Source organism: Pseudomonas sp. SORT22, from assembly GCF_018417635.1.
Taxonomy (GTDB): Bacteria; Pseudomonadota; Gammaproteobacteria; order Pseudomonadales; family Pseudomonadaceae; genus Aquipseudomonas.
This window is the reverse complement of record NZ_CP071007.1, coordinates 3451540-3562275: the sequence shown is the minus strand read 5'-3', so window position 1 is coordinate 3562275 and position 110736 is coordinate 3451540. Positions and strand designations below refer to the sequence as shown.

Below are 110736 nucleotides of genomic sequence, written 5' to 3'. Positions count from 1 at the left end.
CCGGGCGGCGCCGGTGTTGGTGAGCATTTTCCGCCACTGGCCCATCAACCGGCCACCTATCTGGTTGCCCAGCTCAACGCCTGGCGCGACGGCAGCCGCAGCAACGACCCCAATCAGTTGATGGTCGGTGTGGCCAAGGCGATGACCGATGACGAAATAAAGGCCGTGGCCAACTACTTCGCCAACCCTGTCAGCCCGGAGGTCAAGCCATGAAGCCGATGATTCTCGCTGCCCTGGCCATGAGCCTGGGCAATGCCCAGGCTGCGCCGATTGCCATGGAAGACCAGTCGCAACTCAAGACCCCGCCGGCTGCCGCGCCTGGCTTTACCCCGCCGGCAGAAAGCGAGCTGCCCGACAACGCCTACGGCAAGATGGTCCGCGATGGCTACGCCTTGTTTGTCGACACACGCCGGCTGATGCCTGACAACGTTGGCAACGGCCTTAACTGCAGCAACTGTCACCTCGACCAGGGCCGCCTGGGCAACTCGGCGCCGCTGTGGGGCGCGTATCCCATGTACCCGGCCTATCGCAAGAAAAACGACAAGGTCAACACCTTCGCCGAGCGCATCCAGGGCTGCTTTCAGTTCAGCATGAACGGCAAGCCACCGGCGGCCGACAGCCCGCAGATGACAGCCTTGTCGGTCTATGCCTACTGGCTGGCGAGCAAGGCGCCGATTGGCGTCGAGAGTGCTGGCCGCGGCTACCCGGAGGTGGCGCAATCGGCGCAAGGTTACGACTTCAAACGCGGGGAACAGGTGTACCAGGCCCAGTGCTCCATTTGCCACGGCGCCAATGGCGAAGGGCAGAAGGTAGCCGGCAACTACGTGATGCCGCCATTGTGGGGCAAGGACTCCTACAACTGGGGCGCCGGCATGCACCGGATCAATACCGCCGCCTCCTTCATCAAGCACAATATGCCCTTGGGCAAGCCCGGCAGCCTGAGCGACCAGCAGGCCTGGGACGTGGCCGCTTACATCAACCGCCACGAACGGCCGCAGGACCCGCGCCTGGTCGACGGCTCGATCGAGAAGACCCGGCTCAAGTTCCACGCCAATGACGGCGTCAACCTCTATGGCCAGAAGGTCGACGGGGTGCTGGTCGGGCAGGGCATGTAGGCATCGGCTGTTTAACTGCCGGTGGTCAGCTACCGGCGCATTATTTATGCTCCCGGGGAACTATCCCCCCCGGGATTTCATCTATGATGGCATCGGCCAGCGTGGTGGGGCATTGTAAGGTGACCGCTGCCTGATTAGACTGCGCCGAATTTCGTACGCAAAGCCCTTGTTAAGGACGTATATGATCAAGAAATGCTTGTTCCCGGCAGCCGGTTACGGCACTCGCTTCCTGCCCGCTACCAAAGCCATGCCCAAGGAAATGCTGCCGGTGGTGAACAAGCCACTGATCCAGTACGGCGTTGAAGAAGCGCTGGAAGCTGGATTGAACGAAATTGCCATCGTCACCGGTCGTGGCAAGCGCGCCCTGGAAGACCACTTCGACATCAGCTATGAGCTGGAAAACCAGATCAAGGGCACCGACAAGGAAAAATACCTGGTCGGCATCCGTCGTCTGCTCGACGAGTGTTCGTTCTCCTACACCCGTCAGACCGAAATGAAAGGCCTGGGCCACGCGATCCTCACCGGCCGCCCGCTGATCGGCGACGAGCCGTTCGCCGTGGTACTGGCGGACGACCTGTGCGTCAACCTCGAAGGCGACAGCGTGCTCAAGCAGATGGTCAAGCTGTACAAACAGTACCGCTGCACCATCGTTGCCATCATGGAAGTCGATCCGCAGGAAACCAGCAAATACGGTGTGATCGCCGGCGACCTGATCGGTGACGACCTGTACCGCGTGCGCAACATGGTCGAGAAGCCAAAGCCTGAAGATGCTCCGTCGAACCTGGCGATCATCGGCCGCTACATCATGACCCCGGACATCTTCAAACTGATCGAAGAAACCGAGCCGGGCAAAGGCGGTGAAATCCAGATCACCGACGCCCTGATGAAGCAGGCCCAAGATGGCTGCGTTATTGCCTACAAGTTCAAGGGCAAGCGTTTCGACTGCGGTGGTGCCGAAGGCTACATCGAAGCGACCAACTTCTGCTTCGAGAACTTCTACAAAACCGGCAAAGCGTACTGAGCCTGGTAGCTAGCGGTTTGATAAAGCCACCTTCGGGTGGCTTTTTCTTGTAGCTTGTAGCTTGAGACTTGCAGCTTGAGAGCATCGAGATGACCTACGATTTTGATCTGTTCGTGATTGGTGCCGGGTCTGGCGGTGTGCGCGCTGCGCGCTTTGCCGCAGGCTTCGGTGCAAAAGTGGCGGTTGCCGAAAGCCGCTACCTGGGTGGTACCTGCGTCAACGTTGGCTGCGTGCCGAAAAAGCTGCTGGTCTACGGCGCGCATTTTGCCGATGACTTCGAGCAGGCCGCAGGCTTTGGCTGGTCGCTGGAAGATGCCCAGTTCGACTGGGGCCAGTTGATCGCCAACAAGAACCGCGAAATCGAGCGGCTCAACGGTATCTACCGCAACCTGCTGGTCAACAGCGGCGTGACCTTGCTGGAAGGCCACGCCAAACTGACGGGTGCCCATGAGGTGGAAGTCGATGGCCAGCGCTACAGCGCCGAGCACATCCTCATTGCCACCGGCGGCTGGCCGCAGATCCCGGATATTCCGGGCAAGGAGCTGGCGATCAGCTCCAACGAGGCGTTCTACCTCAAAGACCTGCCCAAGCGCGTGCTGGTGGTTGGCGGCGGTTACATCGCCGTGGAATTTGCCGGGATCTTCCAGGGCCTGGGGGCAAAAACCTCGCTGCTGTACCGCGGCGACCTGTTCCTGCGCGGCTTTGATGGCAGTGTGCGCGAGCACCTCAAGGAGGAGCTGGAAAAACGCGGCATGGACCTGCAGTTCAACAGCGATATCCAGCGTATCGAGCGCCAGGACGACGGCAGCCTCAAGGCTACCCTCAAGGATGGTCGCGAACTGGTGGCCGACTGCGTATTCTATGCCACTGGCCGGCGACCGATGCTCGACAACCTGGGCCTGGAAAACACCGGCGTCGAACTCGACCCGCGTGGTTTTATCCGCGTCGACGACCTGTACCAGACCACCGCGCCGTCGATCCTGGCGATTGGCGATGTGATCGGCCGTGTGCAACTGACCCCGGTGGCCCTGGCCGAAGGCATGGCTGTGGCCCGGCGCCTGTTCAAGCCCGAGCAGTATCGCCCGGTGGATTACCAGAACATCCCTACCGCCGTGTTCAGCCAGCCACCGATTGGTACCGTTGGCTTGACCGAAGAACAGGCGCTGGAGCAGGGCCACAAGGTGCAGATCTTCGAAAGCCGCTTCCGACCGATGAAGCTGACCCTCACCGAGGTGCAGGAAAAGACCCTGATGAAGCTGGTGGTCGATGCCGACACCGACCGCGTGCTGGGTTGCCATATGGTCGGCCCGGACGCCGGCGAAATCATCCAGGGCCTGGGCATTGCCCTCAAGGCCGGGGCGACCAAGCAGCAGTTCGACGAGACCATTGGCGTGCATCCTACGGCGGCGGAAGAGTTCGTCACCTTGCGTACGCCATCGCGTTAAACGGCGTACTCCAATCGCGGGGCAAGCCCGCTCCTACTGGCCGGTAGGAGCGGGCTTGCCCCGCGATAGCTTCAAACCCTCTATTAATAGCCCCGCCTTATAGCCAAAACCAATCAACAACATGAGCTTTGCCAATGAGCATTAATCCAATGCATTGGCTACGATTCTCCCATCAGTTTTTTCAACCCCCTGAAGGAGCGTCACTCATGCCTATCATCAACAGCCAGGTTAAACCGTTCAAAGCTACCGCTTACCACCAGGGCAAGTTTGTCGAAGTCTCGGATGCCGATCTGAAAGGCAAATGGTCGGTAGTGTTCTTCTACCCGGCCGACTTCACCTTCGTCTGCCCGACCGAGCTGGGCGACCTGGCCGACAACTACGCGCAGTTCAAAGACCTGGGCGTGGAAATCTACGGCGTGTCCACCGATACCCACTTCACCCACAAAGCCTGGCACGACACTTCGGACACCATCGGCAAGATCCAGTACCCACTGATCGGTGACCCGACCCACGTCATCTCGCGCAACTTCGACGTGCTGATCGAAGAAGCCGGCATCGCTGACCGTGGCACCTTCGTGATCAACCCAGAAGGCCAGATCAAGATCGTCGAACTCAACGACGGTGGTGTCGGCCGTGACGCCAGCGAGCTGCTGCGCAAGGTCAAGGCTGCCCAGTACGTTGCCGCCCACCCAGGCGAAGTCTGCCCGGCCAAGTGGAAAGAAGGCGAAGCGACCCTGGCGCCATCGCTGGACCTGGTCGGCAAGATCTAAGACCGTGAGCCAGCCGAGGGCGGTGGTCTACCGCACCTGACGTTGTCACCGCCCCGCAAAACGCCCGGGCGCTTTCGCCCGGGCGTTGTTATTTCTACCGTTTGAAAAAGGAATCGCCCGTATGTTGGACGCCACGCTTAAAACTCAGTTGAAAGCCTACCTGGAACGGGTCACTCAGCCGATCGAGATCGTTGCTTCCCTCGATGACGGCGCGAAGTCCCGCGAACTGCGCGACCTGCTGGTGGAAATCGCCGGCCTGTCGAACCTGATTACCCTGCGTGAAGATGGCAGCGACGCCCGTCGCCCGTCGTTCTCGCTCAATCGTCCTGGCGCTGACATCAGCCTGCGCTTTGCCGGCATCCCCATGGGCCACGAGTTCACCTCGCTGGTGCTCGCCCTGCTGCAGGTCGGCGGTCATCCGTCCAAGGCCAGCCTGGAGGTGATCGAGCAGATCAGCGCGCTCAAGGGTGAGTTCAACTTTGAAACCTACTTCTCGCTGTCGTGCCAGAACTGCCCGGATGTGGTCCAGGCGCTGAACCTGATGGCGGTGCTCAACCCCAATATTCGCCACGTCGCCATCGACGGTGCGCTGTTTCAGGCCGAAGTCGAGCGCCGCAAGGTCATGGCCGTGCCCAGCGTCTACCTCAACGGCGAAGTGTTTGGCCAGGGCCGCATGGGCCTGGAAGAAATCCTCGCCAAGCTCGACACCAGCGCCGGCGAGCGTCAGGCCGAGAAGATCAACGCCAAGGATGCCTTTGACGTGCTGGTGGTCGGTGGCGGCCCGGCGGGCGCCGCCGCGGCGATCTATGCCGCGCGCAAAGGCATTCGCACCGGCGTTGCCGCCGAGCGTTTCGGCGGCCAGGTACTCGACACCATGGCCATCGAGAACTTCATCTCGGTGCAGGAAACCGAAGGACCGAAGCTGGCCATGGCCCTTGAAGAACACGTCAAGCAGTACGACGTCGATATCATCAACCTGCAGCGCGGTGAAGCCTTGATTCCGGCCACCGACGGCGGCCTGCACGAAGTGCGCCTGGCCAGTGGTGCCTCGCTCAAGGCCAAGACTGTGATCCTCGCCACCGGTGCACGCTGGCGCGAAATGAACGTACCCGGCGAGCAGCAATACCGCAGCCGCGGCGTTGCCTACTGCCCGCACTGCGATGGCCCGCTGTTCAAGGGCAAGCGCGTGGCGGTGATCGGTGGCGGCAACTCGGGTGTGGAAGCGGCTATCGACCTGGCCGGTATCGTCGCCCAGGTGACCCTGATCGAGTTCGACAGCCAGTTGCGTGCCGACGCCGTGCTGCAGCGCAAGCTGCACAGCTTGCCGAACGTCAAGGTGATCACCAGTGCGCTGACCACCGAGGTGCTCGGTGATGGCGAGAAGGTCAACGGCCTGCGCTACAAGGACCGCAACAGCGATGAGCTGCATGACCTGGCGCTGGAAGGGATCTTCGTGCAGATCGGCCTGCTGCCCAACACCGACTGGCTCAAAGGCACGGTCGAGCTGACCCCGCGCGGCGAGATCATCGTCGATGCCCGCGGCCAGACCAACCTGCCGGGCGTGTTCGCCGCCGGTGACGTGACCACCGTGCCATACAAGCAGATCGTGATTGCCGTGGGCGAGGGCGCCAAGGCTTCGTTGGCGGCCTTCGATCACCTGATTCGCACCTCGGCGCCAGCCTGACCGGCCTTATCGCGGGGCAAGCCCGCTCCTACAGACCAGGTAGGAGCGGGCTTGCCCCGCGATGGTTTCAATGCGCCAGCCCGGTGTCGGGAACACCGGCCATTCCAGCGGCGCTTTGACAAGAGTCTGCAAGCTACCGGCTATCACCCGGCATCGGTGTGCGGGCGCCGATGGCCGAGCCAGAGCGCTCGTGGTCCAGTGTCTATAGTGAAGTAGTGTGTTTCAGCGAGAGCCATTGCCATGCAACTGATCAGTCGCGAGCCCTGGTGGCGCAATCCGCCCAAGCCTGGTCAGCGAGAGCAGGATCTGGAATGGGGGTATCTGGAGATCTACAAGGATGGCCGCGCCGTGTTCGTCGAGCAGCGACCTACCGACCAGGAACTGGCCGAGCGCAAAAGCTGCCGCAACTTTCCCGAGGCTGAGGAGTAAGCTATAGGGTATGCCGTAATACAAATCTACCTGGGGCGGGAGCATGCATTGAAGGCCTGCTGGATTGCCCATGTCGAGGTCAGCGACCCTGAGCGGTATCAGCAGTACATCCAGCGGGCACTGGCGGCCCTTGCAGCCTTCCCCGCTATGCCGAGATCGTCATCACCGGGGGCTAAAGCGATCAAGTCGGCGCAGCGGGCTTGAGGCAGGCTGGACAGTCAGCCCAAGGAGATGACCATGATCCGCCTGACCCTGTCCGAAGCCCATTCGCTGGCCTTTTCGATCCTTTTGCACAACGGCTTTGACGCCGACCATGCCCGGGCGGTGAGCGATACCATCGTCGCCGGCGAGCGCGATGGCTGCGCCTCCCATGGCCTGTACCGGGTGCTGGGCTGCGTCGGCTCGCTCAAGGCCGGCAAAGTGGTTGCCGATGCCCGCCCCGAAGTCATCGACCAGGCGCCGTCGATCGTGTGCGTGGATGCCGGCGGCGGGTTCTCTCAGCTGGCATTCCAGGCCGGCTTGCCGTTGTTGCAAGCCAAGGCCCAACGCAACGGCATCGCCGCCCTGGCGATCAACCGCTGTGTGCACTTTTCGGCCTTGTGGGTCGAGATCGAGCAGCTGGCCGAGGCCGGCCTGGTGGCCCTGGCATTCACCCCCAGCCATGCCTGGGTGGCGCCTGCCGGTGGCCATCGGCCGGTGTTCGGCACCAACCCCATTGCCTTCGGCTGGCCGAGGGCGGGCACGCATCCGTATGTTTTTGACTTCGCTACCAGCGCCATCGCCCGTGGCGACATCGAGCTGCATCGGCGTGCCGGCAAGGCGATTCCCGAAGGCTGGGGCGTGGATGAGCACGGCCAGCCCAGCACCGACCCCAACGTGGTGCTGGACCGTGGCGCCATGCTCACTTTCGGCGGGCACAAGGGCTCGGCGCTGGCGGCGATGGTCGAACTGATCGCCGGGCCGTTGATCGGCGACCTGACCAGTGCCGAATCACTGGCCCATGCCGACGGCAGCAAATCCTCGCCTTATCATGGTGAGTTGCTGATTGCCCTGGACCCGCGCAGGTTTTTGGGTGACGCCGCCGATCAACACCTGGCCCGGGCCGAGGTGGTATTCGAGAGCATCGAGGGGCAGGGCGCGCGGCTGCCGTCTGCGCGCCGCTATACAGCACGGGCGCGCAGCCTGGTGGAAGGGGTGGAAATCCCGCAGGCCCTGTACAACGATCTCAGGGCGCTGCTGGCCTGAAACCCGCCCTTACAGGGCGGTGCGGCTGCTCTGGCCGTCGACCAGGCGCGCGATGCCCAGCGGGTTGGCGTTCTGCAGTGCCGGCGGTAGCAGCGCATCCGGGCAGTTCTGGTAGCACACCGGGCGCAGGAAGCGCTCGATGGCCAGGCTGCCCACCGACGTCCCGCGGGCATCGGAGGTGGCCGGGTAGGGGCCGCCGTGCACCATTGCATCACAGACTTCAACGCCGGTCGGGTAGCCGTTGAACAGTACCCGGCCGACCCTCTGCTCCAGCAGCGGTAGCAGTTCAGCGTGGCTTTGCAGATCTTCAGCTTCGGCGATCAGGGTAGCGGTGAGCTGACCGTGCAGGCCGTGCAATGCTTGCTGCAACTGCGTGCTGTCGGCCACCTCGACCAGCACCGTGGCCGGCCCGAACACCTCTTCCTGCAACAGCGCATCGCCTTCGAGCAACAGGCTGACATCGGCCTTGAACAGCTGCGCCTGCGCCTGCTTGCCCTGTTGCGGCTGCCCGGCCAGGTGGCTGATGCCAGGGTGAGCGAGCAGCGCCTCGACGCCCTTGGTGTAACTGGCGAGGGTGCCGGCGTTGAGCATGGTCTGTGCCGGTTGCGCGGCCAGTTGCGCGGCCAGTTGTTCGGTAAATGCACTGAATGCCGGCGAGCGCAGGCCGATCACCAGCCCCGGGTTGGTACAGAACTGCCCGCAGCCGAGCACCACCGAGGCCGCTAGTTCGCGGGCGATCTGCTCGCTGCGCAGGTTCAGGGCCTGGGGCAGTACCAGCACCGGGTTGATGCTGCTCATTTCGGCGAACACCGGGATCGGTTGTGCCCGTGCCGCCGCCATGTCGCACAGCGCACGGCCGCCCTTGAGTGAGCCGGTAAAACCCACCGCCTGGATCGCCGGATGCTTGACCAGCGCTTCGCCGACGCCGGCGCCGTAGATCATGTTGAACACGCCCTTGGGCATGCCTGTCTGTTCGGCCGCGCGGATGATCGCATCGGCCACCCGCTCAGCGGTGGCCATGTGGCCGCTGTGGGCCTTGAATACCACCGGGCAGCCGGCGGCCAGGGCCGCGGCGGTGTCGCCGCCGGCAGTGGAGAAAGCCAGGGGGAAGTTGCTGGCGCCAAACACCGCGACCGGGCCGACGCCCAGGCGGTACTGGCGCAGGTCGGCGCGGGGCAGCGGTTGGCGATCGGGCTGGGCGCGGTCGATGCGTGCGCCGAGAAAGTCACCGCGGCGCAGCACCTGGGCGAACAGGCGCATCTGCCCGCAAGTGCGCCCGCGCTCGCCGAGGATCCGCGCGGCGGGCAACGCCGTTTCGCCGGTCACCAGGGTGATGAAATCATCCCCCAGGGCCTCCAGTTGCGCGGCAATGGCCTCAAGAAACTGCGCCCGTCGCTCCGGCGACAAACTGCGAAACACCGGGTAGGCCTCGGCCGCCGCCTGGACAGCGGCATGCACTTCTGCGCCGGTGGCCTGGTGGAACCGATAGGGCAGGGCCTCGCCGCTGGTTGCGTCATGGCTCTGCAGGGTGAGGCTGCCAGCGGCGCTGCGCGCGCCGCCAATGTAGTTGTGGCCGATGATATCCGCCATGGATTACTCCTGAAAAAAAAGGTGGGGTCAGGCCAGCGAACTGCCCGGGCGAACCGGCGCCGCTTGCCCGGCGGCGATGCGCGCGGCCGCTTCGGCGTCTACCTGGTGCAGCGACTTGCCGCGGGTCTCGCGGGTCAGGCCAACAGCGACAATCGAGATCAGCGCAGCGCCAACCAGGTACCAGGCAATCGGCGTCGAGCTGTGGAACTCATTGAGCAAACTGATGGCGATCAGCGGCGCCAGGGATCCGGCGAAAATCGGCGCCACCTGGTAGCACAGCGACAGCGCGGTGTAGCGCACGTGGGTGGGGAACAGCTCGGCCATCAGCGCCGAGTAGGGCGCGTAGGTCATCGACTCGATGGCCAGGCCCAGGGTGATCGCGGCCATGATCAGCCAGTTGTTGCCGGTGTCCATCAGCGGGAAGCCGATGAAGCCCCAGAAGGCGGTGAGCACCGCGCCGGTCAGGTACACCGGCTTGCGCCCGACCAGATCGGACAGGTAGCCCATCAGCGGGATCATGAAAAAATGCAGCAGGTGCGCGCCGAACATCAGCAAGAGGATCTGCGAGGTGTCCTTGTGCACTACAAGCTTGAGGTAGGTGATCGAGAAGGTCACCACGGTGTAATAGAGGATGTTCTCGGCAAAGCGGGCGCCGATGCCTACCAGCACCGCGCGCCAGTGATGGCGCAACACCTCGACCACGCCCAGTTGCTGCTCGGCTTTCTGCGCCTGGCGCGCCTGGGCCTCTTTGAAGATTGGTGCGTCGTCGACGCTGGTGCGGATCCAGTAACCGATCAGCACCACCACCGCCGAGAACCAGAACGCCACGCGCCAGCCCCAGGCCAGGAACTGTTCTTCCGAGAGGTTGCTCGACAACAGCAGCAAGGCCACCGTCGCCACCAGATTACCGGCCGGCACCCCGGCTTGCGGCCAACTGGCCCAGAAGCCGCGACGGTTGTCCGGGCAGTGCTCGGACACCAGCAAAATCGCGCCACCCCATTCGCCGCCGAAGGCAAAACCCTGGATCAGCCGCAGCAGCACCAGCAACACCGGCGCGGCATAACCGATAGTGTCGAAGCCCGGCAGGCAACCCATCAGGAAGGTGGTGATGCCGACCACCACCAGGCTCAGTTGCAGCAAGCGCTTGCGGCCGAATTTGTCACCGTAGTGACCGAATACCAAACCGCCCAGGGGGCGGGCGAGAAAGCCTACGGCATAGAGGGCGAAGGCGGCGATGATGCCGTCGACGGGGCTGTCGGTCTGGCGGAAGAACAACTGGCCGAAGACCAGTGCCGAGGCGGTGCCGTAAAGGAAGAATTCATACCATTCGGCGACGGTGCCGGCCATGGCCGCGGCGACGACCCGTTTCAAGCCCGAAGGGTTGGTTGCGCTGGAGGGGTAACTGGACATGCTGGCGTTTCCTGTATGGGCGCAAAACAGGCAGGCCGGTCTCCATGATGGAGCCGGCCCGGCAATCACTCAGAGGCCGACGTCCGGCAGTTGCGGACGGTTGGCCAGGGCCTTGGCCATGATCTGCTCGACGTAAAGCCGATCGCTTTCCGGCAGGGCCAGGCGCGGCGGACGGGTCAGGGCGCTGCCGCGACCGGCGATGGCTTCGCACAGCTTGATGCACTGCACAAGGTCGGCGCGGGCATCCAGGTGCAGGATCGGCATCAGCCATTCGTAGATCGGCATGGCCTCGGCGAAGCGCCCGGCCTTGGCCAGGCGGAAGATCGTCTCGCCCTCTTTGGGGAACACGTTGGACATGCCCGAGACCCAGCCCTGGGCGCCGACCGCGATGCTTTCCAGGACCACGTCGTCGAGGCCGGCGAACAGCACGAAGCGGTCGCCCACTTCATTGCGCACGTCGATGAAGCGGCGGGTGTCGCCGGAGGAGTCCTTGAAGCACACCACGTTGTCGCAGTCGGCCAGGGAAATCAGGATGTCCGGGGTGACGTCGTTTTTGTAGATCGGCGGGTTGTTGTAGACCATCAGCGGCACGTCGGTGTGCTTGGCCACGTAACGGTAGTGCTCGGCGGTCTCGAACGGCTTGGAGCCATAGACCAGCGCCGGCATCAGCATCACCCCGTCGACGCCGACCTGGCGCACCGCATTGGCCACCTTGGCGGCCTGCACGCTGGTGAACTCGGCCACGCCGCAGATCACTGGAACCCGGCCGCGCGAGGCATCGACGGCGACTTCGGTGACGGCGATTTTCTCCTCGGCGCTCAGCGAGGTGTTTTCGCCCACCGAGCCACACACCACCAGGCCCGAGACGCCGTCGCGGATCACGTTGGAAATCACCTCGTGGGTCTTTTCCAGGTTGATCGAGAAGTCATCGTTGAATTGAGTGGTGACCGCAGGGAAGACGCCGCTCCAGTTTACGTACTTGCTCATGGTGTTCTCCGGTTGTTTATTGTATTTCGTATACGATATTTGAAGTGCTTGAAGTGGACCAGTGTTTTTTCACTTCGTTTGCCGGTCGATTTTTAAGGGTGTTTGCAAATCAACGGCTTAGCGTTCAGGCGCCGGGCCAGGTGTCCGACAACCGGTAGCCTTGTGGCCAGGGGTCGCTGGGGTCGAGCAGCAATTGATGGGTGCCGGTGATCCAGGCGCGGCCGGAAATGCACGGGTAGATGGCCGGGCGCCCGGCGATTTCGGTCAGTGATTCGATGCGGCAGTCGAAGCGCGAGCCGATGATCGAGCGGCCAATGAACCGCTCGCCGACTTTCATCAGGCCTTTGGCCTGCAGTACCGCCATGCGCGCTGAACAGCCGGTGCCGCAGGGCGAGCGATCGATCTTGCCGGGGCGGATCACCACCGCGTTGGCGCCGCTGGCAATGCCGTCCTCATACTCGATGGGCGCGGCGATCTGGCAGAAGGAAATGTGCGCCCAGTCCGGATTCAGCGGGTGGCTGAAACCCAGTTGCTGGTTGGCGGCCTGGGTGATCTTCAGGCCGACCTCGACGATATCTTTGGCTTCGTCCGGGCGGATGGCAAAGCCCAGTTGCCGGGCATCGGCAATCACGAAGCTGTCGCCGCCGTAGGCCGTGTCGACCTGCAGCGAGCCCAGACCTTCGACCTCGATCCAGGCGTCGAGGCGGTCGGCAAAGGACGGCACGTTCTTCACTTCCACCCGTTCGACCTTGCCGTCCCGGCATTGGGCGACCGCTTCGATCAGGCCGCCCGGGGCTTCGAGCACCAGGTGCGTCTCGGGCTCGGTCATCGGCAGGATGCCGCTGTCGAGCAGCACGGTCGACACGCACAGCGAGTTGGAGCCGGACATCGGCGGAGTGTCGGCCGGCTCCATGATGATCCAGGCCATTTGCGCCCGCGGGTCCTTGGGCGGCACCAGCAGGTTGACATGGCGGAACACGCCGCCGCGTGGCTCGTTGAGGACGAAGTTGCGCAGGGTCTGGTCGCGGGCGATCCAGCGCGACTGCTCCCAGACCGTGGCGCCGGGGGGCGGGGCGACGCCGCCGACGATGACGTCGCCGACTTCACCTTCGGCGTGGCAGTTGACGATGTGGATGATTTTCGATGAGCGCATTCGCAGGACTCCTTGTGTTGTTAGGGAGGGCCTCATCGCGGGGCAAGCCCGCTCCCACAGGGATAGTGGTGTGGGAGCGGGCTTGACCCGCGATGCTTCTATTTCACTGACTTCAAGAACGCCGCCGTCTCCGGCTGTAACGGATTGCCGATCACCTGGTCGGGCGAGCCGATCTCGTGCACCAGGCCGTTACGGAAGAACGCCACGCGGTCCGACACATCGCGGGCAAAACGGATCTCATGGGTCACCAGCACCATGGTCATGCCGTCCTCGGCGAGCATGCGCATGGTGTCGAGCACCTCGCCGACCAGTTGCGGGTCGAGTGCCGAGGTGGCCTCGTCGAACAGCATGTAGTCCGGCGACATCGCCAGCGCCCGGGCAATCGCCATGCGTTGCTGCTGGCCGCCCGAGAGCTTGCCGGGGAAGGTCTTGAGCTTGTCGCCCAGGCCGACGTGGGTCAGCTGCTTGACGGCCAGCGCCTCGGCGTCGTGCTTGTCTTTGCCAAGCACTTTGCGCGGCGCGAGCATGACGTTTTCCAGCACGGTCAGGTGTGGGAAGGCGTTCCACTGCTGGAAGACGATGCCGATCTTCTGGCGCAGGCGGTTGAGGTCGGTGGCGCGGTGGTGGACCTCGACGCCGTCGACGCGGATGTTGCCTTTCTGGATCGGCTCCAGGCCGTTGATGCACATCAGCAAGGTCGACTTGCCCGAGCCCGAGCCGCCGATGATCGATACCACTTCGCCCTTGTTCACGGTCAGGCTTACGCCCTTGACCACTTCCAGGTCGCCGAAGGATTTGTGTACGTTCTCGATCTCAATCATTTTCCTGCCACCTTCTTTCCAGACGGGCGCCCAGGCGGGCAACCACCAGGCTCATGACGTAGTAGATGAGGCCTGCGATGCACAGCACCAGCAGGGGTTCCTGAATCCGCGTAACGATGGTTTGCGAAGCGCGCAGCAATTCGACGATGCCGATCCACATCACCAGCGCCGTGTCTTTCATCACCCCCAGGACCAGGTTCAGCCAGCCGGGAAACGCCACCCGGGTGGCCATTGGCAAGACGATCCAGCGCAGGTCCTGCAGGTAGCTCATGCCCAGCGAACGGCTGGCCCGACGCACGCTCAGCGACACCGCCAGCACGCCGCCGCGGACGATCTCGGTGAAGTACGCGGCGGTGTAGACGCCGAGCACGATGCAGCCGACGCTGAAGGCGCTGATGTCGAGGCCGACGATGCTCTTGAACGAGTTGAACAGCACGAACTGGATCAGCAGCGGCACGCTGCGAAACACATCCAGCACCCACGCCAGTGGCAGGCTCAGCCGTGGCCACAGAGCCCGGGCCAGGCCGAACAGCAAGCCGGCAAAGGTCCCCAGCAAAATCGCCCAGAAGGTCAGCTGCAAGGTGATACGCGCCCCGTCGAGCAGGAACACAAAGTCGTTCCAGGTAAAACCGGTGGAAAACATGCCGAGCTCCTCAGTAACGGAACAGCCGCCAGGCCATCAGCCGGGCCAGCGCGACGATCGCCTTGGCAATCAGGTAGTACAGCGCCGCCGCCAGGGCGAAGTATTCGAAGGTGCGGAAGGTCTTGACGTTGTAGTCCTGGGTCACGCCGGTGAGGTCGTTGTTCAGGCCGACGATCACCCCCAGCGAGGTCATCAGCACCGCCCAGACCATCTGGTTGGTCAGCGGGTAGAACACCACCCGCAGCAGCTGCGGGATGACGATCATCCGGTAGGTCTGGAAAGCGCTCATGCCCAGCGAACGCGCCGCACGCACTTGCGTAGTCGGCACGGCCTTGAGGCCGCCGCGAAAGTTCTCCGCCAGGTACCCCGCGTTGTTGAAGGTGATGCCCGCCAGCAGGGCGATCCACGAGCTGACGTGCAGGCCCAGCGAGCCGAGGCCGAAGTACAGGATGTAGATCTGGAACAGCGACGGCGTGTTGCGCGCAATTGACACCCAGCCGTTGGCAAAACCGCGCAGCAGCGGTTGCTTGCCTTCGCGCATGACGGTCAGGGCCAGGGCGATCAGCACCCCGAAGATCATCGACAGGGCGGCGGTCTCGAAGGTCACCCAGGCGCCGGCGAGCATGTCGGGCAGCGCGCGCAAGGCCGAGCGCCACTGGAAGGTGTAGTCAAAGTCAAACATGCGCGCGGCCCTCCTGGCTCTGGGCCGCTTGCAACCAGGCCGGCAAGCGACCGCTGGCCTGGCCGCTGCAGGCCGACGCGACGCACTCGGCGAGGCTGGCGAAATGCACCGGGCGGCCGGCCAGGCCCGGCCCGTAGTGGGCATATTTGCCCGAGTTGGTCATCAGCGTACGCGCCGTTGGCGGGATCACCGGCTCACCCAGCATGCACCAGCAGGTGTCGGTCACCAGGGTCACGCCGAAGCGCTCAAGCTCGGCGATGTACCCGGCGGCGCGGGCCTGTTCGAGCACCGTGCGACCGCAGGTGATGGCCACGACCACCTCCGGGTGTTTGTGCCGGCCCTGGCACAGCTGTGCAAGCGCGGCGAACTCGCTGAAGGAAAAATGCGGGTTGCCCAGCGACACCACATCCACCTGCGGCTCGCGGGCACTGTTGAGCGCGCGCCAGCTGTGCAGCAGGTCCGCCAGTTGGATGCGCTCGCTGGGCAGGTTGGCGCCAGGTTCGAGGACCTGCGCCGGCTCCAGCGCTTCGGGGGTGACCCCGGCGATATGAAACAGCGGCGCCGCCGAGGTGGTGGCAAAGGCGGCGCCGAAGGCCTTGAGGTCGTCCAGGCTCGGCTGCGCCTGTTCCAGCCCGTAAATCAGCGGAATTCGCGAGCCGGCCAGGGCGCCGATATGGTAGCCGAGCAGCGGGTAGAAGCTGTCATCCAGTGCCGCCAGCGCCGGCACCTGCACCAACAACTGCGCCTTGCGCTGGCTGTCCAGGTGACAGCCGATGCGCGGCGCGCGGCCGGTCAGGGCGATGCAGATATCCAGGTAGTCGGGGTACTTGAGGGTGCGCGCGCCGAGCACGCTGTTGGCGTAGACCACGGCGTTGGATTCGGCCCAGACGATCTGTTCGCCCTGGCTCGGCGCGCTGTCGAGCAGGTACGGCGCGCAGGTGAAGCTCATCTGCGCACCCATGGCCATGTAAGCATCGCCCAGGGCGCTGGCCGGCTCGCCCAGCGCCGGGTCGATGCCCAGCTCGCGCCAGCGGCGCTGATCGACCGAGATGGCATTGAGGGTGGTCGGTACCCGCACCTTTGCGCCCCAGCGCACCAGCTGTTCGGCAAAGCCGAGGCTGGCGGGGCCGGTGTAGATGCAGCCGTCGATGTGGGCCTGGGTGACGTCCAGCAACTGCTCGGCGCCTTGCAGCTCGGCCATGCGCAAAACGATCTGCATGGCCATTTGCGCCGCCTTGCCGTGCGTGCCGTCGAGCAGCGCCTGGTCCTGGACTTGCAGCTTCAGGCGGGTGCTGAAAGACTCGGCGCTGTGGTCATACGGCGCGGCCTGCCAGTGATCGGCCGGGGCCTGGGGATACAGGCTCAGGCAATCGCCTTCGACCCTTGCCCAGCCTGCACCGGGCAAACTGGCGAAGGCCTGCTTGCCGATGCACAGCACCGGCAGGGAGCGCTGGAACAGGGTCTGAGCGACCAGCACGCCGAGGGTCAGGATCTCGTCGGCCTCGGCCAGCACCAGTGCCGCCGGTGCGTGGCCGTTGCTGATCAGTTCCATCATCACGCTGCTGCCGGTGCACGAGCCGCGCCCGCTGGGGATCGCCAGCACACGCCCGGCGATGCACTGGCCACTCAGTGGATGATGACGGTCGATGACTTCGCCGCTGGCGGCGTCGACCCCGCCCCAGAAGCTCAGCCCGGTATCGGCGAACAGCAAGGGGCCCTGGGCCGCGCCCGCGACCAGGCTGCGCCCGGCCTGGGGGATCGGTGTGCTGGTCATGCTGCCCACCTCAGTAGTAGACCTGTGGCACGGTCAGGTCGGTCGGGGCGATTTCGGTGCCGACCCACTTGGTGAACAGCTCCTTGTAGCGCCCGGTGCGCACCTGCTGGTTGACGAACAGGTCGAGGTAGCGCAGCAGGCCATACTCGTTGCGCTTGGCGCCCAGCGACACGTAATCGATCACGTAAGGGGCATTGCCGGCGACCTTGAGGTTCTTGTACTTGCCGGACTTGAGGGTGGCGGCGGCGACGGTGTTGGTGACCACGGTGGCGTCGATGTGCCCCTGGGCGACCGCCAGCAGGGTGTCGTTCTGCGACTGGTAGGCACGGAAGGTGCCGCTGCCCCAGCTCTTCACGTCTTTTTCCAGGGCAATGGCTTCATAGGTGCCGCTGGTGTTGCCCAGCGCCTTGCCCTTGAGGTCGTCGAAGCTGTTGATGCCGGTGTTGTCGCGGGTCAGCACGACCATCTGGAAGGCAAAGTAGGGCACGGTCAGGCCGACGGTCTTGGCCCGTTCGAGGGTGTCGGAGGTGGACGCGACGATCACGTCGGCACGGCCCGAAACCAGCGCCGGAATGCGGTCGGGAAAGGGCGTTTCGACCACTTCCGGCTCAACCCCGAGCACCTTGGCCAGGTCGCTGCAGTAGTCGACGTCGAATCCGGCGGGCTTATTGCCCTCATCGCGAAAACCCATCGGTGGGAAGTCCAGGGTCACGGCGCAGCGCAGCTTGCCGGAGCCGATGATGTCATCGAGCTTGTCAGCCTGGGCGTTGGCGATAAAGGTGGTACTGAGAACAGCGCTGAGGGCTACGGCAAATGTGCGGTTTTTCATAGAGGCCTCGGGTTGGGAGCGTGCTGTTAAATATCGTATTGGTAATTTCGTATACGATATTTTCTAGTGCAATGGCCGTGCCTGTTTTGTCGCCGATGTAGGAATAATCTTTCGGCCCGTGGGCTAGGGCGCTCGAAGCAAACAAGGGCAGTTGGGGTGCTGCAGCAGGGGAGCGGGGCAGGTGTTACATATCGGAGCACTGCCTGTGCGCAGCGCCCGATAAAGGAACACTTAGCGCTGGCTGTCGCGGTACTGGCTCGGTGAAAGTCCGGTGAGGGCGCGAAACTGCCGGCTGAAGGCGCTGTGATCGGTGTAACCGCAGCGCAGGGCGATCTCGGTGATCGGCAGGTCGAGCTCCTGCAGCAGGCGCGAGGCTTCTTCTAGGCGCGCCTTGTGAATCATCTGTCGCGGCGTGAGCTGGAAGATGCGCTTGCAGTGGCGCTCCAGCTGCGCCACCGACAGCCCGGCGATGGCGGTCAGCTCTGCAAGGCTGATGGGGCGGGTGAAGTGGGCGCGGATATGTGCATCGACGGCAGCGAGCTTGTGGAACGCCGGGTGGTTGGACTGGGGCAGTTGCAGGTCGCGGGAAATGCCGGCGAGGCCGACGATAGTGCCCTCGGCGTCCTTGAGTGGCCGTTTGTGGGTCAGGCACCAGATCGGCTGGTTGCCGAAGTAAAGGTGCAGCTCAAGCTGGTCGGCCAGTTCCCGGCCACTGCTGAGCACGCGGCGGTCCTGCTCGGTGTAGAGCGGGCCGAAGCGGGCGGGGAATACATGCTCGGCGGTAAGCCCGAGCAAGTCTTCGCGGTGCTTGCGCCCGCAGCGCCGGGCCAGGGTCTGGTTGACGAAGGCGTAGCGCGCCTCGCAATCCTTGATGAAGAACACCACGTCGTTGAGGGTGTCGAGCAGCGGCGCAATCGGCTGCAGGCTGCTGAGCAGGGTCGGCAGGTCGCAGGGCGCGAAGTGGTTGAGCGTGGCGTGCATGGCGCTGACGTTCCGGGGGCGACCGTCGGGATCATAGAGCGCCCCCGGTGTTTACCTCAAGTGTCGCTCTCAAGGTGCAGCAGGGTGTCGATGCGCGCCGGGCTGAATGGCGGGCGCGGCGCCGAGGGCTGCCAGCCGAACAGGTGGGCGGTGGCCGCACCGCACACCCGGCCCTGGCAGGCGCCCATGCCGCAACGGCTGGCCAGCTTGGCCTGGCGCCAGTCGCTGTGCCCGGCGAGGGCGGCATAGGGCACGTCTTCGCAGCGGCACACCAGGGTGTGGGCGGTTGCCAGCGACTTCAGTGCGGGGTCGAGGGCGAAGGCCGTGTTCAATGCGCGGGCAAAGGCGTGCCAGCGCGCCCGGCGGCGCCACAGCCGCTGCGCCGCCTGGCGATTGCCGGTGGCGCTAAGACCGGCAATAGCGCCTTCAACCAGAGCGCGCTCGCTGCCACCGAAACCTGTGCATTCGCCTGCCGCGTAAACGCCGGGTTGTGAAGTCGCCTGCCAGGCATCGACGGCAAGCGCCTGTTGCTCCACGGCGCAGCCCAGGGCCTGGCCCAACTGGATGTTGGGGATCAGGCCGAAGCCGCAAGCCAGCCGATCGCAGGCAATTTCAACCACCTGGCCGTGCTGCTGCAGGCGCACGCCTTCGAGCCGGTCGGTGCCCAGCGCGGCCAGCACATGGCTGGCGCTGCGGTACTGGCGGTCGAACAGGCTAAACGATTGCAGCAGCTTGTGCGGCCAGCGCGGCAACTGTGCGGCAAAGCCGCTGACGGCCGCAAGCGAGGCCTGCTCGGCGATGCGCAGTACCCGCGCGCCATTGGCCTTGGCGGTGGCGGCGCTGGCCAGCAGCAAGGGGCCGCTGCCGGCGATGACGATACGCTCGTCGCGTACCGGCATCCCGCCCTTGATCAGCGCCTGCAAGCCACCGGCACCGGTCACCCCAGGCAGCGTCCAGCCAGGGAAGGGCAGCAGCAGTTCACGGGCGCCGGTACAGAGGACCAAGCGCTCGTAGTGGATTTGCCAGCCGCGCTCGGCGTTCTCCACCAGCAGGCTGTTGGGGCCGGCGTTGGCGATCACCCGCGTGCCGCTGTGCCAGTGCACATTGGCGCAGGCCAGCACCTGCTCGCGCAGCCGGCGCGCCTGCTTGGGCAGCTTGGCCTGTGGCCCGTCGCGCCAGATCTGCCCGCCCGGCAGCGGGTTGTCGTCGAGCAGCACGATGCGCGCGGCCCGCGGCGCGGCGGCCAGGGCCGCAGCCAGCCCGGCGGGGCCGGCGCCAATGATCAGCAAGTTGGTGTGTTCGTTCATGCGCGGGTCTCCACCTGCATGCCGTCACGGCACAGGGTCTGGCAGGCCAGGCGCCGGCGACCGTCGATCGTCACCCGGCACTCCTGGCAAACGCCCATGCCGCACAGCGGGGCGCGGCGCTGGCCGCTGACCGAAGTGCGCGAGCAGCCATCGCCGCCCAGGGCCAGAGCAGCAGCGACGCTGGTGCCGTCGGCCACGCGTAGCGGGCGGCCATCGAGGGTCAGGTCAGGCATGGGCGAGGGCTCCAAGAAAGCGATCTGGCAGGTAAGGGCTGGCCGCCAGCGGCGGCGTTTGGTCAAACAGCTGCGCGCTCAAGAGGTCGGCGGTCGCCGGCGCCGTGGTCACGCCCAGCCCTTCATGACCGACCGCCAGCCACAGGCCATCCTGCTGCGGATGGCGGCCCACCAGCGGCAGGCCGTCGGGGCTGGCGGCGCGAAAGCCGGTCCAGGCGCGGATGCCGTTCAGATTTGCCAGGTCCGGCATGTACTCGGTTGCGCGCTTGAGCATGCGCGCCAGCATCCAGCCTTCCACGGCCGGGTCAGTGGTGCCGAACTGGCGCGAGGCGCCGATGAACAGCTGGCCGGTGGGCCGTGGCTGGATATTGCAGGCAGTCGACGGCCCGCTGGCGTTGTGGGCGCTGGTCACGTAGCCCAGCTCCACCAGGGTATGGGTGACGGTGCCGGGGTAGCGATCGGTGATCAGCAGGTGGCCTTTCTTCGGCTCGATCGGCAGCTCCGGGCACAGCTGCGTGGCCTGGATGCCGTTAGCCAGCACCACGGCCTCGGCGCTCAGCCACTGGCCGCTGTCGAGGCGCACACGGTTGCCCTCTACTGCGCTGACCCGCGCCCGACGCTGTTCGATCCCTGCTGTTTGCAGCATCCAGCCGGCAGTGGCCGGGGCATAGAGAATACCGTCGCCGTTGATCAGCAGACCGCCTTCGAGCCCCTCGCGCAGCGCCGGTTCGCGCTGGCGCAGGGCGTGCCCGGCGACCAATTCGCAGGCCACCCCCTGTGCTTGCAGGAGGTTGAATTTGTGTTCGGCCACGGCCATTTCTTCGGTGTTGGCCGCCAGCCACAGGGTGCCGTTGCTGCGATAGGCGCAGGCCTCGGGGAGTTGCGGGGCCAGTTCGCGCCAGCGTTGTAGCGAATACTGGCTGAGCGCAAGCTCCGCGGGATTGTCGTCGAGCACCAGCAAATGGCCCATGCCGGCGGCCGTGGCGCCGTGCAGCCCGGCATCGAGTACCAGCACTTGCAGCCCGCGCGCGGCCAGCGCCTGCGCGCAGGCGGCGCCGATGATTCCGGCGCCGATGACGATGACATCGGCCACGGCACCACGGCTCACGGGCGAATGCCCCAGGCGAACGGGTCGTCCTCCTCGATGATCAGCGTGGCTTCGGCGCTAATGTGCGCGCGGCCGCGAATGGTCGGGATGATGCGTGGGCCGTCGGCCTCGAACGAGCCCTCGAAGGTGCTGCCGATCACGCTGGCCTGGCGCCAGGTCTGCCCGGGTTGCAGTTTGCCGTCGGCAGCCAGGCAGGCGAGCTTGGCGCTGGTGCCGGTGCCGCAGGGCGAGCGGTCGTAGGCTTTGCCGGGGCACAGCACGAAGTTGCGGCTGTCGGCGTCGGGGTCGTCGGCGAACAGCTCGATATGGTCAATCAGGCCGCCGTCTTCACCGCGAATGCCTTGCTCTTCCAGGGCCTGTTGCACGGCGTAGGTATAGGCCGTCAGCGCCTCGATGTTGTCACCGGCGACCTCCAGGCCGTGGTCGGCGATCAAAAAGAACCAGTTGCCGCCCCAGGCTACGTCGCCAATCACCTTGCCGATGCCGGGCACCTCCAGCGCCAGGTCCTTGCGGTAGCGGTAGGCCGGCACGTTGCGCACGCTGACCGAGCGGTCCTCGTGCAGGGTCGCCTGCACGGTGCCGACCGGGGTTTCGATGCGGTGCACGCCTGGGCCGATCCTGCCCAGGTGCGCCAGCGACACCACCAGGCCGATGGTGCCGTGGCCGCACATGCCCAGGTAACCGGTGTTGTTGAAGAAGATCACCCCGGCGCAGGCGCTGGGGTCCACCGGCTCGCACAGCAGCGCGCCGACCAGCACATCGCTGCCGCGCGGCTCCAGCATGCAGGCAGTGCGCCATTGATCGTGCGCCTCGGCAAGGCGCTGGCGGCGCTGGGCCATGCTGGCGGTGCCCAGCTCGGGGAAGCCGTCGATGACCAGGCGGGTCGGTTCGCCGCCGGTGTGGGAATCGATCACGGTAATGCGTTTCATGGAGGCCGCGTCCGTTCAGGGAAGTGAAGGACAGAGTGGCGTGTCATGCGGCGCGCAGGCTTGATGCCTTTATGTCGTGCCGATGACGAAATCGGCACAGTGGCGCAACCTACAGGTTTCTGTCACTTGCTCGGCGGCAGGTGCTCGAACAGGGTCTTGCAGACGCCGGCGATGTGTTCGTCGAGCAGCCTCACTGCCAGCTCGACATCCTTGGCCCGGCAGGCGTCGAGGATGTCGCGGTGTTCGTGGTCGGCGCGCTCCTTGCCTGCCGAGAGGCTCATCTGCATGCGCAGGTAGCGCTCCAGCTTGTCGTTCACCGAGCGGATCATGTTGACCAGGAACGGCCGCTGCGCCGGTTCATACAGGCAGGCGTGCAGTTCCCAGTTGAGTTCGGCCCAGCGGCCGACGTCGTTCTCGCCGACGAACTCCTGGCAGATGCGCTCGGCGCGGGCGAAGGTTTCCTCGGTCATGTTCGGGATGGCCAGGCGCAGGGCCTTGTCTTCGAGCAGCATGCGCACTTCGAACATCTGCGCCAGCTCTGGTTCGGACATGCGCGTAACCATCGCCCCGCGATTGCGCTGGAACATCACCAGGCCTTCGGCTTCCAGGCGCTTGAGCGCTTCACGCACCGGAATCTTGCTGACGTTGAACTGGCGGGCGATATCGTCCTGGCGGATTGGTTCGTCTTCGGCGAAGTGCCCGGCAATGATTGCATCGCGCAGGTGACGGGTGATGATTTCCGAAGTCGAGGGCGTGTTGCCCAAGTCCGGGGCGTTGAGGCGGGGTACGGTCACGGTGGCGTCGTCCGAAGTTATTTATGGATATGGTATACGAAACTCTCCATGCATGGCGCCAGACCTGCCCGCTGGCATGCTCAGCGGCCTATGCGGGGCTCTTTGAGGGCAATGGGCGCGGCGATGTCGCGCAGGTTGCTGCTGTCGTTGTGTTTCAAGCGCAGGTAATCCAGCGCGACCTTGGCGGCGATGAGGCCAGCCCCCCAGGTTGGGTGGAGGCTGGCCCGACCAGGTATCAGCGCTTACTTGCGCGCTTCAAGGATCAAATTGAACGGCGTCTCGGTCGCCCGGCGAAAGTGCTTGAACCCGGCTTCCTCGAACACCGCGCGCAGCCGCGCCTCGCCCGCCTGGGCGCCGAGCCCCAGGCCAACTTCCTGCGACAACGAGTTCGGCGTGCAGATAAAGGTCGAAGCGGCATAGAACAAGCGCCCGACGGGGGTGCTGTTTTCATCCAGGGTGTCGTTGGCATAGGGCTCGACCAGCAGCACCGTGCCATCGGCTTTGAGCGACTCATAGGCATGCCGGGCGGCGCCGACCGGGTCGCCCATGTCGTGCAGGCAGTCGAAATAGCAGATCAGGTCGTAATCGGTGCCGGGGAAGTTCTTGGCGCTGGCCTGGACGAACTGCGTGCGCTCGGCCACACCGCCTTCGGCGGCACGTTGGCTGGCAATAGCAATCGACGGGCCGTGGTAGTCAAAGCCGCTGAAGCGCGAGGCCGGGAAGGCCTGGGCCATGATCACCGTCGAGGCGCCGTGACCGCAGCCGATATCGGCGACCTTGGCCCCGGCCTGCAGCTTGTCGACCACCCCGCTCAGGCTCGGCAGCCATTCGGCCACCAGGTGGGCGCGGTAGCCGGGGCGGAAGAAACGTTCGGTGCCGCTGAACATGCACGGATGGTGATCACCCCAGGCCAGGGCGCCATCGCCGCGCATGGCGGCGACCAGTTTGTCCTTGTCGTGGAACAGCGCGGCGATCACCGAGGCGCCGCCGGCGACATACACCGGCGAGTCTTCGATGGCCAGGGCCATGGCCTGTTCTTCGGGCAGGCGAAAGCGTCCGTCGCTGTGCTCCATATAACCGGACGCGGCCTGGGCGCTCAGCCATTCGCGCAGCAGGCGGGGATTGCAGCCGGTCTTGTCGGCCAGTTGTTCGGGGGAGATGAATTGGCTGTCGGCCATGGCCCGGTACAAACCGAGTTCATCGCCGAGGATCAGGTTGGCAAGCATGGCCGCGGCACCCATGTCGGTGACCAGCTTGCCCATGAAGTCATTGAGTCTGGCTTCGTCCATTGCGTGTTCTCCTGCAAGAAGTCCAACGTCAACGGGGCTGCCGGCGGGCCGGCAACCTCGGGCCAATGTGTTGCGGGGGCAACCTTTAAGTCTAGTTCGCTTCGAAGAACGCCAGCAGTTGGGCGCTGAACGCTTCGTCCGCCTCTTCCATGACAAAGTGCCCACAGTCGGCGATAACGCTGCCGCGCAGGTTGTCGGCATGGGCCTGCAGGGTCTGCAACGGCACCTCGCCGGTAGCATGCTCGGCGCCGATGGCCAGCACTGGCATGCCCAGGCGTTTGCCGGCGCGCTGGCGGTTCTGGGCGATGGTCTGGCTGATCGAACGGTAGTAGGCCAGGCCGCCGCTCAAGCCGCCGGGCTTGCTGTAGGCCCTGATGTAAGTGTCGACGGCCACGCGGTCGACATGGTGCGCCCAACGCTCGTACATAAAGGTCAGGTAGCGGTCCTCGCGGCCGGTGATCAGGGCTTCGGGCAGATCCTGCAACTGGTTGAAGAGAAAGTGCCAGATAAAGATGTTCTGCTCGGCGCTGACAAAGATCGGCGGCGCTTCGGCCAGGCCCGGGATCACCGCTTCGCTGAGCACCAGCTGGCTGACCGCCTCGGGGTAATCGCTGGCCAGCGCGTAGCCGACCCACATGCCCACATCATGCCCGGCCAGCCGGTAGCGCTGATGGCCGAGCTGGCCCATGGCGCGGTGCAGCAGGGCGGCGATGGTGCCGGTGTCATGGCCTTCGCTGGCCGGGTCGGACAGCCCGGTGCCCGGCAGGTCGACGGCAATCGCCTGGTAACCCTGGCGAGCCAGGGCGCGCATGACATGCCGCCAGGCGTACCAGGTCTGCGGCCAGCCAGGGATCAGCAGCACCGGCTGGCCGCTGCCCAGTTGCACGCAATGCAGGCGGCGGCCGGGTTCGAGGATCAGGTAGCGGTGTTCAAAGTCGGCTTCGGGGGTGATGGACATCGGTTGCACTCCAGGTGAAAGAGGGGGATTCAAGCCAGGCCCAGCAGGGTCCGGATCTGTTGCGGGTCGACCGGCGCGCCGGCGAAGTCGTCGAAGGTGCGAGTGGTGACCTGGATGATGTGCTCACGGATGAACGCCGCGCCTTCGCGGGCGCCGTCTTCCTGGTCCTTGAGGCAGCATTCCCATTCCAGGGTGGCCCAGCCGGGGAAGTCGTATTGCGCAAGCTTGGAGAAGATCGCCTTGAAATCGACCTGGCCGTCGCCCAGGGATCGGAAGCGCCCGGCGCGCTCGGTCCAGTCGCAGTAACCGCCGTAGATGCCCTGGCGACCGGTTGGGTTGAACTCGGCATCCTTGACGTGAAACATGCGGATGCGCGTGTGGTAAATGTCCAGGTAGTCGAGGTAGTTCAGTTGCTGCAGGACGAAGTGGCTGGGGTCGAACAGCAGGTTGCAGCGCGGGTGGTTATCCACCAGGTCGAGGAAGCGCTCGAAGCTGCTGCCGTCGTGCAGGTCTTCGCTGGGGTGAATCTCATAGCAGAGGTTGATGCCGTGGTCTTCGCAGGCATCGAGGATGGGCCGCCAGCGCCGCGCCAGCTCTTCGAAAGCCGCCTCGATCAGGCCCGCCGGGCGCTGCGGAAACGGGAACAGGTAAGGCCAGGCCAGCGAGCCTGAGAAAGTCCCCATGTCGGTCAGGCCCAGGCGTTGCGAGGCCTTGATTGCCAGCTGCAGTTGTTCCAGCGCCCAGGCGGTGCGCGCCTGGGGTTTGCCGTGCAGCGCGGGCGGGGCGAAGTTGTCGCACAGGGCGTCGTAGGCCGGGTGAACCGCTACCAACTGGCCGAGCAGATGGGTGCTCAGCTCGCTGACCTCAAGGCCGTGTTCGGCAAGCATGCCGCGCAGCTCATCACAATAAGTCTGGCTGTGTGCGGCCAGTTCCAGGTCGAACAGACGCCGGTCCCAGGCCGGCACCTGCAAGGCCTTGAAACCATGGCCGGCAGCCCAGCGAGCGATCTCGGGCAGGCTGTTGAAAGGGGCTTGTTCGGCACTGAACTGGGCCAGGTGCAGGCTAGGACCTTTGAGGGTACGCATGATGACTTCCTATTGTTTGTCGATCGACAAACAATAGGGCGACAACGCGCTTGCGTCAACTGTCTTGCAGGGTAGAATCCGCCCCATCTGATTTGATGGACACACAACCCATGGCCGGACGTCCCCGGGAATTCGATCGCGACCAGGCCCTGCACAAGGCCCTGGCGACCTTCTGGCAATACGGTTACGAAGGCACGTCAATGGCCTTGCTGGTCAGTGCCCTGGGCATTGCCTCGGCACGCATCTACGCCGCCTTCGGCAGCAAGGAGCAGCTGTTTCGCGAGGTGGTGGCGCTGTACCTGGCCGAGCAGGGCGGCTTTGCCGAGCGGGTCATCAACCGTGAGCTGGCGGTGGGCCAGGCCGTGGAGCAGATCCTCCTCGAGGCCATTGCCACCTACACCGCAGCGGACGGCCCGCGCGGTTGCCTGGCGGTGTCATCGACCGCCAGCGGCGGCCCGGATATCAGCGGCGTACTGGGCTGGATGAGCGAGCTGCGCCGCCAGCGTACCCAGTCGATCATCGACCTGCTGCAGCAGGCCCATGGCCGTGGCGAGCTCAAGGCCGAGGCCGACCCGCAGGCGCTGGGCGACCTGTTTGCCACCTTGCTGCACGGTATTGCCATCCAGGCCCGCGACGGCATTGCCACGGCGCGCCTGCAGGCGATGATCAAACCGGCGTTGTGCGCTTTGCACGCCGCCCTGGCCTGATCAGCGCGCCTGGCCCGAGGCCCGCTCGCGCAGGGCCTTGCTGACCTTTGCCTGGATCTCGTAGGCCGGCGCTTCGACGGCGTCGAAGTCGCGCGAGTAGCGCCGGGCGAATGCTTCCACGCCCCATTGCTGGTATTGCTGCACGTGGTGCAGTTCGTGGGCCCAGAGGGCGACGTTGTTTTCGGCGTCGGCCTGGTTGCGAAAAACGATGATGTCGATCAGGGTCACGGCGTTGACGTCGGGGTTCTGCAGCAGGGCGTTGGCGCTGTCCAGGGCTTGTTGGTCGCCGACCTTGTAGCGCGCCGCGTCGAGCACCTGGAAGTCATAATAGGATTCGAGCTGGGCGCGGATGTGCAGGGGGATCGGCAGCAGCGTGCCGGCCGCAGCGGTGTTGCGCGCCTGCTGCAAGGCCAGGGCCAGGGAGCTGCTGGCCACCCGGCCGAGGTCGTCGAGCACGGTGCCGGCCTGGCCGGGGTCGATGGGCGAACAGATGCAACTGCCCAGGCAGATTTCGTACTGTCCGGCCGGGCAGGCGGCGAGGGCGGTGAGCGGGGCGCTCAGGGCAAGGCTCAGCAGCAACGACTCAAGGCGCTTCATGCAGGGCCCCGGCAATGAAATCGCGGGAGGCCTTGAGCACCTCTTCCTGAATCGGCTCGCTGGCGAGCATGCGCGCAAGCACCAGCGCGCCCACGCACTGGCTGATCAGCGCCCAGGCCAGGGCCGGGTCTTCGAGGGTTTGCGCCCATGCTTGCTGGAGCTGGCACAGCCAGTGTTCGGCTTCCGCGCGCACCGGCTGCTCGGCGCGGGCGATTTCCGCGCCCAGGGTCGGGATCGCGCAGCCGCCTTCGACATTGTGCAGGTGGGCCATGCTCAGGTACTGCTCCAGGCAGCGCTCGAGCCGCGCGCGGTTCATCGGCTGCTGGGCGATGGGGCTGTGCGACAGCTCGCGGCGCACCACCTCGGTGAACAGCTCGTCCTTGGACGGGAAGTGGTTGTAGAAGGCGCCGCCGGTCAGGCCGATGGCCTTCATCAACCCGGCCACGCCAGTGGCTGCAAAGCCGCCGCGTTTGGCCAGGGCGCCGCTGCTTTGCAGCAGTTTCTGCCGGGTTTGTTCTTTATGGGTGGTGGAATAGCGCACGCCGGAAGGCTCCACAGGGCTGGCTTGACGAAGCCTGAATCATAGCATAGCGTTCGTTTACTAAATGATCGTTTACCAATGGAGGCGAGACATGACCCAAGGCAAGAAGGTGGTACTGGTGGTAGGGGCCGGTGATGCAACCGGCGGCGCGATTGCCCGGCGTTTTGCCCGCGAGGGTTATGTCGCCTGCGTGACCCGGCGCAGCGCCGACAAGCTGCAGCCGCTGGTGGACGAGATCCGCGCCGCCGGTGGCGAGGCCTACGGTTTTGCCTCGGATGCGCGCAAGGAAGAGGAGGTGGCGGCGCTGGTCGAAGAGATCGAAAGCAGCGTCGGTCCGATCGAAGCCTTTGTCTTCAACATCGGCGCCAACGTGCCCTGCAGCATTCTCGAAGAGACCGCGCGCAAGTACTTCAAGATCTGGGAAATGGCCTGTTTCGCAGGCTTTCTCAGCGGCCAGGCGGTGGCGCGGCGCATGGTGACCCGCGAGCGTGGGACTATCCTGTTTACCGGTGCCACTGCAGGCTTGCGTGGCGCTGCCGGGTTTGCCGCGTTTGCCGGCGCCAAGCACGGCATTCGCGCCCTGGCCCAGAGCATGGCCCGCGAACTTGGGCCGCGCAATATTCATGTCGCCCATGTGGTGGTGGACGGTGCCATCGATACCGCGTTCATCCGCGACAGCTTCCCCGAGCGCTATGCGCTCAAGGACCAGGACGGCATTCTCGACCCGCAACATATCGCCGACAGCTACTGGTTTCTGCACAGCCAGCCGCGCGACGCCTGGACCTTCGAGCTTGACCTGCGGCCGTGGATGGAGCGCTGGTAAGCCTTTGACAACAGCCTGCGCAACAACAAAAAAGGACCTGCTGCAGATGAGCAAAACCGTAGAATTCTTCTTTGACCTGGGCAGCCCGGCCAGCTACCTGGCCTGGACCCAGTTGCCGAAACTCTGCGCCGAGCACGATGCGCAACTGGTGTACCGGCCGATGTTGCTGGGCGGGGTATTCCAGGCCACCGGCAACGCCTCGCCGGCGATGGTGCCGGCCAAGGCCCGGCATGTGTTCGTTGATTTTCAGCGCTACGCCAAACGCTACGGCGTGACCCTGGCCTTGCCGCCGGGCTTCCCGATCAACACCCTGGGCCTGATGCGCGGCACGGTGGCCGTGCAGCGCTACCAGCCAGAGCGTTTCGAGGCCTACCTGAACGCGATGTTCACGGCCCTGTGGGTGCGCCAGCGCAATCTTGCCGACCCGCAGGTGCTGGCGGCAGTGCTGCAGGAGGCCGGTTTCGACCCCGAGCAATACCAGGCCTGGAGCGCCGAGCCCGAGGTCAAGGCCGCACTCAAGGACGCTACCGAGGAAGCGGTGCGCCGTGGCGTGTTCGGTGCGCCAAGCTGCTTTGTCGGCGAGCAGATGTTCTTCGGCCAGGACCGCCTGGAGTTCGTCGTCGAAGCGCTGGCCGAGCAGGACAGTCAAGTGTAGCGGCATTATTTTCACTAACTGTATGGTCGAGGCGGATCAGGACTCCGTTAGTGTCAGGGCAGCCCAATAAAAATACTGGATGCCTGCCATGCTCGGCTCACTGGACCTGATCACTGCCTTCGTGCTGTTCGCCTTTGTCTCCTCGATCACCCCGGGGCCCAACAACACCATGTTGCTGGCCTCCGGGGTGAACTTCGGCGTGCGCCGTTCGATTCCTCACGCGCTGGGCATCAGTGTCGGCTTCATGGTCATGGTATTGGCGGTGGGTTTTGGCCTGGGCGAGGTGTTCAAAGCCTACCCGCCGATCTATACCGTGCTGCGCTACGTGGGCGCCGCCTACCTGTTGTACCTGGCCTACAAGATTGCCACCTCCGGGCCGCTGTCGGTCAGCGACTCGTCGAGCCGCAAGCCCCTGGGCTTCTGGGGCGCGGCAGCCTTTCAGTGGGTCAACCCGAAAGCCTGGGTGATGGCCGTGGGCGCGATCACCACCTACACCCCGGCCTAGGGCTACGTCACCAACGTCATCGTCATTGCCGCGGTGTTCGCCCTGGTCAACCTGCCCAGTGTCTGCGTCTGGGTGATGTTCGGCAGCGCCTTGCGCACGGTGTTGCAGAACCCGCGCTGGCTGATGCTGTTCAATCTGCTGATGGCGGCGCTGCTGGTGATATCCCTGTACCCCCTGCTGTTTGTAGAATCGGGTTTTTCCTGACGTGAGTGCGCTGGCACATGCAGTTGATTCCCTGGTCCCATGACACAAGTGCTGGCTTCACCCTGCGCGGCTGGCGCTCCCCAGCCAGTGGCAAGCCGCTGCTGCATTTCTTGCACGGCAACGGCTTTTGCTGCCTGGCCTACCAGCCGTTGCTGGCGCGCCTGGCCGAGCAGTTCGACCTGTGGCTGTGCGATGTCCAGGGCCATGGCGACAGCGACCATGGCGGCCCGTTCGCCGGCTGGAACCGCACTGCCGAGCTTGCCATCGAAGCCTTCGAGGCCGGCCGTGGCGAGTACGGCGATGTACCACGCTTTGCCGTCGGCCACAGTTTTGGCGGGGTGCTCACCGGCCTGATGCTGGCGCAACAGCCGCAGCTGTTCCAGCGTGCGGTGCTGCTTGACCCGGTGCTGTTCACCCGGGCGATGATGGGCATCATGGGCGCGGCGGCGCTGGTCGGCCTGCACCGTCGCCATGCTCTGGCGCGCAAGGCTGCCACCCGTCGCAGCCACTGGCCTGACCGCACGGCGGCGCGGGCATCGCTGGAAGGGCGGGGGATCTTCAAGGGCTGGAGCGAGCCGGCGTTGCAGTCCTATATCGAACACGCCATTGGCGATTGCGGCGAAGGCGTGGTGCTCAAGTGCCGCCCTAGCCGTGAAGTGGAAATCTTCAGCTCCTTCCCCCGGCGCATGTGGGCGTCGCTGGCCCAGGTGAGCACCCCGAGCCTGGTGCTGTATGGCCAAACCACCTATCCCTTCGTGCCGCAGTCGGTGCAGCGCTGGGCCCTGGGCAATCCTCAGGTCAGCGCCAGCCAGGTGGCGGGTGGGCACTGCTTCATGCAGGAAGATCCGGCGGCGTGCAGCGAGCGGGTCGCGGCGTTTTTGCTGGAACAGTAATCAAGCCGCAGGTTCAGGCGATATCACTGGCCTCGAACTCCGCCGCCAGAAAGTCCAGCAGGCTGCGCACCGACGGCAGCAAGCCGCGCCGCGAGGCGAACACCGCGTGCACCACGCCGCACTCCGGTGCCCAGTTCGGCGTGGCTTGCAGCAGGCGGCCGGCGTCGAGTTCTTCGCGGATCACCACCAGCGGCAAGTGCACCACGCCGACACCCGCCACCGCCGCCTGGCGCAGTACCACCAGGTCGTCGGTGACCAGCCGCGGGCTGTGTCGCAGGCTGGCGCGGACGCCGTCGGGACCGAGCAGGTGCCAGTGGTAATCGCGTTGCGGGTAGCCCCAGTGCAGGCTCGGCAGGGCGCTCAGGTCGGCGGGCACCGGGCGCGGGGGCAGGCGTTCGAGCAAGGCGGGCGCCGCCACCAGGTACTGGGTGCTGCGCGCCAGTACCTTCATCACCAGGTCGCTGCTTTCCAAAGGCGGTACGCGCACGCGCAAGGCAATGTCGATGCCTTCCTGGATCAGGTCGACCTGGCGATTGGTGCTTTCGATATGCAACTGCACCAGCGGGCACTGGACCATGAAGCGGGTGAGCATGGCCCCCACCCAGAAATCCAGCAACGCCGTCGGGCAACTCAGGCGCACGATGCCCTGGGGCTCGGCGCGGTTGCGCTCGATCAGCTCGGCGGCGCCTTCGGCCTCCACCAGCATGGCCACACAGTGGCGGTAGTAAGCCTGGCCGATTTCAGTCACCGAAAAATGCCGGGTCGAACGCTGGATCAGGCGCACCCCCAGGCGTTCTTCCAGCCCGGCAATACGCCGGCTGAGCTTGGACTTGGGCATGTCCAGGGCGCGGCCGGCCGGGGCAAAGCCGCCGTGATCGACAACCTGGGCAAAGTAATAAAGGTCGTTGAGGTCTTCCACCAGTGTTCTCCATATGGAACGCTGAAGGCAGTTTAACCGATCTACCGCCGATGTCGTTGCGCTCGTATGGTTATAGCCATGCACGAGAGGAGGCATCTGATGAAAAAGATCCAAGGCGTCTACAGCAGCCCGAACCCCCACTGGGTAGGTGATGGCTTCCCGGTCCGTAGCCTGTTTACCTACGACAACCTGGCCCAGCACATCAGCCCGTTCCTGCTGCTGGACTATGCCGGCCCCCACGACTTCACCCCGACCACGGCGCGTCGCGGCGTCGGCCAGCATCCCCATCGCGGTTTCGAAACCGTGACCATCGTCTACCAGGGCGAACTGGAGCACCGCGACTCCACTGGCGCCGGCGGCCTGATCGGCCCGGGCGATGTGCAGTGGATGACCGCCGCCGGCGGCATTCTCCATGAAGAGTTCCACTCGCCGGCGTTCGCTGCCAAGGGCGGCACCCTGGAAATGGTCCAGCTGTGGGTCAACCTGCCAGCCAGGGACAAATCGGCGCCGGCCGGTTACCAGACCCTGCTCAGCAGCGACATCCCGCTGGTGCCACTGGGCAACGGCGCCGGCACCTTGCGAGTGATTGCCGGTGCGTTTCGCGGCCACCAGGGCCCGGCGCAGACTTTCTCGGCCATGGATGTCTGGGACCTGCAGCTCAAGGCCGGCGCGCCCGTGCGCTTGCCCAGTGCCGCCGGGCGCAGCACCGCGCTGGTGGTGTTGCGCGGCCAGTTGCTGGTCAACGGCGAGCGCCAGGTTGGCGCCGCGCAACTGGTGCTGTTTGACCGCGCCGGTGACGAGCTGCTGCTTGAAGCGCAAAGCGATGTGTCGGTGTTGCTGCTCAGTGGCGAGCCGCTGGATGAGCCGATCGTTGGCTACGGCCCGTTCGTGATGAACAGCGATGCCGAAATCGCCGAGGCCTTTGACGATTTTCGCGCCGGGCGCTTCGGCCAGATGAGCGGGCAGGCCGGTCCGCGCCACCACAACTAGTCTCATAACCCCTGAAGGAGAATACGCCATGAGTACCTTTGCCAACGTTGCCAACTTCAACGGCCAGGTGCCGCGCATAGACCCTGAAAATGTCGCGATGCTGCTGATCGACCACCAGAGCGGCCTGTTCCAGACGGTCAAGGACATGCCCATGACCGAGCTGCGGGCCAACGCCATCACCCTGGCCAAGATTGCCAGCCTGGCGAAGATCCCGGTGATCACTACCGCTTCGGTGCCACAAGGCCCCAATGGCCCGCTGATTCCGGAAATTCACCAAGCCGCGCCGCATGCCCGCTATATCGCCCGTAAAGGTGAAATCAACGCCTGGGACAATCCCGAGTTCGTCGAGGCAGTCAAGGCTACCGGCAAGCAGCAACTGATCATCGCCGGCACCATCACCAGTGTGTGCATGGCCTTCCCGAGCATCAGCGCAGTTGCTGCAGGCTACCAGGTGTTTGCCGTGATCGACGCCAGCGGTACCTACTCGAAGATGGCTGAGGAAATCACCTTGGCGCGGGTAATGCAGGCCGGTGTGGTGCCGATGGACACCGCTGCGGTGTGCTCGGAGGTCCAGCGCAGCTGGAACCGCGAAGACGCCCAGCAATGGGCCGAGGCCTACAGCTCGGTGTTCCCGCATTACCAGCTGCTGATTGAAAGCTACCTCAAGGCGCAACAGGTAGCCCGCGACAATGAACTACTCGATTCGCAACGCTGATCCCTCATGTCCGGTGCCTGGCACCGGCGTCTCAACGCAAGGAGTAAGACCATGACCAAGCCCTACGTCCGCCTGGACAAGAACAACGCTGCCGTCCTGCTGGTCGACCACCAGACCGGCCTGCTGTCGCTGGTGCGAGACATCGACCCGGACCGTTTCAAGAACAACGTGCTGGCCGTCGGCGACCTGGCCAAGTATTTCAAGCTGCCGACCATCCTCACCACCAGCTTCGAAACCGGTCCCAACGGCCCGCTGGTGCCCGAGCTCAAGGCGCAGTTCCCCGAGGCGCCGTACATTGCCCGTCCGGGGCAGATCAACGCCTGGGACAACGAAGACTTCGTCAAGGCGGTCAAGGCCACCGGCAAGAAGCAACTGATCATTGCCGGTGTGGTGACCGAGGTGTGCGTGGCTTTCCCGGCGCTGTCGGCCCTGGAAGAAGGTTTTGAGGTGTTTGTGGTCACCGATGCCTCCGGTACCTTCAACGAACTGACCCGCGACTCGGCCTGGAACCGCATGTCGCAAGCCGGCGCCCAGCTGATGACCTGGTTCGGCCTGGCCTGCGAGCTGCACCGCGACTGGCGCAACGATATCGAAGGCCTGGGCACCTTGTTCGCCAACCACATCCCCGACTACCGCAACCTGATGACCAGCTACAACACCCTCACCAACGGCAAGTAACGCCGTTCAATGATCGACGGCCGGGCGCTGGCGTGGCCCGGCCGACGTCGTCTGACAGTCGTCGAAATCCCTGGCGTCGTTGCCGTTGCCCAGGTGATGATCGGCGCATGAATTCTACCTCCAGCCTGGCAGGCCATCGCCGCAGCATTCGGCCCGCCAGCGCTATCAGCTTCTGGCTGGCTTACCAGCCACCCTTGCACTGGCCGTCGCTGCTGGGGTTTCTTGCTGCGCGGGCGATTAGCGGGGTAGAGACGGTCGTAGCGGGGGTCTATACCCGCAGTTTTGATCTCGCTCGTGGCCAGGGCATCGTCCAGGTCGCGAAGGCGCGTGGGCACCGGCTGAAAGTCACTGTGATCGCTAGCTCTGCCGGCGCGTTGCCGGGGTTGCTGGCCAGGGTCCGGCGAGTATTCGACCTGGATGCCGAGCCGCTGAAGATCGAAGCACTGCTGCGCCGCGACCCGTTGATGGCGCAATTGATCGAACTGCGCCCGGGCCTGCGCGTGCCTCGGGGCTGGGATGGGTTCGAGCAGGCCATGCGTACAGTGCTGGGCCAGCAGATCAGCGTCGCCGGGGCGATTACCCTGGCCGGGCGCCTGGTGGCGGGGTACGGCGAGCCGCTGGCCGCGCAGCTTCAGCGTGTACCCGGCCTGACCCATGTGTTCCCCCGCGCAGAGGCTGTTGCTGACGTCGACCTCAGTGGCCTGGGCATGCCGCGCTCGCGGGCCGCGACACTCTCGACCCTGGCCCGGGCGCTGCTGCTAGACCCGCAACTGCTGCGCCCTGAGCGCGACCTGGAGGCCTGGGTCCAGCGCCTGTGCCGGCTGCGCGGCATCGGCCCGTGGAGCGCCCACTACCTGGCCTTGCGCCAGATGGGCGCGGCCGATGCCTTGCCGCTGGGCGACGTGGCGCTGGTCAAGGCCCTGCGCCTGCTTGAAGGCCCCGAGGCGCAACTGGCCCAGCGCGCACCGGCCTGGAGCCCGTGGCGCGCCTATGCCGCCCAGCACCTGTGGGCGTCGTTGAGCTGACTCAGCTGGACTGGCGCCAGGTCACATCGGTAATGCCGTAGCGTTCGGCCAGTGGCTTGCTGACTTTTTTGACTTTTTCGCGACCGTACCGGCCTATGCGACCGATACCGGCGTCGCAACTTGCCCAGTGCCAGGCTTCAGCGTTGTCCATCGTCTCGGCGCGGATGATGAAGGACTTGTGATCGCCGTGAAGCTGGTAGTCGATGACGAACAGTTTTGCGTTGTTCATGGGTCTGGAATGATCCTTACAGAGCAGTGACCAAGAAAATCCCTTCAATGCCTCTAGTGAGTGCTGCGCCGGTAGAAAAATTCCATCGGATTTCAGCCTGTCAGTGAGCGCCGCTGATGGTCAGGTGCCGGGCATCCTTTTCGAACACCACCTGCTCCAGGCGATGGGCGATGCCGCAGGCCAGCGAATCGTAGGCGGGGATGACCTTTTCTTCGGTCGACAGGCAATGGAAGATGTCCAGTTTGCGCTCGGCCTGGGCAGTCTCCAGCTCGAAAATGCGCACGTAGCGCTCCAGGTCGTTGTTCAGGCTCGACAGGTATTCGCGCAGGCGCGAATGGTCCACCGCGCTCTGGCTGAAGTGCCAGGTCATGGGGTGGATGAGAAAACGCGAATGCGGCGCGGCGACACGCTCGCCAGCGGCCAGGTACATGATGATGCCCATCGATTCGATGTTGCCGGCGTTGACTGCGCACAACGGCACCGGCAAGGACTTGAGAAAGCTGTACAGCGAGAAACCGAAGTTGGTGCTGCCACCGGTGGTCGACAAAAACAGCAGCAAGGAGGTGGCGCCATCGTCGACGGCCTGCAGGCAGCGGTCGCGAAAACGCTCGGTGGTGTCCTGATCGATCTGGCAATGAAAGTGGATCACCTGTTGGCTCATGGCAGTGCCTCGGGACCGACGCACGTGGCGTGCGCCGGCCTTTCGTCCTTTAGCTACGGCCGCCACCACTTGGTTTGCGGGTCTGGTCTTTACCCATGTCGGGCTTGCGGCTCTGGTCACTTGGCTTTTGATTGCCACCGGAAGCCTGGCCACCCTTTTTCCCGGCTTCAGACGCTTTTTGCCGGTCGTTCGCGAAATTCCCGGGATTCGAAGTGTCTTTGCTAGCCATGATTCTCTTCCTCTTGTGAATGTTCGCAAGGCGTTTGCCTTACACAGGTTGGGAGGCGGTCGGCGCAGGCAAAGTTTGAAATATTTCGCCGCTGCGGGACGAACGGTCCGGGGCCGCCATTCATCCCCGATAGCCGCGAATGCTTTGAACTTGGCGAGCCACGGGTGGCTCTTCCGAAAGACCATTGCTGCCCTGCATGGGGGAACGGCGCGGCATCAGCAATTTCAATTGGCATCGAGGGCCGACGCAGTACTAACTGAATAGTCGGGCCCTCCGACACGAGGATTGCAGCATGTCACTGATTGGAGTTTCCACGCTTGAGTTGTGCCATATGATTGAACAGGCATTGCTGCCTGAACACAGTGTGGTGTCGTGCACCGATGGCGAGCACCTGACCATCCAGCTGGGGCAGGGCGATAGCCTGGGCGACTGCCTGACCGTCACCGGCATCAAGGTGCATAGCCTGACCACCTGCCACGAACTTGCCGCGTTGGTGGCCCAGGTGCGCGAAGAGCAGCGCCTGGGGCGTAGCCAGATTCCGTTCAAGCCCCAGGCGCTTGCCTGAACCACGCCGACTGCGTCCAGTCAGCCGAGGCTGGCCGGGCGCAGGTATTCGGGGCTGAGGACGTTGAACCAGAACAGGATCATCGACACCAGGATGGTCACCAGCACCAGCAGCCCCACCGCCCAGACACTGGTCGAGTACAGCAGGCCGTCTTCCTTGCGCAGGCGCAGGAAGGTCGGCAGGCCAACGTACAGCAGGAACGTCGCATAGGCCGACGCCGCACCCAGCACGATCAACGCCAGCCAGCGCCCGGGGTAGAGCCCGGCGACACCGGCGACAAAGTACGGCGTGGCGGTGTAGGCGGCAAAACCGATGCACTGGTTGAGGCTGGGGCGGGCATCGAAGGTGCGCGACATCCAGCGAATGAACCCGCCCATGATCATCACCCCGACCACGCAGGCGGCATACAACAGCACCCCAAGCTCGGCGGCGCTGGCCACACTCAGGCGCACCCGCTCGGTGCCGGCCAGGCTCCAGCCAATACTGGTGGTACCAATGAACAGGCACAGGGCGGGAATCAGCGCCATCAGCAGCAGGTGCGGCAGGTAGTGGCGCGGGTGCAGTTCTTCTTCCTGGCGGATTTCCATCCAGGCGTCATCGGGGTGGGTGAAGAGTTGAACCAGATGGGTACTCATGGTGACCTCCGGGTAAACAGGGTTTAAAACACCGCTCCCTGTTCTATGGAGGTCTGGCCGGCGACGGGGTTTCATTTATTTGAACCACCCAGCCCAAGATCCGGTGTATACACCGCTGTTGTGGGAGCCGGGTTACTGCAGCTCCAGCTGCAACTGCAAGCCACCGTCATCACAGCGCCGGTGATACTGGACGATCCCGCGATAAGTACGGCCCTCCCAGACAAACGCCACGCTGTGCGAACGCTCAAGCTTGGCCGGTACCGGCGCGCGTACCTGCAGGCGCAGGCCCGGCAGGCCATTGATGTTCAATGGCGCCAGCTGCACTTCACATTCGGCGCTGTGGGCCACCGGGCCGAACAGCGTGTCCTGGACAAAGTCGATCTGCAGGCTGGTCGGGCTGGCCGGGCTGACCTTTCTCATTCCAGGGCCCTCCTTCAGTTCTTGCGGTGCGCGTTTTGCAGTTGCTTGGCCATTTGCAGGTGATGCTTGAGGGTCGGCAACGTAGTCTTGGCAAAGGTGCGCAGGTCGTCCGGGGCGGAGGTCGACCGGCTCTCTTCGTCGAACAGGCGCACCGCCTGTTCATGGGCGTCGACCTGATGGGTGGCATAGGCCGCATCGAACGACGCGCCGTCCTGCACCTGCAGCATCATCTTGCGCGCCTTGCTGGTCAGGGCAGCGTCGTCCGGGACGCTGAAGCCATGTTGTCTGGCCAGCTCAAGCAGGTGCTGATTGGCTTTAGTGTGATCCTTGATCATCTGCTGGGCAAACGCCTTTACCTCGGGCGAGCGGGTTTTTTCCAGGGCCAGCTGGCTGGTCTGAATTTCCGCCATGCCGGCACTGATGGCTTCGTCGACAAAGGCATTGTTGCTGGCGGCCTGGGCGCCGATGCTGAGCAGGGCGCAAAGCTCCAGGGCGAGGCGGGTGGGGCGCAGGAACGGGCTCATGAGCGGTATCTCCGTGGGTGTGAACAAACGGACGGCTGTTAGTTTTACGAAAGGCTGCCGGCGCCAGAGTTCAGCTTCAATGCTGTGCAGCAGCGGATCTGCGCAGTTGCAGCAAACCTTCACCGACCGGCGCAGTCAGACTGACAAAGGGCCCTTCAAATACCCCTGGGAGAACGTCATGGCCAGAGCCATCTGGAAAGGTGCCATCAGCTTCGGCCTGGTGCACATCCCGGTGTCGTTGAGTACTGCGATCAGCAGCGACCGGGTCGATTTCGACTGGCTCGATGAGCGCAGCATGGAACCGGTGGGCTACAAGCGGGTGAACAAAGTCACCGGCAAGGAGATCGCCCGCGAGCACATCGTCAAGGGCGTGCAATACCAGAAAGGCCAATACGTGGTGATCAGCGAGGAGGAGATCCGCAAGGCCCGCCCCGAGGCGACCCAGACCATCGATATCTTCTCGTTTGTCGACAGCGACGAAATCCCCCTGCAGCAGTTCGACACCCCGTATTACCTGAGCCCCGACCGGCGTGGTGGCAAGGTTTATGCCTTGCTGCGCGGAACCTTGCAGAGCACCGGCAAGGTGGCCCTGGCCAAGGTGGTGCTGCACACCCAGCAGCACCTGGCGCTGCTGCGCCCGCTGGAGGACGCGATGGTGATGATTACCCTGCGCTGGCCCGAGGAAGTGCGCGGCCTCGACAGCCTGGAACTGGACGCCAGCGTGCGCGACTCGAGCATCGACAAGCGTGAGCTGCAAATGGCCAGGCGCCTGGTCGAGGACATGAGCGGGCACTGGACGCCGGAGGAATACCGCAACGACTTCAAGGACACCATCATGAGCCTGGTCGAAGAGAAGGCCAGCCAGGGCAAGATCGCCACGGTCGAGCCGCTGGAAGGCGAAGGCGAGCAGAAAAGCGCCGATATCATCGACCTTACCGAGCTGCTCAAACGCAGCCTGGGCGGGCGCAAACCGGCGGCGAAGAAAGCCGCGCCAGCGGCGAAAAAGCCTGCCGGCAGCAAGCCGCGCAAGAAGGCCTGATCAGCCGGCCACGGTGGTTTCATGCAGATGGCGCCAGCGCAGGGCGCCATCGTGGCGCTCGAACACTGCGGTCGAGCGGCGCACCGAGCGATTGCCGGCGTCATCGACCTGCCATTCGCGATAACTGACCACGCAAAGGCTTGGCCCTTCGCCAATCACTTGCAGCTCATCGATGCTGATTTGCAGCCCGGCGCGCTGGCCGTGGGCGTGGGCGAACAGTTGCTGCAAGCCCTGATAATCGACGATTTGGCCGGGCAGGTTGATCATCGAGAACTGCGCGCTGAAGCGCGCCATCAATGCGTCCAGCTCTGTGGCGTGGGCTGCGCCGGACAGCCATTGTTCGATGGCTACGTGGGCGTCGAGAACTTCCGTGAAAGCGGGATGGGTCATGGGCACATCTCAAGTAGTAGTGGTAGTAAGCCCCAGGCCGCGAGCCCCGGGCAGTTTCAGCACCAGCGGTAGCGGAATCAGGGTCAGCAGCGCGGCGAGGATGAAGGTGTGCCGGAACGCCTGGTCACCGGGCAGCAACCGGTTAAGCACGGCGCCGAGCACGGCGACGCCGAGGCAGAAGCTCAGCTGGCGGTTGAGGTTCCACAAGGCGCTGGCCTGGCCCATTTGCGCCGGCGCGATGGCCAGGAACGCCAGGCTTTGCGCGCTGCTGCTGCACAGGCTGCTGCCCATGCCGAGCAGGGCGAAGATCAGCGCCAGCCAGGCCTGGTGCCCGGCAACTGAGGGCAGGGCCAGCCACAGCAGGGCGGCGCACTGGATCAGCATCCCGGCAATCAGCAGGCGCTTGGGGCCGCTCAGGTTGAAGCGCCAGCGCACCCAGGCGATCGCCGCCAGGGCGCCCGCTGACCAGGGCAGCATCAGGGCGCCGGTGGCCGTGGCGCTGAGCCCAAGGCGCTGCTGTAGGTACAGGGCGGCCACCAGGTTGGCGCCGATGAACACGCCTGGCACGCACAGGTAGATAAGCATCGCCGTGCGCAGCAGCGGTTGGCCGAGCAGGCGCAACTCCAGCATTGGCTGCGGCGCAGGCAACGGCGGGTTTGCCGGCAGCCAGGCCAGCACCAGGGCAAGGGTGATCAGGCTCAGCGGCAGCATGGCGAAGAAGATCCAGCGCCACGAGCCCTGATCGACTACCACCCCGCCCAGTGCCGGCGACAACGCCGGGACCAGCAAGGCGACCATCATCACCAGTGAGGTCAGGTGGTGGCGCTGCTCGGGCGCATACAGGCGATAAGCCATGGCCTGGCCCACCGGAATCAGCAGGCCGCCACCCAGGCCTTGCAGCAGGCGCCAGACCAGCAGGCTGTCGATCGAACCGGCGCTGCCTGCCAGCGCCGAGCCCAGGCCGAACAGCGCCAGCGACAGCATTAGCGTTTGCCGTTCACCCAGCCGCGTGGCCAGCCAGGTGCCCAGCGGGATCACCAGGGTCAGGCCGAGCATGTACAGGTTGCTGCTCCAGCTCAGTTGCGCCACCGAGGCGTGCAGTTCCTGGCCCAGAGCCGGGTAGGCGGCGTTGAGGGCAAACATGTTGAGCAGGTCGAGGGTGAAACCCAGCAGATAGACCAGGGTGACTTTCGTGCGATAGGGCATGAGTGCTTCGAAGGGCTGGAGAAAGGCGCAGTCTAGTGGCTTGTTGGCGCTTGAATAAGGTGCGTAAACCCGGCAGATTGGTCGAATTATTTTGACAATGGCGAGCCCACACGCATGGTCAGCCTCGACCGTTTCGAACTGTTTTGCGCCGTGGTGCAGGCAGGCTCCTTCACCGGCGCCGCCGAGCGCTTGCAGCAAACCCGCGCTGCGGTCAGCTTCAGCATCAAGCAACTGGAAGCTGAATTGGGCGTCACCCTGCTGACCCGCACCACCCGCCGCATCGCCCTGACCGATGCCGGCGAGCGCTTTTACCAGCGTTGCCTGCTGTTGGTCGAAGATGCCCGCATCGCCATCGACGAAGCGCGCGCCGAGCACGCCAGCTTGCAGGGCAGCCTGCGGATTACCACCACGGTCGAGTACGGGCTGAAGGTGCTCGCCCCGGCACTGCAAGCGTTCTGCCGTTTGCACCCGCAACTGAGCGTGCGTCTGGAAACCCACACCGCTCAGGTCGACCTGGTGCGCGAGCGCTTCGATGTCGCCATCCGCCTGGGCCAGGCACACGACTCCGATTACCGTGGCGTATGCCTGGCGAGCTACCAGGTGCGCCTGGTGCTGGCGCCCGGCCTGCTGGCTGCCCACGGCGAGCAGTTGATCAACTCACCCGCGCGCCTGGCCCAGCTGCCGCAACTGGTGCACAGCCGTTTCGAGCAGAACAACCGCTGGGCGCTGGTCGACAGCAAGGCGCGCAGTTCGGAGTATGTCCCTCAGGGCACGCCATTGCTGATCGCCGACAACGCCTCGATCCTGCGTGCCTTTGCCGTGCAGGGCGCAGGCGTGGCGCTGTTGCCGGACTGGCTGGTGGCCGATGAGCTGGCCAGCGGGCAGTTGCTCGATGGGCTGCCCGGCTATGGTTTTGCGCCGCAAAGCGTGTATGCCCTGTATCCGTCCAGCCGCCACGTACCGCGCAAGGTCCGCGCCTGGATCGACTTCATCAAGGCTCACCTTGCCCAAGCGCGCCACATCGAGGCGGTTCTCACGCCACCGGCTTGAGGTGCAGGCTTGCCTAGAGGGGATGGGTCCACTTTTCGAGCGCCAACGCGTCGGCGATTTTCGTGGCGTATTCGCTGGCGTCGATGTTTTCTTCGTTGCACAACACTGCAACGGTGGTTTGCGCATCCGGAAAGTACATGAACTGCGTTGCATAGCCGGCCCAGCCACCGGAGTGTTCGAGCAGGCGCGTGCCTTTGTACAGCCGCGGCGACAAACCCATGGCGTAGTCCTCATGGTGCCTTGCCACCCGCGGGCCACTTCTGGACATCACCGCCAGCAGGTCGGGGCCGCCCACTTTGCCGCTGTGCAGATTGGCTCCCCATTTCATCAGGTCGCGTACGCTGGAATGCACCTGGCCGTCGCCGGTCACCTCCCACGGGCTCTCATACCGTTTGACCGGGCCCCACAGCGCACGCGTATAACCCCGCACTACAGCGAAATCAAGCGGGTACTGGTCGACAATCCGGGTATGGGTCATCTGCAACGGTGTGAAGATCGCCTGCTGGGAAAAGCGCCGGATGCTCTTGCCGCTGACGCGCTCGACCACCAGCGAGAGCATGAAGTACCCGCTGTTGCTGTAGGAAAACTCTGTGCCGGGGGCAAACTCCGCCTGTTTCTGTGCTGCCAGCAAGGCGAGTGCCTGGGCCTGGGTCAGGGGCTGGGTATCGGCGATGCCTTGAGCCTGGGCGGCATCCTCGTAGCTGGGCAGGCCACCGCTGTGATGCAGCAGGTGGCGCAAGGTCACCGGATCGGCGTAACTGCCCAGCTCAGGTACGTAGCGGCGGATAGAGTCATCCAGCGACAACTTGCCTTCGCGGGCCAGCAAGTGAATGGCGAAGGCGGTGAATTGTTTGGAAACCGAGGCAAGGTTGAACACCGAGTCGGCAGTCAAAGGGCTGCGCTGCTCGATGTCGGCATAGCCGGTAGCGCCTTCGAGCACAAAGGCCTGCTGTTTTTCCACACTGAAGACACAGCCGGGGCCAGCCTGTGCGGTGAGGCGCTTGAAAATCTGCCTCATGTCATTCTTGACCTGGGCAGGTGTGGTCTGCAGTACCTCGCTGAAGTACTCGGCGGCCGGGGTACTCAGATACTGCCAACTGACATCCATGGTGTTTCTCCCTCGTGGTTGATCAAGCAGGCCTGATCATAAGAACCGCGCTGATGATTAACTTGAGGGCATTTGTGAAAAAGTGCGGCGGACGGTTAACAGGTTTCTCTGTTCAGGCCAGGCCGTTCAGGTTGTTGAGAAAATCCCCGAAGCCGCCGCGCACCCGGCAGTCCTTGCGGCTGCTGGTCGACACGCTGTTGCGCGCGGTCCAGACGATATGTGCGCCGCTTTGCTGCAGGTCGTTGACCAGTTGCACATCCTCGTGCAGCGGCAATGGCTGGAACCCCCCGACCTTTTCGTAGGCGCGGGCGCAGATGCCGAGGTTGGCGCCGTGTATGTGCCGGTGGCCTTCGCGGGCCTGGTAATGGGCCAGGTAGCGTTCGCGCAGCGCCGCATCCTGGTGGGCTTGCCAGGTCTCGACATGCACCGTGCCGCACACCGCATCGGCGGCAAAGGCCAACTGGCACAACAGCCAGTCGGCCGGGACGCAGCTGTCGGCATCGGTGAAGGCCAGCCAGCGTGCGCCACGCTCGAGCATCAACGCCGCACCGGCGCGGCGCGCCTGGCCGACATTGCGCGCCTGGACCTTGAGCAGCTCCACGCCATGGGCGCGGGCGACGGCCTCGCTGGCATCGCAGCAGCTGTCCAAAACCACCACAATCTGCACCTCTTCACCCAGCGCCGACACCGTACGCGCGGCACGGCCAAGGGCGCGCAGGCAGCGGCCGAGCAGTAGTTCTTCGTTATGCGCGGGGACAATCACGGCAATCATAGGCAGGGCTCGTCAAGGTCGATGGCATAAGGCTGGAGGCACCAGTATTCAAGAACAAAGTCGGCCTCTTCGTGCTGCAGGCTGCGGTACAACGGCAAGCGCTCCGCCAGCAGTTCATGGACCTGGTGGCCGGTTTGCGGGCAGCCGTCGATCGGGTGCAACCAGTGGCACAGCAGCAGGGCGCCGTCAGAGGTCAGGCTGGCCGTGGCGCGCTCCAGTACTTCCAGCCACTGGCCGGGGTCCAGGTAGTAGCCGATCTCGCTGAGCACGATCAGCTCGAACTCGCCGGCCGGCCAGTCGCCAGGCAGGCAGCCTTGCATGACCTCGGCGTTGGGCCATGGCCGCAGGCGTTCAGCGGCCAGTTGCACGGCGGTGGCGTTGAGGTCCTGGCACAAAAGGCTTTCGCAGCGCTCGGCGAGGGCGGCGCTGAGTTCGCCATTGGCGCAGGCCGGCTCGAATACGCGGCCGTAGTACTGGCGCGGCAGGCTGGCCAGCAGCAGCTCGCGCTTGCGTTTTTCGTACCAGCGGGTGCGAAACGCCCAGGGGTCGTCGCTGTGCGCGAACAGGTGCTCGAAGTAGCTGGCCGAGACGCTCATGTGAACACCAGTTCGAAGGGTTGCTGCAGGCGGGCCAGGGCCTCGCGGTCAAGCACCGGCGGGGTCTGCTCGTCGGCCTGCAACTGGCTGGTATGGGCGGCGATGGCCTGTTGCTTGAGGGCCAGCACCGCGCGGTCGAGAAACAGCTTGTGGGCGCGCTGCCAGGGCAGCCGCGGGTCGCTGGGGCGGGCCCAGTGCCAGGCCCAGATCGGCACTTCGATCAAGCGCGCACCGACCGTGTCGCAGGCGCGGGCGCAAGCGCGGCCTACTGCTTCATGGTCGCAGTGGCCGTCCAGGCGCCAGGTGGTCAGCACCCGGTCGCTGGCGCGCAGTAGCTGCACCAGGCGTTCGGCCAGCCAGCGTTCATGGTTGGCCACGGCGCTGTCGGCCAGGCCCAGGCGCAGCCAGCTCAGGCGGCTCAGGTCCAGCCCGAGGCGGCGCAGGGCATCGGCGCTTTCTCGTGGGCGTTGCTGGCGCAGGCGTTCGCTGGTCCAGTGGCGCGAATCGGGGTGGCTGGCCTCACCGTCGCTGACCGAGACCAGCAGCAACTCGTGTTCACGGCCACGCATGCCAGCCAGCACGCCGCCGCAGCCGAGCACTTCGTCGTCCGGGTGCGGGGCGACCACCACCAGGCGCCTGCCAACGGGTACCAACTGGTCATGGGTAATTGCCGGCACCGACTGCAGGATCGCCGACGCTTGCCAGTGCGCCAGCGGTGTGCCCGGCGCCTGGATCGGGTTTTGCGGTGGTTGCAGGGTCATAGCCGCCAGCCTCCCTCGGGGGTTGCACGCACTTGCCGGCCCAGCTCGGCCAGGTCGCGCTCGGCATGGCTCTGGCGCAGGAACACCGGCAGGTCGGCGCTGAGCCGGGCAAACTGGCTGTCGCGACAGAACGGCGTCGCGCCCAGGGCCCGGCCGACGTGATCGAGCACACACAGCGCGGCGTTTTCGACCTGCGCGCGCAGGCGCCGGACGCTCAGCTCGGCATCGCTGCCGGGATGGCCGTCGATCCACGCCGCGGCTTCGTGCAAGGCCGCCCGGGCACCGGCAAGCGCAGCGTCGACTGCACCCAGATGCGCCTGGGCGTGGGCGTCTTCATGGCTGCGGCAGTGTTCGAGCAAAAACTCGCCCAGGGTTTGCGCCGCGCCGTACCAGCAGGCAGCGATGCCAGCGCCACCGTGCCAGAAGCCCGGTCGCGACAGGTACTGGCCGCTGCTGCCGACCAGGTGCGCCGGGCAGTCGTTGAACTCGACATCGACGCTGGCGGTAATGGCCATGCCGACCGCCTGCCAGCCGTCATTGAAGATGCGCAGCGCCGGTTGGTTCAAGGCCACCGCCACCAGTTGCGGACGGTCTTGTTCGTCCCAGGCGGTGAGCAGCGCCCGGTCGATCTGCAGGGCGCCGGAGCACCAGGCCTTGCGGCCTTGCAGGTGCACGTCGTTGCCGGTGCGACGGACGATACGCACCCGCGCATTCGGCGGCTCGGCTGCCCATACCCCCCAACTGCCCGCCGGGTCCAGATGGCTGGCGGCGCACTCATGGATGATCGCCAGGGCGTCGGTGTGGCCCTCGAACAGCTTGGCCAGGGCCAGATCAGCCCCGGCGACCTCGGCCAGTACCTGCCAACGCTGCAGGGTGCGGCCATGGCCGGGCAGCGGCAGTTGGTCGAGACCGGTCTCCCGGCATTGTTCCAGGCAGCGTTGCAACTGGCGGTCGAGGGTCAGCGCCTGCGGGCGACGGGCGAAGGTCTGTAACAGCTCCAGGTGGTTCATGACTCAACCCCCATGCGCCGGCGCAGTTCCTTGCTGATCGACTGGCGTACCTGGCCATACCCGGCCCAAGGGTCATCGCCAGCGGCCAGGCGTTCGCCGAGGTTGAGCAGGTTCCACTGGTTCGCGCCTTTAAGCTCGGTCAGCTCTTCACGGCGAATCGGCACCGACACCGGCAGCCCTTCGCGGGCGCGGATCGAATAGGCGCAAACCGTGGTCGCGCCTTTACCGTTGCGCAGGTAGTCGATGAAGATCCGCCCGACCCGGTTCTTCGGTCCGGACACCGCCGACAGGCGCTCGGGGAACAGCCCGGCCAGGTGCTGGACCATGGCCTGGCTGAAGCCTTTGACCTCGTCCCAGCCGGCGCGCCGGGTCAGCGGCACGACAATGTGCATGCCCTTGCCGCCGCTGGTCTTGAGGAACGCTTGCAAGCCCAGTTCGTCGAGCAATGCAAGGGTCAGCTGGGTGGCTTCGAGCATGGCCTTCCACGGCAGCGCCGGGTCGGGGTCGAGGTCGAGGATCAGGCGGTCGGGCCTGTCGAAATCCTTGGCGGTGGCGTTCCAGGTGTGCAGCTCGAGGGTGTTCATCTGCACCGCGCCGAGCAGGGTCCGGGCCTGGTCGATGATCATCAGCGCCTGGCCGGCTTCGGCCTTGGCGTGGCTTTCAAGGCCCGGGATGTTCAATTGCGCGGCGTTCTTCTGGAAGAACAGCTCGCCGGCCAGGCCATCGGGTGCGCGCACCAGCGCCACCGGGCGGCGCTTGAGGTGCGGCAGGATCCACTCGGCGACCTGGGCGTAGTACTCGGCGACCTGGCGCTTGCTGATGCCGGTGCTGGCGTCGATGACGCGGTCGGGGTGGGTCAGGTGCAGGTTGGACGTTTTGCTTGCCGGGGTTTTCACGGGTTGCTCCAGGCCAATGGCCTTGGCCGGTTTGTCGTCGCGCAGGCCATGGAACACCGAATGGCGGACCACGCCGTCGCGGGTCATCTGCGCATAGGCGACCTCGGCCAGCAGCCTTGGCTTGAGCCAGTGCACACCTTTGGCCTCGGCGCCGCTGGGCGGCTTGGCAAACTGCGGCCTGGCCACTTCGAGGGGTTTGAGGCGCTGGTGAATATGGGCCAGGGTCGCGCTGTTGAACCCGCTGCCGACCTTGCCGGCATAGCGCAGCTCGCCGCGGTCATCATGCAGGGCCAGCAGCAGCGCGCCGAAGGCCTCGCGCGAGCCCTTGGGCTCGGTAAAGCCGACGATGACGAACTCCTGGCGCTGCTTGCACTTGAGCTTGATCCAGTCGCTGCTGCGCCGGTTCAGGTAGCTGCTGCCCAGGCGCTTGCCGATCAGGCCTTCCATCTGCATTTTGCAGGCGCTGTCGAGCAGCGATTCGACGCTCTGGTCAAAGTCGGCGGAAAAGCGCAGGCGCTTTTCATCGGCCTTTTCCAGCACCTTTGCCAACGCCGCACGCCGTTGCTCCAGCGGGCACTGGCGCAGGTCCATGCCGTTGAGGTAGGGCACATCGAACAGGTAATAGAGGATCTGCTCGTCGCGTTGCTGGTCGAAGGCATTCTGCAGGGCCTGGAAATCCGCGACGCCGTGCTCGTTGGCCACCACCATCTCGCCATCGAGCCAGGCCGAGTGCAGGCCGAGCCTGGCCAGGGCCTTGGCTTGCCGGGGCAGCCTGGCGGTCCAGTCATGGCCGTTGCGGGTGAACAGGCGCACCTCGTCACCTTCGATGCGGGCGAGGATGCGGTAGCCGTCGAACTTGACTTCGTAGCGCCAGTCGCCCTCGGGCGGCGTCTCTACCAGGGTGGCCAGTTGCGGCTTGAGCGAGGCGGGCAGGGCAGCTTTTTTCGCGCCGCCGAGTTCGCTGTTGCCGTCTGCCTTGGGTGTGCGCGTGGGCAGCGTGCGTTCGCTGACCACGCTGTCCGGCTCGGCTTCGAGAATGTCGTAGTCGGCCTGCGGGCGCGCCTGGGCATCGTCGGACTTGATCAGCAGCCACTGCTCCTTCTTGCCGGCCAGGTGAGTGCGAAACAGGTTCCAGATGCCCGAGAGTTTCTCGCCCTGCAGGCGAAAGCGCAGCTTGCCCTTGGCATAGGCCTTGTGTGGATCTTCTTCGGGAATCCATACCCCACGGTCCCAGACGATCACATCACCGGCACCGTAATGACCTTCGGGGATGGTGCCTTCGAAACTGGCGTAGTCCAGCGGGTGGTCTTCGACGTGCACGGCCAGGCGCCGGACCTTGGGGTCCAGCGACGGGCCCTTGGGGATGGCCCAGCTTTTCAGGGTGCCGTCCAGCTCCAGGCGAAAGTCATAGTGCAGGTGGCTGGCGTCGTGTTTCTGGATGCAGTACTGCAGGGCGTGGGCGGTTTTTTTGCCGCTGCGCTGATGGCCTGCGGGCTCCGGGGTAGCGTCGAAATTGCGCTTGCGCGCGTACTCCTGCAACGGCTTGGCCATGGCGGTGTCCTGCGGCTTTTGGGCGGGTCCTAAGCATTGGGATAGGGCGGCAGGGGTGGGAGTTCAATCGGCTTTTGTTCGAGGTGGGGCCGCTGCGCACCCCATCGCCGGCAAGGCCGGCTGCCACAGGGGGCGAGCGGTCGGTGTATCAGCCTTGTTTCTTGATGATCGCCTCACTGATGCTCGCCGGCGCCTCGGCGTACTTGGTGAACTCCATGGTGTAGCTGGCGCGGCCCTGGGTCATCGAGCGCATCTGCGTGGAGTAGCCGAACATCTCGCCCAGCGGCACTTCCGCGCGCACTACCTTGCCCGCCGGGGTTTCGCCGCCTTCCTGGATCATCCCGCGGCGCCGGCTGAGGTCGCCCATGATGTCGCCCTGGTATTCTTCGGGGGTCACCACTTCGACCTTCATCACCGGCTCCAGCAGTACTGCACCGCCTTTATCTTTCAGCTGTTTGGTGGCCATGGAGGCGGCGACCTTGAAGGCCATCTCGTTGGAGTCGACGTCGTGGTACGAGCCGTCGAACACCGTAGCCTTGAGGCCGATCAGCGGATAACCGGCGAGCACGCCGTTTTGCATTTGTTCTTCGATACCTTTCTGGATCGCCGGGATGTATTCACGCGGCACTACGCCGCCGACCACTTCGTTGACGAACTCCAGGCCCTCTTTGCCTTCATCGCCCGGGGCGAAGCGGATCCAGCAGTGGCCGTACTGGCCGCGACCGCCGGACTGGCGAACGAACTTGCCTTCGATCTCGCAGGTGTTGCGGATCTTCTCGCGGTAGGCCACCTGCGGCTTGCCGATATTGGCCTCGACGCCGAACTCGCGGCGCATGCGGTCGACGATGATGTCCAGGTGCAACTCGCCCATGCCGGAGATGATCGTCTGCGCCGTCTCTTCGTCGGTACGCACGCGAAACGACGGGTCTTCCTGGGCCAGCTTGCTCAGGGCGATGCCCATTTTCTCCTGGTCGGCCTTGGTTTTCGGCTCGACCGCCACCGAGATCACCGGGTCGGGGAAGTCCATGCGCTCGAGGATGATCGGCTGGTTGATGTCACAGAGGGTGTCGCCGGTGGTGACGTCCTTCATGCCGATCAGCGCGGCGATGTCGCCGGCGCACACGTCCTTGATCTCGGCGCGCTGGTTGGCGTGCATCTGCACCATGCGCCCGATCCGCTCCTTCTTGCCCTTGACCGAATTGAGCACGGCATTGCCGGAGCTGAGCACGCCGGAGTAGACCCGGGCGAAGGTCAGGGTGCCGACGAAGGGGTCGGTGGCGATCTTGAACGCCAGCGCCGAGAACGGTTCGTTGTCGTCGGCATGGCGTTCCAGGTGCTTGTCTTCGTGGTCCGGGTCGGTGCCGTTGATCGCCGGGATTTCCGAGGGCGCCGGCAGGTAGTCGATGACCGCGTCGAGCATCAGCGGCACGCCCTTGTTCTTGAACGACGAGCCGCAGATCGCCGGGACGATCTGGTTGGCCAGGGTGCGCTGGCGCAGGCCGGCCTTGATCTGCTCGTTGCTCAGCTCCTGGCCGTTGAGGTACAGCTCCATGAACTCGTCGTTGGCCTCGGCGGCGGCCTCGACCATGTGCGCGCGCCATTCGTTGGCAAGCGCGAGCATGTCGGCGGGAATCTCTTCTTCGCGGTAGCTGGTGCCCTGGTCGTCGTCGTTCCAGTAGATGGCCTTCATCTTCACCAGGTCAATCTGCCCGGCGAAATGTTCCTCGGCGCCGATCGACAGCTGGATCGGCACCGGGTGGTGGCCCAGGCGCTGGTCGATCTGCTTGACCACGCGCAGAAAGTCCGCGCCCTGGCGGTCCATTTTGTTGACGTAGGCCAGGCGCGGCACATGGTACTTGTTGGCCTGGCGCCAGACTGTTTCCGATTGCGGCTCGACGCCATCGGCGCCGCTGAACACCACCACCGCGCCGTCGAGCACGCGCAGCGAGCGCTCGACCTCGATGGTGAAATCGACGTGGCCGGGGGTGTCGATGATGTTGAAGCGGTACTTGTCGGGGAACTGCTTGGTCGAGCCCTGCCAGAACGCCGTGGTCGCCGCCGAAGTGATGGTGATGCCGCGCTCTTGCTCCTGGGCCATCCAGTCCATGGTTGCGGCGCCGTCGTGCACCTCGCCCATCTTGTGGTTGACCCCGGTGTAGAACAGGATGCGTTCGGTGGTGGTGGTCTTGCCGGCGTCAACATGGGCGACGATGCCGATGTTGCGGTACAGCTCGATAGGGGTGGTGCGCGCCATGAGGGGTCACCTGTGTGTGATGCACAAGAAGAGGGTATTCCCAAGGTAGCAGAAGTGCAGCGCCTTGCACGGCAGCCCATGGCTGAAGCAGGTTCATCCATGGGCTGAACAGGCATCGGTTGTAAAGCGACCGGGGCTGTCGCTTAATCGTTGCATTCGCCTCATGGAGCTGCCCGATGCCGCTGGAAAAATCCGTTACTGCCTGGTGCCAAAGTCATCCGTTGATCGCAGGTCTTGTGGCGCTGCGCCCGACCTGCTGGTTCAACCCGGCCCTGGCGCCGAGCGCCGAAGCCCTCGCTGACGTGGCGCTGACCGCCGCGGATATCCGTGAGGCCAGCGCGCGGCTCGAACGCTTTGCCCCGTTCATCGCCTCGGCATTCCCCGAAACCTCGGCCAGCGCCGGCATCATTGAATCGCCGTTGGTGGCGCTGCACGCGTTGCAGGCGGTGCTGTGCGCCGAGCAGCAACTGCCAGTGAACGGCGCGCTGTGGCTCAAGGCCGACAACCTGCTGCCGATTTCCGGTTCGATCAAGGCCCGTGGCGGCATCTATGAAGTGCTCAAGCATGCCGAAGACCTGGCCCTCAAAGGCGGCCTGCTGCAACCGGGCGACAGCTACGCCAGGCTCGACAGCGATGCCGCCCGGGCGTTCTTCGGCCAGTACAGCGTGGCGGTCGGCTCCACCGGCAACCTAGGCTTGTCGATCGGCATCATCAGCGCGCGCCTGGGTTTCAAGGCCACCGTGCATATGTCTGCCGATGCCCGCCAGTGGAAAAAGGAGCGCCTGCGCGCCTGCGGCGTCGAGGTGCGCGAGTACAGCGCCGATTACAGCGTGGCGGTGGAGCAGGGCCGTAAGGAGGCCGAGGGCGATGCGCACTGTCACTTCGTCGATGATGAAAACTCGCTGAACCTGTTCCTCGGTTACGCCGTGGCCGCCGAGCGCCTGCAGCGCCAGTTGGCGGAACAAGGCATCGTGGTGGATGCCGAGCACCCGCTGTTCGTCTACCTGCCGTGCGGCGTCGGCGGGGGGCCTGGCGGCGTGGCCTTTGGCCTCAAGCAGATCTTTGGCGACGCGGTACATTGCCTGTTCGCCGAGCCGACCCACTCGCCGTGCATGTTCCTAGGCGTGTACACCGGCCTGCACGACGCGGTGTCGGTGTACGACTTCGGCATCGACAACCAGACCGCCGCCGACGGCCTGGCGGTGGGCCGGCCCTCGGGCTTTGTCGGCCGTTCGTTGCAGCGCCTGGTCGATGGCTACTACACCGTCAGCGACGCCACCCTGTACCGCCAGCTGGCGCAGATGCAGGCGTGTGAGGGCATCGAACTCGAGCCGTCGGCGCTGGCCGGGCTCGCGGGCATGTGCACTGTGCTGCAGGAGCAGCAGGGCTACCGTCAGCGCCTGGGCTTGAGTGAGGCGCGCATGGCCCGCGCCACCCACCTGGTGTGGGGCACCGGCGGCAGCATGGTGCCGCGCGAGGAGATGGACCGCTACCTGGCCAGGGGCCGCGCAGAACTGGCCGGTAACTGAGCATGCTCAACCTGCCCGATCGCCTTGGCAGCCGCAAGAGCTGTGCCCAGTTCGCCAACCTGCACACCTTTGTCGCGGTTGCCCGGCACCTGAGCTTCAGTCAGGCCGCGCAAGAGCTGTGCCTGACTGCCAGCGCCGTCAGCCATCGCATCGCCCGCCTGGAGCAAGCCCTGGCGTTGCGCCTGTTCGAACGCCTGACCCGGCGCATTCGCCTGACCGCTGAAGGCGAGCGCCTCTATCAGGTGCTGCAAGGCTTGGAAGCGCAACTGCAAGAAGCCCTGCAACCGTCGACTGAAGAAGTCAGCGGTGCCCTGAGCCTGTATGTGCGGCCGTCGCTGGCCCAGCACTGGCTGGTGCCGCGCCTGGCGGATTTCCAGCAGCGCTATCCGCAGGTCAGCCTGGACATCCGCACCGGCAACGAGCCGGTGGATTTTCGCACCCGCCCGGTGGACCTGGCCTTGTTGTATGGCCATGGCGAGTTTCCCGGGCTGGCCAGCCAGTTGTTGATGGACGAGCACGTCGCCCCGGTGTGCAGCCCGCAGTATGCCGAGCGCCACGGCCTGATCGACCACCCCGGGCGCCTGGCCCAGTGCACCTTGCTGCACGATGCCCTGGCCTGGGAACATGCCGCCTTCGACGCCGAGTGGCAACGCTGGGCCGGCGAGCAGGGCGTACAACAGCACCTGCCCGCCCGCCACCTGACCTTCGACCGCTCCGACCTGTGCAGCGCCGCCGCCAGCCACCATGCCGGCGTGGCCATCGGTCGCCGGCGCCTGGTGCAACCGTTGCTGGACCAGGGCGCGTTGATCCTGCCCCTGGGGGGCTTCAGCCAGACGGCGGGGCAGGGTTACTACCTGGTGCATCCGCCGCGGGAGAGGTTACCGCTGCGTTTGCGGGTGATGATTGAGTGGTTGCGCGAGTGCGCGCTCAACTGACTTCGATCCAGCGCCCCTCCTGGCGATCCGACTGCACACACGCCTCGATAAATGCCATGCCGCGCAGGCCGTCTTCAGCGGTCGGGCACAGGCGTGCCAAGGGCGCCGGGGCGCGCTGTTCGCGGCGGGCCCTGATCAGTTCGGCGGCGTCGCTGTAGATGTTGGCGAAGGCTTCGAGCAGGCCTTCGGGCTGGCCGGCCTTGATTCGCGTGGCTTGTCTGGCGGCATCGCTGAGCCAGCTTTCACCCCGGCGCAGCACCTGGTGCGGCTGGTCCTGGTGGCGCAGTTCGAGGCGCTCGGGTTGTTCCTGGTGCCAGTACAGCGAGCCGCTTGAGCCAAAGATCCGGATCTGCAAGCCATGGCGCTGGCCGGCAGCGACGAAGCTTGCCCATAGCAGGCCTCGGCCGCCGCCGCTCAGGCGCAGTTTGACGTGGGCGTTGTCGTCCGAGGCGCGGCCCGGCACCAGGGTGCTGAGCTCGGCCGAGACCTGGCTGACCTCCTGGCCTGTTACAAAGCGCAGCAGTTGGTGGGCATGCACGCCGACATCGGCCAGTACCGACGAAGCGCCGGCCTGGCTGGGGTCGGTGCGCCAGGCCAGGGCCTTGACCCCTTGCTGCTCCAGCGGGTGGGTGCCGAAGGCACTGGCGTGCTCGACCTGCACCAGGCGCACCTCGCCGATCGCACCCTGGGCGATCAGTTCGCGGGCTTCGCGAATCAACGGGTAGCCGCTGTAGTTGTGGGTCAGCAGGTGCAGGGCAGGGCCTTGGCGAACCTGATCGAGCAGGGCATTGGCCTGGGCAAGGTTCGCCGCCAGCGGCTTGTCGCAGATGACATCGATACCGTGCTTGAGAAACGCAAGGCTCGCCGGTACGTGCACGGCATTGGGCGCCATGATCGCCACCACCTGGATGCCGTCTGCGCGGGCGGCTTCGGCCCTGGCCATGGCTTCAAAATCGGCATAGGCGCGCTCTGGCGCCACGCCATAGGCCTGGGCCGCGGCCAGGTTGCGCTCGGGGTCGCGGGCGAAGACCCCGGCGACCAGCTGGTAATGGCCGTCCAGGGACGCTGCGTAGCGGTGAGTCGAACCGATCGACGACTCCAGGCCGCCGCCGACAAAGCCCAGGCGCAGTCGTTGTTGTGGGTTGGCCATGGTTTTCATTGGGCGCCTCCGTTGGCGTGCTTGAGTTCGCGGGCAAAATGTTCGATCGCCAGCACGTAGCCGTGAGTGCCGAAACCGGCCAGCACCGCCTTGGCCACCAGCGATACATAGGAGTGGTGGCGGAAGGCTTCGCGGCGGTGGACGTTGGAGATGTGCACCTCGATCACCGGCACTTCGGCGGCAATCAAAGCGTCGTGAATTGCCACCGAGGTGTGGGTCCAGGCGCCGGGGTTGATGACGATTGCGCCGACCCGGCCACGGGCCTGGTGAATCCAGTCGATCAGTTGGCCTTCGTGGTTGGTCTGCTGGAACTCAAGCTTCAGCTCCAGGCGCCGGGCGGCCTGCTGGCAGAGGTTTTCGACATCGGCCAGGGTTTCGCGGCCGTAGACTTCGGGTTGGCGCAGGCCGAGCATGTTCAGGTTGGGGCCGTTGAGCACGAGCAGGGTATTCATGGCTGGTTTCCAGTCAGGGCGTTGGCGCGCAGGGCGTCGTAGGTGGGTTTGTCCAGGCTCACCGCGTCGGCCTTGCCGAGTTGGTCGATGGGCGTGCGGTAGGTTTCCGGGGCGCTCCAGGCGGCGATGGCCGACAGCGCGGTGACCAGGCAGGTGATGGCGCCGATCAGCAGCGGCACGTTGTCGGAGCCCGGCGGCGCCACGGCGGTGAACAGCGCCGGCAGCAAGGCGGTGATCATGTAGCCGATGTTCTGCGCCACGGCCATGGCCGAGACCCGGTAATGGGTCTGGAACTGCTCGGGGAAGAAGCTTGGGAAGATGGCGTTGTAGCCCTGGTAGATCATCCCCCACATCAGCAGCGAGGCGGCAAACGCCAGCGGCAGGTTGTGCAGGCTGATGGCGTAGAGGTAAAGGAACGACATCAACCCGCAGCCGATGGCGCTGCCGATGATCAGCGGGCGGCGGCCGATGCGGTCGGAGAGGTTGCCGACAAAGGGGATCACCAGCACTGCGACGATGTTGCCGACCACCGGGATCCACAGGTACACGCTCTTGTCAAAACCCACGCCGTAGGCCGGCTGTACCGCATAGGCGGCGCCGAACACGGTGGTCACCACCGGGATCACGTTCATCAGCGACACCCCGAGTACTACCAGCATGCCGCGCCAGCTGTGCTTGAAGGCTTCACCGATGGGCGAGCGCTGGCGCACCACCTTGGCGACTTTCTGGGTGAACGCCGCCGGCTCCTCGACCTCGCGGCGGATGATGAATGCTGCCAGCAGCACGGCGGCACTGAGCAGGAAGGGGATGCGCCAGCCCCAGCTGTTGAAGGCCTCTTCGGGCATGAAATAGGCCAGCGGCAGGAAGATTGCCGCCGCCAGCACCTGGCCGGCCTGCACGCCCTGCAGGGTGAAGCTTGCGTAAAAGCCACGACGACCGGGCGGCGCATGTTCGAGGATCATCGAGCTGGCACCGGCGATTTCCCCGGCCACGGCAAAGCCCTGGACCAGGCGCAGCACCACCAATAGCACTGGCGCCCAGTAGCCGATCTGGTTGTAGGTCGGCAGCAGGCCGACGGCGAAGGTGGCCAGGCCCATCAACAGCATGCACAGCAGCAACACATGCTTGCGCCCGCGGGTATCGCCCCAGTGGCCGAGCACGAAGGCGCCGACCGGGCGCGCCAGGTAGCCGACGCCGTAGGTGGCCAGGGAGGCGACGATGGCCAGTTTCGGGTCGCTGGAAGGGAAGAAGATCTGCGGGAAAATCAGCGCCGCAGCCTGGGCATAAATGAAGAAGTCGTAGTACTCGAGCGCCGAGCCGACCCAGCCGCTGGCCGTGGCTTTCTTGGTTTGCCGGGCTGCATGCAGCCCTTGGGGATGGTTGGCCATCTGTCTGTCTCCGTTTGTTGTTGTTATGGAGCGGTAGGACTGGATAAAAGGCTTCAGAGGCTGTCGGTGTCGACGATCTGCCCGCTGCGCGCGGCGCTGCTGATGGCTTCGACGATCTGCAGGTTGCGCAGGCCGTCGCGCACGCTCACCAGCGGCGCTTGTTCGCCACGCACCACCTGGCAGAAGTGCGCCAGCTGGCGGGCCAGCGGGTCGGCGCTTTGCAGCGGCGCCACGGCGGTGCTGAAGGGTTTCCACCATGAGCGCTCGGCAGATTGCTCGTAGTACTTCAGGCGCATGGTCGGGATCGACAGCGTGCCCTGGGTGCCGCAGATCACGTAGCAGTCTTCGTCGGCGTAGCTGGGGTAATCGGGGTTCTCCCGTGCGGTCTGCTCCCAGCTGCGGGCGCAGGCGGCGGTGTCGCAGAGCATGAAGGTGCCGAGGGCGCCGTTGGCAAAGCGCAGGCTGATGGCGACGCTGTCTTCCACGGCAAAGCCACGGGTGGCGCTGGAAGCCTGGGCCTGCACGGCGACGATCTCGCCGCACAGCGAACGCAGGTTGCCGATCTCGTGGATCATGTTGATCAGTACCGGCCCGCCGCCGAGCTGCCGGCGCCAGGGCGCGGCGTCGAAATAGTCGTCGGGCTTGTAGAACAGCGCGCTGCCCATCACCGCCACCAGGTTGCCGAGCAAGCCTTCGGCGATTACCTCGCGGGCCTTGGCGAGGATCGCGCTGTGGGCACGGTGATGGCCGACCAGCAGCCGCGCACCCGTTTGCTCGGCGATCGCCAGCAGGCGCTTGCCTTCCTCCAGGGTGTGGGCCACGGGTTTTTCGATCAGCGCGGCAACGCCGTGGTCGACGCAGGCCAGGGCGCCTTCGACATGCAGGTGATTGGGCGTAGCGAGGATCACCCCGTCCGGGCGCTGCTCGGCAAACAGTTGCTCAAGTGAAGGGTAGAGGGCAACGCCGTGGCTGGCTGCCAGCTCGGCGGCGGCCGGGGCCGGGTCGATCAGGGCGGCCAGTTCGCACTCGGCGCTGGCCTGGATCAGTTCGATATGCCTGCGGCCAATCAGGCCGGCACCGGCAACGGCAATGCGAAGTTTGTTCATGGCGCTCTCGTTATTGTTATGCGGACCGCGGCAGCGGTTTTGTGAGAGGCTAATAAAAAACTCCCAGGAGATAATCGGGCCAGATGAAGAATCAGAATGCGCTATTAGCGAATAATGAACCACTGCTGCGCGACCTGCAGTTGTTCTGCGAAGTGGCGCGCCGCTCAAGCTTCATCGCCGCCGCCACCGAGATCGGCCTGTCGCCGGCGCATGTCAGCAAGCGCATTGCCACCCTCGAGACCTTGCTGGGGGTCAAGCTGTTCAACCGCACCACGCGGCGGGTGAATATCACCAGCGACGGCGAGGCGGCGTTCATCTGGGCGCAGAAGATTCTCGAGAACGTCGAGTCGATGCTTGAGTCGTTGTCCGCTGCCCACAGCGAGCCGCGCGGCACCCTGCGTATCAGCACCAGCCTGCGCCTGGGCCGCGAGCACATCGCGCCGATCTTGTCGCTGTTGCGCAAGCGTCACCCGACCCTGGATATCTGGCTGGAACTGCTCGACCGCCGGGTCGACCTGATTGGCGAGAACTTCGATATCGACATCCGCGTCGGCGAGGTGCAGGAAAAACACCTGATCGCTCACCGCATTGCCGAGAACAAGCGGGTGCTGGCGGCATCGCCGGATTACCTGGCGCGGCGCGGGCCGGTGCGGGTACCGGCGGAACTGGCCCAGCACGATTGCCTGCTGTTTCGCAGCCGCGACGACCGCTTTGGCGTGTGGCGACTGGTCGGCCCGGGCGGGCCGGAAACGGTCAAGGTCACCGGGCCCATGGCCGCCAACCACAGCGATATCGTCCGCCAATGGGCGATGGACGGGCACGGCATCATCATGGCTTCGTACTGGGACGTGGCCGCCAGCTTGCAGGAGGGGTCGCTGGTCAGGGTGTTGCCGGCCTATCACCAGCCGGCGGATGTCTGGGCGGTGACGGCGGCGCGTTCGGGTAGCTCGGCGAAGGTCCGCAGTTGCGTGGCGTTCTTGCGTGAGCAACTGGCGCAGGGGCCGTTTGCGCTGGCGGTGGGTGGCTGAGGGGCATCGCGGGCAGGCCGTCGCCGCATCGCCGATCCCACAGGTGCTGTACAGGCCTGGAAGTGTGGTAGTAACTGTCTTAAGAAGCTTGCAAGTATTGGGGCAGCCAGGCTGTGTTTGAGCTGATCCATTTGATGATGAGGCGCTGCCGGCGCCTTCCGCCCTTACGGCGGGTCACTTTTGCTTGGCGGCAAAAGTAACCAAAAACGCCCTGTCCCTTCATCGGCCCTGCGCTGCGCTCCGGGTTCCCTCCTTCCACCCTTGCTCCCGTGGGGGCGCGCCGAAGGGCCGTCCCTGGCCCTACGGCGCTCGCCGGCCATCCATGGCCGTCGCCCCACTACGCAAGGGTTCCACTCGGCCTTCTGCAAGGGACGATAGGTGGCGTCTGCAATTACGTACATCTAGAAGCAAAGGTGAGGTGTGAGCAGCATCGCCAATGGATCAGCTCGCGCCTCTAAAAGCCTACGCTACCTGTGGGAGTCGGCCTTGCCGGTGATGGGCTGCACAAGCAGCCCCAAGCACTCAATCGCCGGCTTGCACCTGCAGCATCCACTGCCCGTCGATTTCACGCACCAGGCCGCTGGCCAGGAACAACGGCAGCAGGCGCTTGTGCAGCTGCGGTTCAACAAAACCTTTCACTGCACTCAGGTCCAGCGCACCCAGCGCCGGCAGGTCGGCCTTGGTGTACGAAAGCCAGGCCTTCTTCAGTGCATTGAGCACATCGCTGCCCGCAGTGTTGGCAAAGCGCCGGTTGAGCGTCTGGCCGTCGAGCACGAAGGTGTGCTGGTACTCGTAGCCCGTTTCGTCACCGCCGCTGGTGCGGCAGCGGATACAGGTGCAAGGCCCGTCGCCGAAGGCTTTTTGCAGGTAGTTGTTGAAATCCACCACGGGCTTGAGCCCCAGGCGCTTGTCGACCTCGAACATGTCCGAGGTCAGGTTCTGTTCAGCACTCAATGTCATTCCTCTGACAGGTTTTATCGGGGGGCACAATACCAGCCGGGGCGGGCCGAGGGTACCTTCGTGCGTCGCCTCGTCGATAGGCGCGGGCTTTTTCCGGGCCGCTCCATTACCCTATGCGCCCGTGAGCGTCAGCAGACGCCGATAGAATTGTCGTTGGAGTTCGACCATGTACAACTACACAGCCACCGTAACCGTCAGCGACGACCTGCATGCAGACGTTGAAGCGGTGGAAAACGTTGCAATTCGGGTGGGTCTTGAAGCCGTTACCGAGACGCTGAAGAAGGTCCACTTTGTCGGTGCCCTGGCCGCTCCGGACAAGGCGACGCACATCTGCGTGACCCTCGATAACGGCCTGAGCTACTACGGCCCGATCGTTAACGGCCATGCCGAGCTGGAAGGCGGCTGGATCGCCTTTGAATGCGACATGCTTACTCCGCAAGAACTGGGCCTGTAATCAGTTGGGCTACAACAGCCCGGCCCAGAACAACCCGGCCAGGTACAAGGCCACGCCAAACACCCCATGGGCCAGCAGGCTGCGTGCCCGCGCCACATTCGGCTTGGGGGTTTTCGAGGCAAAGACACCGGCACCCATGCCGGGCTGCATGATCAGGTAGGGCGCCGCCACGGTCGCCAGGCCAAGCACAAATGCTGGCATAAACCGTGGCTGTTGCGCCCACTCCAGCCCGCAAAGGGCGAGCAGCAAAGCGGCGAACATCACCCCTATTAGGTAATGCGCACTCCAGCCGATCAGCCGTTCGTTGGCCAGCGCAGGCGCCTTGGCGATGCTCTGATGGGCGAACTGCCCGCGCGGCATATGGCCAATCCAGCGGCCGACCAAGCCCCAGTTCGGCCCGGCCATGCCCAGCACGCGCAACTGGAACAGCGACCAGAGATCGGCAATGGCGGTGGCCGTTACGCCAATCAGTATCGCAAGGGTCAATCCTTCAAGCATGGCGTACTCCTTTTAATAACATTCAATAGATTGATTGAATGATTGGCCAATGCTACCTTGCTGTCAATGACTGATATGAAAACCCAACAACACCAGCAGATTGCCGAGCTGGCGCGGACCCTTGGCCACGCCCATCGTCTGAATCTGCTCGAACAGATGGCGGGCGGTGAGCTGGCCGTCGAGCAACTGGCTCAGCAGTGCCAGCTGTCGGTGGCCAACGCCTCCCAGCACCTGCAGCACTTGCGTCGCGCCGGCTTCGTGCAGACCCGCCGTGATGGCAAGCGCGTGCTCTACCGGCTCAGCGCCGGGCCGATCACCGAGGTGCTGGCGGCGCTCGGGCAATTGGCCGCGTTCAACCGTGCGGCGATCCGCGAGCTGATGAGCGATAGCCTGAGTGCGCCTGAACAGCTGGAAGGGATCAGCAGGGAAGAGCTGCTTGAGCGTTTGCAGGAGCACAGCGTGACCCTGCTCGATGTGCGCCCGGCCGAGGAATTTGCCCAGGGGCACTTGCCGGGGGCGATCAATATTCCATTCAGCGAATTGCAGCAGCGCCTGGGTGAGCTGCCGGCCAGCCAGGAAGTGGTCGCCTATTGCCGTGGGCCCTGGTGCGTGTTTTCCCGCGATGCGGTGACGGCCCTGAAAGCCGGCGGCTTCAAGGCGCGTCATTACCTTGCAGGCGTTGAGCAGTGGCCCGGGCCGCTGCAGGGTTAAGCCAGCTCGCCAAGGCAGCGTTCGAGGATATCAAGGCCTTCTTCCAGCACCTCAGGCTCGATGGTCAGCGGTGCCAGCAAGCGGATGATGTGCCGCGCCTTGCCGCTGGGCATCAGCAGCAGGCCGGCGCTTCTGGCCGCTGCCAGCAGGTGTGCCAGCTGCGCCGTGGCCGGACTGCCATTGGCGTTGACCAGCTCGATGCCACGCATCGCGCCGGTGCCGGTCAGGCGGCCCAGGTAAGGTGAAAGTTTGTTGGCCTGCCAGCGTTCGAAGCGCCTGAGCAGCGCCGCTTCCTGCTGCTCGCCCCAGGTTGCCAGGTTGGCATCGCTCATTTCATCCAGGGTGGCCAGCGCGGCGGCGCAGGCTATTGGGTTGCCGGAGTAGGTACCGCCCAGGCCGCCTTTGGGCAGGTTGTCGACCAGCGCCTTGCGCCCGACCACCGCGCCCAGCGGCATGCCGCCGGCAATACTCTTGGCCAGCAACAGCAGGTCCGGCTCGATGCCCAGGCGCGGGAAGGCGAAGCGCTGGCCGGTGCGGCCAAAACCCGACTGGATTTCATCGATGATGAGCAGGATCCCGTGCTGGTCGCAGAAGCTGCGCAAGGCCTGGGCGAACGCAGGTTCCATAGCCAGGAAGCCGGCCTCGCCCTGCACCGGTTCAAAGATGAAGGCGGCCACGTCATTGACGTCGATCTCGACGCTGAACAGGCGCTGCATGGCCTCGAGCGCCTGCTCGGTGCTCACCCCGGTGTCCTGGCTGGGGAAGGGCAGGTGATACACCGGCCCCGGCAGCACGCCGACGCGCTGCTTGTAGGGGGCGACCTTGCCGTTGAGGTTGAGGGTCGCCAGGGTGCGGCCATGAAAGCCGCCGTCAAAGGCGATGATCGCAGTCTTGCCGGTGGCACCGCGAGCGATCTTCAGGGCGTTTTCTGCAGCTTCCGCACCGCTGTTGGTGAGCATGCCACTGAGCGGGTAAGACACTGGCACGAACTGCGCCAGCCGGTGCATCAGCTCGATGTAGGGCTCATGCCCGGCGGCGTTGAAGGCGTAGTGGGTCAGGCGCGTGGCCTGCGTCTGGATGGCGGCGACAATTCGCGGGTGGCAGTGGCCCAGGTTCAACACGCCAATACCGCCGACAAAATCAATATAACGTTTGCCGTCGGTGTCCCAGACTTCCGCGTTTTTACCGTGTGACAGTGTAATAGGGTGAACTACGGAAATAGACTGGCTGATAGTTTCGTGACTCATTTGCCCGCGGCCTCGCTGCAGTTTCTTATTATCTAAGCGAGCCGCGGTTATTCAGTGCAAACGAAATAAAGGATTGCAATCATTCCTTCAATTCCGGAACTTGCCCGCCACTGCCCACGCGCTCAACGATCCACTCGACAAAGGCGCGGACCTTGGGCACCTCGGCGGCATGCTCGGCGTGGGCGATAAAATGCGAGCCCTCGCTGGTTTTCGGGTGGTTCCAGGGGATCGCCAATTTGCCTTCGGCCAGCTCCTCGGCCACCAGATAACGCGGGACAAGGGCGATGCCGCAGCCGGCCTGGGCGGCGCGGATGCACATGTAGAAGGTGTCGAAGCGTGGGCCGTGGTAGCTGTTCTGGCTGTGCAGGCCCTGGCCGAGAAACCACTCATGCCAGGCCTCGGGCCGCGAGGTGCACTGCAGCAGGCGGTGTTCGGTGAGTGATTCGGCACTGTCGAAGTGCTGCCGGACCAGCAGGTCCGGGGCGCACACCGGCACCACCTGCTCCTTGAACAGCTCGATGCAGGTTGCCCCGGGCCAGGTGCCCTGGCCGAAAAAGAAGGCGATGTCGGCCTTGGCCTGAACCAGGTCGAAGGGCTCCAGTTCGTTGCGGATGTCCAGGTGAATACGCGGATGGCGCTCGCCGAAGCCCTTGAGATTAGGCACCAGCCAACGCTCGCCGAAGGTCGGCTGGGTGGCGATGCGCAGCACTTCGGTCTCGCCGCCATAACTGAGGATGTAGCGGCTGGACATGTCCAGTTGCACCAGGATCTTGTTCACCTCGGCCAGGTACAGGGCGCCGGCCGGGGTCAGGTGCAGGCGCCGGCGGATGCGCTGGAACAGCGGGTGCGAGAGCATCTCTTCAAGCTGCGCGACCTGCTTGCTCACCGCGCTCTGGGTCAGGTGCAGCTCTTGGGCTGCACGGGTAAAACTCAGGTGCCGGGCGGCGGCTTCGAAGCACTGCAGGGCGGTGGTGGAGGGCATCAGTCGTTTGGACATGGGTGGGTTCAACCTGGCGAAAAAGAGATGAGGTCATTCCGTTACAGAATCATGTGCTTCTAAAAGGTCGTTTGTGAGCAGCGGCCCTATAGATTAATACTGACCTGCATCAACGATTTCAACCCGTATCCGCTGTAGGAGAATAATAAGATGGTTGCTGAACTACTTACCCGTTTGGGCGTGCCTGAAAGTTTATATAACGGCGGCACTCATGCTGTTTTTACGCCCATCGACGGCAGCCAGATCGCAGCGCTTACCCTGGAAGACAAAGCGGCGGTAACCCGTCGTATCGACGCCGCCCATGGGGCCTTCTTGCGCTGGCGTGATGTGCCGGCGCCACGGCGTGGCGAACTGGTGCGGCTGTTCGGCGAAGTGCTGCGTGAGCACAAGGCTGCACTCGGCGAGCTGGTGTCGATCGAAGCCGGCAAGATCACCCAGGAAGGCCTGGGCGAAGTGCAGGAAATGATCGACATCTGCGACTTCGCCGTCGGCCTGTCGCGTCAGCTCTATGGCCTGACTATCGCCTCCGAGCGCCCGGGCCACCATATGCGTGAAACCTGGCACCCGTTGGGCGTGGTTGGAGTGATCAGCGCCTTCAACTTCCCCGTCGCGGTCTGGGCCTGGAACACCACCCTGGCATTGGTGTGCGGCAACGCCGTGGTCTGGAAGCCGTCGGAGAAAACCCCGCTGACCGCGCTGGCCTGCCAGGCGCTGTTCGAAAAAGCCCTGAAAGCCTTTGGCGATGCGCCAGAAGGCCTGAGCCAGTTGATCATCGGTGATCGTGAGGCCGGCGAAGCGCTGGTCGACGATCCGCGCGTGCCGCTGGTCAGCGCCACCGGCAGCACCCGCATGGGCCGTGAAGTCGGCCCGCGGGTGGCTGCACGTTTCGGCCGCAGCATCCTTGAACTGGGTGGCAACAACGCGATGATTCTTGCACCGAGTGCCGACCTGGATCTGGCCGTGCGCGGCATCCTCTTCAGCGCCGTCGGTACTGCTGGCCAGCGCTGCACCACCTTGCGCCGGCTGATCGTCCATCGCTCGATCAAGGACGAAGTGGTTGCTCGGGTCAAAGCCGCCTACGCCAAGGTTCGTATCGGCGACCCGCGTAAAGACAACCTGGTCGGTCCGCTGATCGACAAGCAGTCCTTCAGCGCCATGCACAATGCCCTGACCCAGGCCCGCGATGAAGGCGGCCAGGTATTCGGTGGCGAGCGGCAGCTGCAGGAGCAGTACCCGAATGCCTACTACGTGGCCCCGGCGATCGTCGAGATGCCTGGCCAGAGCGCCGTGGTACGCCATGAAACCTTCGCACCGATCCTCTACGTGCTGGCCTACGACGAGTTCGAAGAAGCCCTGCGCCTGAACAACGAAGTGCCGCAAGGCTTGTCGTCGTGCATCTTCACCACCGACCTGCGCGAAGCCGAGCGCTTCCAGAGCGCCGCGGGCAGTGACTGCGGGATTGCCAACGTCAACATCGGCACCAGCGGTGCGGAGATTGGCGGCGCCTTTGGCGGTGAGAAGGAAACCGGCGGTGGCCGTGAGTCGGGCTCGGATTCGTGGAAGGCCTACATGCGCCGGCAGACCAATACCGTGAACTATTCCCGCGAGCTGCCGTTGGCGCAGGGGATTGTCTTCGACTGACGGGCCCTATCGCGGGGCAAGCCCGCTCCCACAGGGGAGGTGATCTCTGTGGGAGCGGGCTTGACCCGCGATAAGTACACCACCGTACAAGAACAAGCAGTAGAGGGTTACCCATGGCATCGCTACAACAAAAGAAACAGCGTTCGCTGCAACACGGTCTGACCTCGCGCCAGGTGTCGATGATCTCCATTGCCGGGATCATCGGCGCCGGGCTGTTCATTGGCTCGTCAACGGCCATCGCCACCGCCGGGCCGGCCATTCTGATTTCCTACACCATGACCGGCCTGCTGGTGCTATTGGTGATGCGCATGCTCGGGGAGATGGCCATCGCCAACCCCAACAGCGGCTCGTTCTCCACCTACGCCAGCCAGGCCATCGGGCCCTGGGCCGGGTTTACCATCGGCTGGCTGTACTGGTGGTTCTGGGTGCTGATCATTCCGGTCGAGGCGATTGCCGGTGCCGATATCCTGCATGCCTACTTCCCCGGCGTGCCGTCGTGGCTGTTCGCCTTTCTGATCATGATCGTGCTGTCGGGCACCAACCTGATCAGCGTGAAGAACTTCGGCGAGTTCGAGTACTGGTTCGCGCTGATCAAGGTCATTGCCATTCTTGCCTTTATTGGCGTCTGCACCCTGGCGGTGTTCGGCTTCTGGCCACTGGCCGAAGTCTCCGGCGTGCAGCAACTGTGGGCCACTGGCGGCTTCATGCCCAACGGCTTTGGCGCGGTGCTCGGCGGCGTGCTGGTGACCATTTTCTCGTTCTTCGGCGCCGAGATCGTCACCATCGCCGCCGACGAAACGTCCAACCCCAAGGACAAGATCCGCAGGGCCACCAACCTGGTGGTGTACCGCATCGCGATCTTCTACATCGTCTCGATCTTCTTCATCGTTTCGCTGGTAGCCTGGAACGACCCGGGCCTCAAGGCCGTTGGCTCGTTCCAGCGCGTGCTGGAAGTGCTCAACGTGCCGGGCGCCAAGCTGATGGTCGACCTGGTGGTGCTGGTGGCGGTGACCAGTTGCATGAACTCGGGGCTTTATACCGCCTCGCGCATGCTCTACTCGCTGGGCTCGCGGGGCGAGGCGCTGAAGATGACCAAGCGTATCTCCGGCAATGGCGTGCCGACCGTGGCGGTGATTCTCTCGACCTTCGCAGGCTTTGCCGGTTGCCTGGTCAACTATGTGTTCCCGGGCAAGGTCTTCGGCTTCTTGCTCTCGACCACCGGCGCCATCGCCTTGCTGGTGTACCTGGTGATTGCTGTGTCGCAGCTGCGCATGCGCGCCATCACCGATCGCCAGGGCACGGAGCTTGCGTTCAAGATGTGGCTGTTCCCGTGGCTGACCTGGCTGGTCATCGGCCTGATTACCCTGGTGCTCGGCTACATGCTGATCAGCCCGGCCTACCGCTATGAAACCCTGATGACCGCGGGGGTGACCCTGGCCATCCTGCTGATCTCGCTGACCCGCCGTAAAACACCGGCCAGCGAGGCGGCCGGCAGCCCGGCGGTATCGGCCAAAGGCCTCTAGCGCGGCGCTTGGCACGGCAAAAGCCCATGACCGGTTCATGGGCTTTTTCGTTGTCCGGCGTTACTATCGGCGTTGCTTTCCCTTTAAAAAACAGACAATCAGGAAGCCTATGAGTACCCAAGCCTTATCCCTGCAGGAACTGGCCGCCCCCGAAGGCGTCTGCTACGGCTGTGGCTGTTCCCACCCCAGCGGCCTGCACCTGAAAAGCCACTGGGACGCCGACGGTATCCACCTGCTGTGCCGGCACTCGCCCGACAGCACCTTCCTCGGCTGGCCGGGGCTGGTCTATGGCGGTTTGCTGGCGATGCTGGTCGACTGCCATTCGAACTGGACCGCCATGGCCTACCACTACCGCGCCGAAGGCCGCGAGCCGGGCAGCCTGCCGCGTATCGACTGCGTCACCGGCCAGCTCAACCTGACCTACCTGAAACCCACGCCGATGGGCGTCGAGCTGCTGCTCAAGGCCCGGGTCGAGGGTGAAGTGGGGCGCAAGAGCCGGGTGATCTGCGAAGTCTGGGCCGACGACGTGCTGACCGTCAGCGCTGACTCGGTGTTCGTCCGGGTCGACACCGAAAAGCTCAAGCACAAGGCCCACGGCACCGCTTAAAACGGCACGGCAATGGTCAACTGGCTGTAGACGTTGGTGCCATTGCCGCCAACCTGGTTGCCGCCGTCATCGCTGCTCTTGCGCGGCTGGTACAGGCCCAGCAGCGGGCTGATGATCAGGTGCTCGCTGACCGCCCATTCGGCGTACAGGTCCAGCTCGCGGCCGTCGAGGTTCAGCGTGCCGCGCTCGTGCAGGGTCTTGTAGTTGAACAGCAGCACGCCCAGGGTCAGGGCCTCGACCGGGGTGGCCTTGAGGCCGACAAAGTGCACGTCGTTGTTGCTGTTGAACGGGCCTGAATAGTTGCCCGTGACCTCGCCCTGGAACCAGGTGCCGTAGCCGCGGTTCATGCCGTTGAACATCGAGTCCCAGCCTTCGGAATAGCGGCTGTAGCGGTAGGTCAGGTCCGGGCGCCAGGGCACCTCGGCAAAGGTGTAGCCGGCTTCGGCGTACCAGGCTTTCTCCGGCCCTGCGTGCTTGTTTTGCCAGGCATATTCGAAGGCGAAATGCGCGTTCTCGACCCCAGCATCGCCGGCGCCGCGCAGGCTGTAGATGTCCATGCCTTCACGTTGTTTCTGGAACTCGCTGGCATAGCGATCATCGACATTCAGGCCGCGAATGTAAGTCAGTTCCAGGGTGCCGGGGGCAGCGCTGTAGGCCAGGGTGCCGGCGGCCAGTTCGCTGTTGGCCTGGGCGCGGTTGTCCGACTTCATCCACAACAGGCTGCCATGCAGGCCATCCTTGGCGCCCAGGCGCAGTACTGCGGTCTTGTCGAAAGCATGGCGGGCGGCCAGGTAATAGGCGCCGCCGCGATTGAGCTCGCCGTCGGCCGGGCCCTTGCCGAAGTTCAGGCCGTCGTCGTTGATGATGAAGCCATCGCCGAGGGTGATGACCTGGCGACCGAACGACAGGTCCAGGCCATCCTCGCCCAGTGCCGGGATCAGTTTGCCCGAGCGCCAGCCGGCGAAGGCTTCGTCGAATTTAGTCGTGCGTTCGCTGCCATCGCTGATGCCGGCAGGATCGCCGTCGCCCCAGGTCGCCGAACTGACCAGGTTGGCGGTGCCGTAAACCGTGCCCAGTTCGCCCAGGCGCTGGTCGGCGCTCAAGCCATATTTGATAAAGCCTTCGCGCCAGGTCGAGCCGCCTGGGGTGTCGTCGTAATTCTTGCGGCTGTTGAACAGGCCGTACACGGCGAGGAAGTTGGCGTTCAGGTGGGTGTCGTCATCGGCATACAGCTCAAGTGCCTGAACCGGGGGCAGGGCCAGCAGCAGGCTGAGGCTGGTGCCCTTGAGCAAATGGGGGAGGCGGGTAGTCATGGCGCAGGTTCCCTAAAGGAGGCGTTGGTGGCCGCCATTTAGGGTTCGAAGGCCCCGGCAGGTCTTTGCTTTGCCTGCCAGGGCGGTTGATCCTGCTCGCCAGCAGGTTTAGCGCAGGGTAGCGGCCATCTTCGCGAACACGTCGAGCACGGCGCTGGCCAGGTCCTTGCTGCGTTGGCCGTTCCAGCCGGTTTCGGCGTTGGGCGCGTCGTCGTGGTCTTTGAACGGCATCTCAAGGGTCAGCGACAGGCAGTCATGGGCCTGGCCGACGCTGTTGCAGGCCAGGGTCATATTGGCCTGGCCAGGGGCGGAGCGCGGGTAGCCATGGACCTGCTGGAAGTCCACGGTGCGCTTGCACAGGCTGTCGCGGAAGGTGGTTTCCAGGGCGGCGATACGCGCGTTGTAGCCGGGGTTGCCTTCGCAGCCGGCGGTGAACACGTGGGGGATTTCTTCGTCGCCGTGCACGTCGAGGAACAGGTCGACGCCGTGCAGCTTCATCTGCTGCTGGGCGAAGAATACCTCCGGGCTCTTGTCGATGCTCGCATCCTGCCAGGCGCGGTTCAGGTCCTGGCCCTTGGCGTTGGTGCGCAGGTGGCCGTGGATGGCGCCGTCGGGGTTCATGTTCGCGATCAGGTACAGGTCGGCTTCCTGCAGCAAGCCCTGGATCGTCGGGTCATTGTCTTGCAGGCGGTCGATCACCCCCTCCATGAACCACTCGGCCATGTGCTCACCCGGGTGCTGCTGGGCGATGATCCACAGTTTGCGCTTGGTTGCGGCGCCGTCGCCGGCGCGCAGCAACTGGATGTCACGGCCTTCGACGCTGCGGCCGGTGGCCAGCAGTTCAACGCCAGGCAGGCTGGTGGCGCGTTCAATCAACTGATTGTGGCGCGCGCGCGGGTAAGGCTCGAAATAGGCAAACCAGGCCTGGGGCCGTTCGGCCTTGAGGCTGAATTCGAGGGCCTTGCCGTCGAAAGTGGTGGGCACCCGGAACCACTGTTGCTGGTCGTAGGAGGCCACGGCCTGGTAACCGCTCCAGGCCTCGTGGTAGGACGAGGCACCGGCGTTTTCCAGGACAAAACCATGGGTCTGGCCCGGGGTCAGCCCCGCAGCCTTGAAGTGGAACCACTGGAAGTGCTCGCTGCGGGTGTCGGGGCGGATCTCCAGGCGCACCCGTGCAGGGTCACTGGCACCCTTGACGAGGATGTTGCCGGAATCGAAATCGCAGTCGATGTGCAGGGGGGACAGCGTCACGGTCATCACCAGGCTCCATGTAGAGTTGTTGTGGCAACTACTCTACACGCCTGGCTCAGGACCAGAAACCGATCGCTGCCAATGCCGCCAGGCCCAGGCCGATGGCCACCGAGCAACCGCCCAGCGACAGCGCGGCGCGTGGTTGCCGGTACCAGCCGTCCTCGCCCAGTTGGCGCGCCGGAGCCAGCAGCGAGCGCCAGCGCAGCTCGGTGGCGTGGAACGCCTCGCGGTGTGCCGGGGCGCTGTCTAGCCAGCGGCGAAAATCGATGCGTTCGCTGGCCGTCACGTCCGGGCTTTGCAGGCGTACGTACCACTGACCGGCGATGCTCGCCAGGGCGTCGCGCTCTTCGCGGGCAATCTGCAGCGCCTGGTTCATGTGGCGCTCGACAGTGATGGCCGGCAGGTCGAGGCGCTCGGCAATGCTGGCGAACGACAGTTGATCGAGGCGGCTGAGGAGGAATACCTGCTGAACGCGGCGCGGCAGCTTTTTCAGGCGCTGCAGCAGGGCATCGTCCGCCAGATGGTGGGAAAGGGGATTGTGTTCAAGGGGCAGCAACAGACGGGTCATGTACAAGCTCCTTGCTGGTCGGTGGAGTGGGGGCGTCTTCCTTGACGCTGCAACAGCTTATTCGTAACGAGATTGATTCTCAAGTGCTAATTCCGCAAAGCGCTGTTACAACCATTCACTGTGCGACATTCATTTGCTATCATCGCGGCCATTCAAGCAACACCCATCTTCATTAGCCTGAAGACCAAAAAAAAGACCCGGCAAAAAGCCGGGTCAAAAACCGTGATTAGCCTGATGAGGAGATAATCTGAGAGTCCGACCTAAGGGCTTTCAGTTTATCCAACCAGTCTCGCGACCAGCTGTGAGCAATAATAATCGTTATCATTTGCAAGTCAAATGAATTTTCTGTCATTGCGTAAAAACTTTTACGCAGTGCGCTCCCTCCTGACCGGCGGACACCAGCACCCGCCTTCGGTCGACTCCCACGTAACGTTCTGCAACAGGCTCAGGAATGCTCCTGATTGGCTGCCGTGCGCTCGAGCATGGCCCTGGCCATGTTGATCATGTGCATCGACGCCAGCGCCAGGTCGCGCGGTACGCCTTGCATGCCGTCAGCCGATTCGTAGGCGGTGGCGGCAGCGCAGCGCAATATATTGCTGGCCTGGGCGGTGGCCTGGGCGCTGCTGAGGCCCTCACGGGCGACCAGCAGCGGCTCGTCGGGGCCAAAGGTCACCGGTGCCGGGTTGAGGTAGTAATCCAGCGCGCGCCGGGCGGCATCACTGTTACTTAATGCTTCGGAATCAAGGCTGAGGTCCGTTTCAGGGGATATCGGTTTCATGCGTCTGCCTGCTGTTTGGGTAAGCGATGAAAGGTGTTGGCAGATATTAATACGCTATGTAGTTATGACTATTGTTTAAATACTACAATATGTGTATTGAGCGCCAGAAGGCAGTCCGTATCGTGCCAGCGATGGATAAATGGACTGACCTGGTTAAAGCCAGGATGCGTGAACTGAAAGTCACGCAGGAAAATCTCGCCGAACGCATCGGAGTCACCCAGGGCGCCGTGGGCCACTGGCTGCGCGAGGAGCGCGAGCCGAAACTGCGGGTGCTCAACCAGATTCTGGTGGAAGTGGGGCTGCCGCCGCTGCAGATGGTTTTCCCCAATCAGGTGTCGGAAAGCAACGGTTCCTACACGGTATCGGGCAACCCGACTACTGTGGCTGGCGCCGATGGCCTACAGCACGAACTGTATTTTCGCTACCCGATTCTGGCCTGGGGCAATCTTGACCCGGTTGAGGTGGCCGATGACACGCCGTTGCAGTCAACCGACTATAAAGCGCAGGGGCGGGCGTTCTGGCTCAGGGTCGAAGGCGACGCGATGACCGCGCCGTTGGGCTTGAGCGTGCCGGAGGGCATGCTGATCCTGGTCGATACCGGGCTTGCGGCCGAACCCGGCAAACTGGTGATCGCGCGTTCGCCAGGCAGCACGGCAACGAGTTTTCGCCAGTTGAGCGAGGAGGGCGGCCAGCGCTACTTGCGCCCGCTCAACCCGACCTATCCCAAGGCCTTGTGCAGCGAGCAGTGTGAGTTGCTGGGGGTGGTGGTGCAGGCATTGGTCAAGTTTTGAGCTGAATCTCATCGCGGGGCAGGCGATCCGACTTGCCCCGCGATGAGGCCCTCAAGCCTCGTCCAGCTCCACCAGCACAGCCCCTTCACTGACCATCTCGCCTTCCTGGCAGAACAGCGCCTTGACTGTCCCGGCATGGGGCGCGCGGATGCTGTGTTCCATCTTCATGGCTTCCAGCACCACCAGCTGCGTGCCAGCTTCCACCGCCTGGCCAACCTCCACCAGCACCCGTACGATGCTGCCGTTCATTGGCGCGCCAAGGCCGCCCTGATGGCTGTGGCTGGCATCGGCCTCGGCAATCGGGTCGTAGCGGTTGACGCTGTGCAGCTCGCCGTCCCATTGCAGGTACAGGGTCTGGCCACGGCGGATTGCCAGGTGCCGGCGGCGCAGGCCGTCTTCGTCGATCAGTAGCTGCTCGCCGTCCAGGGTCAGCTTCGATGCATCCGCCTGAGTCAGGTTGATGACCCGAGCTTCACCGTTGCAGGTCAGGTGCAGGCTGACCTGCGCCGGCACGCCGGCACGAAAGCCGTTGTTGGCGGCCCACGGCGAGTGACGGTCATCGTCACGCGGTCGCAGCGGCTGACTCTGGATAAAGGCCTCGGCCGCTGCCTGCCAGAACGCCGCTGGCAAGGCTTGCGGTGCCGGTAGCAATTGTTCCTGATAACGCGGGATGAAACCGGTATCCAGCTCGGCCTCGGCAAATGCCGGGTGGGCGAGGATGCGCCGCAGAAAGGCGATATTGGTTTTCAGCCCGCCGATGGCAAACTCGTCGAGCATCGCCAGCAAGCGCAAGCGCGCCTGCTCGCGGGTTTCGCCCCAGGCGATCAGTTTGCCGAGCATCGGGTCATAGAACGGCGAGACGTCGTCGCCTTCGCTGACGCCGCTGTCCACCCGTCGGCCTTCGCCCGGCGCCGACTCGCGGTACAGCGCCAGGTGGCCGGTGGCCGGGAGAAAGTCATTGGCCGGGTCTTCGGCATACAGGCGCACTTCGATGGCATGGCCGTTGAGCGGCACCTGCGCCTGGGTGATTGGCAATGGCTCGCCACAGGCGACGCGGATCTGCCAGGCGACCAGGTCCAGGCCGGTGATCGCTTCGGTGACCGGGTGCTCGACCTGCAGGCGGGTGTTCATCTCCATGAAGAAGAACTCGCCGCGGGCATCGAGCAGAAACTCCACGGTACCGGCACCGACATAGCCGATGGCCTGGGCCGCCTTGACCGCCGCTTCGCCCATGGCCTGGCGCTGGGCGCTGCTCAGGCCCGGGGCAGGGGCTTCTTCGACGACCTTCTGGTGCCGGCGCTGGATCGAGCAGTCGCGCTCGTTGAGGTACAGGCAGTTGCCGTGCTGGTCGGCGAACACCTGGATCTCTACGTGGCGCGGCTTGAGCACGTATTTTTCCACCAGCATGCGCGCATCGCCGAACGACGACTGCGCTTCACGCTGGGCCGAGGCCAGGGCTTCGCCGAGCTGGCTTTCGTGCTCGACCACCTTCATGCCTTTGCCGCCGCCGCCAGCGGTAGCCTTGAGCAGCACCGGGTAGCCGATCTTTTCGGCGGCGGCGCGGAAGGTTTCCAGGTCCTGGGCTTCGCCGTGATAACCCGGCACCAGCGGCACGCCGGCCTGTTCCATCAGGGCCTTGGCCGCCGACTTGCTGCCCATGGCATCGATGGCGCTGGCCGGTGGGCCGAGGAAAATCAGCCCGGCCTGCTCGATGGCACGGGCAAAGCCTGCGTTTTCGGACAAAAAGCCGTAGCCGGGGTGGATCGCCTGGGCGCCGCTGGCTTTGGCCGCAGCCAGCAGCTTGTCGATGTCCAGGTAGCTGTCAGCGGCCTTGGCGCCGCCGAGGTCGACGCGAATGTCAGCTTCGCGGCTGTGCCGCGCTTCACGGTCGATGGCGCTGTGCACGGCCACAGTGGTCAGGCCCAGGGCCTTGGCGGTGCGCATCACCCGGCAGGCGATCTCGCCGCGGTTGGCGACCAGCAGGGTGGTCAACGGGGTGCGGCTCATGGGCGCGGCTCCTTGTGCGACGGTTGGCCCTGCCAGGCCGGGCTGCGTTTTTCCAGGAAGGCGCGCAGGCCTTCCTGGCCTTCAGGGCTGACGCGAATGCGGGCGATGGCGTTTTCGCAGTAGCGGCGGATGGCCGGGGTCAGCTCGCCGGGGCCGACTTCACGCAGCAGCTCCTTGCTGGCACGCATGGCCTGCGGGCTGTTGAGCAGCAGGTTGTCGATCCAGTTGTCGACCTGCTGTTCCAGCTCGGCGGCCGGGTAGGCTTCGGCCAGCAGGCCCAGCTCACGGGCGCGCTCACCGCTGAAGCGTTCGGCGGTGAGGGCGTAGCGGCGCGCGGCGCGCTCGCCCATGGCCTGGACCACGAACGGGCTGATCACCGCTGGCGCCAAGCCGATGCGCACTTCCGACAGGCACAACTGCGCGTCACTGGCGCCAATGGCCATGTCGCAGCAGCTGATCAGGCCCAGGGCGCCACCAAAGGCTGCGCCTTGCACCACCGCCAGGGTCGGCACCTTGAGCCGCGCCAGGTTGTACATCAGCTCGGCCAGCTCGCGGGCGTCGTCAAGGTTGGTGTTGTAATCCAGTTGCGCCGACTGCTGCATCCAGGCCAGGTCGGCACCGGCGCTGAAGTGCCGGCCACGGCCGCGCAGCAGCACGAAACGCAGGCTGCTGTCGGCGCCGATATGGTCGATGGCGATGATCAGCTCGCGGATCATCTGCGCGTTGAAGGCGTTGTTCTTGTCTTCCCGGCTCAGCCACAGGGTGGCGAAACCACGGGGGTCCTTGATCAGTTCAAGGGTAGTGAAGTCGCTCATGGTCACATCCGGAAAATGCCGAAACGGCTCTGTTCGATCGGTGCGTTGAGGGCCGCGGACAACGCCAGGCCAAGGATCTCGCGGGTTTGCGCCGGGTCGATGACGCCGTCGTCCCACAGCCGGGCGCTGGAGTAGTAAGGGTGGCCCTGGTGCTCGTACTGGTCGAGGATCGGCTGCTTCAGACGCGCTTCGTCTTCGGCGCTGAAGGCCTGGCCGCTGCGCTCGCTCTGCTCGCGCTTGACCTGGGCGAGCACGCCGGCGGCCTGTTCGGCGCCCATCACGCCGATCCGTGCGTTTGGCCACATCCACAAGAAGCGCGGGTCGTAGGCGCGGCCGCACATGCCGTAGTTGCCGGCTCCAAAGCTGCCGCCGATGATCACGGTGAACTTCGGCACCTGGGCGCAGGCCACCGCGGTGACCAGCTTGGCGCCATGCTTGGCGATGCCACCGGCCTCGTACTTCTGGCCGACCATGAAGCCGGTAATGTTCTGCAAGAACAGCAGCGGGATGCCGCGCTGGCAGGCCAGCTCGATGAAGTGCGCGCCTTTTTGCGCAGCTTCTGCGAAGAGGATGCCGTTGTTGGCCAGGATCGCTACCGGATACCCGTGCAGGTGGGCAAAGCCGCACACCAGAGTGGTGCCGAACAACGCCTTGAACTCATCGAATACCGAGCCGTCGACCAGCCGCGCAATTACCTCGCGCACATCGAACGGCTGCTTGGCATCGGCCGGCACCACGCCGTACAGCTCTTCACTGCTGTACAGCGGCGCCACTGGCGCGCGCTGCTGCAACTCGCCGAGCTTGTGCCAGTTGAGGTTGGCCACGCAGCGCCGGGCGATGGCCAGGGCGTGTTCGTCGTTGTCGGCATAGTGGTCGGCGACGCCGCTGGTTTTGCAGTGTACGTCGGCGCCGCCGAGGTCTTCGGCGCTGACCACTTCGCCGGTGGCAGCCTTGACCAGCGGGGGGCCGGCAAGAAAGATCGTCGCCTGCTGGCGGACCATGATCGCTTCGTCGGCCATGGCCGGCACATAGGCGCCGCCGGCGGTGCACGAGCCCATGACCACGGCGATCTGGGGAATGCCGAGGGCGCTCATGTTGGCCTGGTTGAAGAAGATCCGCCCGAAGTGCTCGCGGTCGGGGAACACTTCATCCTGGCGCGGCAGGTTGGCGCCACCGGAGTCCACCAGGTACAGGCACGGCAGGCGGTTCTGCAGGGCGATGGCCTGGGCGCGCAGGTGTTTTTTCACCGTTAGCGGGTAGTAGGAGCCGCCTTTGACCGTGGCGTCGTTGGCGACGATCATGCATTCGACGCCTTCAACCCGGCCAATGCCGGCGATCACGCCTGCGGCCGGGACGTCTTCGCCGTACACCTCATGGGCGGCCAGCTGGCCGATTTCAAGGAACGGCGAACCTGCGTCGAGCAGGCGGTCGATACGTTCGCGTGGCAGCAGTTTGCCCCGCGAGGTGTGCCGCTCCTGGGCCTTGGGCCCACCGCCCTGGTGCACCTGGGCGATCAGGCTGCGCAAGGCGTCGACCTGGTTCGCCATGGCGGCGTAGCTCTGCGCGAACTCTGCTGACTTCGGATTGATGTGAGACTTGATGATCATTGTGGTTCCTCACGCAGAATCAAGCGACAAGCTTCAAGCTGCAAGACTGATCTGTGTTATGGCGGCAGTCGCGAGCCGTCAGCACTGCGGGGGCTGCATCGACTTGCCGCTTGTAGCTTGCTGCTAAGCGCTTCAGCGCGTCTCTTGGAAGAGTTCGCGGCCGATCAGCATCCGGCGGATCTCACTGGTGCCGGCGCCGATCTCGTAGAGCTTGGCATCGCGCAGCAGGCGGCCGGCCGGGAATTCGTTGATGTAGCCGTTGCCTCCCAGAATCTGGATCGCCTCAAGGGCCATCTGGGTGGCGCGCTCGGCGGTGTAGAGGATGACCCCGGCGGCGTCCTTGCGCGTGGTTTCGGCGCGGTCGCAGGCCTGGGCCACGGCGTACAGGTAGGCGCGGCTGGCGTTGAGCTGGGTGTACATGTCGGCGATTTTGCCCTGGATCAGCTGGAACTCGCCGATGCTCTGGCCGAACTGCTTGCGGTCGTGGATGTAGGGCACCACCAGGTCCATGCAGGCCTGCATGATCCCGGTCGGGCCGCCGGAGAGCACCACGCGCTCGTAGTCCAGGCCGCTCATCAGTACTTTGACGCCGCCGTTGAGCACGCCGAGGATGTTCTCTTTGGGGACTTCGACGTTGTCGAAGAACAGCTCGCAGGTGTTCGAGCCGCGCATGCCCAGCTTGTCGAACTTGTTGCTGCGGCTGAAGCCTTTCCAGTCGCGTTCGACAATAAAGGCGGTGATGCCGTGGGCGCCTTTGTCGAGGTCGGTCTTGGCGTAGATCACGTAGGTGTTGGCGTCCGGGCCGTTGGTGATCCAGGTCTTGCTGCCGTTGAGGACGAAGTGGTCGCCGCGCAGTTCGGCGCGCAGTTTCATCGATACCACGTCGGAACCGGCATTCGGCTCGCTCATGGCCAGGGCGCCGATGTGCTCGCCACTGATCAGCTTGGGCAGGTACTTGGCTTTCTGCTCGGCGTTGCCGTTGCGGTTGATCTGGTTGACGCAGAGGTTGGAATGGGCGCCGTAGGAGAGGGCGACCGAGGCCGAGCCGCGGCTGATTTCTTCCATGGCCACCACGTGGGCCAGGTAGCCCAGGCCGGCGCCGCCGTATTCTTCACTGACGGTGATGCCCAGCAGGCCCATGTCACCGAACTTGCGCCACATGTCGGCGGGGAACAGGTTGTCCTGGTCGATCTGCGCGGCGCGTGGCGCCAGCTCTGCGGCGACGAAGGACTGCACCTGGTCGCGAAGCATGTCGATGGTTTCGCCCAGGGCGAAGTTCAGGGTCGGATAACGCATGCGGGCACCTATTGTTGATTGTTCTTGGATTAAGGGTGCTTGTGCTGGCCTCATCGCAGGTTATGCCCGCTCCTACAGTTCTTTGTGGGAGCGGGCTTGCCCCGCGATAGCCTCACAACACAAACCCTGTTTGTCAGTAACCTTTACGTTAACGTAAACCTGCCATCGTTAGCTGTCAATCTCGCCATGACCTTTACGTTAACGTAAATATGCGCCAGAGTAAGTCGCGCTTGAATCAGCTCCCAGAACAACCACAAAAAGGGACCGCCATGAATCAACCGAGCTATACCCAGGGCCGTCAGGACAAGCCGTTGCTGGCCATGACCATCGGCCAGGCATTCGACCAGACGGTCGCCCGCTTTGCCCAGCGCGAGGCGCTGGTGGTGCGACATCAGCAGCAGCGCTACACCTGGCAGACGCTGGCCGCCAGCGTCGACCTGCATGCCCGCGCGCTGATGGCGCTGGGGCTGAAAACCGGCGATCGCTTAGGCATCTGGGCGCCCAATTGCGCGCAGTGGTGCATTGCCCAGTTCGCCAGCGCCAAGATCGGCGTGATCCTGGTCAACATCAACCCGGCGTATCGCACCAGCGAGCTTGAATACGTGCTCAAGCAGTCGGGCTGCCAGTGGCTGATCAGCGCCGGTGCCTTCAAGACTTGCGATTACCACGCCATGCTTGGCGAGCTGCTGCCCAACCTCGCCCAGCAAGCGCCAGGGCAGCTACGCAGCGAACGCCTGCCGCAGCTGCGCGGGTTGATCAGCCTTGATGCCCAGCCGCCAGCAGGCTTTCTGCCCTGGGAGCGCCTGGCCTGGCTGGCCAGCGAAACCGACCCGGCCGACTTCCAGGCCCGTCAGCACAGCCTGCAGTTCGACCAACCAGTGAACATCCAGTACACCTCCGGCACCACCGGCTTCCCCAAGGGCGCGACCCTCAGCCACTACAACATCCTCAACAACGGCTACATGGTCGGCGAGAGCCTGGGCCTGAGCGAGCACGACCGCATGGTGATCCCGGTGCCGCTGTACCACTGCTTCGGCATGGTCATGGGCAACCTCGGCTGTGTCACCCATGGCAGCACCATGATCTACCCCAACGACGCCTTCGATCCGCTGCTGACGTTGAACTGCGTCATCGAGGAGAGGGCCACCGCCCTGTATGGCGTGCCGACCATGTTCATCGCCATGCTCGATCACCCGCAGCGTAGCGAGATGGACCTGTCGACCCTGCGCACCGGGATCATGGCCGGCGCCACCTGCCCGATCGAGGTGATGCGCCGGGTGATCGGCGAGATGCACATGAGCGAGGTGCAGATCGCCTACGGCATGACCGAAACCAGCCCGGTGTCGTTGCAGACCGGCGCCGATGACGACCTTGAACTTCGCGTGACCACGGTAGGGCGGACCCAGCCGCAGCTGGAAAGCAAGATCATCGATGAGCAGGGCTGCATTGTGCCGCGCGGGCAGATCGGCGAGCTGTGCACCCGCGGTTACAGCGTGATGCTCGGTTACTGGGGCAACCCGGCGGCCTCCAGCGAAGCCATCGATCCGGCCGGCTGGATGCACACCGGCGACCTCGCGAGCATGAACGAGGCCGGCTATGTGTGCATCGCCGGGCGCAACAAGGACATGATCATTCGCGGCGGTGAGAACATCTATCCGCGCGAGCTGGAAGAGTTCTTCTTTACCCACCCGGCGGTGGCGGATGTGCAGGTGATCGGCATACCCGATGAGCGTTATGGCGAAGAGATCGTCGCCTGGATCAAGTTTCACCCCGGCCACAGCGCCAGCGAGATCGAACTGCAACAGTGGTGCAAGAGCCGCATTGCCCACTTCAAGGCCCCGCGCTACTTCCGCTTTGTCGATGAGTTTCCGATGACGGTGACCGGCAAGGTGCAGAAGTTCAGGATGCGCGAGATCAGCATTGAAGAGCTGATCAACCGCTGATTTTTCGTGGGGCAAGCCCGCTCCTACTTATATTGCAGGAGCGGGCTTGCCCCGCGATGTCTACGCTTTCACCGGCGGCTCGTTACTCGGCGGGTCGCCCACGGTGGGCGGCACCGTCGGTTGCACCGGCACCTCATCAGGGTCCTGCTCTGGCACCGGCGGTGGCAGTGTCGGGTCGTCGATATTCGGATCGGGCGTTTCAGCCGGGATGGGAATGTTCATGGCCTGACCTCGCAACGGGGTTGTGGATGGCATGCTCAGGGTTTCGACCCCGGGCCCGGCCAATCGCTCATTTTTTTTGAACCCCGGGCCGCGCCCCCGCTCTGAACCTTTACCGCCACTTCATAACGGAGCAACGTTCGATGACCCGCGATGAGCCCTTCGAAACCGACCGTATGACTGCGGCTAGCGACCACCCGGGCCAGGCCCTGAGCCTGTCCCAGGCCCTGCTCGAACCGCGGATCGTGATCGAGAACACCGTGCCGGTGCTTGATGGCGGGCTGTTTGCGGTCAAGGCGGTGGTCGCTGAGCCGGTGCAGGTCAGCAGCAAGGTTTACGCCGACGGTCATGACGCCCTGGCAGTGATGCTCAACTGGCGCCAGGCCCACAGCCGGCGCTGGCACCGCGTGCCGATGCAGTTTGCCGGCAATGACCTGTGGCAGGCCGAGTTCACCGTCAGCGAGCAGGGCCGCCACCTGTTCAGCATCGAGGCCTGGATCGACCCGTTCGCCACCTATTGCCACGACCTGGAGAAGAAATTCAACGCAGGCGTCGCGGTGCCCCTGGAGCTGCAGGAAGGGCTGCTGCAGATCGAGCACAATATCGGTCGCAGCAACGGCCCCCTGCGTGACCAGCTGCAGGCCCTGTACCAGCACCTGCCCGGTTTGCCCGTCGACGAGCAGGTGGCCTTGCTGCTGCACCCGGACACCGCCGTTCTGATGGCCGAGGCCGAGCACCGTACCTACCTCAGCCGCAGCCCTGAATACCCGCTGGATGTCGAACGCATCCAGGCCCGGTTCGCCAGTTGGTACGAGCTGTTTCCGCGCTCGGTCACCGACGACCCCGAACGGCACGGTACCTTCAATGACGTGCACCAACGCTTGCCGATGATCCGCGACATGGGCTTTGACGTGCTGTACTTCCCGCCCATCCACCCGATCGGTGTGCGCCACCGCAAGGGCCGCAACAATGCCTTGCAGGCCGAGCCCGGTGACCCCGGCAGCCCTTATGCGATTGGCGGCGCCGAGGGCGGGCACGAGGCGATTCACCCACAACTGGGCAGCCGCGAGGATTTTCGCCGGCTGGTGGCCGCCGCCGCCGGGCACGGCCTGGAAATCGCCCTGGATTTTGCCATTCAGTGTTCCCAGGACCACCCCTGGCTCAAGGAGCACCCGGGCTGGTTCTCCTGGCGCCCGGACGGCAGCATCCGCTATGCCGAGAACCCACCGAAAAAGTACCAGGACATCGTCAACGTCGACTTCTATGCCGCCGATTCGGTACCGGCCCTGTGGCTGGCGCTGCGCGATGTGGTGGTGGGCTGGGTCAAGGAGGGGGTCAAGACCTTTCGCGTCGACAACCCGCACACCAAGCCCTTGCCGTTCTGGCATTGGCTGATCGCCAATGTGCGCAGCCAGTACCCGGACGTTATCTTCCTCGCCGAGGCCTTCACCAAGCCTGCGATGATGGCGCGCCTGGGCAAGGTCGGTTACTCCCAGAGCTACAGCTACTTCACCTGGCGCAACACCAAGGCCGAGCTGCAAAGCTACTTCGAGGAGCTCAACCAGCCGCCGTGGTGCTACTGCTACCGGCCGAACTACTTCGTCAATACCCCGGACATCAACCCGTACTTTCTGCATGAATCGGGGCGTGCCGGCTTCCTTATTCGCGCCGCGCTGGCGGCCATGGGCTCGGGCCTGTGGGGCATGTACTCAGGGTTCGAGCTGTGCGAGGCGACGCCGGTGCCAGGCAAGGAGGAATACCTGGATTCGGAGAAGTACCAGATCCGCCCGCGCGACTTCAGCCAGCCAGGCAATATAATCGCCGAAATCGCCCAGCTCAACCGTATCCGCCGGCAGAATCCGGCCTTGCACACCCACCTGGGCGTGGCTTTCTATAACGCCTGGAACGACAACATCCTGTACTTCGGCAAACGCACTGCCGAGCGCGACAACTTCATCCTCATCGCCGTCAGCCTCGACCCGCACAACGCCCAGGAGGCGCACTTCGAACTGCCGTTGTGGGAGCTGGGCCTGGACGACCATGCCGACACCTTCGGCGAAGACCTGATGAGCGGCCATCGCTGGACCTGGCATGGCAAGACCCAATGGATGCGCATCGAGCCCTGGCACCTGCCGTTCGCTGTCTGGCGTATCGAAAAAGCCCACTAGAAAGGAGTCGAGCATGGCCAAGCGCGCCCGCCCAGCCGCCTTTATCGATGATCCGTTGTGGTACAAGGACGCGATCATCTACCAGGTACACGTCAAATCCTTCTTTGATTCCAACAACGACGGCATCGGTGACTTCCCCGGCCTGATCGCCAAGCTCGACTACATCGCCGAGCTTGGGGTCAACACCCTGTGGCTGCTGCCGTTCTACCCTTCGCCACGGCGCGATGATGGCTACGACATCGCCGAGTACAAGGCAGTGCACCCCGACTACGGCACCCTGGCTGACGTAAAACGCTTCATTGCCGAGGCCCACAAGCGCGGCCTGCGGGTGATAACCGAACTTGTCATCAACCACACCTCCGACCAGCATCCGTGGTTCCAGAAAGCCCGGCGCGCCAAGCCGGGGAGCAAGGCCCGGGACTTTTACGTGTGGTCCGACAGCGACCAGAAGTACGACGGCACGCGGATCATCTTCCTCGACACCGAGAAATCCAACTGGACCTGGGACCCGGTGGCCGGCCAATACTTCTGGCACCGCTTCTACTCGCACCAGCCGGACCTCAATTTCGACAACCCGCAGGTGCTCAAGGCGGTGCTCGGGGTCATGCGCTACTGGCTCGACCTGGGCGTCGACGGCCTGCGCCTGGACGCCATCCCTTACCTGATCGAGCGCGACGGCACCAACAACGAGAACCTGCCCGAAACCCACCAGGTGCTGAAAAAGATCCGCGCCGAGATCGATGCCAACTACCCCGACCGCATGCTCCTGGCCGAGGCCAACCAGTGGCCGGAAGACACCCAGTTGTACTTTGGCGAAGGGCAGGGCGATGAATGCCACATGGCTTTTCACTTCCCGCTGATGCCGCGCATGTACATGGCCGTGGCCCAGGAAGACCGCTTTCCGATCACCGACATCCTGCGTCAGACCCCGGAGATCCCGGCCAACTGCCAATGGGCGATCTTCTTGCGCAACCACGATGAGCTGACCCTGGAGATGGTCACCGACCGCGAGCGCGACTACTTGTGGAACTACTACGCCGAGGATCGCCGGGCGCGGATCAACCTCGGCATTCGCCGGCGCCTGGCGCCGCTGCTGCAGCGCGACCGGCGCCGGGTCGAGCTTTTGTGCAGCCTGCTGCTGTCGATGCCCGGCACGCCGACCCTGTACTACGGCGACGAAATCGGCATGGGCGACAACATCTACCTGGGCGACCGCGATGGCGTGCGCACGCCGATGCAGTGGTCGATCGACCGCAACGGCGGGTTCTCGCGCGCCGACCCGGCGCGCCTGGTGCTGCCGCCGATCATGGACCCGCTGTACGGTTTCCAGTCGGTCAACGTCGAGGCCCAGGCCCACGACCCGCATTCGCTATTGAACTGGAACCGCCGCCTGCTGGCGGTGCGCAAGCAGCAAAAAGCCTTCGGCCGCGGCGCACTGAAGATGCTCACGCCGAGCAACCGGCGGATTCTCGCCTACATCCGCGAGTACACCGGCAGCGACGGCAAGGCCGAGATCATCCTCTGCGTGGCCAACGTCTCGCGCGCCGCACAGGCGGCTGAGCTTGAGCTGCAGCAGTACGCCGACAAGGTGCCGGTGGAGATGCTCGGCGGCAGTGCCTTCCCGCCGATCGGCCAGTTGCCGTTTCTGCTGACCTTGCCGCCTTACGGCTTTTACTGGTTCCTGCTCGCTGACAAGGACCAGATGCCCAGCTGGCACATGGAGCCGGCCCAGAGCCTGCCGGAGTTCACCACACTGGTGCTGAAAAAGCGCATGGAAGAGCTGCTTGAAGCGCCGTCGCGGGCCACTTTGCAAGACAGCATCCTGCCCCAGTACCTGCCCAAGCGCCGCTGGTTTGCCGGCAAGGAAAGCCGCATCGAACAGGTGCAGATCGCCTACGGCGTGCGTTTTGGCGACACCACCAGCCCGGTGCTGCTCAGCGAGATCGACGTGCAGGGCGGCGGCCAGAGCAGCCGCTATCAACTGCCGTTCGGCCTGATCGGCGAAGAAAACATCAACAGCCCGGCGCCGCAGCAACTGGCCCTGGCGCGGGTGCGCCGCGGCCGCCAGGTGGGGCTGATCACCGATGGCTTCGTGCTTGAGAGCTTCGTGCGCGCGGTATTGGCCGGCTGCAAGGACGGCTTGCGCTTGCCGTGCAGCGAGGGCGAGCTGCGTTTTACCGCCACAGAACAACTGGCGGCATTGAACCTGGGCGACGACGCGCAAGTGCGCTACCTGAGCGCCGAGCAGTCCAACAGTTCGGTGGTGGTCGGTGGCAGCCTGGTGCTCAAGCTGATCCGCCGGGTCAACCCCGGGGTGCACCCCGAGCTGGAAATGAGCGCCTACCTGACGGCCGCAGGCTTTGCCAATATCTCGCCGCTGCTGGCCTGGGTCAGCCGCGTCGACGCTAAGGCGCAACCGCACCTGCTGATGATCGCCCAGGGCTACCTGAGCAATCAGGGCGACGCCTGGGACTGGACCCAGAACAACCTCGAACGGGCCATCCGCGACGAGATGGAGCCATCGAGCAACGATCAGGACGTGCACACCGATGCCCTGCAGGACCTTGCCGATTTTGCCGCCTTGCTCGGCCAGCGCCTGGGCGAGATGCACCTGCTGCTGGCGGCGCCCAGCGCCGATCCGGCGTTCCAGCCGCGGGCCAGCAGCAGCCGCGACAGCCAGGCCTGGAACAAGCACATCAGCGCCCAGCTGAGCCGCGCCCTGGACCTGCTGCAAGCACATCGCGCCAGCCTCGACAGCGCCAGCCAGGCCCTGGTCGACGACCTGCAACAGCAACGCAAGAGCCTGCTCAAGCACATAGCCGAACTGAGCAAACAGGCGGTCGGCGGGCTGTTGATGCGTGTACATGGCGACTTGCACCTGGGCCAGGTGCTGGTGGTGCAGGGCGATGCCTACCTGATCGATTTCGAAGGCGAACCGGCGCGACCGCTGGATGAGCGGCGGGCCAGGCACAGCCCGTACAAGGATGTCAGCGGCGTGCTGCGTTCATTCGACTATGCTGCAGCGATGGTGCTGCGCAGTGCTTCTGCTGTCGACCTTTGCGAGGCTGCCCGTCAGGCGCGTCAGCGCGTCGCCCGCCGTTACCTGCACCAGGCCCGGCATGCTTTTGTCGAGGCCTATGGGCTGGCCACCGCGGCCATGCCCCATGCCTGGCAGCAGGCTGACGGCGAGCAGGCGGCGCTGGCGTTGTTCAGCCTCGAGAAAGTCGCCTACGAAATCCTCTACGAAGCCGAGAACCGTCCGCATTGGCTGGCCGTGCCTTTGCATGGCCTGCATGGTCTGATCAGTACCTGGGGAGAGCAGTAAATGACGCAACGCAAGCGCGAGGAAGGAGGACTGGGGCAGCGCGATATCGATGCCCTGGTAAGAGCCGAACATACCGACCCGTTCGCGGTGCTCGGTCCGCACCCGGATGGTGCCGGTGGCCAGTTTGTCCGCGCCTACCTGCCCAACGCTCTGAACGTACGGGTGCTGGCCCGTGACGACAGTCGCGTGCTGGCAGAGCTGGAGCAGGGCCCGGTACCGGGGTTGTTCATCACTCATCTGCGCGAATCGCAGCCGTACCTGTTGCAGATCAACTGGGCCGGCGGCGAGCAGATCACCGAAGACCCCTACAGCTTCGGGCCGTTGCTCGGCGACATGGACCTGTACCTGTTTGCCGAGGGCAATCACCGTGATCTTGCGGCGGCGATGGGCGCGCAACCGCTGAATGTCGAAGGTGTCGATGGCGTGCGCTTTTCGGTGTGGGCACCGAACGCCCGGCGGGTCTCGGTGGTGGGTGATTTCAACAACTGGGACGGCCGCCGTCACCCCATGCGCCTGCGCCATCCGTCCGGGGTCTGGGAACTGTTTGTGCCGCGCCTGCGGGCCGGCGAAGCGTACAAATACGAAGTGCTCGGGCGCGACGGCATCCTGCCGCTCAAGGCCGACCCGCTGGCCCGCGCCACCGAGTTGCCGCCGAGCACCGCCTCAAGGGTCGCCGGCCCCCTGGCCCATGACTGGCAAGACCAGGACTGGATGCAGCAGCGCGGTGAACGCCAGGCCAGCAGCGCGCCGCTGTCGATCTACGAATTACACGCCGGCTCCTGGCAATGTGAGCTGGACGACAATGGCGAAGTGGCGCGCTTTTACAACTGGCGCGAGCTGGCCGAGCGCCTGGTGCCCTATATCCAGCAGCTGGGCTTTACCCATATCGAGCTGATGCCGATCATGGAGCATCCGTTTGGCGGCTCCTGGGGTTACCAGCCACTGTCGATGTTCGCGCCGACCGCGCGCTACGGCAGTGCCGAAGACTTTGCCGCCTTCATCGACGCCTGCCACCAGGCGCAGATCGGCGTGATCCTCGACTGGGTGCCGGCGCATTTCCCCACCGACACCCACGGCCTGGCGCGCTTCGACGGCACCGCGCTGTACGAGTACGACAACCCGCTGGAGGGCTTCCACCAGGACTGGGACACGCTGATCTACAACCTTGGGCGCACCGAAGTGCACGGCTTCATGCTGGCCTCGGCGCTGCACTGGCTCAAGCATTTTCATATCGACGGCCTGCGCGTCGATGCCGTGGCCTCGATGCTCTACCGCGACTACTCGCGCAAGGCCGGCGAGTGGGTGCCGAATCGCCATGGCGGGCGCGAGAACCTCGAAGCCATCGACTTTTTGCGTCACCTCAACGACGTGGTGGCCCTGGAGGCCCCCGGCGCCCTGGTGATTGCCGAGGAGTCCACGGCCTGGCCAGGCGTCAGCCAGCCAACCCAGCAGGGCGGTTTGGGCTTTGCCTACAAGTGGAACATGGGCTGGATGCACGACACCCTGCATTACATCCAGAACGACCCGATCCACCGCACCTATCACCACAACGAAATGAGCTTCGGCCTGATCTACGCCTATTCCGAACATTTCATCCTGCCGATCTCCCATGACGAGGTGGTGCACGGCAAGCACTCTCTGATCGACAAGATGCCTGGCGATCGCTGGCAGAAGTTCGCCAACCTGCGCGCCTACCTGACCTTCATGTGGACCCATCCGGGCAAAAAACTGTTGTTCATGGGCTGTGAGTTCGGCCAGTGGCGCGAGTGGAACCACGACAGCGAACTGGACTGGTACCTGCTCAAGTACCCCGAGCATCTGGGTGTGCAACGGCTGGTCAGCGACCTCAACCGTTTGTACCGCGACGAGCGTGCGCTGCACGAACAGGACTGCGTGCCGCAAGGCTTTCAATGGTTGATCGGCGATGACGCGCACAACAGTGTGTATGCCTGGCTGCGCTGGAGCGTGAACGGCGAGCCGTTGCTGGTGGTGGCCAACTTCACCCCGGTGCCGCGCGAGGGCTATCGCATCGGCGTGCCGTTTGGCGAGCGCTGGGCCGAGGTGTTCAACAGCGACGCCGAGGGCTATGCCGGCTCCAACTACGGCAACCTTGGCGAGGTGGCCAGTCAGGCCCAGCCCAGCCATGGCCAGCCGCTGTCGTTGCGGCTCAACCTGCCGCCGCTGGGGGTGTTGATCCTGCGGCCGCAGTGATGGCCAGCGCTCGCATCACCAGCGCACCCTGACACCGAGGTTGCCGATCAGGCCGTTGAGGTCATTGTCATCGACATCGCTGCTGTAGTCGGCGCTGACAAACAGCGCCACTTTCGGCGTGACCCGCGCCACCAGGCCCAAGCCCAGTTCGACGGTGGCGGAGTTGCGCCCGCTGCTGATCTTGTCGACCTTGTCCAGGCTCACGGTGTCGGCATTGGAGAAGTCGTACCAGACGTTGGTGCGCACGAACGGCTCGATCGGCATGCCGCGCACGTTGTAGCGCGCCGACAATTTGGCACCGACCCGGCCGGTCCAGTTGGGCTGCTGGTCAAAGGCTTGCTGGGTGTCGGTCTGGGTCTGGCTGCCAGGAAAGTACTGCTGGTTGATCAACTGTGCTTGCGGTTCCAGGGTCCAGTTGTTGCCCAGGCTGATCGGGTAGCCGCCCTCGACCGAGAGGGTCAGGGCGTGGCCGTTGCCATCCAGGCGCTGGCCGCTCTCGCTGCGGCCATTGATATCAAAGCGCGTGCCCATGGCCACCGCATCCAGGTGCCAGCCCTGGTCGTGGGTCATGCTCCAGTACACACCCAGGCTTTGCCCGTCGAGGTTGAGCACGCTCTCTTTGTTGCCGACCTGGGGTTTGCGCAGGCCGTCGAAACCGCTTTGCAGGTTGCTGTGGCCGACAAAGAAACCGGCGCGGTGAGTATTGCCGCCGCCGGTTTCACGAACGAACAGATCAGGGCTGATTTGCAGGCTCTGGTTCGGCGTGGCGAGGTTGTCGGCCTCTGGGCTTGAGGTGCGCACTGCAGTCGGGAAAAACTGCGCCCACTGGCTGGCGATGCTGTCGTTCGGTGCTGGCGCATGGCGTTCGGCCAGGCGTTCGGAAAACGCACCGAGGGTGCTCAGGCCCAGGCCGCTGGCGCTGACCGGGTTGAGCGAAAGTGCAGGTTGGGCCTGTACCAGGTTGTTGAACGGGTCGTTATCCTCCAGGCCCAATGCATGGGTTTCCAACGGGGTTGCCAGTAGCAGCGACGTGGAAACCGCATAGAAAACATACTCAAAGCCCGCAGGATTCGGAGTTTTTTTCATGGCGGTTCTCCTCTGTTTTTATAAGCCAGGGTTCTGGCCTGATGTCACGGGCTGTAAAGCAAAACCAGAGGGCGACCCAAACCAGCAAACCGGTCCCTGTCGCGCGCTGAAAAGCGCGCGCTAGAGGCTCGGAATGGAATCTGCAGTTGCTGCATTACTTGTAGCTAAGGAGAGGACGGGGCGGGCGTCAAGAAAGCGTGAAATAACCGTTGTCAAGCTATTGGTAGTGGCAATTAGCTGAAATTAAACAAAAATTTACATCCTATAGCCGCAACCGCTCTTTCCAGCGGTGCGGCTATGCCGAATGATTGCTAAAGCTGCACTTCCACGGCCAATGGCAGGTGATCGGAGAGGTGGCTCCAGGGCTTGTTGCCGAGAATTTGCGGGGCATGGCTGTGGGCGTTGCGCAGGTAGATGCGGTCCAGGCGCAGCAGCGGCAAGCGCGCCGGATAGGTGCGGGCAAGCAGGCCGTGATGACGCTCGAAGGCTTCGTGCAGGTCGCGGTGCAGGTTGAGGGTGCGGTTGCCGCGCAGTTTCCAGTCGTTGAAGTCGCCGGCGATGATCACCGGGGCATCGCCAGGCAGCGAGTCGAGCAGCTTGCGCAGCAGTTGCAACTGCTGTTGCCGGTGGCTTTCGAGCAGTGACAGGTGCACGCAAATGGCATGCACCTCGCGCTGCCCGGGCACATCCAGCACGCAGTGCAGCAGGCCGCGGCGCTCGGGGCCGGTGATCGAGACATCCAGGTTGCGGTGTTCGATGATCGGGTACTTGGACAACAGCGCGTTGCCGTGATGGCCGTCCGGGTACACGGCATTGCGCCCGTAGGCGAAATCGCTCCACATGCTGTCGGCGAGAAACTCGTACTGCGAGGTTTGCGGCCAGCCGGCGTAACGGGCGGCATGGCGGTCGTGGGAGCCGAGCACCTCCTGGAGAAAGACGATATCAGCGCGGGTGCTGCGCACCGCTTCACGCAGTTCGGGGAGGATGAAGCGCCGGTTGAAGGCGGTAAAGCCCTTGTGGGTATTGACGGTCAGCACCCGCAGGCGCTTGACCGCGGCCGCCTGGTTTTCAGACATCATCGTCACGGAACAGCTCCAGCAACAGCAACGAGCGGCCACTGACCTGGAACTCGCTGCCAAAGTCATGATGCTCGCCTTTGCGCAGTTGCGGCCGGTCGGTGTCGATCAGGCAGTTCCAGTATTCGCCTTCCGGCACCTCGGGCAAGGTAAAGGCCACGGTATCGTGGTGGGCGTTGACGATCAGCAGCAAGGTGGCATCGGCGCCGGGGCGCAGAATACCGCTGACCTGGGCGCGGCCATCCATCAGCATGCCCAGGCAGCGCCCGTGGGCGTCCTGCCATTGCTCGACGCTCATCTCGCTGGCGTCCGGCGCCAGCCAGGTGACGTCCTTGACCCCGATCGCCTCATTGTAGTCACCGACCAGAAAACGCGAACGGCGCAGCACCGGGTAGGCCAGGCGCAGCTTGGTCAGGCGCTTGACGAACTTGAGCAACGCCGCACCATCCTCGTCCAGCTCCCAGTTGATCCAGCCGATCTCGCTGTCCTGGCAGTAGGCATTGTTGTTGCCGTGCTGGGTGCGACTGAACTCGTCGCCGGCGACGATCATCGGCGTACCCTGGGCCAGCAGCAGGGTGGCGAAGAAATTGCGCATCTGGCGCAGGCGCAGGGCCTTGATCTCGGGGTCGTCGGTGGGGCCTTCGACGCCGTGGTTCCATGACAGGTTGTTGTTGCTGCCGTCCTGGTTGCCTTCGTCGTTGTCCTCGTTGTGCTTGTCGTTGTACGACACCAGGTCGCGCAGGGTGAAGCCGTCATGGGCGGTGATGAAGTTGACCGAGGCGTAGGGCCTGCGCCCGCGGCGGTTGAACAGCTCGCCGGAGGCGGTCATGCGCGCGGCGAAGTCGGCCAGTTGGCCTTCGTCGCCTTTCCAGAAAGCCCGCACGGTATCGCGAAAACGGTCGTTCCATTCTGCCCAGCCGGGGGCGAAATTGCCCACCTGGTAGCCACCGGGGCCGCAGTCCCAGGGCTCGGCAATCAGCTTGACCTGGCTGAGCAGCGGGTCCTGGCGGCAGGCAACGAGAAAGCTGTGACGCTCGTCGAAGCCCTCGTGGTAGCGGCCGAGAATGGTCGCCAGGTCGAAGCGAAAACCGTCGACGTGCATCTCGCCGGCCCAGTAGCGCAACGAGTCGGTGACCAGTTGCAAGACGCAGGGGTGGCTGAGGTCGAGGGTGTTGCCGGTGCCCGAATCGTTGATATAGAAGCGCTTGTCATCGGGCATCAGCCGGTAGTAGGAGCAATTGTCGATGCCGCGCATCGACAGGGTCGGGCCCAGCTCGTTGCCTTCGGCGGTGTGGTTGTAGACCACGTCGAGAATCACCTCCAGACCGGCGTCATGCAGGTGCGCGACCATCTCCTTGAACTCGGCGATCTTGCCGTTGGCCAGGTAGCGCGGGTGCGGGGCAAAAAAGGCGATGCTGTTGTAGCCCCAATAGTTGTTCAGGCCCTTTTGCAGCAGATGCTGGTCGTTGACGAAGGCATGGATCGGCAGCAACTCGATCGAGCTCACCCCAAGCTGCTTGATATGCCCCAGCAGTTCGTCGCACATCAGCCCGGCAAAGGTGCCGCGATTGGCCTCAGGCACCGCCGGGTGGCGCATGCTGATACCGCGCACGTGGGCCTCATAGAGGATGGTGCGCTCCCAGGGAATGCCCACGCGCTGGTCGCGGCCCCAGGTGTAGGCCGGGTCGATGACCTTGCACTTGGGCACGAACGGCGCACTGTCGCGCTCATCAAAGCTAAGGTCGCCGTCGGGGTGGCCGATGGTGTAGCCGAACAGCGCCTCGGACCATTTCAGGCTGCCGACCAGTTGCTTGGCGTAGGGGTCGATCAGCAGTTTGTTGGGGTTGAAACGGTGGCCGTTTTCCGGATCGTACGGGCCGTGTACGCGGTAGCCGTAGATCTGCCCGGGATGGGCATCGGGCAGGTAGCCGTGGAAGATCTCGTCGGTGTACTCCGGCAGCTCGATGCGTTCGAGCTCGACCTCGCCGCTGGCATCGAACAGGCACAGTTCAACCTTGGTGGCGTTGGCCGAGAACAGGGCAAAATTGACCCCCAGCCCATCCCAGCTGGCGCCCAGCGGGAAGGGCAGGCCCTCGCGGATGCGCGAGGGTTCTAGGTGAACTTCGGCGGTAGGCTTTGGCTTGCTCATGGAAATCCTTGATCAGACCGGGGGTTGGCACAGGGGTTATCGCGGGGCAAGTCGAGGCGTCGCACCGCCGCTCCCACAGGCTGTGCAGGAGCGGCGGTGCGACGCCTCGACTTGCCCGGCGATCAGGTTCATGCAGTCGGTGGCTTCTTGGTCGTCCTGGGCTTTTTCGGCGCTGGCGCAGTGCTTGCCGGCTTGGCCTTGGCGCTACTGGCCGGCGGCGCCTTGGCCGGTTTGCGCGGCGTTACCTTGGGCGCCAGCGCTTCGGCCTCGGCAAGCTTGCGCGCCATCGCCCAGTGCCGCTCTTCCTGGCCTTCGGGCTTACCTTCCGACTCCCAGATCTGATAGGCGAATTCACGGATACGTTTTTCTTCGACACTCATCTCTACGCTCCTGAGGACTTAACGATGTTCAACGAACAGATTGACCGGAAACTCCTTGAGTGCAGTGCTCAGCCACAGCTCCTTTGAGGCTGTGACTGCGCCTGTGGCAAAAAGTCCCGAGCAATTGCCAGGCGACAAGGCAAACGGCAAAACCAGCCGGGTATCGTCCCAGTTCTGTGCCGGGATCAGCGGTAGCGGTGATTGGCCAAGCAAGCTGCAGGCCAGGCGCGGCACCACCACCACGGCGCGCTGTTCGGCGCTCACCCGGGCAAACGCCAGGACCCGCCCGGCGTGTCTGCCGCGCACTTCGATTGGCAGGTACTGACCGCGCAGGAACAGCTGCGGGGACTGTTGGCGCCACTCCAGCACCTGGTTGATCAGCGCCTGTTTGACCCGGCCGCTGCGCCAGTCCTGGAGCAACTGCGCCGTTGTGGTGCCATCCGCCAGGGCCAGGCGCCGACCGGCAAAGTCCACCGCGCGGCGGTTGTCCGGGTCGACCAGGCTGAAGTCCCAGAACTCGTTGCCCTGGTACAGATCGGGCACCCCGGGCACGGTCATGCGCAGCAGGCACTGCACCAGGCTGTTGAGGGCGCCCGGGCAGGCGATCGCCTGCGCCGCCTCGGCCAGGGAATGACGCAACTGCTGGCTGGCGCGCTCCAGCAGCAGGGTGTCGATGAAATCCAGGCAGGCCTGTTCATAGACCTCGTTCGGGGCGCTCCAGCTGCTGCGCAACTTGGCTTCACGCAGGGCTTTGCGCTGCCATTGGCGCAGGCGCTCGGCATAGGCCTCAAGCGCCAACGGATTGTTCTCATCAAGGTCCAGTGGCCAGCTGCCGAGCAGGGTCTGGTACAGCAGCAGCTCATCGCCTGCACCTGGCGCTTCGCCGTCGGCCAGGGTGCTGCGCAAGGGGCTGGCCAGCTCGCGCCAGTGTTCGACCCGGCTGGCAAACCAGCTGCTGCGTTCGCTGAGCACTGCCAGGCGCGCACGGCTGTCTTCGCCGCGCTTGTGGTCGTGGGTGGCGGTGGCCAGCAGGTTGTCCGGGAACTGCTCAAGGCGCGTGAGGCAATGTTGGTGAAAGTCCTCGACCGGGGCGCTGAAACGTTCGGCATCAAAACCTACGTCGTTACGCGACAGCAACAGTGCCGAGCGGTAGAAGGCCGTGTCTTCCACGGCCTTGGCGGCGGTGGGCGAGGTCAGTTGCTGAAAACGCACGCAGGCGTGGCGCAGGTGCTTGCGCGGCCGGCCCGGCGGCAAGCGCCGCCAGGGCTCGCCGCCGAGCCAGCGCTGCAGGTAGTCGAGCACCGGCCAGTCAGCCTCGCTCAGGCACTGGCGGGCACCGCGCATGGCTTGCTGGAAGTACGCTTCATCTTCTGCCGGGCGCCCGCAGGCATTGATGTAGGTGCGGTACACCGGGTAGTGCTCGATCAGCGCCTGCAACGCCCGGCGAATGGCGCCCAAGGTCAGGTCGCGGCTCATCAGGTCGTCGCGGGCCACTTGCAACAGCGCCTGGGCCACCGACTCGAAATCGCCGGCCAGGCTGCCATTGAGGATTTGCTGGCGGGCCAGGCGCACTTCCTCGCTGAAGTCCGGGCGTTCGCTTAGCGCGCTCCATAGCGCCGCCAACTCTGCTTCGCCGTCTGGATCATGCTGCAGCAGCGAGACCTGGTTCATGAACTCGTAGCCGGTGCTGCCGTCGACCTGCCAGTCGCGGTGCAGCTGCTCTTCGGCGCCGAGGATCTTCTCGACATAGATCGGAAAGTGCTCCAGCGCTGCCTCCAGTGGGCGCTGGGCCAAGAGCCCGTCGACCCGCCGGCGCAGCTTGCGGCAGTAGCCGCGCGGATCGGCCAGGCCGTCGATGTGGTCGATACGCAGGCCGTCGACCAGGCCGCGGCCGATCAGCTCGAAGACCTTGCTGTGGGTGGCCTCGAACACCGCCGCGCGTTCGACCCGCAAGCCGCCCAGCTCGTTGACGTCGAAAAAGCGCCGCCAGTTGATATCGTCGCCAGCGGTGCGCCAGCTGGCCAGGCGGTAGGACTGACGTTCGAGCAGGGCGTGCAGGCGCTTGAAACCTTCGGGGCTGCGGCTGTCGAAGGCGCTGAGCACATCGTCCAGGGGCTGTTGGCGGGCCAGCGCCGCCAGTTCGGCCAGCAGCGGCCTGGCCTGCGCCGGCGCATCGTCAGCGCTGCGCAAGGCATTGAAGCGGCTGGCCAGTGTCTGCAGGGCTGCGCCACCTTCGGCGAGCACCAGGCCATAGTCGGCCGGGCAGATCGGAAAGCGGTGCTCGTGGTGCTGGATATGCAACTGGCCGGTTGCAGCGTCGAAGCGCAGCGGGATGTCGCCGCCTTGCAGCATAGCGCCGTAGTCACCGGCCAGAAACGGCAGCAGCAACTGACCTTCAAGCAGCGGGTCGGGCGAGTGCCACTGGATGTCGAAGAACTCGGCATAGCGGCTGCGCCGGCCCCAGGCCAGCAGGTCCTGCCACCAGGGGTTGTCGCTGCCGACCGCCATATGGTTGGACACCATGTCGAGGATCAGGCCCATACCGTGCAGGCGCAGCGCTGCCACCAGGCGCTCTAGCGCAGCTTCGCCGCCCAGATGCGGGCTGACCTGCCCGGGGTCGACCACATCGTAGCCATGGCGCGAGCCGGGGCGCGCGCGCAGCAGCGGCGAGGCGTACAGGTGGCTGATGCCTAAGCGGGCGAAGTAGGGCACCAGCGCCGCCGCCTGGTCGAGGCCGAAGTCGGCATGAAACTGCAGGCGCAGGGTCGCGGTCAGGGCTTTCATCGGTCACGCTCCCAGGCTTGTTCGCGGGCCTGCGCCAGCAGCTCCAGGCGCCGCGCCGCATCCGCGTCGTCAAGCAGCGCGCTGGCCGCCAGGGCAAAGCGCCGGCGCCAGTTGGGGTGGCTGTCGATGGTGCCGGGCAGGTTGGGTTGCTCATCGACACCCAGCAGATCTTCCAGCGGTACCAGCACCAGCGGCGCGCGGGTATGGCCAAGGTAGCGGATGCTGGCATCGATCAGCGCGTCGCTCTCGGCCAGGGCCTGGCCGTAGTTCTGTTCAAGAGTGCGCCGCAGGCCCTGGCGCTCGTGTTGGCGGCTGTCGCGCCAGTGCCGCTCGGTGATGCCGTCGATCAGGCTCAGGCGCTGGTTCCAGTCGATATCACGGGCCTGCAGCCAGCCGGCCAGCGGCGGCAGGTCATGGGTGCTGGTGGTGGCCAAGGCGTTGTCGGGCCAGTCGAGGATGGGCTTGAAATGGCCGGGCGGGTCTTGCTCGAACAGCAGTACGCGTATGCCGAGGATGGCCCGCGCGGCGAGCTTTTCGCGCAGCCCCTCGGGCACGGTGCCGAGGTCTTCACCCAGCACGATGGCCTGGTGGCGCACTGACTCAAGGCTGAGCAGGCGCAGCAGATCATCGAGCGGGTAGTGCAGGTAGGCTCCTTCGGCCGGGGTGGCACCCTGGGGGATCAGCCACAGCCGTTGCAAACCCATGACATGGTCGATGCGCAGGCCCCCGGCATGGGCAAAGTTGGCCCGCAGCATCTCGATGAACGCCCGGTAGCCGTTGCGTCGCAGGCCTTCGGGCGAGAAGGCGCAGATGCCCCAGTTCTGCCCGGCGCGGTTGAGAATATCCGGCGGCGCGCCGACATTGAGGCCGGCCAGCAGCTCGTCCTGGCGGCTCCAGGCCTGGCTGCCGGCGCCGTCGGCACCCACCGCCAGGTCGGCGATCAGGCCGATGCCCATGCCATGGCTGCGCGCCGCATCCTGGGCACGTTGCAGGCTGCGTTCGATCAACCACTGACAGAAGGCGTGAAACGCCACCTCCTCGCTGTGCTGGCGGGCGAAGGCACTCACCTCGGGGCTGTGCGGGTCGTGCCAGGCAGCGGGCCAGTCGCGCCAGTCCTGGCCGATGTCGCGCTTGAGCGCGTGCTCCAGCAGTACCTCGAAGCGGCAGTGGCGTTCCAGGGCGGGGCCGGCGTGCTGGCGATAGCTGTCGAAGTCGGCGAACAACGGGTGCTCGGTGGCGATAAAGTCGCGGTACAGCGCACGCAGCAAACGCTGGCGAAACGATGCGGCCTGCGGCCAGTCGATCAGCGGCAGTTGTTCAAGCTGCTCCAGCGGCCCGTGCAACTGGCAGGCTTCAATGGCCATGCGCACCGCACGGTCCCCGAGCAGCGCCGCCGGGCTTGCATACAGGCTGTTGAGAAACAGCCGGCTGGAGGGCGAGTACGGGCTGTAGCGCTGGCTGTCGCTGGCGAACATGGCGTGCAGCGGGCTGATCGCCAGGGCATCGGCGCCGCGTTCGGCGGCGCTGCGCACCAGCGCCTCGAGGGCCAGGCAATCACCATAGCCGCCATCGTCGGGGCGACGCAGGCTGTACAGTTGGGCGCTCAGTCCCCAGCTGCGAGGCGTCGGCGTGCCCAGCGCATCGGCGATGCTGTAGCAGCGGGTTGGCGCCACGGCCAGGGTGAACTGTTGCTGGTCGATCTGCACCTGGTGATAGCCGATTGGCAAGCCGGCGGGGAGCCTGGCCTGATCATCCAGTTGCAACGGTTGTTCGCTGCCATCTTCAAGCAGCACCTGGCAGTCCATCGCTGGCGGAAAATAGCCGGACAGCTGCAGGGGGAGGCCGTGGTCAACCGTCAACAGCGGCGGCAGGTGGCGAGCATCGTGGGCGCGCAGCAGCGCCTGGATACTGGCTTCGATCGCCTCAACGCTGTCGGCCGGGTGGCCTAGGCCGGCCAGCACCCGCTGCAGCGCCGGGGCACTGACCCGCTGGGCGCGGCCGTTGGCGTCGATCCAGTCCACCGCCAGGCCCGCCAGTTCGGCCAGTTGCTGCAAGCGTGGGTCAGTCATGGGCAGGCTCCGCTGGGGTGGTCGGCAGCAGGCTGACCAGGGTGGTGTAGGGCGGCAATTGCGTGTTGCCGATGCAGCTTTCGCTACAGCTGAACAGGCGTGCAGCGTTGGCCGGCAGGTCGGCCACTTGCGCGGTAGGGCCAAGGTTGAGGTCAATACGCAGCTCGCCGCCGCGTTCGAGCTGCCAGCGCACCGTCAAGGCCTGCGGCCCCAGCACCCGGGCGCCGAGGGCATGGATGCCGGGCAGGTTGGGGACGATGTGGCGGGCGCGCAGGGCCAGTAATTGCCGGTACAACTGCAACCATGGCTGTTGGCTTGAGTGTGTTGGCCGCGGCCGCGAAGCGTCGAAGGTATCGAGGGCATTGGGGTCGGGAATCCGCGAGCGGGTGACGGCATCGGCGAAGTCGGCAAAACCGGCAAACTCGGCGCGCCGGCCTTCGCGTACGGCATCGGCCAGTTCATCGTGGTGATCGGTGAAAAACACAAAAGGTTGCTCGCAGCCCCATTCATCACCCATGAACAGCAGCGGGATCATCGGCGCCAGCAGCAACAGGGTGGTGGCCGCGCGCAAGGCCTGGGGCGGGCACAGTTGGTTAAGGCGCTCGCCGAACGCGCGGTTGCCGATCTGGTCGTGGTTCTGCAGGAACAGCACGAAGGCCGTGGGGGGCAAATGCCCGCTGGGCTCGCCGCGGGGACGGCCGTTGCGGTCGGGCTGGCCCTGGAAGACGAAGCCCTGGCTCAGGCAGCGCGCGAGTTTTTCGATGGTCGACTCGCTGTAGTCGGCGTAGTACGCCTCCTGCTCGCCGGTGAGCAGCACGTGCAGGGCGTTGTGACCGTCGTCGTTCCACTGCGCATCGAAGCCCTGTTCAAGCAGGTGCGCCTGGTTGTGTTCGTTCTCAAGGGTCAGCCATACCTGACGCCCCGGGGTGATCTCGCTGCGCACCCGGCGCGCCAGTTCGGCAAGAAAATCCGGGTCGTCGATGGCGTGCACGGCGTCCAGGCGCAGACCGTCGACGCGGTACTCCTGCAGCCACATCAGGGCGTTCTCGATAAAAAAGTCGCGCACCTGGCGGCGGCGAAAATCAATCGCCGCGCCCCACGGGGTCTGGCGATCCTGGCGAAAAAAGCCACTGGCGTACTGGCCGAGGTAATTGCCGTCCGGGCCGAAGTGGTTGTAGACCACATCCATCAGCACCATCAGGCCATGGCCGTGGGCCTGGTCGATCAGTTCGCGCAGTTGCTCGGGGCTGCCATAGCTGTGCTGTGGAGCGAACGGCAGGACGCCGTCGTAGCCCCAGTTACGCTCGCCGGGGAATTGCCCGAGCGGCATCAGCTCGATGGCGGTAATGCCCAGCTCGGCCAGGGCCGGCAAGTGCTCGATCACCCCGGCATAGCCGCCGCACAGGCCGACATGCAGCTCGTAGATGACCGCCTCAGGCCAGGGGCGCCCGCGCCAGTCGGGGTACTGCCAGCGGTAGGCTGCGGGGTTCAGCAACTGGCTGGGGCCGTGCACGCCGTCGGGTTGGTAGCGCGACGCCGGGTCGGCCACCGTGAGCGTGGCGTCGATCCGGTAGCGGTAGCGGTCACCGGCCTTGCACGGCAGCTGGCCGACGAACCAACCGTCGGTCTGGGCCTGCAAGGGCTGGCGCGCACCGGCGTCGAATTCAACCTCCACCTGCTGTGCGTCCGGTGCCCACAGGGCAAACCGGGCGCTGTTGCTGTCCAGCATCACGGCCCCGTGGGTCGCGTGTTCCTGTGACCTCAAGGGCATACCTGCCATCTCCGCTTCAGCGTGGGGTTGCTCGGGCGTTTTCGACCAGCTCCTGATAAAGACGGGCATAAGGCTCGACGGCCTGGCACCAGTTGAACGGTTGGGTCATGGCCAGGCAGCGCATGGCATTGAGCAGGTTCTTCTTGCTGTACACGTAGAACGCCCGGCCCAGTGCTTCGCGGTAGCTGTCGACGGTCGATTCATCGAACAGAAAACCGGTGACGCCATTCTCGATGGTGTCGGCCAGGCCCCCGGTGTTGCGCGCCACCGGCAGCGAGCCAAAGCGCTGGGCGTACATCTGGCTCAGGCCGCAGGGCTCGTAGCGCGACGGCATGAGCAGGAAGTCGCTGCCGGCGAACATGCGCCGGGCATCGGTTTCGTTGAAGCCGATGCGCACGCCGATCTGCCCGGGATGGCGCAGGGCAAGTTCGCGCATGGCCTGTTCTTCTTCCGGTTCGCCACGGCCGATGATCGCGATCTGGCCGCCCTGGCGGACGATGTATTCGGCCACCCCCAGGGTCAGGTCCAGGCCTTTCTGGTAGACCAGGCGCGAAACCACTGCGAACAGTGGCCCGTTCGAAGGTTGCAGGCCGAACAGCTCACGCACCTGGCGGCTGTTGGCGGCCTTGCCGTGCCAGTCGTTGAGGCTGAAAGGGTGATCCAGGTGCGGGTCGCTGGCCGAGTCCCAGCTCTCGTCGATGCCGTTGGGAATACCGCTGAGCAGGCCTTGCTGGGCCTTGCTGGCGAGAAAGCCATCCAGCCCGCAACCGAACGAGGGCGTAGTGATTTCCCGGGCATAGGTGGCGCTGACCGTGGTGATGTGGCTGGAGTAGGCAAGGCCGGCCTTGAGGAACGACAGCTTGCCGTAAAACTCCATGCCTTCCTGCTGCAGGGCATGGTCGGGGATCGCCAGTTCCGGGCAGCAGGCACGGCTGACCACGCCCTGGTAGGCCAGGTTGTGGATGGTGAACAGGGTCGGCGTCTGCAGGCCGCGCCAGTGCATGTAGGCCGGGGCCAGGCCGGCCGGCCAGTCGTGGGCGTGGACCAGGTCGGGCTTCCAGTGGACCATGCCTTCACCGGCGGCGATTTCTGCCGCGGCCAGGCCCAGGCGGGCAAAGCGGATGTGATTGTCGGGCCAGTCGCGACCGTTGTTGGCACCGTAGGGCGTGCCCTCGCGCTGGTACAGCTCGGGACAGATCAACACATAGATGACCAGGCCATCGGCCAGGTCCATGCGCCCGATCTTGCAGGGCGGCAAGGCCGCGTGGCCGCCCAGCTCGCCGACCAGGTGGATCGGGTTGTCGCTTTCCAGCACCTGCGGGTAACCGGGGATCAGCACCCGCACATCGTGCAGGTGACGCATGGCCCGTGGCAGCGCCGCCGAGACATCGCCCAGGCCGCCGGTCTTGACCAGGTCGGCGATTTCCGAGGTGACGAACAACACTTTGCGTTTATGTGAAGAATGTCTGGGGTCAGCACCCAGTGCCTTGGCTGTCGGCGTGAAATCCGCTGCAAGCGGTTCACGCGAATCCGGGGTGAATTGCTCTACATGAGGTTCGACAGCGGCACTGATCATACTTCTCTCCGTCCCTATGTTGTGCGGGCGTGGGCGCCCGTTGTTGTTTGTCTACCGATACTGTTCTCTGTGAGTGGTATTGCCTTGCCTTCCATGCCCCGCAGCCAAGCGCACAAGCGCTACGCAAGCCGGCGTCCTGCCGACGGCGTGGTGACGATATGGGGTGGGTGGGCCGCGTCCGTTGAAGCGGAATCGATGGCCTACTTAGTTCCTGACCTACCGCGATTGCAGAAGTTTCGACTATTTTCAGTCGAGTTTTCCGGGCGATGTCTGGCCGAATACCGAGTGTAGGAGAGAATTCGTGAAGAATGTGACCCGCTGGTCACTTTTGCTCGCAGGAACCTGCAGCAGCGCGGCTGCAGGTTGTGGCGCAACGTTTCAGACGGCTTAGGCGGGAGAAATGCCGTCATGCAGGGCAGAAAGCATCAGGTGCACAACCAACCGCGGGGACGCTCAGCTGCGCGCTGGCAACTGGCCGTCCTGGGCTTGCTGCAGAAGCAGACTGAGTTGGGCTACCTGTTGTTGCAACTGCTCGCGCTCTTCTTTAAGGCGACGCAGCTCGTCGCGGTGTACCGTCACGTAGAGGGTCTGGGCAGGCATTTTTGGCAGAAGGGTTCCCATTGCACACCTCGCATAGGGTGGTTCGTTTTTCTAACAGCGTAGCTGCTGGATCGGCGGCGATTCTGAATTCTTTTGCAGGCCTTGGGAACTTTTTTGTTTCTGGCTGTCTTGCCGTTCGTCGCTGAACCAAGCGCGCGAGGGCTGGACTAACCTTGAAGGCCTGAGGCGCTATTTTTCATTCCAGGGGAGCATCGCACATGCAATTGGGAATCGTGGGGCTGGGCCGCATGGGCGGCAATATTGCACGGCGCTTGATGCGTGGCGGGCACCGCATGGTGGTGCATGACCGCGATCGTCAGGCAGTGGAAACCCTGGTCAAGGAAGGCGCCAACGGCGCCCATGACCTTGGCGCGCTGGTAGGCAAGCTGGAGAAACCCCGGGCGGTGTGGGTGATGCTTCCGGCCGGTGAGCCGACCGAGCAGACCATCGCCCAGCTTGCTGACCTGCTGGACGCCGACGACGTGATCATCGACGGCGGCAATACCTTCTACAAGGACGACATGCGCCGCGCCGCCGAGCTGGGCAAGCGCAACCTGCACTATATCGATGTCGGCACCTCGGGCGGCGTCTGGGGCCTGGAGCGCGGCTACTGCATGATGATCGGTGGCGAGCAGGCGGTGGTCGACCGCCTCGACCCGCTGTTCGCCACCCTCGCCCCCGGAGTTGGCGACATCCCCCGCACCCGTGGCCGCCAGGGCCCGGCCGGGCGTGCCGAGCAGGGTTATATTCATGCCGGGCCCGCAGGTGCCGGGCACTACGTGAAGATGATCCACAACGGCATCGAATACGGCCTGATGCAGGCCTATGCCGAAGGGTTCGACCTGCTCAAGAGCAAGGGCAGCGATGCCGTGCCGGCCGAGCAGCGCTTTGACCTGAACCTGGCGGAAATCGCCGAAGTGTGGCGCCGTGGCAGTGTGGTCACCTCCTGGCTGCTGGATCTTACCGCCGACGCCCTGGTGGCCGACCCGCAACTGGGCGGCTACAGCGGCTCGGTGGCCGACAGCGGCGAAGGGCGCTGGACCATCGATGCGGCAGTGGAACAGGCGGTGCCGGTGCCGGTGCTGTCCAGTGCGCTGTTCGCCCGCTTCCGTTCGCGCCAGCAGCAGGGCACCTACGCCGACCGCATGCTGTCGGCCATGCGTTTTGGCTTTGGTGGCCACGTCGAGAAGAAAGCCGAATGAGCAAAACACAGATCGAAGCTGCACCGCCTTGCAACCTGTTCCTGTTTGGTGCCAACGGCGACCTGGTCAAGCGCCTGTTGATGCCGGCCTTGTACAACTTGAGCCGTGATGGCCTGCTCGACAAGGGCTTGCGCATCGTTGGCGTCGACCACAACGCCGCCACCGACAACGAATTTGCCGCGCGCCTGCAAGCCTTCATGCGCGAACGCGACAGGGCCAGCGAAGGCGCCAGCAAGTGCCTGGATGACAAACTCTGGGCGCGCCTGGCCAAACGCATCGGCTACCTCACCGGCGATTTTCTCGACGAGGCCACCTACCAGGCCATCGCCGAACGCATCCGCAGCAACCCCAGCGCCAACGCGGTGTTCTACCTGGCCACCTCACCGCGCTTTTTCAGCGAAGTGGTGCAGCGCCTGGGCGCCGCTGGCCTGCTCGACGAAAGCGCCGGCTTTCGCCGGGTGGTGGTGGAAAAACCCTTCGGCTCGGACCTGGCCAGCGCCGAAGCGCTCAATGCCTGCCTGCTCAAGGTCATGAGCGAAAAGCAGATCTACCGCATCGACCATTACCTGGGCAAAGAGACGGTGCAGAACATCCTCGTCAGCCGTTTTTCCAACGGCCTGTTCGAAGCGTTCTGGAACAACCACTACATCGATCACGTGCAGATCACCGCTGCCGAAACCGTCGGCGTCGAAAGCCGCGGCGCCTTCTACGACAGTACCGGCGCCTTGCGCGACATGGTCCCCAACCACCTGTTCCAGTTGCTGGCGATGGTCGCCATGGAGCCGCCGGCGGCCTTTGGCGCCGATGCGGTGCGTAGCGAGAAGGCCAAGGTCATCGGCGCGATCCGGCCCTGGTCGAAGAACATGGCCCTGAAAAACTCGGTACGCGGCCAGTACAGCGCTGGCAAACAAGGGCGCAAGAAGGTCCCCGGTTACCGCGAAGAACCTCGGGTCGCGCCCGACAGCAACACCGAAACCTTCGTCGCCCTCAAGGTAATGATCGACAATTGGCGCTGGGTCGGCGTGCCGTTCTACCTGCGTACCGGCAAGCGCATGAGCGTGCGCGACACCGAGATTGCCATCTGCTTCAAGCCAGCGCCCTATGCCCAGTTTCGCGATACCGAAGTCGAGCGGCTCAAGCCCAACTATCTGAAGATCCAGATCCAGCCCAACGAAGGCATGTGGTTCGACCTGCAAGCCAAGCGCCCGGGCCCGGCCCTGGCCATGGAGAACGTCGAGCTGGGTTTTGCCTACAAGGACTTTTTCAAGATGCAGCCGTCCACCGGCTACGAGACGCTGATCTACGACTGCCTGACCGGCGACCAGACCTTGTTCCAGCGCGCCGACAACATCGAGAACGGCTGGCGCGCGGTGCAGCCGTTCCTCGATGCCTGGCAGGAGGGCGGCGAGGTGCAGCTCTATGCCGCCGGTGACAACGGCCCGACTGCGGCGGACGAACTGCTGACCCGCGATCGGCGGGTCTGGCACCCGATTGGTTGAGGGTTCACGCACAAGGGGGATGAATGCCGGGTTTGATCGAAGACTACGCCCTGCTGGGTAACTGTCGCAGCGCCGCGCTGGTAGGCCGCGACGGCTCCCTGGACTGGCTGTGCCTGCCCAGGTTCGACTCCCCGGCGGTGTTTGCCGCCTTGCTCGGCAATGAAGAAAACGGCCGCTGGCGCCTGGCGCCGAGCGAGCCTTTGGTGCAGGTCAGCCGTGAATACCTGGACGGCACCCTGATCCTGCACACCACCTTCACCACCGCCAGCGGCCGTGCGCGCCTGATCGACTGCATGCCCCTGGCTGAACACAACAGCGTGCTGCGCATTGTCGAGGGCCTGGAAGGCGAAGTGCCGTTCGAGATGGACCTGGTGATGCGCTTTGACTATGGCAACAGTGTGCCTTGGGTCGAAAAGGCCGAGCCGCTGGTGCTCTCGGCGGTGGTTGGCCCCGACCGGCTGATACTGCGCAGCGGCGCCGCCACCCAGGCCCTGGATCACCACACCGGCAGCCGCTTTACCGTCAAGGCCGGCCAGCGCCTGGCCTTCAGCCTGAGCCACCAGGCGTCACACCTGCCATTGCCTGCAGCGTTCGATGCCGAGCAAGCTTTGCAACGGACCCGGGAGCAGTGGCAGCAGTTTTCGGCGCGCTGCCCGGACGTCGGCCCCTGGACGGCGCTGGTCAAGCGCTCACTGCTTACCCTCAAGGCCATGACCTACGCGCCCACCGGCGGCATTGTCGCGGCGGTGACCACCTCGTTGCCCGAGCGCCTGGGCGGTGAGCGCAACTGGGACTACCGCTATTGCTGGCTGCGTGATGCGACCATGACCTTGCTGGCGTTCATGAACCTTGGTTACTTCGAAGAGGCCCAGGCCTGGCGCGAATGGCTGCTGCGCTCGGTGGCCGGCAACCCCGAGCAGATGCAGATCATGTACGGCCTGGCCGGCGAGCGGCGGCTGGCGGAGTATGAAGTGCCGTGGCTGGCCGGTTATGAAGGTGCACAACCGGTGCGTATCGGTAATGCCGCAGCGTTGCAGCACCAACTGGATATTTATGGCGAGGTCGCCGATGCCATGAGCCAGGCAATTCGTGGTGGCCTGCCGCGCCACCCGCGTAGCGCGGCGATTGCCCGGTTGATCATGCCGTACCTGGAAAAAACCTGGCAGCAGCCGGACGAGGGCATCTGGGAGGTGCGCGGTGGGCAGCAGCACTTCACCCATTCCAAAGTCATGGCCTGGGTGGCCTTCGACCGCGCTGCCGGCTTGAGCGATACCACCGAAGAAGGTCAGGTGCGCGCCGGGCATTACCGTCAGGTGGCGGCCAGGATTCACCGGCAGGTGTGTGAACAGGGCTTCGATGGGCAGCTGGGCTGTTTCGTCCAGGCTTATGGTTCGACCGAAATGGATGCCAGCCTGCTGCAGATTGCCCTGACCGGCTTCCTGCCGGCGGATGATCCGCGCTTTCTCGCCACCCTTGCGCGCATCGAGCAGCGTCTGCTACGCAATGGCCTGTTGCTGCGCTATGACAGCGACAGCGGTTGCGATGGGCTGACGCCGGGTGAGGGGACCTTCCTGGTCTGTTCGTTCTGGCTGGCGGATGTCTATGTGCTGCTGGGGCGGGAGGAGGAGGCCAGGACCTTGTTCGAACGTCTTGCGGCCCTGTGCAACGACGTCGGCCTGCTGGCCGAGCAGTACGACCCGCTGGGCCGGCGCATGCTCGGCAATTTCCCCCAGGCTTTCAGCCATATCGGCATCATCAACACCGCGCTGAACCTGCACCGCGCCCAGTGCCCGGTGCGCGACCGGGCGCAATGTGGTTAAAGGCATCGCGGGTCAAGTCGGGTCGCCGCACCGCCGCTCCCACAGGTAGCGTAGGCCTTTAGAGGCGCGAGCTGATCCATTGGCGATGCTGCTCACACTTCACCTTTGCGCCTTGTCGGCGAATGGACCGGCGATGCACGAGAAGCGAAAGCAAAAAAGCACTCTGCTTCTAGATGTACGTAATTGCAGACGCCACCGATCGTCCCTTGCAGAAGGCCGAGTGGAACCCTTCGGCGCGCCCCCACGGGAGCAAGGGTGGAAGGAGGGAACCCGGAGCGCAGCGCAGGGCCGATGAAGGGACAGGGCGTTTTTGGTTACTTTTGCCGCCAAGCAAAAGTGACCCGCCGTAAGGGCGGAAGGCGCCGGCAGCGCCTCATCATCAAATGGATCAGCTCAAACACAGCCTGGCTGCCCCAATACTTGCAAGCTGCTTAAGACAGTTGCTCCCACAGGCCCGTGCGGTCAGCGTTACAACCAGTAGGTCACCGCCCACCACCCCAGCCCACCCATGACCACGGTATAGGGCAGCGCCATCCACACCATGCGCCCATACGACAGGCGAATCAGCGGCGCAATCGCCGAGGTCAGCAGGAACAGGAATGCCGCCTGGCCGTTGGGCGTGGCTACGCTCGGCAGGTTGGTGCCGGTGTTGATCGCCACCGCCAGGGTCTCGAAGTGCTCGCGGCTCATGCCGCCGTTGACAAACGCCTGCTTGACCTCGGTGATATAGATGGTGGCGACGAACACGTTGTCGCTGATCGCCGACAACAGGCCGTTGGCGATAAACAGCATGCCCGGCTGCTGATCGGCCGGCAGCGCCAGTACCCACTGGATCAGCGGGGTAAACAGCTGCTGCTGGTGGATCACCGCGACCACGGCAAAGAACACCACCAACAATGAGGTGAACGGCATGGCGTCCTGGAACGCACGGCCCAGGCGGTGCTCGTCGGTGATGCCGGTAAAGGCGGTAATCAGCACGATCACCAGCAGGCCGATCAGGCCGACTTCGGCCACATGCAGGCCCAGGCCGATGATCAGGATCAGCGCTGCCAGGCCTTGCACCACCAGTGCGGCACGTTGCTGGGTGGTGCGCTGGGCGTCGTCTTCGGCGGCATAGGCGGCCAGCACCTGGCGCACGTTGTCCGGCAGCAGGGTGCCGTAGCCGAACCAGCGCAGTTTCTCCAGCAGCACGCAGGTGACCAGCCCGGCGGCCAGTACTGGCAGCGACACCGGCGCCACCTTGAGGAAGAACTCGGCAAAGTGCCAGCCCATTTCGTGGCCGATCAGCAGGTTCTGCGGCTCGCCGACCAGGGTGCACACGCCGCCCAGGGCGGTACCCACGGCGCCGTGCATCAGCAGGCTGCGCAAGAATGCGCGAAATTGCTGCAGGTCTTCGCGGTGCAGGTGGGCGACGTGCTGGTCGCTGTCCAGGTCCGAGTCTTCCCGTGGGTTGGCGCCGGAAGCGACGCGGTGATACACCGAGTAAAAGCCGACCGCCGCGCTGATGATCACCGCCGTCACCGTCAGCGCATCGAGAAACGCCGAAAGAAAGGCCGAGAGAAAACAGAACAGCAAGGCCAGCAGGGCCTTGGAACGCACGCCGAGAAGGATCCGCGAAAACACGAACAGCAGCAGGTCCTTCATGAAGTAGATACCGGCGACCATGAACATCAGCAGCAGGATCACCGGAAAGTTGTGCTGCAGCTCTTCATACAGCGCTTGCGGCGTGGTCATGCCCAGCAGCAGGGCCTCGACCATCAGCAGGCCGCCGGGCATCAGCGGGTAGCACTTGAGCGCCATGCCGAGGGTGAAGATGAACTCGATCACCAGCACCCAGCCGGCCACCACCGGGCCGAGGGTGAACAGCAGCAGGGGATTGAGCAGCAGGAACAGGCACAAGGTGGCCTTGTACCAGCGCGGCGACTGGCCAAGAAAATTGTGGGCCAGGGCGCCGGCCAGGGAGCGGGACATGAAAATGTATCCTTATGATTCAACAGCTGGGCAAAGTGCCGCATGTGCGAACGGAGATCAAGGTAAAAGTCCCGGTTTTGGCACAAGCGCGGCCTTGGCGCCGACGGGCACCTTGTTATAGTCCTGCGATCAACCTCGCCGCCTTCAAGGAGAGCACCGTGACTGACTACCAAGCGTTCAAGGTCGAACTGAACAACCGCATCGCCCACGTGCAGATCAACCGCCCGGAAAAGTACAACGCCATGAACGCGGCGTTCTGGAGCGAAATCGTCGAGATCTTCCGCTGGATCGATGAAACCGACGAAGTGCGCGCGGTGGTCATCAGCGGTGCCGGCAAGCATTTTTCTTCCGGCATCGACCTGATGCTGCTGGCCTCGGTGGCCAACGAACTGGGCAAGGACGTCGGCCGCAACGCGCGCCTGCTGCGCCGCACCATCCTGCGCATGCAGGCCTCGTTCAATGCCGTGGACAACTGCCGCAAGCCGGTGCTGGCGGCGATCCAGGGTTACTGCATCGGCGGCGCCATCGACCTGGTCTCGGCCTGCGACATGCGTTACTGCAGCAGCGACGCGCAGTTCTCGATCAAGGAAGTCGACATGGGCATGGCCGCCGACGTTGGCACCCTGCAGCGCCTGCCACGGATCATCGGCGACGGCATCATGCGCGAACTGGCCTACACCGGGCGCAATGTCGCCGCCGACGAAGCCCAGCGCATCGGCCTGGTCAACCGTGTGTTTGACAGCCATGAGGCACTGCTTGACGGAGTCTTTGCCATTGCCGCCGAAATTGCGGGAAAATCTCCCATTGCCGTGGCCGGCACCAAGCACATGATCAGCTACATGCGCGATCACCGCATCGACGATGGCCTGGAGTACATCGCCACCTGGAACGCCGCCATGCTGCAATCCACCGATCTGCGGGTGGCGGTTGCCGCCCACATGAGCAAACAGAAACCCGAGTTCGCCGACTGACCCCCGGCGGCGAACCCCGCAAGGAACCGGCACATGTCAGCGCGTTGGACCACCGCAGTACTGGACACAAACCTCACCGGCGGCTGGGCGGTTGCCCGCAGCCGCGAGGGTTTTCTGGTCGATGACAACGGCGCGCTGTTCCCGCGCGAATGGCTCAAGCGCCAGGCGCTGGACGTGCTTTGCGAGCACGGCATCGGCCATTTCGATGGCCAGCCGGTGTTCCTTTTGGAGTTGCGCAGCCCGCAGGCGGTAGCCGGCTGCAGCTGGCGCGGCTTGCGTCAGTTCATGCTCGAAGGCGACTTCGAGACCTACAAGATTCTTGGCTATGCCGCGCAGATCGGTACCTGGGCCCGCGAGCACCGCTTCTGTGGCAGCTGCGGCCAGGCCATGGAGCAAATCCACTGGGAGCGGGCGATGTACTGCGCGCCGTGTGATTTACGCAGCTACCCGCGCATCTCGCCGAGCATGATCGTGCTGATCAGCCGTGGCGACGAAATCCTCCTGGCCCGTTCACCGCGCTTTGTCAGCGGCGTGTACAGCACCCTGGCAGGCTTCGCCGAGCCTGGCGAGTCGGCCGAAGACTGCCTGGTGCGCGAAGTGCGCGAAGAGGTGGCGATCGAGGTGCAGAACATCCAGTACGTCGGCAGCCAGTGCTGGCCGTTCCCCCATTCGATGATGCTCGGTTTTCATGCCGAGTACGCCGGCGGCGAGATCGTCATGCAGCCGGACGAGATCGAGGACGCCCAGTGGTTTCGCGTCGATGCGCTGCCGCCGTTGCCGGCGGGGCGTTCGATTGCGCGCTATCTGATCGACCTGTATGTGGCTCGCCGTTTAGGCCTGGCCGAACCAGTGCTGCCACGCTAGGCGCACGGTCAGTGCCAGCACCACGGTGATGAACACCGGGCGGATGAACTTGCTGCCGCCGCTGATGGCGGTGCGCGCGCCGAAGAACGCGCCGACCATCAGTGCCGAGCCCATCGACAGGCCCACCAGCCAGTCGACCTGGCCGGAGAAGATGAACACCGACAGCGCTGCGGCGTTACTGACGAAGTTCATGCTGCGCGCCACGCCGCTGGCCTTGACCAGGTCGATGGGGTAGAGCAGCAGCGTGCTGACGGTCCAGAACGCGCCGGTGCCTGGGCCGGCCACGCCGTCGTAGAAGCCCAGGGTGAAGCCTTGGGGGATCTGCCACTTCTTTTTCACCGGCGCATCGGCATCCAGCGGCGCCTTGGGCGTGCCGCCGAACAGCAGGTAGACGCCACAGAGAAAGACGATCACCGGCAGCATCTTGTTCAGCCATTCGGCCGGCAGGTAGTGGGCCACCACCGCACCGATCAGGGCACCGACAAAAGTGCCGACCAGGGCGTGACGCCACTGCCGTGGGTGGAACAGTTTGCGCCGGTAGTAGGTGAAGCCGGCGGTGGCCGAGCCGAAGGTCGAGCTGAGCTTGTTGGTGCCCAGCACCAGGTGCGGTGGCATGCCGGCGGTGAGCAGCGCCGGGGTGGTGAGCAGGCCGCCACCGCCGGCAATGGCATCGATGAAACCGGCAACGAAAGCGACGGCGGCAAGAATCGCCAGGGTGGTGGGGTCTACGCTGAGTTCGAAAGGCATGGCGTGGGCTTAACAGGACGCGCGTTGGCAGGCGCAAGGCCGTCATGTTAAACGCAAGCGTTTGCGCTGCCCAGTACAACCCAGGCACTGAATAATTATCTATGTGATCGACGCTGTCGGCCTCTGATGTACTGAAGCTTCCCCTTCAATCAGAGGCATCTGTGATGTCATCACCAATGAACCATTCCCCTGTGCCATCGTCGCCGTATGCCGG

The 110736-nt window shown here is 64.6% G+C and carries 102 protein-coding genes and 3 pseudogenes (2 of these 105 cut by a window edge); 40 read left to right on the top strand and 65 right to left on the bottom strand.

Annotation, left to right across the window (positions count from 1 at the left end):
• The 9 genes and pseudogenes from JYG36_RS16120 to JYG36_RS16080 all read left to right on the top strand — a co-directional run.
• Positions 1 to 213: the 3' portion of a c-type cytochrome gene (locus JYG36_RS16120; protein ID WP_213601582.1), read on the top strand. 438 nt of this gene lie to the left of the window's left edge; only the last 213 of its 651 coding nucleotides appear in the window; its start codon lies off the left edge, out of view; its stop codon occupies positions 211 to 213.
• The gene (locus tag JYG36_RS16115) at positions 210 to 1115 is read left to right on the top strand and encodes a c-type cytochrome (RefSeq protein ID WP_213601581.1); all 906 of its coding nucleotides are present in this window, start codon (positions 210 to 212) and stop codon (positions 1113 to 1115) included. The genes JYG36_RS16120 and JYG36_RS16115 overlap by 4 nt, the downstream gene beginning before the upstream one ends.
• 181 nt (positions 1116 to 1296) lie before the next feature.
• A complete protein-coding gene (gene galU / locus JYG36_RS16110) occupies positions 1297 to 2136 on the top strand; it encodes a UTP--glucose-1-phosphate uridylyltransferase GalU (protein ID WP_045196734.1) in 840 nt (279 codons plus the stop codon).
• Positions 2137 to 2225: 89 nt separating this feature from the next.
• A complete protein-coding gene (gene gorA, locus JYG36_RS16105; RefSeq protein ID WP_045196735.1) occupies positions 2226 to 3581 on the top strand; it encodes a glutathione-disulfide reductase in 1356 nt (451 codons plus the stop codon).
• Positions 3582 to 3787: 206 nt separating this feature from the next.
• Positions 3788 to 4351, top strand: coding sequence for an alkyl hydroperoxide reductase subunit C (gene ahpC, locus JYG36_RS16100; RefSeq protein WP_010223911.1), 564 nt, complete (start codon positions 3788 to 3790; stop codon positions 4349 to 4351).
• A gap of 121 nt (positions 4352 to 4472) precedes the next feature.
• Positions 4473 to 6035: an alkyl hydroperoxide reductase subunit F gene (gene ahpF, locus JYG36_RS16095; RefSeq protein WP_093383925.1), complete on the top strand. Its 1563-nt coding sequence runs from the start codon at positions 4473 to 4475 to the stop codon at positions 6033 to 6035.
• 240 nt (positions 6036 to 6275) lie between these two features.
• Entirely contained in the window at positions 6276 to 6464 is a 189-nt protein-coding gene (locus JYG36_RS16090; protein WP_045196737.1) for a hypothetical protein, read from the top strand.
• A 48-nt stretch (positions 6465 to 6512) separates the two neighbouring features.
• Positions 6513 to 6605 (top strand): annotated as a pseudogene (locus JYG36_RS26645) (DUF1330 domain-containing protein); the annotation flags it as partial.
• Positions 6606 to 6701: 96 nt separating this feature from the next.
• On the top strand, positions 6702 to 7709 hold the full coding sequence (locus JYG36_RS16080) for an Ldh family oxidoreductase (protein WP_213601580.1): 1008 nt from the start codon (positions 6702 to 6704) through the stop codon (positions 7707 to 7709).
• A 9-nt stretch (positions 7710 to 7718) separates the two neighbouring features.
• Here the strand turns inward: JYG36_RS16080 and JYG36_RS16075 are convergent, their stop codons facing one another.
• From JYG36_RS16075 to JYG36_RS15990, 19 genes and pseudogenes are all read right to left on the bottom strand, one after another.
• Positions 7719 to 9299, bottom strand: coding sequence for an aldehyde dehydrogenase (NADP(+)) (locus JYG36_RS16075; RefSeq protein WP_213601579.1), 1581 nt, complete (start codon positions 9297 to 9299; stop codon positions 7719 to 7721).
• Between the two features lie 27 nt (positions 9300 to 9326).
• On the bottom strand, positions 9327 to 10709 hold the full coding sequence (gene abaF / locus JYG36_RS16070) for a fosfomycin efflux MFS transporter AbaF (protein ID WP_213601578.1): 1383 nt from the start codon (positions 10707 to 10709) through the stop codon (positions 9327 to 9329).
• Between the two features lie 69 nt (positions 10710 to 10778).
• A complete protein-coding gene (locus tag JYG36_RS16065; protein ID WP_093383901.1) occupies positions 10779 to 11696 on the bottom strand; it encodes a dihydrodipicolinate synthase family protein in 918 nt (305 codons plus the stop codon).
• Positions 11697 to 11820: 124 nt separating this feature from the next.
• Entirely contained in the window at positions 11821 to 12849 is a 1029-nt protein-coding gene (locus JYG36_RS16060) for a trans-3-hydroxy-L-proline dehydratase (protein ID WP_213601577.1), read from the bottom strand.
• A gap of 98 nt (positions 12850 to 12947) precedes the next feature.
• Complete coding sequence (locus JYG36_RS16055) at positions 12948 to 13670, bottom strand: amino acid ABC transporter ATP-binding protein (protein ID WP_038995715.1); 723 nt, start codon at positions 13668 to 13670, stop codon at positions 12948 to 12950.
• Positions 13663 to 14313 (bottom strand): amino acid ABC transporter permease, encoded by a 651-nt coding sequence (locus JYG36_RS16050; RefSeq protein ID WP_045196748.1) that lies wholly within the window; start codon positions 14311 to 14313, stop codon positions 13663 to 13665. The genes JYG36_RS16055 and JYG36_RS16050 overlap by 8 nt, the downstream gene beginning before the upstream one ends.
• 10 nt (positions 14314 to 14323) lie before the next feature.
• Entirely contained in the window at positions 14324 to 14995 is a 672-nt protein-coding gene (locus JYG36_RS16045) for an amino acid ABC transporter permease (RefSeq protein ID WP_045196750.1), read from the bottom strand.
• On the bottom strand, positions 14988 to 16769 hold the full coding sequence (gene lhpI, locus JYG36_RS16040; RefSeq protein ID WP_213601575.1) for a cis-3-hydroxy-L-proline dehydratase: 1782 nt from the start codon (positions 16767 to 16769) through the stop codon (positions 14988 to 14990). The genes JYG36_RS16045 and lhpI overlap by 8 nt, the downstream gene beginning before the upstream one ends.
• Positions 16770 to 16779: 10 nt before the next feature.
• On the bottom strand, positions 16780 to 17598 hold the full coding sequence (locus JYG36_RS16035; RefSeq protein WP_045196753.1) for an ABC transporter substrate-binding protein: 819 nt from the start codon (positions 17596 to 17598) through the stop codon (positions 16780 to 16782).
• Positions 17599 to 17829: 231 nt separating this feature from the next.
• Positions 17830 to 18579 (bottom strand): AraC family transcriptional regulator, encoded by a 750-nt coding sequence (locus JYG36_RS16030; RefSeq protein ID WP_093383887.1) that lies wholly within the window; start codon positions 18577 to 18579, stop codon positions 17830 to 17832.
• 56 nt (positions 18580 to 18635) lie between these two features.
• Positions 18636 to 19886 carry an NAD(P)/FAD-dependent oxidoreductase gene (locus JYG36_RS16025; RefSeq protein WP_213601574.1) on the bottom strand — a complete coding sequence of 417 codons (1251 nt, stop codon included), beginning with the start codon at positions 19884 to 19886 and terminating at the stop codon, positions 18636 to 18638.
• A complete protein-coding gene (locus JYG36_RS16020) occupies positions 19883 to 20119 on the bottom strand; it encodes a (2Fe-2S)-binding protein (protein WP_045196758.1) in 237 nt (78 codons plus the stop codon). Before JYG36_RS16020 ends, JYG36_RS16025 begins: the two co-directional genes overlap by 4 nt.
• Entirely contained in the window at positions 20112 to 21227 is a 1116-nt protein-coding gene (locus tag JYG36_RS16015) for an NAD(P)/FAD-dependent oxidoreductase (RefSeq protein ID WP_093383877.1), read from the bottom strand. Before JYG36_RS16015 ends, JYG36_RS16020 begins: the two co-directional genes overlap by 8 nt.
• Positions 21224 to 22156, bottom strand: a complete 933-nt coding sequence (locus JYG36_RS16010; RefSeq protein WP_213601572.1) for a 4-hydroxyproline epimerase — start codon at positions 22154 to 22156, stop codon at positions 21224 to 21226. Before JYG36_RS16010 ends, JYG36_RS16015 begins: the two co-directional genes overlap by 4 nt.
• A gap of 122 nt (positions 22157 to 22278) precedes the next feature.
• A complete protein-coding gene (locus tag JYG36_RS16005; protein WP_045196763.1) occupies positions 22279 to 22950 on the bottom strand; it encodes a GntR family transcriptional regulator in 672 nt (223 codons plus the stop codon).
• Positions 22951 to 23030: 80 nt separating this feature from the next.
• Positions 23031 to 23138, bottom strand: a pseudogene (locus JYG36_RS26640) (GntR family transcriptional regulator); the annotation flags it as partial.
• Between the two features lie 54 nt (positions 23139 to 23192).
• Complete coding sequence (locus tag JYG36_RS16000) at positions 23193 to 24239, bottom strand: class I SAM-dependent methyltransferase (protein ID WP_213601570.1); 1047 nt, start codon at positions 24237 to 24239, stop codon at positions 23193 to 23195.
• 91 nt (positions 24240 to 24330) lie between these two features.
• On the bottom strand, positions 24331 to 25197 hold the full coding sequence (locus JYG36_RS15995; protein WP_045196767.1) for an alpha/beta fold hydrolase: 867 nt from the start codon (positions 25195 to 25197) through the stop codon (positions 24331 to 24333).
• A gap of 29 nt (positions 25198 to 25226) precedes the next feature.
• Positions 25227 to 26282: a sugar phosphate isomerase/epimerase family protein gene (locus tag JYG36_RS15990; protein ID WP_195883806.1), complete on the bottom strand. Its 1056-nt coding sequence runs from the start codon at positions 26280 to 26282 to the stop codon at positions 25227 to 25229.
• A 110-nt stretch (positions 26283 to 26392) separates the two neighbouring features.
• Here JYG36_RS15990 and JYG36_RS15985 point away from each other — a divergent pair, with 110 nt between their 5' ends.
• Positions 26393 to 26989, top strand: coding sequence for a TetR/AcrR family transcriptional regulator (locus tag JYG36_RS15985; protein ID WP_213601569.1), 597 nt, complete (start codon positions 26393 to 26395; stop codon positions 26987 to 26989).
• On the opposite strand, the gene JYG36_RS15980 is transcribed toward JYG36_RS15985, so the two are convergent.
• Positions 26990 to 27586 (bottom strand): eCIS core domain-containing protein, encoded by a 597-nt coding sequence (locus JYG36_RS15980; RefSeq protein WP_093383860.1) that lies wholly within the window; start codon positions 27584 to 27586, stop codon positions 26990 to 26992. It abuts the gene before it with no gap.
• Entirely contained in the window at positions 27573 to 28127 is a 555-nt protein-coding gene (locus tag JYG36_RS15975; protein WP_045196775.1) for a TetR/AcrR family transcriptional regulator, read from the bottom strand. The genes JYG36_RS15980 and JYG36_RS15975 overlap by 14 nt, the downstream gene beginning before the upstream one ends.
• A 91-nt stretch (positions 28128 to 28218) precedes the next feature.
• Between JYG36_RS15975 and JYG36_RS15970 the strand changes: the two genes are divergently transcribed.
• From JYG36_RS15970 to JYG36_RS15955, 4 genes and pseudogenes are all read left to right on the top strand, one after another.
• Positions 28219 to 28950 carry an SDR family oxidoreductase gene (locus JYG36_RS15970; protein ID WP_045196777.1) on the top strand — a complete coding sequence of 244 codons (732 nt, stop codon included), beginning with the start codon at positions 28219 to 28221 and terminating at the stop codon, positions 28948 to 28950.
• A gap of 46 nt (positions 28951 to 28996) precedes the next feature.
• Entirely contained in the window at positions 28997 to 29605 is a 609-nt protein-coding gene (locus JYG36_RS15965) for a 2-hydroxychromene-2-carboxylate isomerase (protein WP_213601567.1), read from the top strand.
• A 79-nt stretch (positions 29606 to 29684) separates the two neighbouring features.
• Positions 29685 to 30314: pseudogene (locus tag JYG36_RS15960) on the top strand (LysE family translocator).
• Positions 30315 to 30331: 17 nt separating this feature from the next.
• The gene (locus JYG36_RS15955; protein WP_045196783.1) at positions 30332 to 31207 is read left to right on the top strand and encodes an alpha/beta fold hydrolase; all 876 of its coding nucleotides are present in this window, start codon (positions 30332 to 30334) and stop codon (positions 31205 to 31207) included.
• Between the two features lie 13 nt (positions 31208 to 31220).
• On the opposite strand, the gene JYG36_RS15950 is transcribed toward JYG36_RS15955, so the two are convergent.
• The gene (locus JYG36_RS15950; protein WP_045196855.1) at positions 31221 to 32129 is read right to left on the bottom strand and encodes a LysR family transcriptional regulator; all 909 of its coding nucleotides are present in this window, start codon (positions 32127 to 32129) and stop codon (positions 31221 to 31223) included.
• A 96-nt stretch (positions 32130 to 32225) separates the two neighbouring features.
• Here JYG36_RS15950 and JYG36_RS15945 point away from each other — a divergent pair, with 96 nt between their 5' ends.
• The 4 genes from JYG36_RS15945 to JYG36_RS15930 all read left to right on the top strand — a co-directional run bounded on the left by JYG36_RS15945 (position 32226) and on the right by JYG36_RS15930 (position 35534).
• Positions 32226 to 33116: a pirin family protein gene (locus JYG36_RS15945; RefSeq protein WP_045196785.1), complete on the top strand. Its 891-nt coding sequence runs from the start codon at positions 32226 to 32228 to the stop codon at positions 33114 to 33116.
• A 28-nt stretch (positions 33117 to 33144) separates the two neighbouring features.
• Complete coding sequence (locus tag JYG36_RS15940; protein WP_093383842.1) at positions 33145 to 33831, top strand: hydrolase; 687 nt, start codon at positions 33145 to 33147, stop codon at positions 33829 to 33831.
• Between the two features lie 51 nt (positions 33832 to 33882).
• Complete coding sequence (gene ycaC / locus JYG36_RS15935; RefSeq protein ID WP_093383839.1) at positions 33883 to 34509, top strand: isochorismate family cysteine hydrolase YcaC; 627 nt, start codon at positions 33883 to 33885, stop codon at positions 34507 to 34509.
• Between the two features lie 107 nt (positions 34510 to 34616).
• Positions 34617 to 35534, top strand: coding sequence for a DNA-3-methyladenine glycosylase family protein (locus tag JYG36_RS15930; protein WP_213601564.1), 918 nt, complete (start codon positions 34617 to 34619; stop codon positions 35532 to 35534).
• A 1-nt stretch (position 35535) separates the two neighbouring features.
• Here the strand turns inward: JYG36_RS15930 and JYG36_RS15925 are convergent, their stop codons facing one another.
• The 3 genes from JYG36_RS15925 to JYG36_RS15915 form a co-directional block, all read right to left on the bottom strand.
• Positions 35536 to 35763 carry a DUF6555 family protein gene (locus JYG36_RS15925; protein WP_093383833.1) on the bottom strand — a complete coding sequence of 76 codons (228 nt, stop codon included), beginning with the start codon at positions 35761 to 35763 and terminating at the stop codon, positions 35536 to 35538.
• Positions 35764 to 35863: 100 nt separating this feature from the next.
• Entirely contained in the window at positions 35864 to 36424 is a 561-nt protein-coding gene (locus JYG36_RS15920; protein WP_045196795.1) for an ATP-dependent Clp protease proteolytic subunit, read from the bottom strand.
• A 49-nt stretch (positions 36425 to 36473) separates the two neighbouring features.
• Complete coding sequence (locus JYG36_RS15915) at positions 36474 to 36653, bottom strand: con-10 family general stress protein (RefSeq protein ID WP_082075430.1); 180 nt, start codon at positions 36651 to 36653, stop codon at positions 36474 to 36476.
• Positions 36654 to 36945: 292 nt separating this feature from the next.
• Between JYG36_RS15915 and JYG36_RS15910 the strand changes: the two genes are divergently transcribed.
• Positions 36946 to 37218: a DUF1652 domain-containing protein gene (locus JYG36_RS15910; RefSeq protein WP_093383830.1), complete on the top strand. Its 273-nt coding sequence runs from the start codon at positions 36946 to 36948 to the stop codon at positions 37216 to 37218.
• A gap of 20 nt (positions 37219 to 37238) precedes the next feature.
• Here JYG36_RS15910 and JYG36_RS15905 read toward each other — a convergent pair whose 3' ends face one another.
• The 3 genes from JYG36_RS15905 to JYG36_RS15895 form a co-directional block, all read right to left on the bottom strand.
• Positions 37239 to 37853, bottom strand: coding sequence for a Yip1 family protein (locus tag JYG36_RS15905; protein WP_045196799.1), 615 nt, complete (start codon positions 37851 to 37853; stop codon positions 37239 to 37241).
• A gap of 132 nt (positions 37854 to 37985) precedes the next feature.
• Positions 37986 to 38273 carry a hypothetical protein gene (locus JYG36_RS15900; RefSeq protein WP_045196801.1) on the bottom strand — a complete coding sequence of 96 codons (288 nt, stop codon included), beginning with the start codon at positions 38271 to 38273 and terminating at the stop codon, positions 37986 to 37988.
• 14 nt (positions 38274 to 38287) lie between these two features.
• Positions 38288 to 38797, bottom strand: coding sequence for a DUF4142 domain-containing protein (locus JYG36_RS15895; protein ID WP_213601562.1), 510 nt, complete (start codon positions 38795 to 38797; stop codon positions 38288 to 38290).
• A 178-nt stretch (positions 38798 to 38975) separates the two neighbouring features.
• Here JYG36_RS15895 and ku point away from each other — a divergent pair, with 178 nt between their 5' ends.
• A complete protein-coding gene (gene ku, locus JYG36_RS15890; protein WP_213601560.1) occupies positions 38976 to 39836 on the top strand; it encodes a non-homologous end joining protein Ku in 861 nt (286 codons plus the stop codon).
• Here ku and JYG36_RS15885 read toward each other — a convergent pair whose 3' ends face one another.
• A complete protein-coding gene (locus JYG36_RS15885) occupies positions 39837 to 40226 on the bottom strand; it encodes a nuclear transport factor 2 family protein (RefSeq protein ID WP_093383821.1) in 390 nt (129 codons plus the stop codon).
• A gap of 9 nt (positions 40227 to 40235) precedes the next feature.
• Positions 40236 to 41432, bottom strand: coding sequence for an MFS transporter (locus tag JYG36_RS15880; RefSeq protein ID WP_213601558.1), 1197 nt, complete (start codon positions 41430 to 41432; stop codon positions 40236 to 40238).
• A 114-nt stretch (positions 41433 to 41546) separates the two neighbouring features.
• Here JYG36_RS15880 and JYG36_RS15875 point away from each other — a divergent pair, with 114 nt between their 5' ends.
• A complete protein-coding gene (locus JYG36_RS15875) occupies positions 41547 to 42482 on the top strand; it encodes a LysR family transcriptional regulator (protein WP_093383815.1) in 936 nt (311 codons plus the stop codon).
• Between the two features lie 13 nt (positions 42483 to 42495).
• Here JYG36_RS15875 and JYG36_RS15870 read toward each other — a convergent pair whose 3' ends face one another.
• The 7 genes from JYG36_RS15870 to fusA form a co-directional block, all read right to left on the bottom strand.
• Positions 42496 to 43590: a serine hydrolase domain-containing protein gene (locus JYG36_RS15870; protein ID WP_213601556.1), complete on the bottom strand. Its 1095-nt coding sequence runs from the start codon at positions 43588 to 43590 to the stop codon at positions 42496 to 42498.
• A 112-nt stretch (positions 43591 to 43702) separates the two neighbouring features.
• The gene (locus JYG36_RS15865) at positions 43703 to 44362 is read right to left on the bottom strand and encodes a glycosyltransferase family 2 protein (protein ID WP_213601554.1); all 660 of its coding nucleotides are present in this window, start codon (positions 44360 to 44362) and stop codon (positions 43703 to 43705) included.
• Positions 44359 to 44958 carry a class I SAM-dependent methyltransferase gene (locus tag JYG36_RS15860; RefSeq protein WP_093383809.1) on the bottom strand — a complete coding sequence of 200 codons (600 nt, stop codon included), beginning with the start codon at positions 44956 to 44958 and terminating at the stop codon, positions 44359 to 44361. Before JYG36_RS15860 ends, JYG36_RS15865 begins: the two co-directional genes overlap by 4 nt.
• Positions 44955 to 45719: a PIG-L deacetylase family protein gene (locus JYG36_RS15855; RefSeq protein WP_093383806.1), complete on the bottom strand. Its 765-nt coding sequence runs from the start codon at positions 45717 to 45719 to the stop codon at positions 44955 to 44957. The genes JYG36_RS15860 and JYG36_RS15855 overlap by 4 nt, the downstream gene beginning before the upstream one ends.
• Positions 45716 to 46729 carry an acyl-CoA dehydrogenase family protein gene (locus JYG36_RS15850; RefSeq protein WP_213601552.1) on the bottom strand — a complete coding sequence of 338 codons (1014 nt, stop codon included), beginning with the start codon at positions 46727 to 46729 and terminating at the stop codon, positions 45716 to 45718. The genes JYG36_RS15855 and JYG36_RS15850 overlap by 4 nt, the downstream gene beginning before the upstream one ends.
• Positions 46726 to 49176, bottom strand: a complete 2451-nt coding sequence (gene ligD / locus JYG36_RS15845; protein WP_213601550.1) for a DNA ligase D — start codon at positions 49174 to 49176, stop codon at positions 46726 to 46728. Before ligD ends, JYG36_RS15850 begins: the two co-directional genes overlap by 4 nt.
• 148 nt (positions 49177 to 49324) lie before the next feature.
• Positions 49325 to 51430 (bottom strand): elongation factor G, encoded by a 2106-nt coding sequence (gene fusA, locus JYG36_RS15840; protein ID WP_093383797.1) that lies wholly within the window; start codon positions 51428 to 51430, stop codon positions 49325 to 49327.
• 176 nt (positions 51431 to 51606) lie between these two features.
• On the opposite strand from fusA, the gene dsdA reads away from it, so the two are divergent.
• Both dsdA and dsdC read left to right on the top strand, forming a co-directional pair.
• Entirely contained in the window at positions 51607 to 52959 is a 1353-nt protein-coding gene (gene dsdA / locus JYG36_RS15835) for a D-serine ammonia-lyase (protein WP_213601548.1), read from the top strand.
• 2 nt (positions 52960 to 52961) lie between these two features.
• Positions 52962 to 53894 (top strand): DNA-binding transcriptional regulator DsdC, encoded by a 933-nt coding sequence (gene dsdC, locus JYG36_RS15830; protein WP_213601546.1) that lies wholly within the window; start codon positions 52962 to 52964, stop codon positions 53892 to 53894.
• On the opposite strand, the gene JYG36_RS15825 is transcribed toward dsdC, so the two are convergent.
• From JYG36_RS15825 to JYG36_RS15810, 4 genes are read right to left on the bottom strand one after another with little or no spacing between them, the layout of a single operon-like run.
• Positions 53887 to 55053: a Gfo/Idh/MocA family protein gene (locus JYG36_RS15825; RefSeq protein WP_213601545.1), complete on the bottom strand. Its 1167-nt coding sequence runs from the start codon at positions 55051 to 55053 to the stop codon at positions 53887 to 53889. The genes dsdC and JYG36_RS15825 overlap by 8 nt on opposite strands.
• Positions 55050 to 55505 carry a type II 3-dehydroquinate dehydratase gene (gene aroQ, locus JYG36_RS15820; RefSeq protein ID WP_195883828.1) on the bottom strand — a complete coding sequence of 152 codons (456 nt, stop codon included), beginning with the start codon at positions 55503 to 55505 and terminating at the stop codon, positions 55050 to 55052. Before aroQ ends, JYG36_RS15825 begins: the two co-directional genes overlap by 4 nt.
• Positions 55502 to 56893, bottom strand: coding sequence for an MFS transporter (locus JYG36_RS15815; protein ID WP_045196828.1), 1392 nt, complete (start codon positions 56891 to 56893; stop codon positions 55502 to 55504). Before JYG36_RS15815 ends, aroQ begins: the two co-directional genes overlap by 4 nt.
• A gap of 53 nt (positions 56894 to 56946) precedes the next feature.
• Positions 56947 to 57999, bottom strand: a complete 1053-nt coding sequence (locus JYG36_RS15810) for a Gfo/Idh/MocA family protein (RefSeq protein ID WP_195883830.1) — start codon at positions 57997 to 57999, stop codon at positions 56947 to 56949.
• Positions 58000 to 58082: 83 nt separating this feature from the next.
• Here JYG36_RS15810 and JYG36_RS15805 point away from each other — a divergent pair, with 83 nt between their 5' ends.
• A complete protein-coding gene (locus tag JYG36_RS15805; RefSeq protein WP_093383788.1) occupies positions 58083 to 59027 on the top strand; it encodes a LysR family transcriptional regulator in 945 nt (314 codons plus the stop codon).
• A gap of 522 nt (positions 59028 to 59549) precedes the next feature.
• On the opposite strand, the gene JYG36_RS15800 is transcribed toward JYG36_RS15805, so the two are convergent.
• Positions 59550 to 59981, bottom strand: a complete 432-nt coding sequence (locus tag JYG36_RS15800) for a hypothetical protein (protein ID WP_045196835.1) — start codon at positions 59979 to 59981, stop codon at positions 59550 to 59552.
• A 172-nt stretch (positions 59982 to 60153) separates the two neighbouring features.
• On the opposite strand from JYG36_RS15800, the gene JYG36_RS15795 reads away from it, so the two are divergent.
• The gene (locus tag JYG36_RS15795; protein WP_045196837.1) at positions 60154 to 60441 is read left to right on the top strand and encodes a hypothetical protein; all 288 of its coding nucleotides are present in this window, start codon (positions 60154 to 60156) and stop codon (positions 60439 to 60441) included.
• 9 nt (positions 60442 to 60450) lie between these two features.
• Here the strand turns inward: JYG36_RS15795 and JYG36_RS15790 are convergent, their stop codons facing one another.
• Complete coding sequence (locus JYG36_RS15790; RefSeq protein WP_213601544.1) at positions 60451 to 60939, bottom strand: DUF2938 domain-containing protein; 489 nt, start codon at positions 60937 to 60939, stop codon at positions 60451 to 60453.
• Positions 60940 to 61014: 75 nt separating this feature from the next.
• Between JYG36_RS15790 and JYG36_RS15785 the strand changes: the two genes are divergently transcribed.
• Entirely contained in the window at positions 61015 to 61650 is a 636-nt protein-coding gene (locus JYG36_RS15785) for an ArsR/SmtB family transcription factor (RefSeq protein WP_213601543.1), read from the top strand.
• Here the strand turns inward: JYG36_RS15785 and JYG36_RS15780 are convergent.
• The gene (locus tag JYG36_RS15780) at positions 61647 to 62897 is read right to left on the bottom strand and encodes a 2-aminoadipate transaminase (RefSeq protein ID WP_213601542.1); all 1251 of its coding nucleotides are present in this window, start codon (positions 62895 to 62897) and stop codon (positions 61647 to 61649) included. The two genes, JYG36_RS15785 and JYG36_RS15780, sit on opposite strands and share 4 nt — an antisense overlap.
• A gap of 79 nt (positions 62898 to 62976) precedes the next feature.
• On the bottom strand, positions 62977 to 63894 hold the full coding sequence (locus JYG36_RS15775; protein WP_213601541.1) for a LysR substrate-binding domain-containing protein: 918 nt from the start codon (positions 63892 to 63894) through the stop codon (positions 62977 to 62979).
• A 150-nt stretch (positions 63895 to 64044) separates the two neighbouring features.
• On the opposite strand from JYG36_RS15775, the gene amaB reads away from it, so the two are divergent.
• The 3 genes from amaB (at position 64045) to JYG36_RS15760 (ending at position 67665) form a co-directional block, all read left to right on the top strand.
• A complete protein-coding gene (gene amaB / locus JYG36_RS15770) occupies positions 64045 to 65535 on the top strand; it encodes an L-piperidine-6-carboxylate dehydrogenase (protein ID WP_213601540.1) in 1491 nt (496 codons plus the stop codon).
• 113 nt (positions 65536 to 65648) lie between these two features.
• Positions 65649 to 67058 carry an amino acid permease gene (locus tag JYG36_RS15765; protein WP_213601538.1) on the top strand — a complete coding sequence of 470 codons (1410 nt, stop codon included), beginning with the start codon at positions 65649 to 65651 and terminating at the stop codon, positions 67056 to 67058.
• Positions 67059 to 67167: 109 nt separating this feature from the next.
• The gene (locus JYG36_RS15760) at positions 67168 to 67665 is read left to right on the top strand and encodes a PaaI family thioesterase (protein WP_045198503.1); all 498 of its coding nucleotides are present in this window, start codon (positions 67168 to 67170) and stop codon (positions 67663 to 67665) included.
• Here the strand turns inward: JYG36_RS15760 and JYG36_RS15755 are convergent.
• The 4 genes from JYG36_RS15755 to JYG36_RS15740 form a co-directional block, all read right to left on the bottom strand.
• Positions 67662 to 68978 carry an alginate export family protein gene (locus JYG36_RS15755; RefSeq protein WP_213601536.1) on the bottom strand — a complete coding sequence of 439 codons (1317 nt, stop codon included), beginning with the start codon at positions 68976 to 68978 and terminating at the stop codon, positions 67662 to 67664. The genes JYG36_RS15760 and JYG36_RS15755 overlap by 4 nt on opposite strands.
• A gap of 108 nt (positions 68979 to 69086) precedes the next feature.
• Positions 69087 to 70235, bottom strand: coding sequence for a M14 family metallopeptidase (locus tag JYG36_RS15750; RefSeq protein ID WP_213601534.1), 1149 nt, complete (start codon positions 70233 to 70235; stop codon positions 69087 to 69089).
• 49 nt (positions 70236 to 70284) lie between these two features.
• Positions 70285 to 70797, bottom strand: a complete 513-nt coding sequence (locus tag JYG36_RS15745) for a DUF4880 domain-containing protein (protein WP_045198509.1) — start codon at positions 70795 to 70797, stop codon at positions 70285 to 70287.
• Between the two features lie 445 nt (positions 70798 to 71242).
• Entirely contained in the window at positions 71243 to 71575 is a 333-nt protein-coding gene (locus JYG36_RS15740; RefSeq protein WP_213601532.1) for a DUF6124 family protein, read from the bottom strand.
• A gap of 131 nt (positions 71576 to 71706) precedes the next feature.
• On the opposite strand from JYG36_RS15740, the gene JYG36_RS15735 reads away from it, so the two are divergent.
• A complete protein-coding gene (locus JYG36_RS15735) occupies positions 71707 to 72366 on the top strand; it encodes a LexA family protein (RefSeq protein WP_045198513.1) in 660 nt (219 codons plus the stop codon).
• Positions 72367 to 72417: 51 nt separating this feature from the next.
• Here the strand turns inward: JYG36_RS15735 and JYG36_RS15730 are convergent, their stop codons facing one another.
• The 4 genes from JYG36_RS15730 to JYG36_RS15715 form a co-directional block, all read right to left on the bottom strand.
• Positions 72418 to 74373, bottom strand: a complete 1956-nt coding sequence (locus JYG36_RS15730) for an acetyl/propionyl/methylcrotonyl-CoA carboxylase subunit alpha (RefSeq protein ID WP_093383750.1) — start codon at positions 74371 to 74373, stop codon at positions 72418 to 72420.
• Positions 74370 to 75188: a gamma-carboxygeranoyl-CoA hydratase gene (locus tag JYG36_RS15725; RefSeq protein WP_045198517.1), complete on the bottom strand. Its 819-nt coding sequence runs from the start codon at positions 75186 to 75188 to the stop codon at positions 74370 to 74372. Before JYG36_RS15725 ends, JYG36_RS15730 begins: the two co-directional genes overlap by 4 nt.
• Before the next feature lie 2 nt (positions 75189 to 75190).
• Positions 75191 to 76795: a carboxyl transferase domain-containing protein gene (locus JYG36_RS15720; protein ID WP_045198519.1), complete on the bottom strand. Its 1605-nt coding sequence runs from the start codon at positions 76793 to 76795 to the stop codon at positions 75191 to 75193.
• 132 nt (positions 76796 to 76927) lie between these two features.
• Positions 76928 to 78091, bottom strand: coding sequence for an isovaleryl-CoA dehydrogenase (locus JYG36_RS15715; protein ID WP_213601530.1), 1164 nt, complete (start codon positions 78089 to 78091; stop codon positions 76928 to 76930).
• Between the two features lie 269 nt (positions 78092 to 78360).
• On the opposite strand from JYG36_RS15715, the gene JYG36_RS15710 reads away from it, so the two are divergent.
• Entirely contained in the window at positions 78361 to 80034 is a 1674-nt protein-coding gene (locus JYG36_RS15710) for an AMP-binding protein (RefSeq protein ID WP_213601528.1), read from the top strand.
• A gap of 60 nt (positions 80035 to 80094) precedes the next feature.
• Here the strand turns inward: JYG36_RS15710 and JYG36_RS15705 are convergent, their stop codons facing one another.
• Positions 80095 to 80256 carry a hypothetical protein gene (locus JYG36_RS15705; RefSeq protein WP_177329165.1) on the bottom strand — a complete coding sequence of 54 codons (162 nt, stop codon included), beginning with the start codon at positions 80254 to 80256 and terminating at the stop codon, positions 80095 to 80097.
• 140 nt (positions 80257 to 80396) lie between these two features.
• On the opposite strand from JYG36_RS15705, the gene JYG36_RS15700 reads away from it, so the two are divergent.
• From JYG36_RS15700 to glgB, 3 genes are read left to right on the top strand one after another with little or no spacing between them, the layout of a single operon-like run.
• Positions 80397 to 82421, top strand: a complete 2025-nt coding sequence (locus JYG36_RS15700; RefSeq protein ID WP_213601527.1) for an alpha-1,4-glucan--maltose-1-phosphate maltosyltransferase — start codon at positions 80397 to 80399, stop codon at positions 82419 to 82421.
• Between the two features lie 13 nt (positions 82422 to 82434).
• Positions 82435 to 85746 (top strand): maltose alpha-D-glucosyltransferase, encoded by a 3312-nt coding sequence (treS, locus tag JYG36_RS15695; protein WP_213601525.1) that lies wholly within the window; start codon positions 82435 to 82437, stop codon positions 85744 to 85746.
• Complete coding sequence (gene glgB / locus JYG36_RS15690) at positions 85747 to 87957, top strand: 1,4-alpha-glucan branching protein GlgB (RefSeq protein ID WP_093383722.1); 2211 nt, start codon at positions 85747 to 85749, stop codon at positions 87955 to 87957.
• A gap of 15 nt (positions 87958 to 87972) precedes the next feature.
• On the opposite strand, the gene JYG36_RS15685 is transcribed toward glgB, so the two are convergent.
• From JYG36_RS15685 to JYG36_RS15645, 9 genes are all read right to left on the bottom strand, one after another.
• Complete coding sequence (locus JYG36_RS15685; RefSeq protein WP_093383718.1) at positions 87973 to 89043, bottom strand: autotransporter domain-containing protein; 1071 nt, start codon at positions 89041 to 89043, stop codon at positions 87973 to 87975.
• A 311-nt stretch (positions 89044 to 89354) separates the two neighbouring features.
• Positions 89355 to 90122, bottom strand: a complete 768-nt coding sequence (locus JYG36_RS15680; RefSeq protein WP_093383713.1) for an endonuclease/exonuclease/phosphatase family protein — start codon at positions 90120 to 90122, stop codon at positions 89355 to 89357.
• Complete coding sequence (gene glgX, locus JYG36_RS15675; RefSeq protein ID WP_213601523.1) at positions 90112 to 92268, bottom strand: glycogen debranching protein GlgX; 2157 nt, start codon at positions 92266 to 92268, stop codon at positions 90112 to 90114. The genes JYG36_RS15680 and glgX overlap by 11 nt, the downstream gene beginning before the upstream one ends.
• Positions 92269 to 92396: 128 nt before the next feature.
• On the bottom strand, positions 92397 to 92648 hold the full coding sequence (locus JYG36_RS15670) for a DUF2934 domain-containing protein (protein WP_213601521.1): 252 nt from the start codon (positions 92646 to 92648) through the stop codon (positions 92397 to 92399).
• An 18-nt stretch (positions 92649 to 92666) separates the two neighbouring features.
• Positions 92667 to 95432 (bottom strand): malto-oligosyltrehalose synthase, encoded by a 2766-nt coding sequence (locus JYG36_RS15665; RefSeq protein WP_213601519.1) that lies wholly within the window; start codon positions 95430 to 95432, stop codon positions 92667 to 92669.
• Complete coding sequence (malQ, locus tag JYG36_RS15660) at positions 95429 to 97501, bottom strand: 4-alpha-glucanotransferase (protein ID WP_213601517.1); 2073 nt, start codon at positions 97499 to 97501, stop codon at positions 95429 to 95431. The genes JYG36_RS15665 and malQ overlap by 4 nt, the downstream gene beginning before the upstream one ends.
• Complete coding sequence (treZ, locus tag JYG36_RS15655; RefSeq protein ID WP_249744357.1) at positions 97494 to 99272, bottom strand: malto-oligosyltrehalose trehalohydrolase; 1779 nt, start codon at positions 99270 to 99272, stop codon at positions 97494 to 97496. Before treZ ends, malQ begins: the two co-directional genes overlap by 8 nt.
• Before the next feature lie 16 nt (positions 99273 to 99288).
• Positions 99289 to 100848 carry a glycogen synthase GlgA gene (gene glgA / locus JYG36_RS15650; RefSeq protein WP_045198548.1) on the bottom strand — a complete coding sequence of 520 codons (1560 nt, stop codon included), beginning with the start codon at positions 100846 to 100848 and terminating at the stop codon, positions 99289 to 99291.
• A gap of 453 nt (positions 100849 to 101301) precedes the next feature.
• Complete coding sequence (locus tag JYG36_RS15645) at positions 101302 to 101469, bottom strand: DUF6026 family protein (protein WP_176794265.1); 168 nt, start codon at positions 101467 to 101469, stop codon at positions 101302 to 101304.
• Positions 101470 to 101666: 197 nt separating this feature from the next.
• Between JYG36_RS15645 and gnd the strand changes: the two genes are divergently transcribed.
• From gnd to JYG36_RS15630, 3 genes are read left to right on the top strand one after another with little or no spacing between them, the layout of a single operon-like run.
• On the top strand, positions 101667 to 102650 hold the full coding sequence (gnd, locus tag JYG36_RS15640; RefSeq protein WP_123565969.1) for a phosphogluconate dehydrogenase (NAD(+)-dependent, decarboxylating): 984 nt from the start codon (positions 101667 to 101669) through the stop codon (positions 102648 to 102650).
• The gene (gene zwf, locus JYG36_RS15635; protein ID WP_213601516.1) at positions 102647 to 104149 is read left to right on the top strand and encodes a glucose-6-phosphate dehydrogenase; all 1503 of its coding nucleotides are present in this window, start codon (positions 102647 to 102649) and stop codon (positions 104147 to 104149) included. Before gnd ends, zwf begins: the two co-directional genes overlap by 4 nt.
• A gap of 23 nt (positions 104150 to 104172) precedes the next feature.
• Positions 104173 to 105969, top strand: coding sequence for a glycoside hydrolase family 15 protein (locus tag JYG36_RS15630; RefSeq protein ID WP_093383676.1), 1797 nt, complete (start codon positions 104173 to 104175; stop codon positions 105967 to 105969).
• Positions 105970 to 106437: 468 nt separating this feature from the next.
• Here JYG36_RS15630 and nhaB read toward each other — a convergent pair whose 3' ends face one another.
• Positions 106438 to 107940 carry a sodium/proton antiporter NhaB gene (gene nhaB / locus JYG36_RS15625; protein ID WP_093383671.1) on the bottom strand — a complete coding sequence of 501 codons (1503 nt, stop codon included), beginning with the start codon at positions 107938 to 107940 and terminating at the stop codon, positions 106438 to 106440.
• 158 nt (positions 107941 to 108098) lie between these two features.
• Between nhaB and JYG36_RS15620 the strand changes: the two genes are divergently transcribed.
• Together JYG36_RS15620 and nudC are read left to right on the top strand one after the other, a co-directional pair.
• Positions 108099 to 108911 (top strand): crotonase/enoyl-CoA hydratase family protein, encoded by an 813-nt coding sequence (locus tag JYG36_RS15620; RefSeq protein WP_045198558.1) that lies wholly within the window; start codon positions 108099 to 108101, stop codon positions 108909 to 108911.
• Positions 108912 to 108944: 33 nt separating this feature from the next.
• Positions 108945 to 109775 (top strand): NAD(+) diphosphatase, encoded by an 831-nt coding sequence (gene nudC, locus JYG36_RS15615; RefSeq protein ID WP_213601515.1) that lies wholly within the window; start codon positions 108945 to 108947, stop codon positions 109773 to 109775.
• On the opposite strand, the gene JYG36_RS15610 is transcribed toward nudC, so the two are convergent.
• Positions 109743 to 110522, bottom strand: coding sequence for a TSUP family transporter (locus JYG36_RS15610; RefSeq protein WP_213601514.1), 780 nt, complete (start codon positions 110520 to 110522; stop codon positions 109743 to 109745). The genes nudC and JYG36_RS15610 overlap by 33 nt on opposite strands.
• Before the next feature lie 176 nt (positions 110523 to 110698).
• On the opposite strand from JYG36_RS15610, the gene JYG36_RS15605 reads away from it, so the two are divergent.
• Positions 110699 to 110736, top strand: partial view of a dermonecrotic toxin domain-containing protein gene (locus JYG36_RS15605; protein WP_213601513.1) — the 5' end (the start) only. It continues 4888 nt past the right edge of the window; the window shows 38 of its 4926 coding nt (coding positions 1–38); it begins with the start codon at positions 110699 to 110701; the stop codon falls past the right edge of the window.

Excerpts from the sequence above, each read along its gene's own strand:
- JYG36_RS16115 (WP_213601581.1), top strand. The coding sequence starts at position 210 with ATGAAGCCGATGATTCTCGCTGCCCTGGCCATGAGCCTGGGCAATGCC.
- galU (WP_045196734.1), top strand. The coding sequence starts at position 1,297 with ATGATCAAGAAATGCTTGTTCCCGGCAGCCGGTTACGGCACTCGCTTC.
- gorA (WP_045196735.1), top strand. The coding sequence starts at position 2,226 with ATGACCTACGATTTTGATCTGTTCGTGATTGGTGCCGGGTCTGGCGGT.
- ahpC (WP_010223911.1), top strand. The coding sequence starts at position 3,788 with ATGCCTATCATCAACAGCCAGGTTAAACCGTTCAAAGCTACCGCTTAC.
- ahpF (WP_093383925.1), top strand. The coding sequence starts at position 4,473 with ATGTTGGACGCCACGCTTAAAACTCAGTTGAAAGCCTACCTGGAACGG.
- JYG36_RS16090 (WP_045196737.1), top strand. The coding sequence starts at position 6,276 with ATGCAACTGATCAGTCGCGAGCCCTGGTGGCGCAATCCGCCCAAGCCT.
- JYG36_RS16080 (WP_213601580.1), top strand. The coding sequence starts at position 6,702 with ATGATCCGCCTGACCCTGTCCGAAGCCCATTCGCTGGCCTTTTCGATC.
- JYG36_RS16075 (WP_213601579.1), bottom strand. The coding sequence starts at position 9,299 with ATGGCGGATATCATCGGCCACAACTACATTGGCGGCGCGCGCAGCGCC.
- abaF (WP_213601578.1), bottom strand. The coding sequence starts at position 10,709 with ATGTCCAGTTACCCCTCCAGCGCAACCAACCCTTCGGGCTTGAAACGG.
- JYG36_RS16065 (WP_093383901.1), bottom strand. The coding sequence starts at position 11,696 with ATGAGCAAGTACGTAAACTGGAGCGGCGTCTTCCCTGCGGTCACCACT.
- JYG36_RS16060 (WP_213601577.1), bottom strand. The coding sequence starts at position 12,849 with ATGCGCTCATCGAAAATCATCCACATCGTCAACTGCCACGCCGAAGGT.
- JYG36_RS16055 (WP_038995715.1), bottom strand. The coding sequence starts at position 13,670 with ATGATTGAGATCGAGAACGTACACAAATCCTTCGGCGACCTGGAAGTG.
- JYG36_RS16050 (WP_045196748.1), bottom strand. The coding sequence starts at position 14,313 with ATGTTTTCCACCGGTTTTACCTGGAACGACTTTGTGTTCCTGCTCGAC.
- JYG36_RS16045 (WP_045196750.1), bottom strand. The coding sequence starts at position 14,995 with ATGTTTGACTTTGACTACACCTTCCAGTGGCGCTCGGCCTTGCGCGCG.
- lhpI (WP_213601575.1), bottom strand. The coding sequence starts at position 16,769 with ATGACCAGCACACCGATCCCCCAGGCCGGGCGCAGCCTGGTCGCGGGC.
- JYG36_RS16035 (WP_045196753.1), bottom strand. The coding sequence starts at position 17,598 with ATGAAAAACCGCACATTTGCCGTAGCCCTCAGCGCTGTTCTCAGTACC.
- JYG36_RS16030 (WP_093383887.1), bottom strand. The coding sequence starts at position 18,579 with ATGCACGCCACGCTCAACCACTTCGCGCCCTGCGACCTGCCGACCCTG.
- JYG36_RS16025 (WP_213601574.1), bottom strand. The coding sequence starts at position 19,886 with ATGAACGAACACACCAACTTGCTGATCATTGGCGCCGGCCCCGCCGGG.
- JYG36_RS16020 (WP_045196758.1), bottom strand. The coding sequence starts at position 20,119 with ATGCCTGACCTGACCCTCGATGGCCGCCCGCTACGCGTGGCCGACGGC.
- JYG36_RS16010 (WP_213601572.1), bottom strand. The coding sequence starts at position 22,156 with ATGAAACGCATTACCGTGATCGATTCCCACACCGGCGGCGAACCGACC.
- JYG36_RS16000 (WP_213601570.1), bottom strand. The coding sequence starts at position 24,239 with ATGGACGAAGCCAGACTCAATGACTTCATGGGCAAGCTGGTCACCGAC.
- JYG36_RS15995 (WP_045196767.1), bottom strand. The coding sequence starts at position 25,197 with ATGTCCATCACCCCCGAAGCCGACTTTGAACACCGCTACCTGATCCTC.
- JYG36_RS15990 (WP_195883806.1), bottom strand. The coding sequence starts at position 26,282 with ATGCGTACCCTCAAAGGTCCTAGCCTGCACCTGGCCCAGTTCAGTGCC.
- JYG36_RS15985 (WP_213601569.1), top strand. The coding sequence starts at position 26,393 with ATGGCCGGACGTCCCCGGGAATTCGATCGCGACCAGGCCCTGCACAAG.
- JYG36_RS15980 (WP_093383860.1), bottom strand. The coding sequence starts at position 27,586 with ATGAAGCGCCTTGAGTCGTTGCTGCTGAGCCTTGCCCTGAGCGCCCCG.
- JYG36_RS15970 (WP_045196777.1), top strand. The coding sequence starts at position 28,219 with ATGACCCAAGGCAAGAAGGTGGTACTGGTGGTAGGGGCCGGTGATGCA.
- JYG36_RS15965 (WP_213601567.1), top strand. The coding sequence starts at position 28,997 with ATGAGCAAAACCGTAGAATTCTTCTTTGACCTGGGCAGCCCGGCCAGC.
- JYG36_RS15955 (WP_045196783.1), top strand. The coding sequence starts at position 30,332 with ATGCAGTTGATTCCCTGGTCCCATGACACAAGTGCTGGCTTCACCCTG.
- JYG36_RS15945 (WP_045196785.1), top strand. The coding sequence starts at position 32,226 with ATGAAAAAGATCCAAGGCGTCTACAGCAGCCCGAACCCCCACTGGGTA.
- JYG36_RS15940 (WP_093383842.1), top strand. The coding sequence starts at position 33,145 with ATGAGTACCTTTGCCAACGTTGCCAACTTCAACGGCCAGGTGCCGCGC.
- ycaC (WP_093383839.1), top strand. The coding sequence starts at position 33,883 with ATGACCAAGCCCTACGTCCGCCTGGACAAGAACAACGCTGCCGTCCTG.
- JYG36_RS15930 (WP_213601564.1), top strand. The coding sequence starts at position 34,617 with ATGAATTCTACCTCCAGCCTGGCAGGCCATCGCCGCAGCATTCGGCCC.
- JYG36_RS15925 (WP_093383833.1), bottom strand. The coding sequence starts at position 35,763 with ATGAACAACGCAAAACTGTTCGTCATCGACTACCAGCTTCACGGCGAT.
- JYG36_RS15920 (WP_045196795.1), bottom strand. The coding sequence starts at position 36,424 with ATGAGCCAACAGGTGATCCACTTTCATTGCCAGATCGATCAGGACACC.
- JYG36_RS15915 (WP_082075430.1), bottom strand. The coding sequence starts at position 36,653 with ATGGCTAGCAAAGACACTTCGAATCCCGGGAATTTCGCGAACGACCGG.
- JYG36_RS15910 (WP_093383830.1), top strand. The coding sequence starts at position 36,946 with ATGTCACTGATTGGAGTTTCCACGCTTGAGTTGTGCCATATGATTGAA.
- JYG36_RS15905 (WP_045196799.1), bottom strand. The coding sequence starts at position 37,853 with ATGAGTACCCATCTGGTTCAACTCTTCACCCACCCCGATGACGCCTGG.
- JYG36_RS15900 (WP_045196801.1), bottom strand. The coding sequence starts at position 38,273 with ATGAGAAAGGTCAGCCCGGCCAGCCCGACCAGCCTGCAGATCGACTTT.
- JYG36_RS15895 (WP_213601562.1), bottom strand. The coding sequence starts at position 38,797 with ATGAGCCCGTTCCTGCGCCCCACCCGCCTCGCCCTGGAGCTTTGCGCC.
- ku (WP_213601560.1), top strand. The coding sequence starts at position 38,976 with ATGGCCAGAGCCATCTGGAAAGGTGCCATCAGCTTCGGCCTGGTGCAC.
- JYG36_RS15885 (WP_093383821.1), bottom strand. The coding sequence starts at position 40,226 with ATGACCCATCCCGCTTTCACGGAAGTTCTCGACGCCCACGTAGCCATC.
- JYG36_RS15880 (WP_213601558.1), bottom strand. The coding sequence starts at position 41,432 with ATGCCCTATCGCACGAAAGTCACCCTGGTCTATCTGCTGGGTTTCACC.
- JYG36_RS15875 (WP_093383815.1), top strand. The coding sequence starts at position 41,547 with ATGGTCAGCCTCGACCGTTTCGAACTGTTTTGCGCCGTGGTGCAGGCA.
- JYG36_RS15870 (WP_213601556.1), bottom strand. The coding sequence starts at position 43,590 with ATGGATGTCAGTTGGCAGTATCTGAGTACCCCGGCCGCCGAGTACTTC.
- JYG36_RS15865 (WP_213601554.1), bottom strand. The coding sequence starts at position 44,362 with ATGATTGCCGTGATTGTCCCCGCGCATAACGAAGAACTACTGCTCGGC.
- JYG36_RS15860 (WP_093383809.1), bottom strand. The coding sequence starts at position 44,958 with ATGAGCGTCTCGGCCAGCTACTTCGAGCACCTGTTCGCGCACAGCGAC.
- JYG36_RS15855 (WP_093383806.1), bottom strand. The coding sequence starts at position 45,719 with ATGACCCTGCAACCACCGCAAAACCCGATCCAGGCGCCGGGCACACCG.
- JYG36_RS15850 (WP_213601552.1), bottom strand. The coding sequence starts at position 46,729 with ATGAACCACCTGGAGCTGTTACAGACCTTCGCCCGTCGCCCGCAGGCG.
- ligD (WP_213601550.1), bottom strand. The coding sequence starts at position 49,176 with ATGGCCAAGCCGTTGCAGGAGTACGCGCGCAAGCGCAATTTCGACGCT.
- fusA (WP_093383797.1), bottom strand. The coding sequence starts at position 51,430 with ATGGCGCGCACCACCCCTATCGAGCTGTACCGCAACATCGGCATCGTC.
- dsdA (WP_213601548.1), top strand. The coding sequence starts at position 51,607 with ATGCCGCTGGAAAAATCCGTTACTGCCTGGTGCCAAAGTCATCCGTTG.
- dsdC (WP_213601546.1), top strand. The coding sequence starts at position 52,962 with ATGCTCAACCTGCCCGATCGCCTTGGCAGCCGCAAGAGCTGTGCCCAG.
- JYG36_RS15825 (WP_213601545.1), bottom strand. The coding sequence starts at position 55,053 with ATGAAAACCATGGCCAACCCACAACAACGACTGCGCCTGGGCTTTGTC.
- aroQ (WP_195883828.1), bottom strand. The coding sequence starts at position 55,505 with ATGAATACCCTGCTCGTGCTCAACGGCCCCAACCTGAACATGCTCGGC.
- JYG36_RS15815 (WP_045196828.1), bottom strand. The coding sequence starts at position 56,893 with ATGGCCAACCATCCCCAAGGGCTGCATGCAGCCCGGCAAACCAAGAAA.
- JYG36_RS15810 (WP_195883830.1), bottom strand. The coding sequence starts at position 57,999 with ATGAACAAACTTCGCATTGCCGTTGCCGGTGCCGGCCTGATTGGCCGC.
- JYG36_RS15805 (WP_093383788.1), top strand. The coding sequence starts at position 58,083 with ATGAAGAATCAGAATGCGCTATTAGCGAATAATGAACCACTGCTGCGC.
- JYG36_RS15795 (WP_045196837.1), top strand. The coding sequence starts at position 60,154 with ATGTACAACTACACAGCCACCGTAACCGTCAGCGACGACCTGCATGCA.
- JYG36_RS15790 (WP_213601544.1), bottom strand. The coding sequence starts at position 60,939 with ATGCTTGAAGGATTGACCCTTGCGATACTGATTGGCGTAACGGCCACC.
- JYG36_RS15785 (WP_213601543.1), top strand. The coding sequence starts at position 61,015 with ATGAAAACCCAACAACACCAGCAGATTGCCGAGCTGGCGCGGACCCTT.
- JYG36_RS15780 (WP_213601542.1), bottom strand. The coding sequence starts at position 62,897 with ATGAGTCACGAAACTATCAGCCAGTCTATTTCCGTAGTTCACCCTATT.
- JYG36_RS15775 (WP_213601541.1), bottom strand. The coding sequence starts at position 63,894 with ATGTCCAAACGACTGATGCCCTCCACCACCGCCCTGCAGTGCTTCGAA.
- amaB (WP_213601540.1), top strand. The coding sequence starts at position 64,045 with ATGGTTGCTGAACTACTTACCCGTTTGGGCGTGCCTGAAAGTTTATAT.
- JYG36_RS15765 (WP_213601538.1), top strand. The coding sequence starts at position 65,649 with ATGGCATCGCTACAACAAAAGAAACAGCGTTCGCTGCAACACGGTCTG.
- JYG36_RS15760 (WP_045198503.1), top strand. The coding sequence starts at position 67,168 with ATGAGTACCCAAGCCTTATCCCTGCAGGAACTGGCCGCCCCCGAAGGC.
- JYG36_RS15755 (WP_213601536.1), bottom strand. The coding sequence starts at position 68,978 with ATGACTACCCGCCTCCCCCATTTGCTCAAGGGCACCAGCCTCAGCCTG.
- JYG36_RS15750 (WP_213601534.1), bottom strand. The coding sequence starts at position 70,235 with ATGACCGTGACGCTGTCCCCCCTGCACATCGACTGCGATTTCGATTCC.
- JYG36_RS15745 (WP_045198509.1), bottom strand. The coding sequence starts at position 70,797 with ATGACCCGTCTGTTGCTGCCCCTTGAACACAATCCCCTTTCCCACCAT.
- JYG36_RS15740 (WP_213601532.1), bottom strand. The coding sequence starts at position 71,575 with ATGAAACCGATATCCCCTGAAACGGACCTCAGCCTTGATTCCGAAGCA.
- JYG36_RS15735 (WP_045198513.1), top strand. The coding sequence starts at position 71,707 with ATGGATAAATGGACTGACCTGGTTAAAGCCAGGATGCGTGAACTGAAA.
- JYG36_RS15730 (WP_093383750.1), bottom strand. The coding sequence starts at position 74,373 with ATGAGCCGCACCCCGTTGACCACCCTGCTGGTCGCCAACCGCGGCGAG.
- JYG36_RS15725 (WP_045198517.1), bottom strand. The coding sequence starts at position 75,188 with ATGAGCGACTTCACTACCCTTGAACTGATCAAGGACCCCCGTGGTTTC.
- JYG36_RS15720 (WP_045198519.1), bottom strand. The coding sequence starts at position 76,795 with ATGATCATCAAGTCTCACATCAATCCGAAGTCAGCAGAGTTCGCGCAG.
- JYG36_RS15715 (WP_213601530.1), bottom strand. The coding sequence starts at position 78,091 with ATGCGTTATCCGACCCTGAACTTCGCCCTGGGCGAAACCATCGACATG.
- JYG36_RS15710 (WP_213601528.1), top strand. The coding sequence starts at position 78,361 with ATGAATCAACCGAGCTATACCCAGGGCCGTCAGGACAAGCCGTTGCTG.
- JYG36_RS15705 (WP_177329165.1), bottom strand. The coding sequence starts at position 80,256 with ATGAACATTCCCATCCCGGCTGAAACGCCCGATCCGAATATCGACGAC.
- JYG36_RS15700 (WP_213601527.1), top strand. The coding sequence starts at position 80,397 with ATGACCCGCGATGAGCCCTTCGAAACCGACCGTATGACTGCGGCTAGC.
- treS (WP_213601525.1), top strand. The coding sequence starts at position 82,435 with ATGGCCAAGCGCGCCCGCCCAGCCGCCTTTATCGATGATCCGTTGTGG.
- glgB (WP_093383722.1), top strand. The coding sequence starts at position 85,747 with ATGACGCAACGCAAGCGCGAGGAAGGAGGACTGGGGCAGCGCGATATC.
- JYG36_RS15685 (WP_093383718.1), bottom strand. The coding sequence starts at position 89,043 with ATGAAAAAAACTCCGAATCCTGCGGGCTTTGAGTATGTTTTCTATGCG.
- JYG36_RS15680 (WP_093383713.1), bottom strand. The coding sequence starts at position 90,122 with ATGATGTCTGAAAACCAGGCGGCCGCGGTCAAGCGCCTGCGGGTGCTG.
- glgX (WP_213601523.1), bottom strand. The coding sequence starts at position 92,268 with ATGAGCAAGCCAAAGCCTACCGCCGAAGTTCACCTAGAACCCTCGCGC.
- JYG36_RS15670 (WP_213601521.1), bottom strand. The coding sequence starts at position 92,648 with ATGAGTGTCGAAGAAAAACGTATCCGTGAATTCGCCTATCAGATCTGG.
- JYG36_RS15665 (WP_213601519.1), bottom strand. The coding sequence starts at position 95,432 with ATGAAAGCCCTGACCGCGACCCTGCGCCTGCAGTTTCATGCCGACTTC.
- malQ (WP_213601517.1), bottom strand. The coding sequence starts at position 97,501 with ATGACTGACCCACGCTTGCAGCAACTGGCCGAACTGGCGGGCCTGGCG.
- treZ (WP_249744357.1), bottom strand. The coding sequence starts at position 99,272 with ATGCCCTTGAGGTCACAGGAACACGCGACCCACGGGGCCGTGATGCTG.
- glgA (WP_045198548.1), bottom strand. The coding sequence starts at position 100,848 with ATGATCAGTGCCGCTGTCGAACCTCATGTAGAGCAATTCACCCCGGAT.
- JYG36_RS15645 (WP_176794265.1), bottom strand. The coding sequence starts at position 101,469 with ATGGGAACCCTTCTGCCAAAAATGCCTGCCCAGACCCTCTACGTGACG.
- gnd (WP_123565969.1), top strand. The coding sequence starts at position 101,667 with ATGCAATTGGGAATCGTGGGGCTGGGCCGCATGGGCGGCAATATTGCA.
- zwf (WP_213601516.1), top strand. The coding sequence starts at position 102,647 with ATGAGCAAAACACAGATCGAAGCTGCACCGCCTTGCAACCTGTTCCTG.
- JYG36_RS15630 (WP_093383676.1), top strand. The coding sequence starts at position 104,173 with ATGCCGGGTTTGATCGAAGACTACGCCCTGCTGGGTAACTGTCGCAGC.
- nhaB (WP_093383671.1), bottom strand. The coding sequence starts at position 107,940 with ATGTCCCGCTCCCTGGCCGGCGCCCTGGCCCACAATTTTCTTGGCCAG.
- nudC (WP_213601515.1), top strand. The coding sequence starts at position 108,945 with ATGTCAGCGCGTTGGACCACCGCAGTACTGGACACAAACCTCACCGGC.
- JYG36_RS15610 (WP_213601514.1), bottom strand. The coding sequence starts at position 110,522 with ATGCCTTTCGAACTCAGCGTAGACCCCACCACCCTGGCGATTCTTGCC.